99 protein-coding genes (2 of these 99 only partly in view) are annotated in these 115,343 nt (G+C 62.5%); 50 read left to right on the top strand and 49 right to left on the bottom strand.

Translation table 11 applies throughout. The features are described 5' to 3' along the window. Positions 1–1,202: the 3' portion of a V-type ATP synthase subunit A gene (locus O6760_RS06225; protein ID WP_269584622.1), read on the top strand. The gene continues 634 nt to the left of window position 1, outside the view; the window shows 1,202 of its 1,836 coding nt (coding positions 635–1,836); the start codon falls outside the window, past its left edge; the stop codon is at positions 1,200–1,202. Positions 1,203–1,520: 318 nt separating this feature from the next. On the opposite strand, the gene O6760_RS06220 is transcribed toward O6760_RS06225, so the two are convergent. Further along, positions 1,521–2,216, bottom strand: coding sequence for a nitroreductase family protein (locus O6760_RS06220; RefSeq protein ID WP_269584621.1), 696 nt, complete (start codon positions 2,214–2,216; stop codon positions 1,521–1,523). Between the two features lie 418 nt (positions 2,217–2,634). Here O6760_RS06220 and O6760_RS06215 point away from each other — a divergent pair, with 418 nt between their 5' ends. Further along, the gene (locus O6760_RS06215) at positions 2,635–3,624 is read left to right on the top strand and encodes an ABC transporter substrate-binding protein (protein ID WP_442969859.1); all 990 of its coding nucleotides are present in this window, start codon (positions 2,635–2,637) and stop codon (positions 3,622–3,624) included. A gap of 166 nt (positions 3,625–3,790) precedes the next feature. On the opposite strand, the gene O6760_RS06210 is transcribed toward O6760_RS06215, so the two are convergent. Further along, a complete protein-coding gene (locus O6760_RS06210; protein WP_269584619.1) occupies positions 3,791–5,302 on the bottom strand; it encodes a BCCT family transporter in 1,512 nt (503 codons plus the stop codon). A 203-nt stretch (positions 5,303–5,505) separates the two neighbouring features. On the opposite strand from O6760_RS06210, the gene O6760_RS06205 reads away from it, so the two are divergent. The 3 genes from O6760_RS06205 to O6760_RS06195 all read left to right on the top strand — a co-directional run bounded on the left by O6760_RS06205 (position 5,506) and on the right by O6760_RS06195 (position 9,624). Further along, entirely contained in the window at positions 5,506–7,788 is a 2,283-nt protein-coding gene (locus O6760_RS06205; protein WP_269584618.1) for a putative bifunctional diguanylate cyclase/phosphodiesterase, read from the top strand. Positions 7,789–7,849: 61 nt separating this feature from the next. Further along, the gene (locus tag O6760_RS06200; RefSeq protein WP_269584617.1) at positions 7,850–9,145 is read left to right on the top strand and encodes an SDR family oxidoreductase; all 1,296 of its coding nucleotides are present in this window, start codon (positions 7,850–7,852) and stop codon (positions 9,143–9,145) included. Beyond that, positions 9,145–9,624 carry a DUF2269 family protein gene (locus O6760_RS06195; protein WP_269584616.1) on the top strand — a complete coding sequence of 160 codons (480 nt, stop codon included), beginning with the start codon at positions 9,145–9,147 and terminating at the stop codon, positions 9,622–9,624. The genes O6760_RS06200 and O6760_RS06195 overlap by 1 nt, the downstream gene beginning before the upstream one ends. A gap of 67 nt (positions 9,625–9,691) precedes the next feature. On the opposite strand, the gene preA is transcribed toward O6760_RS06195, so the two are convergent. From preA to O6760_RS06180, 3 genes are all read right to left on the bottom strand, one after another. Next, the gene (gene preA / locus O6760_RS06190) at positions 9,692–11,005 is read right to left on the bottom strand and encodes an NAD-dependent dihydropyrimidine dehydrogenase subunit PreA (RefSeq protein WP_269584615.1); all 1,314 of its coding nucleotides are present in this window, start codon (positions 11,003–11,005) and stop codon (positions 9,692–9,694) included. Positions 11,006–11,042: 37 nt separating this feature from the next. Next, positions 11,043–12,389 (bottom strand): NAD(P)-dependent oxidoreductase, encoded by a 1,347-nt coding sequence (locus tag O6760_RS06185; protein WP_269584614.1) that lies wholly within the window; start codon positions 12,387–12,389, stop codon positions 11,043–11,045. Between the two features lie 311 nt (positions 12,390–12,700). Continuing rightward, positions 12,701–12,955 (bottom strand): hypothetical protein, encoded by a 255-nt coding sequence (locus O6760_RS06180; RefSeq protein ID WP_269584613.1) that lies wholly within the window; start codon positions 12,953–12,955, stop codon positions 12,701–12,703. A gap of 412 nt (positions 12,956–13,367) precedes the next feature. Between O6760_RS06180 and O6760_RS06175 the strand changes: the two genes are divergently transcribed. Beyond that, a complete protein-coding gene (locus tag O6760_RS06175) occupies positions 13,368–14,168 on the top strand; it encodes a creatininase family protein (RefSeq protein WP_269584612.1) in 801 nt (266 codons plus the stop codon). Between the two features lie 27 nt (positions 14,169–14,195). On the opposite strand, the gene O6760_RS06170 is transcribed toward O6760_RS06175, so the two are convergent. Continuing rightward, complete coding sequence (locus O6760_RS06170; RefSeq protein WP_269586220.1) at positions 14,196–15,131, bottom strand: LysR family transcriptional regulator; 936 nt, start codon at positions 15,129–15,131, stop codon at positions 14,196–14,198. Between the two features lie 179 nt (positions 15,132–15,310). Between O6760_RS06170 and O6760_RS06165 the strand changes: the two genes are divergently transcribed. From O6760_RS06165 to O6760_RS06140, 6 genes are all read left to right on the top strand, one after another. Continuing rightward, positions 15,311–16,321 carry an ABC transporter substrate-binding protein gene (locus tag O6760_RS06165; protein WP_269584611.1) on the top strand — a complete coding sequence of 337 codons (1,011 nt, stop codon included), beginning with the start codon at positions 15,311–15,313 and terminating at the stop codon, positions 16,319–16,321. A gap of 69 nt (positions 16,322–16,390) precedes the next feature. Further along, the gene (locus O6760_RS06160) at positions 16,391–17,230 is read left to right on the top strand and encodes an ABC transporter ATP-binding protein (RefSeq protein WP_269584610.1); all 840 of its coding nucleotides are present in this window, start codon (positions 16,391–16,393) and stop codon (positions 17,228–17,230) included. Between the two features lie 2 nt (positions 17,231–17,232). Then, positions 17,233–18,150, top strand: a complete 918-nt coding sequence (locus O6760_RS06155) for an ABC transporter permease (RefSeq protein ID WP_269584609.1) — start codon at positions 17,233–17,235, stop codon at positions 18,148–18,150. Continuing rightward, positions 18,150–19,454 carry a cytosine deaminase gene (locus O6760_RS06150; protein ID WP_269584608.1) on the top strand — a complete coding sequence of 435 codons (1,305 nt, stop codon included), beginning with the start codon at positions 18,150–18,152 and terminating at the stop codon, positions 19,452–19,454. Before O6760_RS06155 ends, O6760_RS06150 begins: the two co-directional genes overlap by 1 nt. A 2-nt stretch (positions 19,455–19,456) precedes the next feature. Beyond that, complete coding sequence (locus tag O6760_RS06145) at positions 19,457–20,863, top strand: FAD-binding oxidoreductase (protein WP_269584607.1); 1,407 nt, start codon at positions 19,457–19,459, stop codon at positions 20,861–20,863. 3 nt (positions 20,864–20,866) lie between these two features. Further along, on the top strand, positions 20,867–21,448 hold the full coding sequence (locus O6760_RS06140) for an NAD(P)H-dependent oxidoreductase (RefSeq protein ID WP_269584606.1): 582 nt from the start codon (positions 20,867–20,869) through the stop codon (positions 21,446–21,448). Between the two features lie 22 nt (positions 21,449–21,470). Here O6760_RS06140 and O6760_RS06135 read toward each other — a convergent pair whose 3' ends face one another. The 4 genes from O6760_RS06135 to O6760_RS06120 form a co-directional block, all read right to left on the bottom strand. Further along, positions 21,471–21,875, bottom strand: coding sequence for a RidA family protein (locus O6760_RS06135; RefSeq protein ID WP_269584605.1), 405 nt, complete (start codon positions 21,873–21,875; stop codon positions 21,471–21,473). Positions 21,876–21,963: 88 nt separating this feature from the next. Beyond that, positions 21,964–23,565 carry a CRTAC1 family protein gene (locus O6760_RS06130; protein WP_269584604.1) on the bottom strand — a complete coding sequence of 534 codons (1,602 nt, stop codon included), beginning with the start codon at positions 23,563–23,565 and terminating at the stop codon, positions 21,964–21,966. Positions 23,566–23,912: 347 nt separating this feature from the next. Further along, the gene (locus O6760_RS06125; protein WP_269584603.1) at positions 23,913–25,340 is read right to left on the bottom strand and encodes a di-heme oxidoredictase family protein; all 1,428 of its coding nucleotides are present in this window, start codon (positions 25,338–25,340) and stop codon (positions 23,913–23,915) included. Then, positions 25,337–26,521, bottom strand: a complete 1,185-nt coding sequence (locus O6760_RS06120; RefSeq protein ID WP_269584602.1) for an ROK family protein — start codon at positions 26,519–26,521, stop codon at positions 25,337–25,339. Before O6760_RS06120 ends, O6760_RS06125 begins: the two co-directional genes overlap by 4 nt. A 347-nt stretch (positions 26,522–26,868) precedes the next feature. Here O6760_RS06120 and xylF point away from each other — a divergent pair, with 347 nt between their 5' ends. From xylF to xylA, 5 genes are all read left to right on the top strand, one after another. Further along, complete coding sequence (gene xylF, locus O6760_RS06115; RefSeq protein ID WP_269584601.1) at positions 26,869–27,900, top strand: D-xylose ABC transporter substrate-binding protein; 1,032 nt, start codon at positions 26,869–26,871, stop codon at positions 27,898–27,900. A gap of 135 nt (positions 27,901–28,035) precedes the next feature. Further along, positions 28,036–29,325 carry a sugar ABC transporter permease gene (locus tag O6760_RS06110; RefSeq protein WP_269584600.1) on the top strand — a complete coding sequence of 430 codons (1,290 nt, stop codon included), beginning with the start codon at positions 28,036–28,038 and terminating at the stop codon, positions 29,323–29,325. 24 nt (positions 29,326–29,349) lie between these two features. Next, positions 29,350–30,117 carry an ATP-binding cassette domain-containing protein gene (locus O6760_RS06105; RefSeq protein ID WP_332306228.1) on the top strand — a complete coding sequence of 256 codons (768 nt, stop codon included), beginning with the start codon at positions 29,350–29,352 and terminating at the stop codon, positions 30,115–30,117. 148 nt (positions 30,118–30,265) lie between these two features. Next, positions 30,266–31,717, top strand: a complete 1,452-nt coding sequence (gene xylB / locus O6760_RS06100) for a xylulokinase (protein ID WP_269584598.1) — start codon at positions 30,266–30,268, stop codon at positions 31,715–31,717. Positions 31,718–31,729: 12 nt separating this feature from the next. Next, on the top strand, positions 31,730–33,049 hold the full coding sequence (xylA, locus tag O6760_RS06095; RefSeq protein ID WP_269584597.1) for a xylose isomerase: 1,320 nt from the start codon (positions 31,730–31,732) through the stop codon (positions 33,047–33,049). Between the two features lie 222 nt (positions 33,050–33,271). Here the strand turns inward: xylA and O6760_RS06090 are convergent, their stop codons facing one another. Continuing rightward, positions 33,272–33,778, bottom strand: coding sequence for an MmcB family DNA repair protein (locus O6760_RS06090; RefSeq protein ID WP_269584596.1), 507 nt, complete (start codon positions 33,776–33,778; stop codon positions 33,272–33,274). A 136-nt stretch (positions 33,779–33,914) separates the two neighbouring features. Between O6760_RS06090 and O6760_RS06085 the strand changes: the two genes are divergently transcribed. Then, complete coding sequence (locus O6760_RS06085; protein ID WP_269584595.1) at positions 33,915–34,397, top strand: hypothetical protein; 483 nt, start codon at positions 33,915–33,917, stop codon at positions 34,395–34,397. A gap of 28 nt (positions 34,398–34,425) precedes the next feature. Here O6760_RS06085 and O6760_RS06080 read toward each other — a convergent pair whose 3' ends face one another. From O6760_RS06080 to O6760_RS06055, 6 genes are all read right to left on the bottom strand, one after another. After that, on the bottom strand, positions 34,426–36,210 hold the full coding sequence (locus tag O6760_RS06080; RefSeq protein ID WP_269584594.1) for a SulP family inorganic anion transporter: 1,785 nt from the start codon (positions 36,208–36,210) through the stop codon (positions 34,426–34,428). Between the two features lie 98 nt (positions 36,211–36,308). After that, complete coding sequence (locus tag O6760_RS06075; protein ID WP_269584593.1) at positions 36,309–37,979, bottom strand: bifunctional protein tyrosine phosphatase family protein/NAD(P)/FAD-dependent oxidoreductase; 1,671 nt, start codon at positions 37,977–37,979, stop codon at positions 36,309–36,311. Between the two features lie 98 nt (positions 37,980–38,077). Further along, positions 38,078–38,971: an MBL fold metallo-hydrolase gene (locus O6760_RS06070; RefSeq protein WP_269584592.1), complete on the bottom strand. Its 894-nt coding sequence runs from the start codon at positions 38,969–38,971 to the stop codon at positions 38,078–38,080. Between the two features lie 33 nt (positions 38,972–39,004). Further along, complete coding sequence (locus tag O6760_RS06065) at positions 39,005–39,439, bottom strand: DUF6691 family protein (protein WP_269584591.1); 435 nt, start codon at positions 39,437–39,439, stop codon at positions 39,005–39,007. Between the two features lie 4 nt (positions 39,440–39,443). After that, positions 39,444–39,872, bottom strand: a complete 429-nt coding sequence (locus O6760_RS06060; protein ID WP_269584590.1) for a YeeE/YedE family protein — start codon at positions 39,870–39,872, stop codon at positions 39,444–39,446. A 183-nt stretch (positions 39,873–40,055) separates the two neighbouring features. After that, a complete protein-coding gene (locus tag O6760_RS06055) occupies positions 40,056–42,122 on the bottom strand; it encodes a bifunctional DedA family/phosphatase PAP2 family protein (protein ID WP_269584589.1) in 2,067 nt (688 codons plus the stop codon). 223 nt (positions 42,123–42,345) lie between these two features. On the opposite strand from O6760_RS06055, the gene pap reads away from it, so the two are divergent. The 3 genes from pap to O6760_RS06040 all read left to right on the top strand — a co-directional run bounded on the left by pap (position 42,346) and on the right by O6760_RS06040 (position 45,826). Next, entirely contained in the window at positions 42,346–43,812 is a 1,467-nt protein-coding gene (gene pap, locus O6760_RS06050; RefSeq protein WP_269584588.1) for a polyphosphate:AMP phosphotransferase, read from the top strand. A 246-nt stretch (positions 43,813–44,058) separates the two neighbouring features. After that, positions 44,059–44,295 carry a hypothetical protein gene (locus tag O6760_RS06045; protein WP_269584587.1) on the top strand — a complete coding sequence of 79 codons (237 nt, stop codon included), beginning with the start codon at positions 44,059–44,061 and terminating at the stop codon, positions 44,293–44,295. Between the two features lie 103 nt (positions 44,296–44,398). Then, positions 44,399–45,826 (top strand): hypothetical protein, encoded by a 1,428-nt coding sequence (locus O6760_RS06040; RefSeq protein WP_269584586.1) that lies wholly within the window; start codon positions 44,399–44,401, stop codon positions 45,824–45,826. A 196-nt stretch (positions 45,827–46,022) separates the two neighbouring features. Here the strand turns inward: O6760_RS06040 and O6760_RS06035 are convergent, their stop codons facing one another. Next, on the bottom strand, positions 46,023–46,979 hold the full coding sequence (locus tag O6760_RS06035; RefSeq protein ID WP_269584585.1) for a GlxA family transcriptional regulator: 957 nt from the start codon (positions 46,977–46,979) through the stop codon (positions 46,023–46,025). A gap of 86 nt (positions 46,980–47,065) precedes the next feature. Between O6760_RS06035 and O6760_RS06030 the strand changes: the two genes are divergently transcribed. Both O6760_RS06030 and O6760_RS06025 read left to right on the top strand, forming a co-directional pair. Beyond that, positions 47,066–48,283, top strand: coding sequence for an MFS transporter (locus O6760_RS06030; RefSeq protein ID WP_269584584.1), 1,218 nt, complete (start codon positions 47,066–47,068; stop codon positions 48,281–48,283). After that, entirely contained in the window at positions 48,276–48,590 is a 315-nt protein-coding gene (locus O6760_RS06025; protein WP_269584583.1) for a DUF1272 domain-containing protein, read from the top strand. Before O6760_RS06030 ends, O6760_RS06025 begins: the two co-directional genes overlap by 8 nt. Positions 48,591–48,665: 75 nt before the next feature. On the opposite strand, the gene O6760_RS06020 is transcribed toward O6760_RS06025, so the two are convergent. Then, on the bottom strand, positions 48,666–49,844 hold the full coding sequence (locus tag O6760_RS06020; RefSeq protein ID WP_269584582.1) for a pyridoxal-phosphate-dependent aminotransferase family protein: 1,179 nt from the start codon (positions 49,842–49,844) through the stop codon (positions 48,666–48,668). Between the two features lie 378 nt (positions 49,845–50,222). On the opposite strand from O6760_RS06020, the gene O6760_RS06015 reads away from it, so the two are divergent. Next, positions 50,223–51,254, top strand: coding sequence for an N-formylglutamate amidohydrolase (locus O6760_RS06015; RefSeq protein ID WP_269584581.1), 1,032 nt, complete (start codon positions 50,223–50,225; stop codon positions 51,252–51,254). A 3-nt stretch (positions 51,255–51,257) separates the two neighbouring features. On the opposite strand, the gene O6760_RS06010 is transcribed toward O6760_RS06015, so the two are convergent. Continuing rightward, on the bottom strand, positions 51,258–52,436 hold the full coding sequence (locus O6760_RS06010) for an NAD(P)/FAD-dependent oxidoreductase (RefSeq protein WP_269584580.1): 1,179 nt from the start codon (positions 52,434–52,436) through the stop codon (positions 51,258–51,260). Positions 52,437–52,518: 82 nt separating this feature from the next. Continuing rightward, on the bottom strand, positions 52,519–53,736 hold the full coding sequence (locus O6760_RS06005) for an acyl-CoA dehydrogenase (protein ID WP_269584579.1): 1,218 nt from the start codon (positions 53,734–53,736) through the stop codon (positions 52,519–52,521). A 162-nt stretch (positions 53,737–53,898) separates the two neighbouring features. Here O6760_RS06005 and gcvA point away from each other — a divergent pair, with 162 nt between their 5' ends. Both gcvA and yegS read left to right on the top strand, forming a co-directional pair. Beyond that, positions 53,899–54,822, top strand: coding sequence for a transcriptional regulator GcvA (gcvA, locus tag O6760_RS06000; protein WP_269584578.1), 924 nt, complete (start codon positions 53,899–53,901; stop codon positions 54,820–54,822). 116 nt (positions 54,823–54,938) lie between these two features. After that, a complete protein-coding gene (yegS, locus tag O6760_RS05995) occupies positions 54,939–55,847 on the top strand; it encodes a lipid kinase YegS (RefSeq protein WP_269584577.1) in 909 nt (302 codons plus the stop codon). Positions 55,848–55,868: 21 nt separating this feature from the next. Here yegS and O6760_RS05990 read toward each other — a convergent pair whose 3' ends face one another. The 8 genes from O6760_RS05990 to O6760_RS05955 all read right to left on the bottom strand — a co-directional run bounded on the left by O6760_RS05990 (position 55,869) and on the right by O6760_RS05955 (position 62,686). Further along, positions 55,869–56,660 carry a cephalosporin hydroxylase family protein gene (locus tag O6760_RS05990; protein WP_269584576.1) on the bottom strand — a complete coding sequence of 264 codons (792 nt, stop codon included), beginning with the start codon at positions 56,658–56,660 and terminating at the stop codon, positions 55,869–55,871. Further along, positions 56,657–57,490 (bottom strand): NAD-dependent epimerase/dehydratase family protein, encoded by an 834-nt coding sequence (locus O6760_RS05985; protein ID WP_269584575.1) that lies wholly within the window; start codon positions 57,488–57,490, stop codon positions 56,657–56,659. Before O6760_RS05985 ends, O6760_RS05990 begins: the two co-directional genes overlap by 4 nt. Beyond that, entirely contained in the window at positions 57,487–57,978 is a 492-nt protein-coding gene (locus O6760_RS05980; protein ID WP_269584574.1) for an acyltransferase, read from the bottom strand. Before O6760_RS05980 ends, O6760_RS05985 begins: the two co-directional genes overlap by 4 nt. A gap of 48 nt (positions 57,979–58,026) precedes the next feature. Then, the gene (locus O6760_RS05975) at positions 58,027–59,271 is read right to left on the bottom strand and encodes a methyltransferase domain-containing protein (protein ID WP_442969919.1); all 1,245 of its coding nucleotides are present in this window, start codon (positions 59,269–59,271) and stop codon (positions 58,027–58,029) included. After that, positions 59,268–59,810, bottom strand: a complete 543-nt coding sequence (gene rfbC / locus O6760_RS05970) for a dTDP-4-dehydrorhamnose 3,5-epimerase (RefSeq protein ID WP_269584572.1) — start codon at positions 59,808–59,810, stop codon at positions 59,268–59,270. The genes O6760_RS05975 and rfbC overlap by 4 nt, the downstream gene beginning before the upstream one ends. Next, positions 59,807–60,853, bottom strand: coding sequence for a CDP-glucose 4,6-dehydratase (gene rfbG, locus O6760_RS05965; protein ID WP_269584571.1), 1,047 nt, complete (start codon positions 60,851–60,853; stop codon positions 59,807–59,809). The genes rfbC and rfbG overlap by 4 nt, the downstream gene beginning before the upstream one ends. Positions 60,854–60,858: 5 nt before the next feature. Next, the gene (rfbF, locus tag O6760_RS05960) at positions 60,859–61,623 is read right to left on the bottom strand and encodes a glucose-1-phosphate cytidylyltransferase (RefSeq protein WP_269584570.1); all 765 of its coding nucleotides are present in this window, start codon (positions 61,621–61,623) and stop codon (positions 60,859–60,861) included. Positions 61,624–61,816: 193 nt separating this feature from the next. Continuing rightward, a complete protein-coding gene (locus tag O6760_RS05955) occupies positions 61,817–62,686 on the bottom strand; it encodes a glycosyltransferase family 2 protein (RefSeq protein WP_269584569.1) in 870 nt (289 codons plus the stop codon). Positions 62,687–62,911: 225 nt separating this feature from the next. Here O6760_RS05955 and O6760_RS05950 point away from each other — a divergent pair, with 225 nt between their 5' ends. Together O6760_RS05950 and O6760_RS05945 are read left to right on the top strand one after the other, a co-directional pair. Continuing rightward, a complete protein-coding gene (locus tag O6760_RS05950; protein WP_269584568.1) occupies positions 62,912–63,652 on the top strand; it encodes a sulfotransferase family 2 domain-containing protein in 741 nt (246 codons plus the stop codon). Continuing rightward, the gene (locus O6760_RS05945) at positions 63,639–64,796 is read left to right on the top strand and encodes a glycosyltransferase family 2 protein (RefSeq protein WP_269584567.1); all 1,158 of its coding nucleotides are present in this window, start codon (positions 63,639–63,641) and stop codon (positions 64,794–64,796) included. Before O6760_RS05950 ends, O6760_RS05945 begins: the two co-directional genes overlap by 14 nt. Positions 64,797–64,818: 22 nt before the next feature. Here O6760_RS05945 and O6760_RS05940 read toward each other — a convergent pair whose 3' ends face one another. The 3 genes from O6760_RS05940 to O6760_RS05930 all read right to left on the bottom strand — a co-directional run bounded on the left by O6760_RS05940 (position 64,819) and on the right by O6760_RS05930 (position 67,715). Continuing rightward, entirely contained in the window at positions 64,819–65,496 is a 678-nt protein-coding gene (locus O6760_RS05940; protein WP_269584566.1) for a class I SAM-dependent methyltransferase, read from the bottom strand. A 223-nt stretch (positions 65,497–65,719) separates the two neighbouring features. Further along, on the bottom strand, positions 65,720–66,778 hold the full coding sequence (locus O6760_RS05935; RefSeq protein WP_269584565.1) for a glycosyltransferase: 1,059 nt from the start codon (positions 66,776–66,778) through the stop codon (positions 65,720–65,722). Further along, the gene (locus O6760_RS05930; RefSeq protein WP_269584564.1) at positions 66,768–67,715 is read right to left on the bottom strand and encodes a glycosyltransferase family 2 protein; all 948 of its coding nucleotides are present in this window, start codon (positions 67,713–67,715) and stop codon (positions 66,768–66,770) included. The genes O6760_RS05935 and O6760_RS05930 overlap by 11 nt, the downstream gene beginning before the upstream one ends. A gap of 168 nt (positions 67,716–67,883) precedes the next feature. On the opposite strand from O6760_RS05930, the gene O6760_RS05925 reads away from it, so the two are divergent. The 6 genes from O6760_RS05925 to O6760_RS05900 all read left to right on the top strand — a co-directional run bounded on the left by O6760_RS05925 (position 67,884) and on the right by O6760_RS05900 (position 74,307). Further along, positions 67,884–69,506, top strand: a complete 1,623-nt coding sequence (locus tag O6760_RS05925; protein WP_269584563.1) for a long-chain fatty acid--CoA ligase — start codon at positions 67,884–67,886, stop codon at positions 69,504–69,506. After that, positions 69,503–70,321 carry an SDR family NAD(P)-dependent oxidoreductase gene (locus O6760_RS05920; RefSeq protein ID WP_269584562.1) on the top strand — a complete coding sequence of 273 codons (819 nt, stop codon included), beginning with the start codon at positions 69,503–69,505 and terminating at the stop codon, positions 70,319–70,321. Before O6760_RS05925 ends, O6760_RS05920 begins: the two co-directional genes overlap by 4 nt. Continuing rightward, positions 70,322–70,810: a MaoC family dehydratase gene (locus tag O6760_RS05915; protein WP_269584561.1), complete on the top strand. Its 489-nt coding sequence runs from the start codon at positions 70,322–70,324 to the stop codon at positions 70,808–70,810. Further along, complete coding sequence (locus tag O6760_RS05910; protein ID WP_269584560.1) at positions 70,810–71,796, top strand: NAD(P)H-dependent flavin oxidoreductase; 987 nt, start codon at positions 70,810–70,812, stop codon at positions 71,794–71,796. Before O6760_RS05915 ends, O6760_RS05910 begins: the two co-directional genes overlap by 1 nt. A gap of 8 nt (positions 71,797–71,804) precedes the next feature. Then, on the top strand, positions 71,805–73,040 hold the full coding sequence (locus O6760_RS05905) for an acyl-CoA dehydrogenase family protein (RefSeq protein ID WP_269584559.1): 1,236 nt from the start codon (positions 71,805–71,807) through the stop codon (positions 73,038–73,040). A gap of 238 nt (positions 73,041–73,278) precedes the next feature. After that, positions 73,279–74,307, top strand: a complete 1,029-nt coding sequence (locus O6760_RS05900; RefSeq protein WP_269584558.1) for a phosphotransferase family protein — start codon at positions 73,279–73,281, stop codon at positions 74,305–74,307. A 74-nt stretch (positions 74,308–74,381) separates the two neighbouring features. Here the strand turns inward: O6760_RS05900 and O6760_RS05895 are convergent, their stop codons facing one another. The 3 genes from O6760_RS05895 to O6760_RS05885 all read right to left on the bottom strand — a co-directional run bounded on the left by O6760_RS05895 (position 74,382) and on the right by O6760_RS05885 (position 77,966). Further along, positions 74,382–76,496, bottom strand: coding sequence for a 3-hydroxyacyl-CoA dehydrogenase NAD-binding domain-containing protein (locus O6760_RS05895; protein WP_269584557.1), 2,115 nt, complete (start codon positions 76,494–76,496; stop codon positions 74,382–74,384). Between the two features lie 98 nt (positions 76,497–76,594). After that, on the bottom strand, positions 76,595–77,059 hold the full coding sequence (gene tsaA / locus O6760_RS05890; RefSeq protein ID WP_269584556.1) for a tRNA (N6-threonylcarbamoyladenosine(37)-N6)-methyltransferase TrmO: 465 nt from the start codon (positions 77,057–77,059) through the stop codon (positions 76,595–76,597). Positions 77,060–77,084: 25 nt separating this feature from the next. Next, positions 77,085–77,966, bottom strand: a complete 882-nt coding sequence (locus O6760_RS05885; protein WP_269584555.1) for a helix-turn-helix transcriptional regulator — start codon at positions 77,964–77,966, stop codon at positions 77,085–77,087. A 494-nt stretch (positions 77,967–78,460) separates the two neighbouring features. Here O6760_RS05885 and O6760_RS05880 point away from each other — a divergent pair, with 494 nt between their 5' ends. From O6760_RS05880 to O6760_RS05860, 5 genes are all read left to right on the top strand, one after another. After that, positions 78,461–79,555: an ABC transporter ATP-binding protein gene (locus O6760_RS05880; RefSeq protein ID WP_269584554.1), complete on the top strand. Its 1,095-nt coding sequence runs from the start codon at positions 78,461–78,463 to the stop codon at positions 79,553–79,555. Between the two features lie 82 nt (positions 79,556–79,637). Next, complete coding sequence (locus O6760_RS05875) at positions 79,638–80,738, top strand: extracellular solute-binding protein (protein WP_269584553.1); 1,101 nt, start codon at positions 79,638–79,640, stop codon at positions 80,736–80,738. Between the two features lie 76 nt (positions 80,739–80,814). After that, a complete protein-coding gene (locus O6760_RS05870; protein ID WP_269584552.1) occupies positions 80,815–82,083 on the top strand; it encodes an ABC transporter permease in 1,269 nt (422 codons plus the stop codon). Between the two features lie 9 nt (positions 82,084–82,092). After that, positions 82,093–82,947, top strand: a complete 855-nt coding sequence (locus tag O6760_RS05865) for an ABC transporter permease (protein ID WP_269584551.1) — start codon at positions 82,093–82,095, stop codon at positions 82,945–82,947. A gap of 210 nt (positions 82,948–83,157) precedes the next feature. After that, the gene (locus O6760_RS05860; RefSeq protein ID WP_269584550.1) at positions 83,158–84,387 is read left to right on the top strand and encodes a M24 family metallopeptidase; all 1,230 of its coding nucleotides are present in this window, start codon (positions 83,158–83,160) and stop codon (positions 84,385–84,387) included. A 230-nt stretch (positions 84,388–84,617) separates the two neighbouring features. On the opposite strand, the gene O6760_RS05855 is transcribed toward O6760_RS05860, so the two are convergent. After that, complete coding sequence (locus O6760_RS05855; RefSeq protein ID WP_269584549.1) at positions 84,618–85,349, bottom strand: FadR/GntR family transcriptional regulator; 732 nt, start codon at positions 85,347–85,349, stop codon at positions 84,618–84,620. Positions 85,350–85,586: 237 nt separating this feature from the next. Between O6760_RS05855 and kdgD the strand changes: the two genes are divergently transcribed. The 8 genes from kdgD to O6760_RS05815 all read left to right on the top strand — a co-directional run bounded on the left by kdgD (position 85,587) and on the right by O6760_RS05815 (position 92,234). Further along, on the top strand, positions 85,587–86,540 hold the full coding sequence (gene kdgD / locus O6760_RS05850) for a 5-dehydro-4-deoxyglucarate dehydratase (protein ID WP_269584548.1): 954 nt from the start codon (positions 85,587–85,589) through the stop codon (positions 86,538–86,540). A 254-nt stretch (positions 86,541–86,794) separates the two neighbouring features. Continuing rightward, complete coding sequence (locus O6760_RS05845; protein WP_269584547.1) at positions 86,795–87,772, top strand: Bug family tripartite tricarboxylate transporter substrate binding protein; 978 nt, start codon at positions 86,795–86,797, stop codon at positions 87,770–87,772. Positions 87,773–87,846: 74 nt separating this feature from the next. Continuing rightward, a complete protein-coding gene (locus O6760_RS05840; RefSeq protein WP_269584546.1) occupies positions 87,847–88,311 on the top strand; it encodes a tripartite tricarboxylate transporter TctB family protein in 465 nt (154 codons plus the stop codon). Next, entirely contained in the window at positions 88,312–89,868 is a 1,557-nt protein-coding gene (locus tag O6760_RS05835; RefSeq protein ID WP_269584545.1) for a tripartite tricarboxylate transporter permease, read from the top strand. It begins immediately after the preceding gene. A 40-nt stretch (positions 89,869–89,908) separates the two neighbouring features. Further along, positions 89,909–90,085: a hypothetical protein gene (locus O6760_RS05830; protein ID WP_269584544.1), complete on the top strand. Its 177-nt coding sequence runs from the start codon at positions 89,909–89,911 to the stop codon at positions 90,083–90,085. A gap of 437 nt (positions 90,086–90,522) precedes the next feature. Beyond that, positions 90,523–90,906, top strand: a complete 384-nt coding sequence (locus O6760_RS05825) for an SH3 domain-containing protein (RefSeq protein ID WP_269584543.1) — start codon at positions 90,523–90,525, stop codon at positions 90,904–90,906. Between the two features lie 105 nt (positions 90,907–91,011). Continuing rightward, the gene (locus O6760_RS05820) at positions 91,012–91,431 is read left to right on the top strand and encodes a hypothetical protein (protein WP_269584542.1); all 420 of its coding nucleotides are present in this window, start codon (positions 91,012–91,014) and stop codon (positions 91,429–91,431) included. A gap of 29 nt (positions 91,432–91,460) precedes the next feature. Continuing rightward, complete coding sequence (locus tag O6760_RS05815; protein ID WP_269584541.1) at positions 91,461–92,234, top strand: MinD/ParA family ATP-binding protein; 774 nt, start codon at positions 91,461–91,463, stop codon at positions 92,232–92,234. Between the two features lie 463 nt (positions 92,235–92,697). On the opposite strand, the gene O6760_RS05810 is transcribed toward O6760_RS05815, so the two are convergent. The 4 genes from O6760_RS05810 to O6760_RS05795 form a co-directional block, all read right to left on the bottom strand. Beyond that, on the bottom strand, positions 92,698–94,251 hold the full coding sequence (locus O6760_RS05810; protein ID WP_269584540.1) for a serine/threonine-protein kinase: 1,554 nt from the start codon (positions 94,249–94,251) through the stop codon (positions 92,698–92,700). Positions 94,252–94,304: 53 nt separating this feature from the next. Beyond that, positions 94,305–95,924: a sigma-54-dependent Fis family transcriptional regulator gene (locus O6760_RS05805; protein WP_269584539.1), complete on the bottom strand. Its 1,620-nt coding sequence runs from the start codon at positions 95,922–95,924 to the stop codon at positions 94,305–94,307. Positions 95,925–96,015: 91 nt separating this feature from the next. After that, positions 96,016–98,784, bottom strand: a complete 2,769-nt coding sequence (gene tssH, locus O6760_RS05800; RefSeq protein WP_269584538.1) for a type VI secretion system ATPase TssH — start codon at positions 98,782–98,784, stop codon at positions 96,016–96,018. Positions 98,785–98,918: 134 nt separating this feature from the next. After that, positions 98,919–99,431 carry an Hcp family type VI secretion system effector gene (locus tag O6760_RS05795; protein WP_269584537.1) on the bottom strand — a complete coding sequence of 171 codons (513 nt, stop codon included), beginning with the start codon at positions 99,429–99,431 and terminating at the stop codon, positions 98,919–98,921. Between the two features lie 496 nt (positions 99,432–99,927). Here O6760_RS05795 and O6760_RS05790 point away from each other — a divergent pair, with 496 nt between their 5' ends. The 3 genes from O6760_RS05790 to O6760_RS05780 all read left to right on the top strand — a co-directional run bounded on the left by O6760_RS05790 (position 99,928) and on the right by O6760_RS05780 (position 103,658). Beyond that, entirely contained in the window at positions 99,928–101,457 is a 1,530-nt protein-coding gene (locus tag O6760_RS05790) for a type VI secretion system Vgr family protein (RefSeq protein WP_269584536.1), read from the top strand. A 99-nt stretch (positions 101,458–101,556) separates the two neighbouring features. Beyond that, a complete protein-coding gene (locus tag O6760_RS05785; RefSeq protein ID WP_269584535.1) occupies positions 101,557–101,907 on the top strand; it encodes a hypothetical protein in 351 nt (116 codons plus the stop codon). A gap of 5 nt (positions 101,908–101,912) precedes the next feature. After that, entirely contained in the window at positions 101,913–103,658 is a 1,746-nt protein-coding gene (locus O6760_RS05780; RefSeq protein WP_269584534.1) for a hypothetical protein, read from the top strand. Here the strand turns inward: O6760_RS05780 and O6760_RS05775 are convergent. The 9 genes from O6760_RS05775 to tssG form a co-directional block, all read right to left on the bottom strand. Beyond that, a complete protein-coding gene (locus O6760_RS05775) occupies positions 103,634–104,710 on the bottom strand; it encodes a serine/threonine-protein kinase (protein ID WP_269584533.1) in 1,077 nt (358 codons plus the stop codon). The two genes, O6760_RS05780 and O6760_RS05775, sit on opposite strands and share 25 nt — an antisense overlap. Continuing rightward, the gene (locus O6760_RS05770; protein WP_269584532.1) at positions 104,703–105,392 is read right to left on the bottom strand and encodes a PP2C family protein-serine/threonine phosphatase; all 690 of its coding nucleotides are present in this window, start codon (positions 105,390–105,392) and stop codon (positions 104,703–104,705) included. Before O6760_RS05770 ends, O6760_RS05775 begins: the two co-directional genes overlap by 8 nt. Positions 105,393–105,433: 41 nt before the next feature. Then, a complete protein-coding gene (gene tagF / locus O6760_RS05765; RefSeq protein ID WP_269584531.1) occupies positions 105,434–106,192 on the bottom strand; it encodes a type VI secretion system-associated protein TagF in 759 nt (252 codons plus the stop codon). Between the two features lie 8 nt (positions 106,193–106,200). Further along, complete coding sequence (gene tssM, locus O6760_RS05760) at positions 106,201–109,815, bottom strand: type VI secretion system membrane subunit TssM (RefSeq protein ID WP_269584530.1); 3,615 nt, start codon at positions 109,813–109,815, stop codon at positions 106,201–106,203. A gap of 9 nt (positions 109,816–109,824) precedes the next feature. After that, positions 109,825–110,670, bottom strand: coding sequence for a type IVB secretion system protein IcmH/DotU (icmH, locus tag O6760_RS05755; RefSeq protein ID WP_269584529.1), 846 nt, complete (start codon positions 110,668–110,670; stop codon positions 109,825–109,827). A gap of 74 nt (positions 110,671–110,744) precedes the next feature. After that, positions 110,745–112,082 carry a type VI secretion system baseplate subunit TssK gene (gene tssK, locus O6760_RS05750; protein WP_269584528.1) on the bottom strand — a complete coding sequence of 446 codons (1,338 nt, stop codon included), beginning with the start codon at positions 112,080–112,082 and terminating at the stop codon, positions 110,745–110,747. A gap of 118 nt (positions 112,083–112,200) precedes the next feature. Then, positions 112,201–112,692 carry a type VI secretion system lipoprotein TssJ gene (tssJ, locus tag O6760_RS05745; RefSeq protein ID WP_269584527.1) on the bottom strand — a complete coding sequence of 164 codons (492 nt, stop codon included), beginning with the start codon at positions 112,690–112,692 and terminating at the stop codon, positions 112,201–112,203. Further along, positions 112,689–114,788 carry a type VI secretion system-associated FHA domain protein gene (locus O6760_RS05740; protein ID WP_269584526.1) on the bottom strand — a complete coding sequence of 700 codons (2,100 nt, stop codon included), beginning with the start codon at positions 114,786–114,788 and terminating at the stop codon, positions 112,689–112,691. Before O6760_RS05740 ends, tssJ begins: the two co-directional genes overlap by 4 nt. Continuing rightward, on the bottom strand, positions 114,785–115,343 hold the end of the coding sequence (tssG, locus tag O6760_RS05735) for a type VI secretion system baseplate subunit TssG (protein ID WP_269584525.1). It continues 569 nt past the right edge of the window; the window shows 559 of its 1,128 coding nt (coding positions 570–1,128); its start codon lies off the right edge, out of view; the stop codon is at positions 114,785–114,787. Before tssG ends, O6760_RS05740 begins: the two co-directional genes overlap by 4 nt.

Here is a 115,343-nt window from a genome sequence, read left to right as displayed (position 1 = left end):
GGCCGGTGCGCCGGGCAATTCCGGAAGGCCTGGTCAAGGCCGGTCAGAGCGAACGGCTCTATCCGAGCGAACCCCTGATCACCACCTTGCGCCTGATCGACACGTTCTTTCCGATCGCCCGCGGCGGCATGGGCTGCATTCCCGGCCCGTTCGGTGCCGGCAAGACCGTGCTGCAGTCGCTGATTTCCCGCTTTTCCGCGGTCAACATCGTGATCGTGGTCGCCTGCGGCGAGCGCGCCGGCGAGGTGGTCGAGACCATCACCGAATTCCCGCACCAGCCGGATCCCTCCGGTGACGGCACGCTGATGGACCGCACGGTGATCATCTGCAACACCTCTTCCATGCCCGTCGCCGCCCGCGAGGCCTCTATCTATACCGGCATCACGCTCGGCGAGTATTACCGGCAGATGGGCTATGACGTCCTGCTCATAGCGGACAGCACGTCGCGCTGGGCGCAGGCCATGCGCGAGACGTCGGGGCGTCTGGAGGAAATCCCGGGCGAGGAAGCCTTCCCGGCCTATCTCGACAGTGCCATCAAGGGCATCTACGAGCGCGCCGGCGTGCTGCGCACGGCGACCGGCGACACCGGCAGCCTGACCATGATCGGTACGGTGTCGCCCGCCGGCGGCAATTTCGAGGAACCGGTGACACAGTCGACCCTCGGGACGGTGAAGACTTTCCTGGGCCTCTCGTCCGAACGCGCCTACAAGCGCTTCTACCCGGCGGTCGACCCGCTGCTGTCCTGGTCCCGCTACCACGCCCAGCTCGGCGACTGGTATGCCGCGAACATCGGTCCCGACTGGGTGCCGCGCGTCGAGGAGATGATCGATCTCCTGGCCAGAGGCGACGAAATCACGCGGATGATGCAGGTGACCGGAGAAGAGGGGGTCTCAACCGAGGACTTCGAATTGCAGCAGAAGGCCCTCTTCCTCGATATGGTCTACCTGCAGCAGGATGCGTTCGACGATGTCGACGTGTCGGCGCCGCTCAAACGCCAGCAGGAGACTTTCGACCTGGTCTACAGGATTGCGAAGACGGAATTCGCCTTCGAGGACAAGGACGCCGTCCGGAAGTTCTTTACCGAGCAGACCTCGCTGTTCAAGAACCTCAACTACGCCGCCGACGGCAGCAAGGACCGCAAGGCCCTGCTCGAGAAGATTGCGGCCAATGTGAGTGCCGCGCCGACCCATGTGACGGGATGATAAGCCAGACTTTGAAAACCAGGCCACAAACTCCAACGTCATCCTGAGGAGCGCGCCTGCGCGCGTCTCGAAGGATTCGCCGGATATTCGGGATCAAGGGGCCGATCCTTCGAGACGGACCTTGCGGTCCTCCTCAGGATGACGTCGTGTTTGGGTCGAAATCAGCTCAACTTAGAACTCGGTGGACCGGCCGGTTGCTGCAGCCGGCTCCCCTCCCCTTTGTAGGGAGGGCACTCGGATTTGGCAGAGCATAGTTTTTTTTGTGGAAGAGGGTTGGGGGGAGGGAACAAACGCCTGAGAACTTCAGAAGAGGCCCACTCACCCCTCGAACACGCTCAGGATCTCCTCAAGCGGCTTCTTGATCTTGGCGACCGCCGGCACGGTGGCGTCTTCGGCCGGGTGGCCGACCGCCAGGATCATCACCGGCTTCTCCGCTTCCGGGCGCCCGAGGATCTCGTTGAGGAATTTCATCGGGTTCGGCGTGTGGGTCAGGGTCGACAGGCCGGCATGATGCAGGGCCGTGATCAGGAGACCGGTGGCGATGCCGACGCTCTCCGGGACGTAGTAATGCTTGTAGCGGGTGCCGTCGTCATAGGTGCCCCAGCGCTGTGCGAAGATCACGATCAGCCAGGGCGCAATGTCCAGATGCGGCTTGTCGGCATTGGTGCCGATCGGTTCCAGCGCCTTGATCCATTCGTCACCGGCGCCGCCGTCATAGAAGCGGCGTTCCTCTTCCTCCGCCGCCAGGCGGATCCGGTGCTTCAGATCCGGGTTCGATATGGCCACGAAATGCCAGGGCTGGTGGTTGGCGCCGCTCGGAGCCGTGCCGGCGGCCCGGACACAGGTCTCGATAACGGACCGGTCGACCGGTCGATCGGTGAACTGGCGCACGGTGTGACGGGTGCGTACGTCCTCATAGAATTCTTGTGCCCGCGCCGTCATTTCCTCGTCGGTGAAGTGTCGCCGATCCGGCAGCGGCAGCGGCTGATAGTCTAATGCGGATTTGGAAATCATCTTGTCTGTCCGTTGCATTGCCCGGCCGCGGCGGTATGCGCCTGTCAGCCCTGACAATCTCCTCCCGTTGTGCCGGCAGACTATGGACCGGATAACGGTACGGGAAGCAACCAAAAATCTCCGTCGAGAAAATTGCAACCGACTGGGAAGGGGAAAAGACCTCTCAGAGGTGGCTCTTTTCACCTTGATCAAAAAATAACCTTGACCAGTGACACGGCAGCTTTCTAGATTTTCTTGACCATTTGGTCAGTGCGGTGTGCCCGGAAGGCAAAAATGCCCCGGTGTCCTGCTTTGGCCAAAATGCCGGGGTGCTGTGGACGCGCGGGAGCCGTCCGGTTCGGCTCCGGCAAGAGGTTAAAGAATTCCAGAGAAGGGTCTCACCGCCTCGGTAGGGCCCGTAACCAGTAGGGGAATGGCAATGAAGGCATTGAAAAGTCTGGCGCTCGCATCGGTTCTGGGCGCAAGCCTGGCCGCGGGCGCGGCAAACGCCGCCGATGAGCTGACGCTGCAGCTGAAATGGGTCACCCAGGGCCAGTTTGCCGGCTATTACGTGGCCCAGGACAAGGGCTTTTACGAGGAAGAAGGTCTGGATGTGACCATCAAGCCGGGTGGTCCGGACATTGCTCCGCCGCAGGTCATCGCCGGTGGCGGCGCGGATGTCATCATCGACTGGATGCCGTCAGCCCTGGCGTCCCGCGAGAAAGGTGTGCCGCTGGTCAACATCGCGCAGCCGTTCAAGAAATCCGGCATGATGCTGACCTGCCGCAAGGAAACCGGCATCACCTCGCCGGAAGACTTCAAGGGCAAGACACTCGGTGTCTGGTTCTTCGGCAACGAATATCCGTTCCTGTCCTGGATGAGCCAGCTCGGCATTCCGACCGATGGCGGCGATGAAGGCGTGACCGTCCTGAAGCAGGGCTTCAACGTCGATCCGCTGCTGCAGAAGCAGGCCGACTGCATCTCCACGATGACCTACAACGAGTACTGGCAGGTGATCGATGCCGGCATTCCGGCGGAGGATCTTGTTGTCTTCAAATACGAGGACCAGGGCGTTGCAACCCTCGAAGACGGTCTCTACGTGCTGGAATCCAGCCTGGATGACCCGGCTATGGTCGACAAGCTGGCGCGCTTCGTGAAAGCATCTATGAAGGGCTGGGCCTATTCCGCCGAGCATCCGGAAGAAGCCGCCGAGATCGTTCTGGAGAACGACGCCACCGGCGCCCAGACCGAAAAGCACCAGATCCGTATGGTTGGCGAGATCAACAAGCTGGTCGACGGCTCTGACGGCAAGCTCGACATGGACGCCTACGAGCGCACCGTGAAGTCGCTCCTTTCCGGTGGCTCCGACCCGGTCATCACCAAGGAGCCGGAAGGCGCCACCTCGACGGCCGTTACCGACAAGCTCTGAGGTCACCGAGAATGCCTGAGACGAGAAAGGCCGCCCGAAAGGGTGGCCTTTTTCTTTGTCCGGGACCTTGAGTCACTCTCCGTCCTGCGGCCCCTTGCGCATCAGGAGCCAGATCATGGCGCCGACAAAGGCGAAGGTGCCCAGGTTCATGAGCGTGTCGAACGGATCACCGATCAGCATCGGCGGTCTCCTTTCCGGCGTCCTCCATCAGCGCCCGCATGAGGCAGGTGAGCAGCAGCACGGTGATGAAGACAAAGGGCAGCGCTCCGAGCGCTATCAGCGTTTTGACCGCCTGCATTGAACCCGACAGGATCATCGCCGCCCCGAGGACACCCAGAAGACCGCCCCAGATCAGGCGCACCCTCGCGCTCGGGTTCGGATCGCCCCCGGTTGAAAACGTGCCCAGCACGAAGGCGGCGCTGACCACACTGGTGACGATGAAGAGGAAAGCGGCAAGCACGGTTGCCAGCGTCGTCAGCTTGGCGAGCGGCAGCCGTTCAAGCAGGGCGAAAGTCATTCGCTCGACATTGGTCTGGGTCATGGCCAGAAGTTCACCGCTGCCATTCAGCGTTTCATAGATACCGATACCTCCGAAGGCACCGAACCAGATCGTTGAAAACAGGGTCGGCCCGATCAGCACGCCGAGCACGAATTCACGGATGGTGCGTCCCTTGGATATGCGTGCCACGAACACACCGACAAAGGGGCCCCAGGCGATCCACCAGACCATGTAGGTCAGTGTCCAGTCGTGGAACCATTTGCTGGTCTCGCTGCCGTAGAATGTGAAGGTCTGCAATCCGCGCGGGATCACGACCGAGACATAATTGCCGATGCCTCCGACGATGGAATTCATCAGGTATTCGGAGGGGCCGAGAATGACCGTATAGGCAACAAGCCCGATTGCGAGGGCCATGGCGATGTTGGAGAGTTTCGCCATGCCGGCACCCAGGTCCACCAGCAGCGGAGGGACATAGGCTGCGATCATCAGGGCGAACACCACGCCCACCAGGACAGGGGAAGCCGCCTCGGTGCCGAACAGGACCGAGACCCCGTCGGCCACCTGAAAGACGCCCATGGCGACGGACCCGGCAACGCCGATGGCAATGGCGGCGATGGCCATGAAATCGGAAAACCAGCCGACGGCATGTGCCCACGCTTCTCCCGGAAACAGGTTCTTCACCGGCGCGCTGACCAGCATCGGTGTGCCGCGCCGGAAACTGAAATAGGCGATCGTCAGCGCGGTGGTGCCATAAATGGCCCAGGCATGGATCCCCCAGTTGAAATTGGCTGCCAGCAGCGCCTGCTCTGCCGCGATGGGAGGCGGCAGGGCTTCCAGTGCGAAGTGGAAATGGGTCAACGGCTCCGCGACGGCCCAGAACAACAACCCCACGCCCATTCCGGCGGCAAACAGCATGGCGATCCAGGTCGAGGTGGAATATTCCGGCCGGTCCGTGTCCGCGCCGAGCCGGATGTCACCGACCCTGGTGAAGACCAGGCCAAGGCAGAACAGCAACATCACGGTGACCGACAGCATGACGAACCAGCCGCGGCTGACGAAGTACCGGTCCACGATGGTGCTGGCGATGGCGAGCAGGCTGGCCGGGTCGGCAACGCCCCAGACACCGATGACGGCGCACAGGCTCAAGGAGGCGGTCAGCAACAGTCTGGAACCCTGCATGTCTATCCCTGACGTTTCGGTTGGCTCGGCACCGGAAACAATAGACGTCTTGTCCCATGGTTCAATCATTCGAATGGCGGTCCCGGCCGGGGCGAGCCGGGCCGCAACACTTGCGGAGATTGCGAATTGACAGCCGGGTAGAAAAAATTAAGCGTTTCAGCCCAGAATGCACCGCTGACGAACCAGCAGGACCTGGAAGCTTCATGCGCGATCTGTCTGAGGACGCAGACAAAATCGAATATGCTCAGCGCTCTCCGGACAAGGCCGCAACCGAACCGCGCCGCGCCCGGTCCACCATACTCGGCATTCCTTCCGGGTTGGTCATCGTGCTGATGTTTTGCGCCGTGATCTTTTCCTTCGGTGCCGTCCTGTTCAAGGTCGTGGTCGCGGAACGGGAAGCTGCGAAACGGGAATTGCGCTCCGTCGAACGCGTATTCGAGAACCACAAGCTCTTTCTGCTGAAGGAAATGGAGCGTTACGCGGCCTCCAATGCCGCCTATGAGAACATTGAGACCAACCCGTCGGAATCCTGGATCCAGAAGCGGTTCGGTGTCGATATGGCGCTGGATTTCGTTCACGACTACACCGCACTGATCGACCGGAAGCGTCAGGTATTGCTGGCGGTAGACCTTTACGGAATACACAAGCAGGAATTCTACCTGGAGCAGATCGAGCCCCAGTTAGGCAGCACGCTCGAAAAGATCAGGGCCAATTATTCAGACGCGCTCGTGAGGTCGGAATCCGGCGACATCCGCTTTGCCGGGCGACTGGCCGATATTTCCGGCGTGGATGTTCTGGAACTCGACGGGCGGCCGCACATTGTCTCGGCCTTTGCAATTGTTCCCGACCCAGGCGGCATCAGGATGGTCGATGAACCGCCGAACATCCTGGTCACCGCATTCGAGATCGACACGATCCATCTCAGCAATCTCCTGGCAAGCCTGTCGCTCGACAACCTGGTATTCACCAAGGCCATTCCCGAGAACATGATCGGGGTGCCGCTGGAAAGAGAGAATGGAACGGTCCTGGGCTACCTGGCCTGGGTGCCGATGAGTCACGCTTCGGCGATTATCCTGTCGTCCATTCCGGTCCTTGTCCTGTCTCTCGGCATCATTCTGACCGTTGCCTTCATTGCAATGCGCCAGAACGCCAATGCGCAACGGGATCTGGCTCAGCGCGAGCAGGAGGCGCGTTATGCCGCCGACCATGACTCGCTCACCGGGTTTGTTTCCCGCGGGTATTTTCATACCGCGGCCAATAGACGGCTGAACCTGCTGGCGGCCCGGGACAAGAGCGCCTGGGTCATCTACCTGGATGTCGACAACCTCAAACAGGTGAACGATATTCACGGGCATACCACCGGGGACAGCCTGATCGTGGCGCAGGCCGGAAGGATCCTGGAGGCTTTCGGCGACCGCGACCTGATCGGCCGGATCGGAGGCGATGAATTCCTGATCCTGACGGAGCGCTGGGAGACCGCCAGCGAGGCCCTCGTTGAAATTGACCGGCTTTTCGAAACCCTGAGCCAGTCGGTGGATTGCGACGGCAAGCGGATCGAAACATCCATCAGTGCCGGCATCGCGCAATATCCGGACCACGGCCAGTCCCTGACCGCGGTGATCCGGGCAGCAGACATCGCGCTCCAGCGCTGCAAGGTCGAACAGAAGAGCACCTTCCGTCTCTATGACGAACAGATGGATGACCGGCTTCGGCAACAGCGGGAGATCCGCGTCGAACTGGACGGGGCGCTGCGCGATGACGAGTTTGAGCTGTATTACCAGCCTATCGTGCGCGCGGCCGAGGGGGACACCGAGTTCTACGAGGCGCTGATCAGATGGCGCCATCCGCAACGGGGGCTGGTCTCGCCGGCCCTCTTCCTCCCGGTTGCCCGGGATGCCGGCCTGATGCCCGTGATCGGTGCCTGGGTGCTTGAACGCGCCCTGCGTGACGCCGCCACCTGGAAATCGGCGGGCATTTCCGTCAATGTCTGCACCAGCCAGATCCAGAAGCCCGGATTTGCCGGACAGGTCGCGAGCCTGTTGAAGAAATACGACTTCCCGCCGGAGCGGCTCGTTCTGGAAATCACGGAAGACCTGATGCTGGAAGAAAGTCCCTTGACCCGTGACACCTTCCTGATGCTGCGGGAACTGAAGGTCGGCCTCGCGATTGACGATTTCGGCACGGGCTATTCGAGCCTGAACTATCTGCACAAGTTCCGTTTCGACAAGATGAAGATCGATCGCAGTTTCGTCTGGCGTATCGGCCAGGACGAAGAGGCGGACATGCTTGTGCGGTCCCTGCTTGGCCTGGCCAAGGTCATGGGCATGCAGACCGTCGGTGAGGGTGTCGAGACGGAGGCCCAGCGGGCTTTCCTCGTCAATGCCGGCTGCGACTACCTGCAAGGCTTCCTGTTCGACAAGCCGAAGCCGCTGGAAGAACTGGACAGTTCGCCGCCCCGCCGGCAAAAGGCGACGGCCGCCAATTAGTTTTACATGCGCGCAAAGCCGCTCTAAGACCTGTGCAGTCACAATCCAACAGGCGACGACCATGAAACAGGCTGTGGTGCTGGGCGCATACGGGTTCATCGGCGCGGCCTGTGTCCGGGCCCTGATGGCGCGGGGATACGCGGTCACATGTGCTGGCCGGTCGAAACAGGCCGCCAGTCGCGCCTTTCCCGGCCTCAACTGGGCGTTTCTCGATTTTGCCAGGGCGGACGCCGCGACCTGGCGGGCCTTGCTGGCCGGAGCGGATGTGGTGGTCAATGCGTCCGGTGCCCTCCAGGACGGAGCGCGGGACAATCTGGTGGCCATTCACGAAACGGCGGTCGCGCGCATGCTAGAGGCCCTGGCGGCGACGCCTGCCCGCTTCATCCAAATCTCCGCGGCCGGGGTTGCCGAGACTGCCTCCACCGATTTCTTCCGGACCAAGGCGCGCGGTGACGCCCATGTCATGAACTCCGATCTGGACTGGATCGTGCTGCGCCCGGTGCTGGTTCTGGGGCCGGAGGCCTATGGCGGTACCGCGTTGTTGCGTGCCAGTGCGGCCCTGCCGATGGTCGGTGCGCGGGTCTTCCCGGACGCGCTGATCCAGACGATTCATGTCGACGATCTCGCGGAGGCGGTCGCCGATTGCGCCGATGGCGCGCGCGGCAGCCGTTTTGTCGCCGATCTGACGGAGGACGGCAGCAGGTCCTTTTTCGAGCTCACCCGGACGGTGCGCGCCTGGCTCGGTCTGCCGCCATGGAAAGTCACGCTCCCCGTGCCTGAACCGGTCGTCCGGGGCCTGGGGCGTGCGGCTGACCTGCTTGGCTGGCTGGGGTGGCGTTCACCGCTGCGCACCAATGCGCTTCTGCCGCTGAAGGAGGGGATTCGCGGGGACCCGGCAGCGTGGCGCAAGCAGGGTGGCGGGGCGATCGCAAACCTGGAGGAAACGCTCGCGCGCCTGCCTGCGACGGCACAGGAACGGGCCTTTGCGCGGCTCTACCTGGTCCTGCCGGTTGCCATCGGCTGCCTGTCCCTGTTCTGGCTGCTGTCCGGCATGATCGGTCTGCTGTCCTTCGATGCGGCGACACGGGTTCTGACCGAAGCCGGGTATTCGGCGGGCTTTGCCGGTAGTGCCGTTGCCGGAGGAGCCGTGATCGACATTTGTCTCGGGATCGCGGTGCTGTGGCGGCGCTGGTGCCGTCCGGCCTGTCTCGGCATGCTCGCGGTCTCCGCCGCCTACCTGGTGAGCGGTACCGTGCTGACACCGGGTCTTTGGGCGGACCCGCTCGGGCCGCTGGTCAAGATCCTGCCGGCCATGATGCCGGCCCTGCTGGTCGCGTTCGTCCTGGAGGAGCGCTGATGTGGTATGACCTGTTGCGATTTGCCCATGTGATCAGCGCCTGCGTGCTGCTCGGCACCGGTGCGGGCATTGCGTTTTTCATGGTAATCTCGAACGCCTCGCGCAATCCCGCCCTGATCGCCCATGTCGCCGGCATCGTGGTGCTGGCCGACACGGTCTTCACCGCGACCGCGGCGCTGGTTCAGCCGATCACGGGCTACCTTCTGGCACAGGAAGTCGGCTGGCCTCTGCTGGAGGGCTGGGTGTTCGTGTCGCTTTGCCTTTATGTCCTTGTCGGCGCGTTCTGGCTGCCGGTGGTCTGGATCCAGATCCGCATGCGCCGGCTGGCGCTGGCCGCGGCGCAGGATGGCACGGTGCTCCCACAGGCCTATCACAGGCTCTACCGGATCTGGTTCGCCTGCGGCTTTCCCGCCTTTTTCGCGGTTCTGACGATCGTCTGGCTGATGTTGACGAAGCCCGAACTGGCGTTTGGCCTTTGAAAACAGAAAACGCGGGCAGGGGAGGAGCCTACCCGCGTTTCTGTGACCGTTCCTGAAAGCTGATCGCCTATTCGGCGGCTTCCGTGACGGCCATCGGGTTGTTCGGATGGGTCGTCCAGTTGGCGTAGTCCTTTTCGACCGGCTTCTTCGTGCGCGGATCGACGCTGCCGGCGGCCATCGGTTCCAGGGTGATGCAGTTCTCGACCGGGCAGACATTGACGCACAGGTTGCAGCCGACGCATTCCTCGTCGATCACCTCGAACTTGCGCGCGCCATCGACCATGCTGGTGATCGCCTGGTGGGACGTGTCCTCGCAGGCAATGTGGCAACGGCCGCACTGGATACACAGATCCTGATCGATCTTGGCCTTGGCGATGTAGTTGAGGTTGAGATACTGCCAGTCGGTCACGTTGGGCACCGCGCTGCCGACAACTTCATCGACGGACGTGTAGCCCTTCTGGTCCATCCAGTCGCTGAGGCCCTCGATCATGTCCTCGACCACCTTGAAGCCGTAGGTCATCGCGGCCGTGCACACCTGGACCGATCCGGCGCCGAGCGCCATGAATTCGGCCGCGTCCCGCCAGGTGGTGACACCGCCGATGCCCGAGATCGGCAGGCCGTGGGTGGCCGGGTCGCGGGCGATTTCCGCGACCATGTTGAGCGCGATCGGCTTCACCGCCGGGCCGCAATAGCCGCCATGGGCGCCCTTGCCGTCGACGGATGGCGACGGTGCCATGATGTCGAGATCGACGCCCATGATCGAGTTGATCGTGTTGATCAGCGACACCGCGTCGGCGCCGCCGGCCTTGGCGGCCTGGGCGGGTTTGCGGACATCGGTGATGTTCGGGGTCAGCTTGACGATGCAGGGCATGCGCGAATGCTGTTTCACCCAGCGGGTGACCATCTCGATATATTCCGGCACCTGGCCGACGGCCGAGCCCATGCCGCGCTCGCTCATGCCGTGCGGGCAGCCGAAGTTCAGCTCCACCCCGTCGGCTTCCGTGTCCTCGACCTTCTTGAGAATGTCGATCCAGTTCTGCTCCTCGCACGGCACCATCAGCGAGACGACCAGGGCCCGGTCGGGCCAGTCGCGCTTGACCTGCTTGATTTCGCGCAGGTTCACCTCCAGCGGCCGGTCGGTGATCAGCTCGATATTGTTGAGACCGATCAGCTGGCGGTCCTTGCCATGGATTGCGCCATAGCGCGGGCCGTTGACATTGACGACCGCCGGGTCCTCACCGAGCGTTTTCCAGACAACGCCGCCCCAGCCGGCCTTGTAGGCCCGGACGACATTGTATTCCTTGTCCGTCGGCGGTGCGGAAGCCAGCCAGAACGGGTTCGGCGATTTGATGCCGATGAAGTCTGTACGCAAGTCAGCCATGATGGCTCTCCCTCAAATCCGTGACGCCGAGCGCGGTTCAGGCGCTCAAGGCGGCGTTGATGCTTTCGGCGGCGACCTTGCCGTCCTCGACCGCGGCGACCGTGAGGTCCTCACCGCCGGAGATGCAGTCGCCACCGGCCCAGACATCGGCCAGGCTGGTTCTGCGGTCTTCGCCGACCACGATCCGTCCCTTTTCGAGGGTCAGGGCTCCGCCCAGATCGGCCTGAACCAGCGTCTGGCCGACGGCCTTGAAGACCATGTCGGCGGGCAGCGTGACGGTTTCGCCGGTCCCGGCGAGAGATCCGTTCCGGTCTTCCGTTCGCTCCAGTTCGATTGCGGTGATCGCGCCGTTCGCGCCAACCAATGCCTTGGGCTGAGCCCAGGTCATGATTTTCACGCCGGTGGTCTGCGCCAGATGCTGTTCGTATTCGGACGCGTTCATGCGATCCTGGCCGCGGCGGTAGGCGATTGTGACATCGTCAGCACCGAGGAGCTTGGTCTGGACGGCGATGTCGACAGCGGTCATGCCGCCGCCAATGACGACGATCCGGCGGCCGACGGGCAGTTTGGAGAGATCGCCGGCCTGGCGCAGGTCGGCAATGTAGTCGACGGCGTCGAGCGAGCCGCTCTTGTCCTCGCCGTCAATGCCGAGAGCGTTGACGCCGCCAAGGCCGATGCCGAGGAACACCGCATCGTAGTCCGTACGCAGGGCAGCCAGATCCAGGTTGTCCCCGAGGCGCATGCCGGTTTTCAGCTCGATGCCGCCGATGGACAGGATGAAGTCGACTTCGCGGGCCGCGAAATTGTCGACCGACTTGTAGGAGGCGATGCCGAATTCGTTGAGACCGCCCGCCTTGTCCCTGGCGTCATACAGGGTGACGTCATGACCGTGCACCGCCAGCCGGTGGGCACAGGAAAGGCCGGCCGGGCCGGCACCGACCACGGCAACCTTCTTGCCGGTCGGCGCGGCGCGGGAGAACGGCGTGCTGTCGTTCCCCGCCATGTAGTGGTCGGTGGCGTAACGCTGCAACTGGCCGATCTTGACCGGCTTGCCTTCCGCGACCTCGCGCACGCAGACCTGCTCGCACAGGGTCTCTGTCGGGCAGACACGGGCGCACATGCCGCCCAGGATGTTCTGCTCGAAAATGGTCTTGGCCGATCCGGTCGGGTTGCCGGTCGAGATCTGGCGGATGAACTGCGGAATGTCGATGCTGGTCGGGCAGGCCTGCATGCAGGGCGCGTCGTAGCAAAAATAGCAGCGGTCGGCCTCGACCTGCGCCTCATGCGGTTCCAGCAGGGGGTGCAGGTCGGAAAAATTCTCTGCGTATGCGTCCTCAGGCAAGCGCCCGGCGGCAATATCCGGGCCGGCTTTGGTCTGGGTCATGGAGATCTCCGGAAGGTTGGCGATCGTTTTTGAACGCGGCCGCCTTCGTTGGTTGAGGAGGCTCACCATGACATTGGAAGAAAATTTGAACAGTTAGTCAAATTTTTTTTGGAATGATTATAAACTTGAGAAAAAAATTCAGCAATAAAATTGCCGATAATTCAGCAATTTAGGTCAAAAATTGGCAAGTGATGAAATTTGCGTCATGACGCGGTTTCCGGCTCCCGACCAAGCGGAAACCGGCAAAAGCCGGTGTGCCCGGCCGCGCTCGAAGGAGAAAGGAGCGAGGCCGTGTTCTGGAGCGATGCCTGTCAGTGGGACCGCTGAACCAGTTTCAGGGCAGGAGATTGTGCTGTGCGGGGTGTACGGGCGGCCAGGCCCTGGATCAGGACAACCAGGCTCATGACGACGAGCGTCACCGGCCAGAAGAGAGCGGTCACCAGGACGCTGGCCAAACGGGAAGGCGTGCTGAACCCGCTTTCCAGCAGTTCCGCCGACGACAGGATCAGAAACACAAGCGTGATGGCGCCATACATCACGGCCCCGACCAAGAACGCAACAAACATGCTTTTGCCCACCTTTGATTACCCAACGCCACGGCCCGAGCCCACCCGCAGCGTTCCACCAGCCTCATCACAAGGTAAATTTTTGGTGTAAATGTGGCTAACACCTCCTTCTGGTTGGCAAAGATGAAATTCGATTTTGCGCCTGTGGACGCCTGGGGACAACGTCCGTCCGCGGGAATCATGCGCTTGCAGCACCGCCCGATGTGCCCGGCGTGAGCTGGCCGCCGTGTCAGAATGGCCTGCTGGATCAGGTGAATTGCGATGGAGAGATAGGAAATTGCGTGCCTCCGGAAGATCATTGACTGCTTCCAAAAAGGCAGCGCTATGCAAACATAATGATGCTTTTCATGTACTGCCGATTTGCCTTACCCCAAGAGGAGGCAGAGTGCAGGACATGGAACGGACAACGCCGATGACAGTGCCTTTTTTCTGGAACGAACTGAATGCTGCCGATTTTGCCGCGCTCGATCCGGATCGGGTGATCGCCATCCTGCCCACGGCCTCCACCGAGCAGCATGGCCCGCATCTGCCGATTGCGACCGACGTGGCCATCGCCAACGGCATGCTCGCCGAAACCCGCCGTCAGCTTCCCGAAGACCTCGATGTTCTGGTCCTGCCCGTTCAGGAGATCGGCAAGGCCAACGAGCACAAATACGGACCGGGGACCTTGTCCTGGAGTGCCGAGCTGCTGATCCCGGCCTGGACCGCCATCGGCGAGAAGGTCCATGAGGCGGGCCTGCGGAAAATGGTCATCGTCAACTCCCATGGTGGCAACACCGACATCATCAGCATCGTCTCGCGGGAATTGCGGGTCAGGTTCGATATGGCGGTGCTGGTCACCCAATGGGGGCGGTTCGGCCATCCCGAGGGCATGATCTCGGCCCACGAGACGAAATTCGGCATTCATGGCGGCGAAGTGGAAACTTCCCTCATGCTGCATTTCCGGCCTGAGCTCGTGCGCATGGACAAGGCAGGGAATTTCGTTTCCAGGGCGGAGGACATGCAGCGGCAGTCGAAATTCCTGCAGCCGACGCCGCCTCATGCGCTTGCCTGGATCGCCCATGACCTCAATCCGGCCGGGGTCGTTGGTGATGCCTCGAAAGGAACCGCGGAAAAAGGCGCGGCGATCAGCGCGCACCAGGCCGCCGGCTTCATCGAGATGCTGCGCGATTTTGCCGGCTATCCCCTCGACAATCTCTATTCGCCGGACTGACCCCTGTTCGGGCCTGTGTGAGCCTGTTCACACCGGCAGGTTGCCTTGTTTCTGCAGCCCTTCCACCTGGGCCGCGAGTTCCTGAAGCAGGAACTCGATGAAACGGCTGGTCGCCGCATCCATTGATGCGCGCGCCCGCGTGAACAGCTTCATCGGCTGGTGGTGGCTCCGGGCCGCGTTCAGCGGCCGGAACACCAGATCTCCCCGCTGGCACTCCGCCAGGACATCGAGCGGATTGAGCAGGCTGATGCCGATCCCCCGCCGGACGAGCTGGCGGACGGTTTCCGAGGAGTTCGTCTCCAGGACGGGTTCCACCGGGATCGGCACCGACGAGAGCACCAGGTTGATGACATCCCTGAGGCTCGTGCCGGATTGCGCCAGCACGAGCCGTTCCTGGACCACGTCGACAAGATCGACCGGGCCGCTTTCCCGGGCGAGCCTGTGATCGGGCGGGACGACGGCGCCGATCGGGATGTCGAAGGTCGCGAGTGTGCGCAAGCCCGGGGTCGGCGCAATGTTGAAGCCCAGGCCGATGTCGACTTCGCCGGTCAGGACCGGGTTGATCGTTGTCGTGCCGCCGTCGCTGCGCAGCATGATGTGAACGCGCGGGTTGTCCTCGATGAACTTCGCAATGATTTCAGGCAGGGGGCCCGACGCGAGACCCACCGTTGTCACCAGCGACACGCGCCCGACCTGCGGCATCTTCAGGGCCCGAATCCGGGTTTCAAGCCTCTCGTAGTCCTTGAGAACATCACGGATATGCTCGATGCAGAGTTCTCCCGCGGCTGTCAGGCGCAGGCCGCGCGGCAGCCGTTCGAACAGGGGAACGCCGAACTCCTCTTCCAGCGCCAGGATCTGCCGGTTGATCGCCGAGGACGACACATTGAGGCGGTCGGCGGCCTTTCGGATGGATCCGGAACGGGCGATTTCGTCCAGGTAGAGCAGTTTCCTGGAATGGAGCAGGGCCAATGAACGCCTCCTTTTTAAGCATGCGGACCAAATGGGCGCCAGAAAATGAAGCGATGACAATAAGGCATCGCTGCAGTCGAATTTTGATGCTTTTCAACGCGCGCTTCAAGGTCTCAAATAAAATCCGTAAATGCGCGGTATCACGCCGGATTTATCTTACTGGAGGGCCTCAAATGAAAGTTTTCCTATCCGCGAAAACGCTGCTCGCGGCGTCGCTTCTCACCGGAACGGCCGCGCATCAGGCCGCTGCCCTTGACGAGGTGACCTACGGCACGAACTGGCTTGCACAGGCCGAGCATGGCGGTTTCTATCAGGCCGTCGCCGACGGAACCTATGAAAAATACGGACTGAAGGTCACGATTGCACCGGGCGGCCCGCAGGCAGCCAACGACGCGTTGCTGATCTCCGGCAAGATCGATTTCTACATGGGCGGAACGCTGAAGGGCTTCGACTATGTCAAGCAGGGTATCCCGCTGATCAATGTGGCCAGCATGTTCCAGAAGGATCCGCAGATCCTGACGGCGCATCCCGACCAGGGCATCGACACCTTCCAGGACCTGACCAAGCTCGAAACCCTTTATATGGGCAAGGACGGCTACGTCACCTATTTCGAGTGGATGAAGAAGAACTTCGAGGGCTTTTCCGACGCCCAGTTCAAGCCCTACACCTTCAACCCGGCTCCCTTCATCGTTGACCCGAAGTCGGGTCAGCAGGGCTACCTGACCTCCGAACCCTACGAGATCGAGCAGCAGGCCGGCTGGGCGCCGAAGGTCTTCCTGCTGGCGGATGAGGGCTGGACTCCCTATTCGACGATGATCACCACCTCGAAAAGCCTCGTTGAGGAGAACCCGGACCTCGTTCAGCGCTTTGTCGATGCCTCCATCGAGGGCTGGTACAATTACCTTTACGGCGACAACGCCGCCGCCAACGAACTGATCAAGGCGGACAACCCGGAAATGACCGACGGGCAGCTTGCCTACTCGCTTGAAAAAATGAAGGAATACGGCATCGTTGATTCCGGCGATACCGTCGAGAAGGGCATCGGTTGCATGACCGATGAACATTTCAAGCAGTTTTTCGATACGCTCTCTTCTATCGGCGTTGTCGAGGCGTCGCTTGATTACACCCAGTCCTATACGACTGAATTCGTCTGCAAGGGCGTCGGCCTCGAGCTGAAAAAATAGGGACAGTCCCGGCTGCCGACCGCTTCGCGCCTCGTGTGCGGAGCGGCCTCTCCAGACGCAGAGTGAAGCATGGTCATTGCCGAACAGGGCACCATAACAGCGACAGACCCGGTGGCCGCGAGTGCCGGGTCTTCCCGGCCGCTTGTTGCATTGGACAAGGTCACCAAGGTTTTTTCCAATGGAACGCTTGCCCTTTCGGGCATGTCGATGACTGTCAGGCCGGGCGAGTTCATCAGCCTGCTGGGCCCGTCCGGTTGCGGCAAGTCGACGGCCCTCAGGATCATCGCGGGTCTCGGCGGCGTTTCCGAGGGACGGATCGACTGGCCCAGTTTCCGGATCACTCCCAAGGGCCTTCCCGACGGCGACATCAGCTTCGTCTTTCAGGAGCCGACCCTGATGCCCTGGCAGACGGTGTTCGGAAATGTCTACCTGCCGCTCCGCCTCAAGGGGCTTTCGAAAAAGGCGGCAGCCCCGCGGATCCTGTCGGCGCTGGAAAGCGTCGGCCTGAAGGATTTCGCCGACGCCTATCCCCGTGAACTGTCGGGTGGCATGAAGATGCGTGTCTCGATCGCGCGCGCGCTGGTCACCGACCCGAAGCTGCTGCTGATGGACGAGCCCTTCGCGGCGCTCGACGAAATCACCCGGCAGAAGCTCAACGACGACGTGCTGGCGCTCTGGAAGGCGACCGGGATCACGGTGATCTTCGTGACCCATTCAGTGTATGAATCCGCCTATCTTGCCAACCGGATCGTGGTCATGAAGGCCCGCCCGGGCCGGGTTCATGCGGATTTCCCGCTGCATACAAGCCTGGAGCGGGACGCCCGGTACCGGGTTTCCGAGGAATACCGGCAGGCCTGCGCGGACGTCTCCGCCAAGCTGTCCGAAGCCATGGGAGGCGAGGAGCATTGACGATGTCATCCGCCGACGACACGCTCCGGCCCGACCGGGCGCCCACTGAAACGGCGGACGCCGAGAGCTCCGCCCGGCCGGGCAGCCGGTATTCCGTCCAACTGCCGACAAAGGAAAGCGCCGCGGCTGCAAGGCGTCGCGACCGCATCCTGACCGTCGTCGTGCCGCTCTGCGTGATCCTGTCCCTGATCGTGCTCTGGCAGGTCATGGTGACGGTCAACGACATACCGCATTACATCCTTCCGGGGCCCGGACTGGTGGTGAAATCGCTGGTCACCGACTGGCATGTGCTTCTTCCCGCCCTGTGGGTCACCACCAAGATCACCCTGGCCTCGCTGGCACTGGCGCTCCTGGGTGGAGGCGGCATGGCGATCCTGCTCGTGCAGTCCCGCTGGATCGAGACCGCGCTTTACCCGATCACCGTTGTTCTCCAGGTGACGCCGATCATCGCCGTCGCCCCTCTGATCCTCATCTACGCGCCCACGACCCAGGTGGCGTTGCTGATCTGTGCGTTCGTGGTCGCCTTCTTCCCGATCCTGTCCAACATGGTGCAGGGCCTGAAGAGCGTGGACCACAACCTGCTCAACCTGTTCGAACTCTATGGCGCCTCGCGCTGGCAGACCCTGGTCTATCTGAAACTGCCCGCATCCCTGCCCTATTTCATGACCGGTCTCAGGATCGGCGGCGGACTGGCGCTGATTGCCGCGGTCGTTGCCGAATTCGCCGCCGGCTCGGCAGGCGCCGGATCCGGGCTCGCCTTTCGTCTTCTGGAATCGCAATTCCGTCTCAATATTCCCAGGTTGTTCGCGGCCCTGTTCCTGCTCGCGAGCCTGGGCGTGCTGATCTTTGCCCTGACGTCCTTCATCTCGTGGTGGACGCTGCATCGCTGGCACGAAAGCAGCGTGAAACGGGAGAACTGATGGTGTTAGATCTTCCGGCCGGTGACCGGTTTGCACTGTGCGCCGCAACCCTTCCCGCAGCGCTTGTCGCGGGGCGGTCCGGCCCTTCGTCCGACGGGCTTTGCGCTGCGGACCTGATCATCTCGGACGGGCGGGTCGAGGCCGTCCTGCCCGCCGGCAGTGCCCCCGCGGACATAGAGGCCGCCGACCTCGGGGACAGGATGGTATGGCCCTGTTTTGCGGACATGCACACGCATATCGACAAGGGGCATATCTGGGATCGCCAGCCCAACCCGACCGGTGATTTCGACGGCGCCCTCGCTGCCGTCAGGGCGGATCGCGAAGCCAGATGGACTGCCGGTGACGTCGAGACGCGCATGGATTTTTCACTGCGCTGCGCCTATGCGCACGGAACCTCCCTGCTGCGCACCCATATCGACAGCCTCGCGCCGCAGCACCGGATCTCTTTCGACGTGTTCACGGACATGCGCGCGCGCTGGAAGGACAGGATCAGCCTTCAGGCCGTCGCCCTGTTTCCGATCGACGCCATTGACGACGAGGCCTATTTTCTCGACCTGGTCGAGGTGGTCGCGCAGAGCGGGGCCCTGCTCGGCGGGGTCACATTCCCGATGCCGGATCTCGGGCGGAGGCTGGACATCCTGTTTCGTGCCGCCTCGGACAAGGGGCTCGATATCGATCTCCACGTGGATGAGACCCAGGACGCCAGCGTCCTGACCCTTCTTGAAATTGCCGAGGCGAAGCTCCGGAACGGGTTTGAAGGCGCCGTCACGGTCGGGCATTGCTGCTCGCTGGCACGCCAGGACGAAGACAAGGCGGCGGCGACAATCGAGAAGGTCGTCGAAGCCGGCCTGTCCGTGGTCTCCCTGCCGATGTGCAACATGTATCTTCAGGACAGGCAGGCGAACCGCACGCCGCGTTCGCGCGGGATCACGCTTCTGCACGAACTGAAGGCCGCGGGTGTCCCGGTCGCTGTGGCCTCCGACAACACCCGTGATCCGTTCTACGCCTATGGCGATCTCGACATGGTCGAGGTCTTCCGCGAGGCGGTGCGGATCGCGCATCTGGATCATCCGCTGGAAGATGCGGCAACCCTGGTGACCAGCCGTCCGGCGGACATTCTGAAGGAACCGCAGGCCGGGCGCATTGCCGAGGGCGGGCCCGCAGACCTGGTGATCTTCAATGCGCGCAGCTGGAGTGAATTTCTGTCCCGTCCGCAGGCGGACCGCATCGTGATGCGGAATGGCATGGGCATCGACCGCCGCCTGCCGGATTATCGTGAACTTGACCCGCTGATGAGAGGCTGACCATGGCCGACTACGAAAAGATCAAGGCCGACCTTGACGGCATTGCCGTGGAAGACAATCCGCGTCTGGTTCAGGCCAAGAGCCGGGATTTCTACTGGTATTCACCGGTGTTGAAGGCCCAGCTCGACAATGTCACCGGCGACCTGCTTGTCTCACCGAAGAGCGAGGACGAGGTCGTCCGTGTCCTGAAGACCGCGTTTGCACACGGTGTTCCGGTGACGCCGCGCGGTGCCGGCACGGGCAATTACGGCCAGGCCATGCCGCTGTCGGGCGGCATCGTGCTCGACATGTCGAAGATGGACGAGGTCAAGGAAATCGGGACGGGAAGGGTTACCTGCGGACCCGGTATCGTCATGGCCAGGCTCGACAAGATCACGAAGGAACATTCGGGACAGGAGCTGCGCTTCCATCCTTCCACCGCGCAGACGGCCACCATCGGCGGGTTCATTGCCGGCGGTTCGGGCGGTGTCGGCTCCGTCCACTGGGGCGGCCTCAGGGACCTTGGCAACATCCTGCGCCTGCGCATTGTCACCATGGAAGCCGAACCCCGTGTGATCGAGCTTTCCACCTGGGATCTCCAGAAGGTCAGCCACGCCTACGGCACCAACGGCATCATCACCGAGGTCGAAATGCCCCTGACCACAGCCTATGACTGGGTCGATGTCATCGTCGGCCATGACACCTTCATGGACGCGGTGGTCTTTTCCGACAAGCTGGCGCGCAGCAACGGGTTGCTCCTGAAGGAAGTGGCTCCGATCGCCGCGCCGATCCCCTTCGACTATTTCACGCGGCACAAACCGTGGCTGAAGGAAGGCGAGGCCGTCAGCGTGCTCATGGTGGCGCCGCAATCCATGTCGGCGGTGCAGGCGCTTGCCGAACGCATGAAAGGCGAGATCCGCTTCCGCTCCGACGAGGTCGAGAGCATGAAGGGCATTCCCCATGCCTATGAACTGGCCTGGAACCACACCACCTTGCGGGCATTGAAATTCGACAGTTCCTTCACCTATCTGCAGACCCAGTATCCGGGACCGGATCATGTGGACTTGGTCAGGAAGACAACGGAAATGTTCCCGGGTGAAATCTTCGGCCACCTGGAGTTCCTGCGCTTCGACGGCCAGGTGCAGTGCTCCGGCCTGCCGCTGATCCGTTACACGACGGAAGAGCGGCTCGACGAGATCATCCGCCTGCACGAGGAAAACGGCTGCCCGGTTTTCAACCCGCACCGCTACACGCTGGAAGAGGGCGGCATGAAACAGACCGACCAGGTCCAGCTCGCCTTCAAGAAGGAAACTGATCCGAAGGGCCTGCTCAATCCCGGCAAGATGATTGCCTGGGACAACCCTGATTTCGATTTCAGTGCCGGCAAGAACTATCTCTTCCCGGGCCTTCAGGCCTTTGCCGAGGCCTGAGCGATGCGTGTGCTGGTTCTCCATTCGCATCCGCAGAAGCACAGTTTCGGCCGGGCGCTTTACCAAAAGACCTGCGATAGCCTTCAAAGGGCCGGCCACGAGGTCGATGGCTGCAATCTCTACGAGGAAGGCTTCGATCCGGTCCTCTCGGAAGTGGACCGGGACATCTATCACACGATTCCGGACAACCGGCAGAAGGTCGACAGCTATTGCGAGCGTCTTCAGGCCGCTGAAGGGCTTGTGATCTGCACCCCGGTCTGGAATTTCGGATTTCCGGCCATGCTGAAGGGCTATTTCGACCGGGTCTGGCTGCCCGGTGTGTCCTTCGATCTGGAAGACGGCAAGCTGACGCCGACCCTGCGACACATCCGCAAGCTGGCCGCCGTGATGACCTATGGCGGCAGCCGCTGGCGGGCGCTCCTGGTCGGTGATCCGCCGCGCAAGATCGTCAAGCGGGTCATCCGCGCGCAGATCAAGCTGGGTGCGCCCGTGCAGTACCTGGCGCATTACGACATGAACAACTGTACCCCGGAGACGACGGGGGCCTTTCTGGAAAAGGTCGGCCGCGAGATGGAGCGGTTCTGACGCCGCTCGCGTCAAATGTCCTTCAGAAGACCTTTGCCGCCGTCACTTCGACCTCGACCAGGAAGTCCGCGCGTGTGAAACCACCGACAACGAGCAGGGTCGACACGGGTTTCAGCGAACCGGTGTAGCGGTCGCGTACGGCCATGTAGTCCGGGAAGTCCTCCCGCCGCGTGACGAAGCCGGAAATGCGGATGACGTCCTCGAAGCTCATCCCGGCTTCCGACAGGATGGCGCCGATGGCCTCGAAGCAGATTTCCGCCTGGCCGGTCACGTCCGGCGGGATCGTGTCATCGGGATTGATACCGAGCTGGCCGGAGGTGACCAGCAGGCTGGCGCCGGGGGGCACCAGCAGGCCATGACTGTAGTGCCCGAACGGAGCGCGCACGGACGCGGGATTGAAGGTTTTCTTGTCCGCGGGGCCTGCCATATGAGAGGTTCCAAATCATTGATTGTCCGCCGTATTTTCCGGCAGGCACCCTGAAATGTCACCCCCTTGGAACGCCCGTTTTTTGAGCTTATTCCGGATACCAGAGCTTGGCCTTTTCCGCGCCGCGCTCGATGATCACGTGGCTGTTGGCGAACACCCGGTAAGTGTGGCTCCAGTCGCCGTCCGGCCACTTGATGCGCACATTCGCCCGCTCTGCGACGCCAAGACCGAAATGGAAAAAGCCCATCTGGCCGGAGGCGTGGCCCGCGCCGATCTGGATGTCCTTGACCCGCGTGTGATTGCCGGTCTTCACGCTGATCTTGGCACCGACCGCGCGGCTGTTGGGTTGGCCGGGCTGGCGGATGTCGATGGCCAGGAAGTTGCCCAGCGGTTTCGGCGCTGCCTTCGTGCCCCGGCCGACATTCCGGAACAGGCTGACCGGCGCCGCCCGGTTGACGACCACCAGGTCGAGAAGACCGTCGGCGTTGAAGTCGGCAAGGCCCGCGCCCCGTCCGCGCCGGTCGAGGCCGATCCCGGCAGGTCCGCCGGCTTCGGTGAAGGTGCCGCCCCACTGGCCGATCAGTAGGTTGTCCGGGTCATAGGCGGCAAAGTCAGGCATCGCCTCGACATTGCCCTTGGCAATGAACAGATCCCAGAGCCCGTCATTGTTGACGTCCTGGAATTCCGAATGCCAGCCGGTGGACGGTTTCAGGTCCTCGCCGTCATAGGGCCGGTGGGCGGTGACGCCGAGGTCGAAGGCGATGTCCTGGTAGACGGGGACGGTCTCGTCCGTTTCCACGTCGAGCTTCTGCAGCTTGGTGTCGCCCATTGAGGTGAGCGCATATTCGGGGAACCCGTCGACATCGAGGTCGACGGAGGCGATGCCCATGCCCCAGATCTTCAGGTGCTGCCAGCCGTCGGACTTCCGGTAGGGACGCGGCGGGCGCCCGGGAGGCACGGCCCAGAGCTGTTCTTCGCCGCCTCGATAGTAGTGCCGGTCGTTCGAGATCCGGAGTGCGGCCTCGCCGGAGCGGTTCCAGTCGGTGAACAGGATGGAGAGGGTGCAGTAGCCGGGCGACAGCCTGTTGGCTTCCGGATAGCTCACGCCGCCGTTCACGGTCTTTTCCGGCCGGAACAGGAAATTGTCGTGGCAGGTACCCCAGGGCGATCCCGGCGCCGACCGGTCGACATAATTGCCGAAGGCAAGCGTCGGATAGTCGAGATCCGGCTCGAAGGTGGCCGAAAAGGCGGTGGTCCATTCGCGGCCGCCGTCAAAGCCGAGCGCCCGGTTGGCGACGTCGAACGTACAGCCGCCCTTGCCTTCCAGGAGCAGGTTCTCGCCGAGGCGCATGATCGCCAGATCAAGCACGTCGTCGTTGTTGAAATCGAGCGGATAGGCCCCCAGGACCTTGCCGGCCTGACGCTCGCTGAGACCTGTCGGCACCGCGGTGAATTTCAGCGCGCCGCCGGTCTGGCTGTCGTTCCGGTAAAGCCGTGCCGGGTTCTTGCCGCCGGCCAGGAACAGGTCCGGACGCCGGTCGCCATTGCAGTCGAAGATGGCGGCACCGCCGCCGACAAAGAACTCCCAGGCGCCGTCATAGGTATGGTCGAGGCCTGCGGCCTGCGCTTCCTCGACGTAGGACGGCACAGGTGCCAGGGAAGCGAGCGCCTCGTCTTGAGCGGTCGCCATTGTTGGTGCGCATAGAACCAGGGCAATGGCGCAGAGCACGGACCAGGTTGTTTTCCGGGTGAGGGAAGCGCGTTCTTGCGTTCGCACCGATGCCATAACGGCACTCCGGCATGCCTCAATCCCGGTGTCACCCCGGACAAGCGAAGCGCCGATCCGGGGCCTACTCGCCGGGCCACTTGTTGAAGAGGAGTTTGTTTCAACCTTGGACGGAGCAAAAGAAACCCGATCTCTGGAAACGAGTGGGCCCCGGTTCTCCCTGAGGTCGACCGGGGTGACACCGGAGTTTGCTGCAGAATTTTTGCCGGAAGCGACAGGGAGACAACCGGCCAACACCTTGGAAAAACGGGTCATTCTGCAATCTCCAGGCTGCGCAGGAAGGCGATGATGGACTGACGCTCATTCTCGCCGAGCCCGGCATAGGCCTTGCGGCTGTCGGTGGCCTCGCCGCCATGGGCGAGAATGACCTCGTCCAGCGTGGTCAGGTCGCCGCGATGGCCATAGGGTGCGGTGCTGCCGATGCCCCAGAGTTCCGCGGTGATGAAGACGTCCCTGGCGACGAACCTCTGGGCGAGCAGCTCGTTGCCGAACGTGTCGTTGGCGGCGTCGGCGATCTTGTGTCGCTTCAGGTCGCCGAAAAGCGGCACCAGGACCCGTCCCCGATCGTCCCGGGGCAGGGCCTTGACCCAGTCCAGCGTGCCGAGGTCATAGGTCAGAGGCGTGTCGACATCGCTCTGGCGCAGGGTGCCGGCGGTGTCATAGGGGCCCGGATCCTGGAATTTCAGGCTTTCCAGCGGCAGGGCCGGAATGTGGCACGAAGTGCAGCCGATCCCGCCGAACAGGCTCTCCCCTTCCGCGGCCGCGGCCTGCCAGATGTCCGGCAGGTCCGTCTTGCGGGTCGGCGCGGCAAGCGTTGCCTGCCAGGCCACCAGGGCGGAAATCTGCCCCGGAGACATTTCGTCGGCATGCCCGTCGCCATCGAAATCGTCGGTACCGGTCCAGTCCGCGCCGAAACGTTCGCTGGCCTGCATGCCGTGGTGATCGTTCATGGCGTTGACCGTGAACTGGCGCAGGGACGCGAACACGCCCTTCTGGCTGAACGGGCGCAGGGTCAGGTCGTCGTCGATGCCGTCGAGGCCGGAAACGTCCAGCGTGCCGTCCGGATCCGCCGTCAGCGTACCGAAGGCAACCCCCTTGGTGGCGAGCTTGATCGTCTCCGGCTGGCCGCTGGCGCGGGCTTTTTTCAGGACCTCCTGCCGCTGGGACCGCAGATCGGCGGTCATTTCCCGGGCGAGCAGTTCGATCAGGCCGGCGCCCTGCAGGGCGTTGGTGTTGCGCTCGTTGGAAAACTGCGGGTCTGTCGTGTCGAAATCGGCGCTTTCGAAGCCTTCCGAGACAAACACGTTGGCCGTGAAGGCGCCTGCGCCGCCGGTAACCGGCTCGTTGTGGCAGGATGCACAGGCATTGGCGTCCATGCCGGCAAGTCGCTGGAAGGCGAGGTGCGATTTCCGGCGCACCTTTGTGGGCACGATGGCCCCGGTCGCGTCCGGACGCCCGGCACCGTCGAGGGTCGTGAACTTGGCCTTGAAAAGCTCTTCGCCGATTGGCTGAAGCACCGCAATCGGGTCTTCGCCCGAGGCCGCGAGGCCGTTCAGATCGATTTCGTGGGTCAGCGCCCGCTCGCTCCAGGGCGGCAGGTCAGGATCGGACTGCGCGGCTCCGGGCAGCAGAAGTGCAAGCGCGAAGCAGGAAAGACCAAGGCCGTGTCGACGACTCATGCGGTTACCTCCGTGTTGTCCGGACGGGCGGAGCGATCACCAGGTGTCGATGCGGTGCCGAGAAAATCCTTGTCCAGCCGTTCCATCGACTGTGCAATCAGCCCGCTGCGGATGAAGTCCTCGTTCCAGGGCATCACGTCGAGCGAGAAATTGTTCCTCAGGTCTGCGACCAGCGCCTCCTCCAGACCTTCCCACATGCCCTTTTCCATGAAAGCGAAGGCACGCATGGCGGCGCCCGTCAGGACGACCCGTTTGGGATCGATCATCGCAATCACCCTGGCAAGGCCGTAACCCAGCACCCGGCCGGCCTCATGAAAGGCCTTGCAGGCATCCCTGTCGCCCGACCCGGCCAGCTCGATCAGCCTGGCGAGGCCGCTGACACCGGCGCGGATGGTGATCGGATCGGTGTCTTCAGGCAGGTGCGAGGCGGCCCGGACAAGGGCATAGTCGGAAAGATAGGCCTCGAGGCACCCCTTCTTGCCGCACCGGCACAGGGCGCCGCCCGGCACGTGATTGGCGTGGCCGAACTCGGCGGCCGTGCCGCTGGCGCCGGAAAACAGCTGGTTGTTCAGGTAAAGTCCCATGCCGACACCATAGTCGAGCATGATCACCGCGAAGGTGCCGCTGTAGCGGTTCGGGTCGGACCAGTGCAGCGCTTCGGTGATCATGTTGGTGTCGTTGGAGATGTAGCATTCGGCGCCGAAGGCCTCATGCAAGGGGCCGACGATCGGGATCTTTCGGCCTGCAAAAGCGGGGCTCCAGGCGACCATGCCCGTTTCCGTCTCGACCACGCCCTGCGCGGCGACGCCGATTTCGCGGACCCGGCTGGTGCCGACTCCGGCTTCCTGCAGGAACTGGCGGATCGCCTCGACCAGCGTGTTCGGAAAGTTTTCCGCGTCGGCGGAGGCGGTGTCGAATCGCGTGCGCGCCTCCTTGACCACCTCTCCGGCGAAATTGACCAGCGAGAGATCAATTGTGTTGACGGCCAGGCGGACACCGATCGTGTAGACCGCCTCAGGATTGAGTTGCAAGAGGGTACGCGGCCGGCCGCGTGCCTGGGGCGCCTTTGGTTCCTCGCTCTCCAGGGACAGGATCAGCCCTTGCTCCAGAAGGTCGGAGGTGATCGCCGTTACTGTGGCTGGACTGAGGCGCGTCATCTGGCCGAGATCGATCCGAGCCATCGGACCGTTCCGGCGCAGGGCCTGTAGAACAATACTTCTGTTTTGCCGCCGGATCTGATCCCGGTCCGCCTTGCGTGTCATGCTGGCACAGCTCTTCCCAAGGTGTTTCCTCTGTTCCGGTTTCCCCGGATTTCTGCCCTTTCTCCGGAATTTTCGATCCCGGGGAGCAGAGTTTTGCAAAACCATGTTGACAGGAGCTGCGCTTTCCTGCAACTTTTTTTCGGGCACCAAAAAAAATAACAATAAGGTTGTCCTATCAGAAAGCGCCCCGACAAGGCGCTTCGACACAGACGCATTTTAGGTGCAGCCGATCGACGTAGGCTGCGCCCACTGGAGGAAACATCGCAATGCGTAAAATCACCACTTTGCTGGCGGGCGCCCTGCTGTCCGCAACCGCACTGAACATCGCCCATGCGGAAGACATCGTTGTCGGCGTGAGCTGGTCCAACTTCCAGGAAGAACGCTGGAAGACTGACGAAGCCGCCATCAAGGGCGCTCTCGATGCAGCCGGCGCGAAATACATCTCCGCGGATGCGCAGAGCTCTTCTGCCAAGCAGCTGTCCGACGTGGAAGCCCTGATCGCGCAGGGCGCGACCGCCCTGATCATCCTGGCACAGGACGCCCAGGCGATCGGTCCGGCTGTTCAGGCTGCTGCCGACGAAGGCATCCCGGTCGTTGGCTATGACCGCCTGATCGACGATCCGCGCGCTTTCTACCTGACCTTCGACAACGTTGAAGTCGGCCGCATGCAGGCCCGCGCCGTTCTGGAAGCCGCGCCGAAAGGCAACTACGTCATGATCAAGGGGTCCCCGACGGACCCGAACGCGGACTTCCTCCGCGGTGGCCAGCAGGAAGTCCTGCAGGGCGCGCTCGATGCCGGTGACATCACCATCGTTGGTGAAGCCTACACCGACGGCTGGCTGCCGGCGAACGCTCAGCGCAACATGGAACAGATCCTGACGGCCAACGACAACAAGGTTGACGCCGTTGTCGCATCCAACGACGGCACCGCAGGCGGTGTTGTCGCGGCTCTGACCGCCCAGGGCATGGACGGCATTCCGGTGTCCGGCCAGGATGGCGACCATGCCGCCCTGAACCGCGTTGCCAAGGGCACCCAGACCGTCTCCGTCTGGAAGGACGCTCGTGAGCTCGGCAAGGCTGCCGGCGAAATCGCAGTGGCGCTTGCCAATGGCGACGACATGGCCGATGTCGATGGCGCAGCTGCCTGGACGTCGCCGGGCGGCACCGAGCTGACCGCCAAGTTCCTGGCACCGCTTCCGGTCACCAAGGACAACCTGACCGCTGTCGTCGACGCGGGCTGGATCTCCAAGGAAGACCTGTGCCAGGGCGTCGAGAACGGTCCGGCACCCTGTAACTAATAGCAATACGCGAAAAGCGCGGCCCCGGTTACTGTTAACCGGGGCCTAAAAACAGGGACCGCTTGCCGAAAGCCGCTCCCCGGGATGGGCCACCCGATGCGAAAGCGTGATGGTCTCCAAGCAGGAGTAACCTCTATGTCCGACACTGCACTGTCAGGGCCCAAAAGCCCGACAGCACGAAATCTGTTTGCCGCATTGCAGCTCGACACCAGGCTTTTGGGCATGATCGGGGCGTTCATCGTCCTGTGTCTGGTCTTCAATGTGTTCACGGACGGCCGGTTCCTTACACCGCGCAACATCTTCAATCTGACGATCCAGACCGTCTCCGTCGCCATCATGGCGACCGGCATGGTCTTCGTCATTGTCACCCGCCATATCGACCTGTCCGTCGGCTCGGTCCTTGCCACGGTCGCGGCGGTCATGGCGGTTGTTCAGACGGATATTCTTCCCGGGATCCTGGGTCTCGGCCATCCCGCTATCTGGCTGATTGCCATTCTGGCAGGCGTCGTCATCGGCGTGGTGATCGGGGCGTTCCAGGGCTGGATGATCGGCTATCTCGGCATCCCCGCGTTTATTGTTACGCTCGGCGGCCTTCTGGTCTGGCGCAACGTGGCCTGGTTCATCACGTCCGGCCAGACGATCGGCCCGCTCGACGAGACCTTCACCAAGATCGGCGGCATCGGCGGCACGATGGGCGAAACCGGTTCGTGGATCTTCGGTGTGCTGGCCGTCGCCGCCGCACTCTGGCTTCAGGTGGCCTCGCGCCGCCGCAAGTCTTCCCACGGCTTCCCGGTCAAGCCGGTCTGGGCGGAAGTGACGATCGGGGCGATAACGTCCGTCGCCATTCTCGGTTTTGTCTGGATCTTGAATTCCTATGACATTCCGAAAGCGCGCCTGAAGCGCATCTTCGAGGCCAGCGGCGACACCCTGCCGGAAGGCCTGACGATGGGCTACGGCATTCCCTATTCGGTCCTGCTCCTGATTGTCGTTGCGGTTGTCATGACCGTCGTCGCACAGCGTACGCGTCTCGGCCGCTACATCTTCGCAACAGGCGGCAATCCGGATGCGGCGGAGCTGTCGGGCATCAATACCCGCTTCCTGACCGTGAAGGTGTTCGCGATCATGGGCGGCCTGGCCGCTCTGGCCGGTGCGGTCGCCGCGGCCCGTCTCGGCTTTTCGACCAACGACATCGGCACGCTCGACGAATTGCGGGTTATCGCCGCCGCCGTGATCGGCGGAACTGCCCTGGCCGGCGGCATCGGCACGATCTACGGCGCCATTCTCGGGGCCCTGATCATGCAGTCGCTGCAGTCGGGCATGGCCATGGTCGGTGTCGACGCACCGCTTCAGAACATCGTTGTCGGTACCGTTCTGGTTCTCGCCGTTCTGGTCGACATCATCTACCGCAAGCGCACGGGAGACTAAGACATGGACACGCCTCTCGTAGAAATGAAAGACATGTGCATCTCCTTTGGTGGGGTGCGCGCCGTGGATCACGTTTCCGTGGATCTCTATCCTGGTGAAGTGGTGGGCCTGCTTGGCCACAACGGTGCCGGCAAGTCGACGCTGATCAAGATCCTGTCCGGGGCCTACAAGGGTGACAGCGGCGAGATCCGCATCAACGGCGAGGAAGTTCACATCCACTCGCCGCGGGACGCGCGGGCGCAGAACATCGAGACCATCTACCAGACGCTCGCGCTGGCGGACAATCTCGACGCCGCGTCCAACCTGTTCCTGGGCCGCGAACTGACCTCGCCACTCGGCTTTGTCGATGACGACGCCATGGAAGCGGAAACGCGCAAGATCATGGGCCGGCTCAATCCGAACTTCAAGAAGTTCCATGCGCCGGTGAAAGCCCTGTCGGGCGGCCAGCGCCAGTCGGTGGCGATTGCCCGGGCGGTCTATTTCAACGCCAAGATCCTGATCATGGACGAACCGACGGCGGCGCTCGGGGTACACGAGACCCAGATGGTGGCCGAGCTGATCCAGGAGCTGAAGAAACAGGGTCTCGGCATCTTCCTGATCAGCCATGACATTCATGACGTCTTCCAGCTTTGCGACCGGATTGCCGTCATGAAGAACGGCCAGCTGGTCGGCACCGCCAAGACGACCGATGTCACGGATGACGACGTGCTCGGAATGATCATTCTCGGCAAGTGCCCGGACGGGGCAACTCCGGGACCTGGTGCTCTTGTCGATGACACCGTGGTCGGATAAACCAGCGCGGCCCGCGGGTTTTCACCCGCGGGTCCTTGCATGGGTTCCGGGGGCTTAACTCTCCGGCCAATCGGTGCGAGGATCCCTGCCGACACCCCCGGAAACGGGGATCGGCATCTTTTTTGATCAAGTCTGAGGAACGCACCTCATGTATATCGGTCTCGATATCGGCACGAGTTCGGTGAAAGCCATTCTTCTGGGAGAGGATCAGTCGCTGATCACCTCGGCAACGTCGGAGCTCACCGTCGAGCGACCGCATCCGGGCTGGTCCGAACAGGATCCGGACAGCTGGTGGGTGGCCTGCGAAAACGTGCTCGACGCGCTGAAGGCCAAGGCGCCGAAGGAACTGGCCGCCGTCCGGGGCATCGGCCTGTCCGGCCACATGCATGGCGCGACCCTGCTGGATGCCGCCGGGCAGCCGTTGCGGCCGTGCATCCTCTGGAACGACGGCCGGTCCGGAAAACAATGCGCGGAGCTCGAAGCGGCGGAGCCGAAATTTCTCACGCTCGGCGGCAACCGGGTGATGCCCGGCTTCACCGCGCCGAAGCTGCAATGGGTGCGCGAGAACGAGCCGGAGATCTTCGCAAGGACCGCAATGGTCCTGCTGCCCAAGGACTATGTCCGCTTCAGGTTCACCGGCGAATATGTCGGCGAAATGTCCGACGCCGCCGGAACGCTCTGGCTGGATGTTGCCAGGCGCGACTGGAGCGACGAGCTTCTGGCCGCGACCGGCCTGACGCGAAAGCAGATGCCGCGTCTGGTCGAAGGCTCCGCGGCCTCCGGCTTCCTGAAAAGCGATCTCTGTGCCCGCTGGGGCTTCGAAACTGCGCCGGTTGTCGCCGGTGGCGGCGGGGACAACGCCGCCTCGGCCTGTGGCGTCGGCGCCGTCGATCCCGGCTCGGCCTTTGTTTCGCTTGGCACGTCCGGCGTGCTCTTTGTCACCAACGACCGGTTTTCACCCAATGTCGACAGTGCCGTGCACGCGTTCTGCCACGCGGTGCCGGACACCTGGCACCAGATGGGCGTGATGCTGTCGGCCACCGATTGCCTGAACTGGCTGGGCAGGACACTGAAGAAATCCCCCGGCGACCTGACGGCGGCGCTGACCTCGGTCGAAGGCCCGGCCCCGGTCTCGTTCCTGCCTTATCTCGGCGGGGAACGCACGCCCCACAACGACGTCGAGATCCGTGCCGCCTTTGCCGGTATCTCCCACGAGACCGACGACCAGGTGCTGACCCACGCCGTGCTCGACGGCGTCGCCTTCGCGCTCAAGGACTGCCTGGAAGCGCTCAGCGTTGCCGGCACGCGCATCGACCGGGTTCTGGCGGTCGGCGGCGGGTCGCGTTCGACCCTGTGGCTGGAAATCATCGCCAGCCTGCTGAACGTCACCGTGGACATTCCGGTCGACGGCGATTTCGGCGCGTCTCTCGGCGCCGCCCGGCTTGGCCAGGCGGCGGCTCTCGGAACCACGGACGGCATCTTCGAAAAGCCGGCGCTGAAGGCCAGCATCGACCCAGTTCCGCACCTCATCGCACCCTATGCCGAGGCCTATGGCCGCTGGCGCAAACTTTATCCGGCTTTGAAACAGGCCGGCTTCTAAGGAGATCTGATCATGAGCACTGGGTTTTTCGGCGATCTGCAGCCGATCAAATATGCCGGTCCCGACAGCAAGGACCCGCTGACCTACCGCCACTACAACAAGGATGAAGTGGTGCTCGGCAAGCGGATGGAAGACCACCTGCGCATGGCGGTCTGCTACTGGCACAGCTTCTGCTGGCCGGGCTCCGATCCCTTTGGCGGGGAAACCTTCATGCGGTCCTGGATGGCGGCCGGCGGCGACCCGATGGAGCAGGCGAAACTGAAGGCCGATGTCGCCTTCGAAATGTTCCAGATCCTGGGCCTGCCGTTCTTCACCTTCCATGACCGCGACATCGCGCCGGAAGGCGGGACGCTGGCCGAGAGCAATGCCAATGTGAACGCCATTGCCGATATCTTCGAAAAGAAGATGGCGGACACCGGCATCAAGCTGCTCTGGGGCACGGCCAACATGTTCTCCAACCGGCGCTTCATGTCGGGCGCGGCCACCAATCCGGACCCGGACGTCTTCGCCTATGCCGCGGCCCAGGTGAAAAACGCCATGGACGTCACCTATCGCCTGAAGGGCGAGAACTACGTGCTGTGGGGCGGCCGCGAGGGCTACGAGACCCTGCTCAACACCAACGTGAAACAGGAGCTCGACCAGCTCGGCCGTTTCCTCAACATGGTGGTGGAGTACAAGCACAAGATCGGCTTCACCGGCACGATCCTGATCGAGCCGAAGCCGCAGGAACCCTCCAAGCACCAGTATGACTACGATGTCGGCACGGTCTACGGTTTCCTGAAGGCCTATGGGCTGGAAAACGAGGTCAAGATGAACATCGAACAGGGCCATGCCATCCTGGCCGGCCACTCGTTCGAGCACGAACTGCACATGGCCCGTTCCTTCGGCATCCTCGGCTCCGTCGACATGAACCGCAACGACTACCAGTGCGGCTGGGACACCGATCATTTCGGCATGAACGTGCCGGAACTGGCGCTGGCCTATTACGAGATCCTGATGGATGGCGGCTTCACCACCGGCGGCACCAATTTTGATGCCAAGCTGCGCCGTCAGTCGCTTGATCCGGTCGACCTGATCCAGGCCCATGTCGGCTCCGCCGACGCGATTGCCCGTGGCCTCAAGGGGGCTGCCGCCATGATCGAGGACGGCCGCCTGAAAGGCTTTGTCGACGACCGCTATGCCGGCTGGCAGAAACCGGAAAACGCCGACATCCTCAAGGGCGGTTCCTCGCTGGAGGCACTGGCCGAGCGTGTCCATGGCGCCGACCTGGAACCGCAGCCGAAATCCGGCAGGCAGGAATATCTTGAAAGCCTGGTCAACCTGTTCGTCTGACCCTGCCTGCGCTGCGAACAATCAGGAAGGCCGCGGTTCGCCGCGGCCTTTTCCAATACATGGCTCGATGTCATCCCTGCGAACACGGGGACCCGGGAGCCTTCAGAAGCAGGGTTTGACAACTTAAAGTCCGCCCGGGAGACTTGGGTCCCGGCCCTCCGCAGCGCTTCGGCCCGGATGACAAGAAGTGGGCCGGACTTGATAAAATGAGCGGGAAGCGCCTCAGAACCGGTCGAACAGCCGGGTTCCGTCCGGGTCGGCCAGATTGTGCAGCCGGTGGGCGGCATGGCGGGCAAAGCGCAGGGTGACGGCCTTGCGGGTGGCGGCCGGCAGCTTGTGTTCCGGCGCGGTGCGCAGGATTTCCGCACCGAAGCCATCGGAGACGATCAGTCCGGCATCCTCCGGAAAGATGTCCAGGGGCACGTCCGGATGGGTGGCGAAATAGAGCCGGTCGCAATGCTGGCGATAGTCGGGCCACTTCGAGTCCGCACGCAAATCGGCCACCGAGGACTTGACCTCGATGATCCAGAGCTCGTGTTTGGGGCCAAGGGCCAGCAGGTCCGCGCGCCGCGCCGAGGCCAGGGTTACTTCCGGAAGGCAGGCGAAATCGAACTGGCGCAGCAGCCGCGCGGTACCGCGCCAAACCTTGAGCGCGGTCTCCGACTGACGGCCATCCTTGAGCGGGTCGTCAAGCTGGATGCGTCCGGCGGATGAACTATCGTTATTCATTTCCTTTTTGTTCCACTTTTGTTCGTATTTTGCAAGCCGCTTTATCGTAAAAGTTGAAAGATCTCCCCGATTTGCGTGTTGGCGACTCTGATTGCATAATCCGGGCGTCGGCATGTCAATCGGCAAGGGGGTACGGTTGCGCATTTTTAAATATTCAGCCCTGGCGGCTCTGGCGCTCACAACGGTTTGCGGATCCGCTTACGCGGGCAAGGGCGACCTGATGTTCGAGGTTCCCAAATCCGCTCCGCTGTTGCAGGGCAAGATGCTGGACTTGAGATTTGCGGAATTTGCGCAAGGCATCTGGGTGCGTGACCCGACCCAGTGTCCGGCGCCGAGGATCGATCGAAGCGATCCTGGTACGGCGCTGGCAATCTACCGGGGACTGCTGGAGACCCCGGGCCGGATCTGCCAGGTCTACGGCGCGGAAAAAGCCGGCATGCACAGGCAACGTGCAGCCATCAGCTGTCTCCTGACCGATGGCGGTGAAGCGATCGAGCTTGTGACCGTCACTCCGAGGGGAACCCAGGGCCTGATGGTGCAGGAAGGCGAAAAACCGCCGGTGCATTTCCGTTTCTGCGAAAAGATCATTCCGATCCTGCAATCCGCGCACAGCGACTGAGCAATCCCGGATTTGACCGGGCAGTGCTCTAGATCTCGGGCCCGGACCAGATATCCGATCGCGCCGCCTTTTTCGGCGTGCGGCTTTCGGAAATATGGGCGGTCAGCGGATCGAGCGTGCACAGCGCGTCATACTGGCTGAGGAAGACCTGGCCGGTCAGGTGCTTCAGGAACTCGGTTTTCTTCAGCCGGTCCATCACCGGCCCCTTGACCTCCGAGAGGTGGAACGAGACGCCTGAATCCGACAGGCGGTGATTGATCTCCTCCAGGCTTTCCAGTGCGCTGGCGTCGATCTCGTTCACGGCCGGGCACATCAGCACCACGTGTTCGATATTCGGCTTCTCCGCGACCAGGGCGTAGACCCGGTCTTCGAGAAAACGGGAATTGGCAAAGAACAGGCTTTCATCGACACGCAGCGTCAGCACCCGCTCGCCGGTCACCACCTTGTGCCGGTCGATGTTGCGGAAATGCTCGCTGCCCGGAACGATGCCGACGATGGCCATGTGCGGCCGGCTGCTGCGATAAAGATAAAGGGCGATCGACAGCGCGACCCCGGTGACGACCCCCGGTTCGACCCCGAAGAACAGCGTGATCAGGATGGTCGCCGCCATGGCGGCAAAGTCGCTCTTGGAATAGTCGAAGGTGCGCCTGATGGCGCCGAAATCCACCAGCGACAGGACAGCGACGATGATGGTTGCCGCCAGGGTCGCCTGGGGCAGATAGGTGAGCAGCGGCGTCAGGAACAAGGTCGCGAGCGCGATGCCGACGGCGGTGAAGGCACCGGCAGCCGGTGTCGCGGCACCCGCGTCGAAATTGACGACGGAGCGGGCAAAGCCGCCGGTCACCGGGTAACCGCCGGAAACGGCGGAGGCGATGTTGGACGCGCCGAGGCCGATCAGCTCCTGGTCCGGCTCGATCCGCTGGCGTTTCTTGGCCGCAAGGGTCTGTGCGACCGAAACCGATTCCACGAAGCCGATCACCGAAATCAGGAGGGCAGGCCCGGCCAGCGCCAGCCAGAGCTCACTGTCGAAGGCTGGCAGATGCGGCACGGGCAGGCCGGAGGGAATGTCGCCGACAATGCGAACGCCCTTGTCGCCGAGACTGAACGCTGCGGAAATGACGGTGGTCACGGCGACGGCCGCGACCGGTCCGGCCTTGGTCAGGATATCGGCGAGAAACGGTTTCAGGCCGATGCCGAGCAGCAGTTTCTTGAGCCCCTTGCGCACCCAGAACAGGAAACCGGTTGCCGCGGCACCGATCACGAAGGTGATCCAGTTGATGTCGCCCAGATGACTGCCGATCGACAGCAGGATGTCATAGAGCGTATGCCCATGGGCGGGAACGCCGAGAATGTGCTTCAGCTGGCTGGAGGCGATCAGCAGCCCCGAGGCGGTGATGAAGCCGGAAATCACCGGGTGGCTGAGCAGGTTGGCCAGGAAGCCGAGCCGGAAGAAGCCCATGGCGATGAGCATCAGGCCGGAGAGAAACGCCAGCACGATCGCGGCGCCCAGATATTCCGGCGTGCCCTGCTGCGCCAGTTCGCCGACGGCGGAGGCGGTCATCAGCGAGACCACGGCAACGGGGCCGACGGCCAGGGCCCGGCTGGTGCCGAACAGGGCATAGGCCACCAGCGGCAGGATCGACGCGTAGAGGCCGACTTCCGGCGGCAGGCCGGCAAGCAGCGCGTAGGCGAGCGACTGCGGGATCAGCATGATGGTGACGATCACCGCGGCCACAAGGTCGCTGGTTGCGGTTTCCTTGTCGTAGCGTCTGCCCCAGTCGAGGATGGGCAAATAGCGCTGCAGCCGGATCATGTCGTGACCTTTGTTCTTTTAGAGAAAACTCGAGCCGGCGGGCCGGCTCGAGTTAAAGTTGATGGGGCCCGTACCCAGTATGGGTCTGTGGGGGTGTTTTAAGCTGCCGATATTTTTTCCGGCTTGGCCATCCATTCCTTGCCGCGCAGCATGGCGCGCCAGTAAACGGGTGGCAGGATCCGCTCCTTGAGGAGCCATGCAGTCCGCGTCGGCCTGGTCCCGTCCACCAGCCAACGCGGAAAGCTCGGCAACAGCGTACCGCCATAGCCGAATTCGGCGAGAACAATCTTGCCGCGCTCGACCGTGAGCGGACAGGAACCGTAACCGTCATATTGCGCCGTGGCGCTGTGGCCATGGATGTCGGAGACGATGTTCTCGGCAACAACCGGCGCCTGCTTGCGGGCCGCCGCCGCCGTCTTTGCATTCGGCGCGTTCATGACGTCGCCGAGCGACCAGATGTTGTCATACGTCGCGTGGCGCAGGGTTGCCTGGTCGACATCGACCCAGCCGGCGGCGTCCGCGAGCGGCGAGACCCGGATGAAATCGGGTGCGGTCTGCGGCGGCGTCACATGCATCATGTCGAAATCGACTTCGATTGTGCGCGCGTCCTTCTCCGGCTCCTTGACCTCGAAGACGGCCTTCTTCGCCGGACCGTCGACGGCAATCAGGTTATGGAAGAAATTGAGGTCCGCACCGTAGCGTTCCACGTAGTCCATCAGTGCCGGCACGTAGTCCTTGACGCCGAACAGCACACCTCCGGCATTCATGAACTGGATGTCGATATCGCCGATCCGGCCGGATTTCAGCCAGTGGTCTCCCGACAGGTACATCGCTTTCTGCGGCGCGCCGGCGCATTTGATCGGCATCGGCGGCTGGGTGAACAGCGCCTTGCCCTTTTGCAGGCCCTGGACGAGCTGCCAGGTATAGGGCGCCAGGTCGTAGCGGTAGTTGGACGTCACGCCGTTCTTGCCGAGCGTGTCGACCAGACCGTCGATCTTGTGCCAGTCGAGTTTCAGCCCCGGGCAAACCACCAGCCGGCCGTATTTGACCACCCGGCAACCGTCGAGAAGGACTGCATTGTCCTTCGGTTCGAAGGCGGCGACGGCGGACTTGATCCAGTGCACGCCTTTCGGAATCAGGGACCCCATCGTCTTGGCCGTGTCGGCGGCATCGAATATGCCGCCGCCGACCATGGTCCAGCCGGGTTGGTAATAATGCACGTCCGCCGGATCGATGATGGCGATGTCCAGATCGGACTTGCGCGCGAGCAGGCTCGAGGCGACCGAAATCCCCGCGGCACCGCCACCGACGATGACAACGTCGAACCTGGCATCTTCGGCACTCTCCGTCGGGGTGCGGCCACCATTGGCAATGCGGCGCACGACCCCGGCCATGTCGTAGCCGGCGGTTTTGGTCTGGGCGAGGATGTCGGCCAGCGGCTGCTTTTCTGCCTGGGACAGGGACCAGAGCGTTGCCGAGCGTGTTCCGGTCCGGCAATAGGCAAGCACCGGCTTCGGCAAGCTGTCCAGCAGGTCACCGAAATCCTCGGCATCCTGATCGGACACCTTGCCGGCGACGATCGGAAGATACCGCGCCTCGAGTCCGAGCTTCTTCGCGGCGGTTTCGATTTCCTCGAAAACCGGCTGATCGGCCCCTTCGCCGTCAGGCCGGTTGCAGATGATCGAGCGGAAGCCCTGCTGGGCATAGTCCGTAAGGTCCTCGGGCCGGATCTGCGGCGCCACCGAAATCTGGGAATTGATCGCTTTCATGGGGATTTGCCGCCTCCGCCGGCACAGGTTTTCGACGACCTTTCAGGGGACAGCCCGCCTCTCGGGGTCGAGAGGTCAGGCTTGTCCGGCCGTTCTTGTCAAAGGCCGTTGACCGGCACTTTCAGAAAGGTCTTGCCGCTTTCGTCGGCCGGCGGCAGCTTGCCGGCGCGCATGTTGACCTGCAGCGACGGGATGATCAGCTTCGGCATGTCGAGCTGGGCGTCCCGTTCGGTGCGGAAGCGGACAAAGTCTTCCTTCGTCTTGCCGCCGCCGACATGAATGTTGTGTTCCTTTTCCGCGCCGACGGTGGTTTCCCATTGGATATCCCGGCCGTTCGGGCCGTAGTCGTGGCACATGAACAGGCGCATGGCATCCGGCAAGGCGAGCACTTTCTGGATGCTTTCGTAAAGCGTTGCCGCATCGCCGCCGGGGAAATCCGCGCGTGCCGAGCCGCCATCCGGCATGAACAGGGTGTCACCGACAAAGGCGGCGTTGCCCATCACGTGTACCATGCAGGCCGGGGTGTGCCCGGGCGTGTACATGGCGAAGGCGGTCATTTCACCGATCTGGTAGGTGTCGCCATCCTGGAACAGCTTGTCGAACTGGCTGCCGTCCCGTTGGAACTCGGTGCCTTCGTTGAAGACCTTGCCGAAGGTCTCCTGAACCACGGTGATCCTGTCGCCAATGCCCAGCTTGCCACCCAGCTTCTGCTGGATATAGGGCGCGGCCGACAGGTGATCGGCATGGACATGGGTCTCGATCAGCCATTCCAGTTCCAGCTCGTTCTTCTGGATGAAGGCGATGATCTCGTCGGCATGGTCATAGGTGATGCGTCCGGCCGCGTAGTCGATGTCCATGACGCTGTCGACGACCGCGCATGATTTCGAAGCCGGATCCTTGACCACGTAACTGATTGTGTTGGTTGCCGGGTCGAAGAAGGCGGTGACCTCGGGCTCGACGGTCATGTCGACCGGATAATTCGAATTGCTCATCTTTGTCTCCCTAGTGGTGCCGGCCGGGCCTGTTCAGGCCTTGGCCGGTTGGGTACGGTTGCCCAGGGTGATCATCCAGCGCGCGGTGAGGATACCGGCCGCGATGGCGAGTGCAGTGATCAGGGGATCGGCTCCAAGTCCGAGCACGGGAATGAGCCCGCCCGGACAGAAGCCGCTAAGGCCCCAGCCTATACCGAAAACCGCCGAGCCGCCGATCAGTTTCAGGTCGAGATCCGTCCGTGTCGGCAGGCTGAAGACCTCGGCGAGCAGCGGTGCGCGCATCCGGAACACAAGTCGGTATCCGATGGCCGTGACAAGCAGGGCACCACCCATCACGAAAGCGAGGCTCGGGTCCCATGTACCGGCAATATCGAAGAAGTTCAGCACCTTGGCCGGATTGCCCATGCCGGAGATGAGGATGCCGCAGCCGAACAGGAGGCCGAACGTGAAAGCTGAAAGAAGTTTCATGGTCTTAGCCTCCGAAGACGTGGCGTGTGAGGAAGACCGTCGCGACGGCGGTCGCCATGAAGGTCGCGGTCGCGGTGATGGATCGCGCCGACAGGCGTGAAATGCCGCAGACACCGTGGCCGCTGGTGCAGCCGGAGCCATAGGTGGTGCCGATCCCGGTGAGGAAACCGCCAACCACCAGAAGCAGCGGCGAGGACGGAACGGTGATTTCAGGCAGCTGGCCGGTCACCCCGAGCAGGATCAGCGGACTGGCGATCATGCCGGCCAGAAAGGCGGCGCGCCAGGCCCAGTCCTGGTTGAGAGTGGTGGTCAGGAAGCCGCTGGCAATGCCGTTGATGCCGGCAACACGGCCGTGGACGGCCATGAGGGCTACGGTGGCAAGGCCGATCAGCGTCCCGCCAAGGAAGCTGAGAAGAGGTGTGAATTCGGTCATGGTACGCTCTTAATTACGATATATTCGAATATATGAAAATAAGGAGAGAATATCAAGAGGCACCTTGTATTCAGCAGCATGACACGCCGAAAAAAAACAACAAGCTGGAAGCTGGGTGAAAATTGCGGCGCATATTTGCCGGTGACCAGCCGGCTTCGCCTGCGGCGCCCGGGCACGGGGGTGCTAGCGACCCCGCTGGTTGGCCGCTGGCTTTTCAGGCTGCCTTGCATTGGGAGCAAGCGGCGCAAGGCGGCCGTAGTCGGAGCCCAGCACCACCTCGGTGCCGTCTTCGCGCTTGCGGGTCACCGCGCCCGGCAGCAGCAGCGCCGGGTTGTCCGCGGGATCGGGGACGTGAAGGTTGGTGCGCGGGCCGGAGAACTCGCCCATCGGCCTCAGGATGTCCTCGTGCACGACACTGCCAAGGTAAAGCGGGTGCAGTTTTCCGGTGTCGAGTAGCTCGTAGCGGCTGGGCCACAGCCTGAGCACCCAGCGGCCGCCGGCCTCGTCCGTGTCCCGGCGGATCAGCACCAGGTCCGGCTGGCGGCCGTTCTGGCTGCGCGGCAGGATGGGCAGGGAATCGGGCGGGGTCTTGCCTTCGACAAAGCCGCCTGCCGTCGACAGCGACCATTTCGGCGGTTGCCTCCAGCCCGCCTGTTCGGCTGACTTGGCGAACCGGTCGAGCGACCCGGAATACTGGATCACCAGCGGCTCCTCCCGGTCGCCGTTGAGTTCGATCCGGCGTGCCGGCAGGGACCGCCAGCCGGCCTCCCGCCAGCCAATTGCCGTCAGCACTTCCTTGTTCGACCTGGGTTCATAGGTTCGCAAGGCCGTGTCATAGGTGCGCTCGAGATGCCAGCCGCCGAATACGGCGAGCGTCAGCGCGACGATCCCGGCGACCGTTGCCCGTCCGATCTTCTCGTTGTGGATCGGTCCGAACACGAAGGCGAAGGCGGAGACCATGGCCGTGCCGAACAGCAGCCCGGCCAGCACGTCCGACATCCAGTGGGCGCCAAGATAGATACGGGAAAAGCCGATCGTGATGACGAAAGCGGCGGTGACCGTGAAGATGCTCGCCTTGGCCCAGCGGTTGAGGTCATGGGCGACCAGCACCGCGCAGATGCCGAACAGCACCGCGGTCAGCGTCGCGTGGCCGCTCGGAAAGGAGTAAGCGTCCGCGCCGGCGTAAAGCTCTATCGGCCGCGAGCGATGCAGCAGCAGCTTGAACAGCGGCACGAACAGGGCCGTGCCGGCCATGGCGATGATGAACCCGGTGCCGCGCCGCCAGGCCTTGCGCGCGAACAGGTAAAGGGCAACCGCAAAGGTGACGGCCGCGACCACGACACCGTCGCCCAGCGAGGTCATGAACACCATGATCCTGTCGCCGGCCGGCGTGCGCAGGCTGTCGAACAGATTGAGGATCGCAAGATCCGCCCTGACCATCGGCTCGCCGGGCGCGACCTCGCCGACGATCCAGAAAAAGGCCGGCACGGTGATCAGCAGCAGCAGGGTGGAGGCCAGCATGCCGGCCGAGCGCGGATGGGCCGGATCGAAGTTGCGCGCGATCCATTGCGACACCCGGTCCGGGCGTTTGGCGAAGCCCTTGACGATGGCCGCATGCGCGTTCGGGAACAGCGGCAGGACGATCAGGATCAGCCAGCGGCCCAGCATGACGATCAGGAAGATCACGAACAGGAGTGCGCCCAGGACCAGCGCCAGGCGGCCGCTGATCTCGCCGATGGCGCCGAGCGCGGACCCGGCGATGATGCCCGGTGCGATGTGGACGACGGTCCAGGCAAAGGCCGAGGTGACGTTGACGACGGAAAAGCGGCTGAAGTTCATGCCGGCCATGCCGGCGATGCCCGGAACGACGGACTTCACACCCGGGACGAACCGGCCGATGAAGACGCTCTTGCCGCCATGCTGCTTGAAGAACTTCTCGCCGCTTTCCACCATGTGGGCGTATTTGTTGAGCGGCCACATCGTCCGGATCCTGTCCTTGAACGTGTAGCCGATCCAGTAGGAAATGGCGTCGCCCGCGGTCGCGCCGAGCGTCGTCCAGATGAACAGCGGCACCGGATCCAGCTTGCCGAGCCCGACCAGCGTGCCCGCGCCCACCAGAACAACCGTGGTCGGAACGAACAGGCCGATGATGAACAGCGCCTCGCCCATCGCGGCAAGAAAGCAGATCAGGCCTGCCAGGCCGGGGTTGTCCGCGATGAAGGTCAGAACGGGATCAATATATTCGGTCACGGACGTCGGTCTGGTCGTTTCAAAAAGGCGCTAATCAAGGGCCGATATGCGGCCGGCATGGCCGGCCGGGGATTCGGTTACCGCTTCATATAAGGGCGCACTCTTCCATCCAACAGCGAAAAATCGGTTTCTCGTGTCATTGCGGGCCGTGTCTGCGGAGATGGCTTTTTTAACCGGGCTGTTTCAAGATGAAATCCGCGCGTCTTTTTTTGAGGAGGTCTTCGTGTTTGAATCCGCCCGTCTGCCGCAGAAAATGACCAAGAAGGCCTTCAAGAAGCTCGAGCCGCAATTGCGGGAAGCCTTGCTGGAAGCGCAGTTGCCGATGGTCGAGAAGCAGCCGTTTTCGACCCTGATCCTGGTCGACGGACTGGACGGTGCCGGCAAGGGCGAGGCGGTGGCCCGGCTCTATGGCTGGATGGATGCGCGTCACCTGGTCTGCAATGCCTATGGCGAACCGATGGACGAGGCCCGCCTGCGTCCGCCGCTGTGGCGCTACTGGCGCGACCTGCCGGCAAAGGGCGACACGGCCATTGTCTTCGGCAGCTGGTACCAGTCGATCTTGCGCGACTGGATCTACAAGAAGATCGACGAGGATGCCTTCGACAAGGCGCTGATACGGATCCGGCGCTTCGAGGAAATGCTCGCCAACGAGGACGTGCTGATCCTGAAATTCTGGTTCTACCTGCCCAAGAAGGTGCAGGAAGAGCGGCTGGAGACCATCCAGAAAAAGAACGCCGCCCGTCATGTGCTGGCGGACTGGGCGGCGCTGAAACACCACAAGAAGGCCAGCGAGGCCGGTGAGAAGATCATCCTGGAAACCAGCAAGGGCCACGCGCCCTGGTTCGTGATCCCCTCCCAGGACCCGGAATACCGGGATTCCGCCCTTGCCCAGACGGTGGCCGGGGCCATGAAGCTCAAGCTGGAGGACGGCGAACCGCACTCGGTCGCTGCCCCGCCCGTTGTCGGCGGCCTGAAACGCGAGACGGCGGTCGACACGATCGACCTGACCGAAACGCTGGAAAAGGAAGATTATCACGCGCTGCGCGACAAGTATCAGAAGCAGCTTTCCGAACTCTCCGACCGCAAGGCCCTGTCGAAGACCGGTGTCGTGCTGGTGTTCCAGGGCAACGACGCCGCCGGCAAGGGTGGCGCGATCCGCCGGGTGATCCGCCCGCTCGACCCGCGCATCTACAAGGTCCACCCGATTTCCGCGCCGTCAGACGAGGAAAAGGCCCGGCCCTACCTGTGGCGTTTCTGGCGTCGGGTGCCGCGAAAGGGCCATTTCGCCATCTTCGACCGCTCCTGGTACGAACGCGTGCTGGTGGAACGGGTCGAGGGCTTTGCCGGTCACGACGACTGGCTGCGCGCCTATAACGAGATCAACGAATTCGAGCAGGAACTGACCGATTTCGGCTATATCGTCCAGAAATTCTGGCTGGCGATCTCCGAGGAGGAACAGCTCCGCCGGTTCAAGGCGCGCGAGGAGATTGCCTACAAGCAGCACAAGATCACCGACGAGGACTGGCGCAACCGCCTCAAATGGGACCAGTACGCGATTGCCGCCGGCGACATGATCGACCGCACCTCGACCCACTACGCCCCCTGGACCCTGGTCTCATCGGAAAACAAGCGCCACGCCCGCATCAAGGTGCTGAAGACGATCTGTGACCGGCTGGAGGAAGTGCTTTAGGGGGGGATGAAACTTATCCGAACCAACTAGTGGCAGGGTCGGTGTTGCACAGGTCCCATTTTTTTGGATACTTGCTTGTTAAGGTGTAATTCTGGTGCAATGATCACAGGCTACTTCAAGATGTGATCGAATCGCGAATTTCTGAATATGCGTATTTTTATTTATGTCGTTATTTCGATATTTTTTGGTTTTATATCTTCTTGGGTTATTTTTTCTTTAGTTTATTCCCCCACTGATGATGATTTCATGAAAGCGGCAACCTCTTTCTATTTTAAGAAAATGAGTGAATTAGATTTGGATGGGTTTCGTTATTCTGACTGTTTTATTGAGAAGCCAGACCAGCAGTACTTGAAAATGGGAATAGTAAAAGGTGGGAAGTGCATTCTAAATACAGTTGAAAAAAATATTATACTGGAAGTAACAATGAGCTCTACGGCAAGGGTCATCTCTTTCGATCTCGAGGAAAATTTGAATGGCCGGTAATGGGACCAAGGCAAATCCATAAACAATATTTACCTCTAAAGAAGCTGCTAGTCATTGGAATGGTGGTAGCGGAAATACTATCTATGTAGATAGAAGCGCTCACATGAATAGTGGCGGAGGCAGTGTTTTTTCTATGGGTAGTTTCGCGACATCTATCCGAGACGCTACAAAAAATGTACCCGTCGGGACTACTGTAGTCTTTGAAACTAATAGTGCCCTACGTAGCCAGCTAGGAGCAGAAAAAGCTGTAAAATCCCATTCTTACTATCAAAGTCATGGATTGCATTCAGAAGAAGCATTTGTTTGGGGGAGCACCTCTGCAGGCTTTAAAGGAACAGTTACGGTACTTGGAAATAACAAATACAACATAGTTGGTGAGATTAGACCATTTAATGAACAGTTCGATTTTTCCGCAAATACTATGAACCCCTTCTTGGAAATTCCAAGAGCAGTAGGAAGACTATTCATTGGGAAAGGTGCCCCGTTTGATATTGAATTTGTAGGCCTGCATGGTAAGATGATAAATGGAACATACACTCTTACTACTTTTTCTAGAAATAAAACACTGCGCTTAAATCTCGATAGATGTTTCCTCGCAGGCACAATGGTTGACATGTGGCCAGTTGAGGCGGGTTTGAAGCCGGCGGCAGACGGCCTGTATAACGAGGAAGAAGTCCGGGCGAAGGTCTGGCAGAAACCAATTGAAGAAGTGACTGCGAACGATTGGGTGCTGTCATTCGACCAGGACGGCAATCTAAAACCTGGACGGGTTAAGCAGACCTTCGAGAACGAAGCCAAAATCATCCTGGATTTCCACGGTACGTTCGTTACCCCGGCACACGTCTATTACTGCGCTGGCGGCACATACGAGGGCAAGTTTGTCCCTCTTATCGACATTCTGCGGGATGATGGTGTTGTCCAGCATGCGGATGGCTCACTCATCAGAGCATCCACCGGCTGCGAGGTTGGCTCTGAAGACGACAAGCCGTTCTGGGCGTTCATGCTGTATGAAGACAAAAATGGCATGGAGCGAGTCCGCGAAAAGAGGCAATTGCGTCTGGGTACGCGCTGGATGATGCCAAACGGCAAACACTTTTCCATGCGCGAATATATGGAAGGCTGCGGCATCGAGCTTGTCGAGTCCGGCGAGCTTGAAGGCTATGTGCGTTTCAGGAAAACAGGTCTGACAACGGTGTTTGCGTGGACACTTTCTGACACGCTGCCAAATACGGAAGACTTTGTGCTGAGACGATCACAGACAACGCTTGAGGATATTTACAGGGCCTCGGAGTGGGAGAGCGTCCATCCGCAAATGCCTGCGCCTGTGACTATGGATAGCGGGCCGGTTCAGCCGCTCTCCGTTCAGCAGTTCGACGACATGCCCCGGAACAATCCGATTGGTTTTAAGAACAACTCCCCCTCAAGTGAATTGAAGCTGAACCGGAAGGCCCGCAAGGCGGAAGCGGCCCGGCAACGGAAGATCAAGAAATCCCGCCAGAAGGCGGACAAGGCCATGGGTACGCTGCACTGATTGATGATCGCGATGACGGTGGGCACATTGCCCGCCGTTCATCATGGATCAGTGCAAAAATCATGACTTGTTTAGCGCCTTCCCACGCACTTCCGTGGTAACAGCCTACAGACGCTCACTACCGCTCACCGTCGCCTCTTAAGCCAGGCTGTTCCCTTTCCGGCTCAGTCTCGACGCTGCCTCACAACGCCTGCGGTCATGCGAACATGGTCCGGTATTCGCTGAGTTGCACGCCGAAATGCCGTTGAAAGGCGCGCCGCATCCGCTGCAGGTCGCCGAAGCCGCTTTTCACGGCAACACTCTTGAGAGGCAGGTCGTCCTGCAGGAGGCTTCGCGCGTGTTCGACCCGGATTTTCTCGACGAATTGCGCCGGGCTGTCATGGACATCGCGCTTGAAGCGCCGGGAAAGCGTGCGCGGGTTCATCCCTGCCGTGTCGGCCATGGTCTCCAGTGACCAGTCCAGATGCGGCTCGGTCACGATCCGCTCGATCAGACTTGCCAAGGCGTCTTCGCCGGTGAACTGACCGGCCAGGTGAAAGGCATACTGGCTCTGCCCGCCGGTGCGCCTGAGCTGCACGATCAGTTCCCGGGCCACGGCCAGCGCGGCAGCCGGTCCGCAATCGGCCTGGATGATGGCGAGCGCCAGGTCGATGCCGGTCGTGACGCCGGCCGACGTGTGGACGTTGCCCTGCGAAATGCTGATCCGGTCGAGGTCCCACAGGACCGAAGGGTATTTGCGCGTGTCCTCCAGCCGCGACCAGTGGGTCGTCGCCCGGTGTCCGTCCAGAACACCCGCCGCCGCGAGGACCAGCGCACCGGAACATACGGAGAGGGTTCTCCCGTCTCCACCAGCGCGCCGCCGGATGGTTTTGAGGCACCCGGGCTTGCCAAGCAGATCATCGACCCCTTTGCCGCCCGGGATCAGGAGATCATATCCGCGGGCCTCAGGCGCAAGCCTCGCGTCCGGGGTCAGCTTCAAACCGCAACAGGCGTGAACGGGTTTGCCGTCGAGCGACACAAAGCGGGTTTGGTATCGGGCGCGGCCGGCAAGGTTCGCCGCTTCAAACGCCTGAACCGGCCCGGCGACGTCGAGCAGGTTGACGCCGTCAAACAGCAGGACATCGATTTTCCGGGACGAGCGTAGGCTGTCCATTTTTGATACCAGATTGTCATTCAGGACACCTGTCATCCCGTCTATAACGCCAGGAGTCAACCCGCGAACGAAGAGAAGACCGGCCGATGAAACGTGTTTTGTCTGGTGCGAACAGGAATTTCCTGAGCCTGCTTTTGTCCAACACGATCCTGGGGGCGGCGATGCCCATGCTGCTGATCCTGGGCGGGCTGTCGGGTCTCATGCTGGCGCCCGATCCCGCCTTGGCGACACTGCCCGCGTCGGTCCAGACACTGGCAGGACTGTTTGCCGCCGCGCCCTTTTCCCTGCTCATGGGCCGTGTCGGCCGCCGGCTGGGTTTTGTCGTCGGAGGTCTGGCGGCGGGTACGGGCGCACTTGCGGCGACCTATGCCATGTTTGCGCAAAGTTTCGCGCTGCTGTGCGCGGCGCATTTCGCACTGGGGGCCGGGCTCGTATCGTTTCAGTATTTCCGGTTCGCCGCGGGAGAGGCCGTCAACCCTAGATGGCAACCCGTGGCAATTTCCCTGATGCTGACCTCGGGCCTGATCGCGGCAATAGGCGGCCCGCAATTGTTCATTGTCGCCAGGGACGCCCTGGCGCCCGTTCCGCTGGCCGGGGCCTATGCCTCCCTTGCGGTCATAGCCTGCGTCGGCATTGTTCCGCTTGCGGCCGTGAGGCTGCCGGTACCGGCGCGCACGCATGTTCAGGAAGGCGCCGGCCGGTTTGCGTCCCTGGCTGCCCTGCGCCGCAGGCCCATTCGCCGCGCCGTTGCGATCGCGGCGGTTTCCCAGGGCGTCATGATCTTCCTGATGATCCCGACACCCCTGGCCATGATCGGAAACGGATTCGGCGAGGACCACGCCAGTGACGTCATCCGCTGGCATATCGTGGCCATGTTCGCGCCGAGCTTTTTCACGGGTTTCCTGATCCAGCGCTTCGGTGCGCAGACCATCGCGGTCACTGGACTGGCGACGCTCATTGCGTCTGGTCTGGCGGCAGCGGCAGGGCTTTCGTCGGCCCACTTCTACGGCGCCCTGATCCTGCTGGGACTTGGCTGGAATTTCGGTTTCATCGGGGGCACGTCCATGTTGGCCAGCGCCGTGACAGAGGCGGAAAAAGCCGCCGTTCAGGGGGTCAATGACACGATGATTGCCCTTGTCTCGACGATTTGCGCGTTTGCAGCGGGTCTCGTCATTTCAGGTCTGGGATGGGCGTTCCTCGCAGTCCTGTCGATCGGCCTTGTCGTCCTCGCGATTGGCACACTTGTCCTCGACAAGACCGCACGGTTGGAACCGTTGCCTGCCAAGGGAGAATTGGATGCTTGAACTCAGACCGAATTGCGAACTCTGCGACCGCGACCTGCCGCATGACTCGCTCGAGGCGCGCATTTGCACCTACGAATGCACCTACTGCGCCGAGTGCGTGGAGACTGTCCTTCACGATGTCTGTCCGACATGCGGCGGAAATTTTGCACCCCGTCCCATCAGGCCACGGGCATCCTACAGGGAGAGCCTCAAGCTGGGATTGCAGAACAACCCGGCGTCCACAAAGCGGGTGCATTCCAGATGGGAGCGAGGGCAGCTCGAAGACCTGTGCGACAGGCTGAAGACCACGCCCCCGGCCGGTCGCTAAGGCCGGAACCAGCCGGTTTTCCCGTCCGGTGACCTTCCGGGACCTGACGGTCTGATGCGGAATGCTGCGCCCCCCTCACACCACCCCCGCCAGGTAGTCCATCGCCGCCTGCACGCCGCCACGCCCATGCGGAATGCCCAGCTTTTGCAGGCCCAGCTCGATGGCCGACAGGGTGCCGAGCAGCATGACCGCGTTGACATGTCCCATATGGGCGATGCGGATGCCCTTGCCGGAGATCTCGCCGATCGTGCCGCCGATGGTGACGCCGCAGGTCTCCTTGGTGAAGGCACGCAAGGCCTCCGCCTCGTCGCCCTTGAACCGCACCACCGTGACGCTGTTGGAACGGGCATGAGGATCGGAAATGTTGAAGTCGAGCGCGCCGCCCTCGGCCCAGACGGTGACCGCTCGCCGCGTGGCTTCGCCGAGCAGGGCATGCCGGTGCCAGACCCGTTCAAGGCCCTCTTCCTGCAAAAGCTCCAGCGCCCTGCGGAAGCCGAACAGGAGATGCTCGGGCGGCGTGCCGCAATATTTCTGGTAGTGGATCGCGCCTTGGCGGAAGGTCCAGTCGGTGTAGTGGGTCTTGAGGTTGGCGGTTTCATGGGCCTTGTCGGCCTTCGGGCCGGCGGCGACAAAGGAAAGCCCCGGCGGGCACATCAGGCCCTTCTGGGATCCGGTCAGCGCCACGTCGACGCCCCAGGCGTCCATTTCGAACGGCACGCAGCCGAGCGAGGCGATGGTGTCGACCATTAAGAGGGCCGGGTGCCCGGCGGCGTCGATGGCCTTGCGCAGCGCGGCGATGTCGTTCCAGACGCCGGAGGCCGTGTCGATCTGCACGACCAGGATGGCCGCGATTTCGTGGCCAGTGTCTTCCTTCAAGCGGGCCTCGAGCCGTGCCGGGTCGACGGCGCGGTCATAGGCGCCCGGCAGGACCTCCATCTCAAGACCCATGACTTCGGCGGCCTCGCCCCAGCCGAGCGCGAACCGGCCGGATTCCAGCACCAGGATCCTGTCGCGGCGTTTCAGCGTGTTGCAAAGGGCCGCGTCCCAGGCGCCGTGGCCGTTGGCGGCGTAGATATAGGTCTTGCCCTCCGTCTTGAAGAGCTGCTTCAGACGGGCGAGGCAATAGACCGTCGTCTCCACCAGCGGACCTTCGTAGATGTCGATGGCGGGCCGGTGCATGGCGCGAAGAACTTCCTCCGGCACGTTGGTGGGGCCGGGGATCATCAGAAATTCCTTGCCATTGCGAAGCGTCATGGCGGGTCCTCGTGTGAATCGCGGGGCAGATGCGGCGGGGGCGGCTTGCGGCAACGCCGGAAGGGACACAAAAACTGGCCCGGCAGACAGCGTCCGTCAAGCCGGAGATTGACCCGCCGGCGGCGCCGGCCGGTTTCCACCCGCATTGTGCAGGTGCAAAATTGTGGTGATTTCGTCACATGGTTTCGCCGGAGCAATTGCCAAGGGAGAGGGCAAGACGTTAACGTGCCGTAAGTTGCCGGAATCAATGATTTTTGTTTTTGTCTTGCGAACAGCGGGGCCGTTCCTGTCTCAATCCTGCAAAGAAAATGTCTTGTTTCCGTAAAGTAAATTCTCCAAGCTGGATACCGTTCGGTTTCTTCCATTAGGCGTTGCAGCATGATCCTCGTCGAAGAAGGTCAAAGTCCACTCATTCTCTGCCTGCCGCACAGCGGCACGGAGATCCCGAATGCTGTCGAAAAGCGCCTGAACGCGACGGGACGGCTGCAGGCGGACCTGGCCTGGCGCCTGGAGCGGGTGTTCGACTTTCACGAAGATCTGGACGCGACCGTGCTGCGCTCGTCGATTTCCCGCTATGTCATCGACCTGGACAGGGATCCCGAAACACCTGTTTCCGACGCCGGGGATCCGGCGAAGGCGCTTTGCCCGGTGACGACCCTCGACGGCAAGCGCATCTACCAGGAAGGCGAGGAGCCCGGGCCGACGGAAGTCGAACAACGGTCCCTGCTGTTCCACGCGCCGTTCCACAAGGCTCTGCGCCGGCAGATCGACAGGCTGCTGCGCTCGCATCGCAAGGTCATCATCGTCGACTGCCAGTCCATGAGGTCCCACATCAAGGGTGTGACCGACAAGGGGCTGCCGCTGGTCAGCGTCGGCACCAATGGCGGCACATCCTGCGACCCGGATCTGCGCAATCTTCTCGTCGGTTCCTTCAAGGGCGAGCAGGGCTACAGCGTCAGTGTCGACGAGCAGACCCTTGGCGGTTACATCACGAAGAATTTCGGCCGGCCGGATCGCGGCATTCACACCGTGACCTTGCTGCTCGCCCAGCGGTCCTATCTTCGTCACGAGTCGCCGCCATTCGAGCCGGACAAGACACGGATCACCCGCCTGCGGTCCGTCCTGACCGAATCGATGTCCCGGCTGGTCGACTGGACCGGTGTGACCGGAACCTCGACGGATGGTTCGGGACCTGGGGCAGATGCTCCGTCCGAGAGCCGGCAGACCTCGGCGGTCAACGACATGGACGGCGGAGAGGACGAACCCCCTTCCGCGCAGGCTGCGCCCCGGTCCGATGCGGGCACGGAAGAGATCATTCCGGTGGATCCGATGACGCTGACCCAGGTTGGCCGGTCCCAGACCGCCAAGGTCGAGGACGGACCGATTACGCCGCTGCTCGTTGCCGAGTGATTCTCACACGACGTTCTTTTCCACGATCGGCCGGTTCGCTGCCAGCCGGTCGACCGCCAGCGGCGACAGGTCCAGCGACTGGTAGCCGCCCGTGGCGATCAGTTCGGCCAGCCCGCGCCCGACCGCCGGGGACTGCTGCAGGCCGTGGCCGGAAAAGCCCAGGGCCAGAAACAGGCCGTCGATCCCGGGAACCGCGCCGATGAAGGCGTTGTGGTCGAACAGGTTCATATCGTAGCTGCCGGCCCACGCCGCGCCGGGACGGATCGCCTCGAAGGCGGGGACACGGGCCGCCAGCGTGGGCCAGATATGCTCTTCGAACAGGCCGTGGTCGACATCGAAATCGGTGCAGTCCGGATCCATGTCCGGCGGCGGTGCCGAGCCGCAGATATAGCCCGTGCCTTCGGGGCGCACATAGGTGCCGGTCGGGTCGATCAAGAGTGGAAACCGCTCCAGCCTGTCGCGGCACTCAAACGTGAAGACGCAGCGTTTTTTCGGGACGATCGGCAGATCCAGCCCGGCCTGGCGGCAGAGCTCCGGACCGCCGGAGGCACCGGCGCAATTGACGACGACCGGCGCGGACAATGTGTCTCCGCTCGACAGTCGAACCTGCCAGGCGCCGCCTTGCCTGTCGAGGGAAGCATGCGCCGGCAGATAGTCGACGCCGAGCGAGCGGGCTTTCCTGCGGAAGGCTTGCATCAGGCCATAGCCGTCGAACCAGCCCTCGCCCGTCAGGCCGTGGCAGCCGGCGGCGAGATCGGAAACCTCCAGCCAGGGAAATTTCGCCTTCAGCGCGGCGGCGTCCAGAAAGCCGATATCCGCGCCGAGCTGCTGCTGCAGCCGGTGGTTCTCCCGGAGAATGTCCAGCTTGTCGGGTGTTGCCAGGAAGAGGTAGCCGCCTTCGTGCAGGTCGATCGCGGGGCGGTCGGTGTCGACCGCCAGTTCGGCGCCGATCTCTCTCAGGAAGCGGATGCCGTAGAGCGATATCTCGATATTGACCGAGCTTGAGAACTGCTGCCGGATGGACGCGGCGGACCGGGCGGAGGCACAGATCTCGTAGGCCGGGTCCGCCTCGACGACAACGATGCGGCCGTCGAAATCGTCCCGCATGGACAGGTGGCAGGCAACCGCGGACCCCATGACGGCTCCCCCGATGATGACGACATCCGCAGTCCTGTCCGACATGAGGCCTTCCTGCTCTGGCAACGGAACCTTGAATCAGATGCGGGCGGTCAGCCCGCCCGCATCAAACACCTTCAGTATCGGATCAGAAAAACGCCTGCAGACCGGTCTGGGCACGGCCGAGGATCAGCGCGTGAACGTCATGCGTGCCTTCATAGGTGTTGACCGTTTCCAGGTTCTGGGCGTGGCGCATGACGTGGTATTCCTCCTGGATGCCGTTGCCGCCATGCATGTCACGGGCCTGGCGGGCAATGTCCAGGGCCTTGCCGCAGTTGTTGCGCTTGATCAGGGAGATCATTTCCGGGGCGACCTTGCCGGCATCAAACAGCTGGCCGACCCGGAGCGCGGCCTGAAGGCCAAGCGTGATTTCCGTCTGCATGTCGGCCAGTTTCTTCTGGAACAGCTGGGTCTGGGCCAGCGGGCGCCCGAACTGTTCCCGGTCGAGGCCGTACTGGCGGGCGCGGGTCCAGCAGTCCTCGGCTGCGCCCATGGAGCCCCAGGCAATGCCGTAGCGGGCGCGGTTGAGACAGCCGAACGGGCCCTTCAGGCCGGAGACATTCGGCAGCAGCGCGTCTTCGCCGACCTCGACCCCGTCCATGACGATCTCGCCGGTGATGGAGGCGCGCAGGGACAGCTTGCCGCCGACCTTTGGCGCGGACAGGCCCTTCATGCCCTTGTCGAGCACGAAGCCGCGAATGGCGCCGTCATGGGCTTCCGACTTCGCCCAGACCACGAAGACATCCGCGATCGGCGAATTGGAGATCCACATCTTCGAACCGGTCAGCTTGTAGCCGCCGTCGATCTTTTCCGCCCGGGTGCGCATGCCGGCAGGGTCCGAGCCCGCATCGGGCTCGGTCAGGCCGAAGCAGCCGACATATTCGCCGGAGGCCAGTTTCGGCAGGTATTTCTGGCGCTGTTCCTCCGAGCCATAGGCATAGATCGGATACATGACCAGCGAGGACTGCACGCTCATCATCGAGCGGTAGCCGCTGTCGACGCGTTCGATCTCGCGGGCAACCACGCCGTAGGAGACATAGGAGGCTCCGGCGCAACCGTATTCTTCCGGCAAGGTAACGCCGAGCAGGCCAAGCTCACCCATCTCGTTGAAGATCGAGCGGTCGGTCTTTTCCTCGCGATAGGCCTCGATCACGCGCGGCAGCAGCTTGTCCTGCGCATAGGCGCGGGCGGTGTCCTGGATGAGCTGTTCGTCTTCGCCGAGCTGGTCGCGCAGATGGAACGGATCCTGCCAGTCGAACGTGCCGCCGCCCGAGGGTGCGGACTTGATGGTTGCCGGTGCGTTCATGATCGTGTCTCCCGAGGCCTTCCTGGATCCAGGCCGTTGGATTGCGGCGCTTGGCTGCCGCAGGTCATTCTGTTTCTTCTAGTCTTGTCGCAATTTTGTTTGCAGAAAAGCGAAACCTCATCCATCATTCATGACGAAATGGAATGAACTGGATGAAAGTCGATGCGACGCGCCTTTGTTCCGCCGGCCGATACGCTGATCGCTTTCGAGTGCGCCGCCCGGCACCTGAGTTTCACCCGCGCAGCGGAAGAGCTGCACCTCACGCAAGGAGCTGTTTCCAAGCAGGTGCGCCACCTGGAGGACAGGCTCGGGGTGGAACTGTTCCGCCGTGTGCGCCAGCGCATCGTCCTGACCGACGCCGGGCGTCTTTACCTGCATGACATTCGCGGCGCTCTGGAGCAGATGACGGCGGCCACACGCCAGGTCATGTCCTACGCGGGCAGTGCCGATGTCCTGAACCTGGCGGTGCTGCCCACCTTCGGCACGCGTTGGCTGGCACCGCGGCTCGCTGAATTCGATCGCCGTTATCCGGACGCCGGCCTGAACCTGAGCGTGCGCCTGCAGCCCTTCGACTTCGACGAGGAGCCGTTTGACGGTGCCATTCACCACGGAGACCCCGTCTGGGCCGGCGCAATTGCCGAGCGCCTGTTCGACGAAGAGGTCGTTCCCGTCGCCTCCCGCGCCTTTCGTGACCGCCACGAGATCCGCAAGCCGTCGGATCTTGCCCGCGTGCCGCGCCTGCAGCTCGCGACAAGGCCGCTGGCGTGGCGGCAATGGTTCGATCTGGCGGGCGTGGAGACCGACGCCGCCTTCCAGGGAGCGCGGTTCGAGCAGTTCGTGATGATCTCGGAGGCCGCGATCCACCATGCGGGCGCGGCCTTGATCCCGCGGTTTTTCATCGAGGAGGAGCTGGCCTCCGGACGGCTGGTGCGCCTGTTCGACCTGTCCCTGGCGCAACAGACCGCCTATTACTTCGTTTACCCGGAAGGACGCACCATGCGGCCGGTGGTGTCCGCTTTCCGCAAGTGGTTGATGGAGGAAGCGCGGACCGCCCGCACGCGCCGTGAAACCATGCTGCCGGGCTGAACGGCCAGGCGCATGTATCGTGCACTACAACGCCGGGACCTGCCGGCCCTTCCGAAAGGGGCTCCCGATGTCCATCTACATCCAACGGGAACTCCGCTGAACCAGGGGACACGACTTTGAAGAAACAGCATCTGCGCCTGATCCTCAACGGCAAGTCCGCCGGCCGGACCGACGTGCGCGCCGCGGTCGACGCGGTCCGTGACATGGGCCATGACGTTTCGGTGCGGGTGACCTACGAGGCCGGGGACGTGGCCCGGTTGGTGACAGAAGCGCTGCACGACCACGCCGACAGCCCCATCGACACGGTGGTCAGCGGGGGTGGCGACGGCACTCTGCACGAGGTGGTCGACGCGGCTCTTCAACAGATATCCGGTGATGAGCGGCCGCCGTTTTCCTTCGCCGTGCTGCCGCTCGGCACTGCAAATGATTTTGCCCGCCACCTCCAGCTTGATCCCAATGACATTCCCGCCTGCCTGCGGTTTGCCACGCGCGCGTCGGCAAGGCCCACGGATGTCGGCGAGGTCAATGGCCGGGTGTTCGTAAACATGGCCACGGGCGGATTCGGAACGCAGGTGACGGCGCAGACCGACCCCAATCTCAAGAAGGTGCTCGGCGGCGCGGCCTATCTTTTCACGGGCCTGCACCGGTTTTCGGAGCTTGCCGCCTGCGAGGCCCGGGTGGAGACGGAAGACTTCTCCTGGGAAGGCCCCTTCCTGGCACTCGCCATCGGCAACGGCCGGCGGGCGGGTGGCGGCATCCGGCTATGTCCAAGGGCGGAACTTGACGACGGCCTTCTCGACCTGACGATCGTGCCCTTCCCGGACTCGGGAAAGGTCATCGATCTGTTCTCCGCGCTCATGGAACGCGGTGTCGAGGGCCTCAATGGCGGGTTCGTTGAAAAAAGGTCCCGCAACATCACCATCGAGACGTCGGAACCCGTGCAGTTCAATCTGGACGGCGAACCCATGACCGGAACGTCCTGGAAGGTGGCGATCCGGCATCACCGGATCGCCCTCAGGCGTTGAGGGGTTTCGACGAGGAAATGGTCAACCGGTCCGCTTCAGCCAGCCGTCCGGCGCAGCCGAAATCAGGAGCTTGTTGTTGATCTCCTGGTCGATCTCGAACTCCGGATGGGATCTCAGGAATTCGTGCACGGCCGTCTTGGCATTGTTGCCCGGCGCCCACGGCCGGTCCGGGAACGTGTCTTCCGGCAGATCCTCGATAACGGTGTCGAAGACAAGGCAATAGCTGCCCGGCGTGGCCAGGCCGGCATAGGCGTTCAGCTCGGCCAGCACATGCTCGTGGGTGTGGTTGCTGTCGAGGCAGACCAGAACACGCTCATAGTCCCTGGCGTAGTCGTGAACCCGCCGGATCATGCCGTCCTCGACCGAGGACCCCTCGAACATGTCGATCTTGGCCGACATCGGGTGGGCTTCCATTGCCGTCCGGTTGTGGGCCCGGATGTCGATATCAAGTCCGAGAACGCGTCTCTTGGCCGTTTTCGGATCGACGACGCCGCCGCTTTCCACGGCATCGCAATAGTCGAGCATGGCCAAGAGGGAGGCGCTCATGATCAGGGAGCCGCCATGGGCGATGCCGGTCTCGATGATCAGGTCCGGCCTGGTCGCCCAGACGATTTCCTGAAACACGGCCATGTCGGTCGGAAGCTGGATGATCGGCCGGCCGCCCCAGGCGAAGTTGTACATGTATTTCTGGTCGAATGCGGTCTTCATCCAGCCACGGGACTGCGCCTGCCATCCGGCCTCCCCGGCATAGCCGGCGATGCGCTGTTGTCTTTCGATCTCGAATTCCCGGATCGGGTCGGTGTCTTTGCTCATGAGTCTACTCTCGATTTGGCGGCGTTGCCGCCGGCCGCGCGCAACAGCGCCGGCAGGTCCTTCAGGAGAGAACGCGGTGAAAAGCCGAACTCGGTCCGGATGCGTTCGATGTTGATTTGAGGAAAGGCCCTGCGGACACCGCCGGGCGTGAATGTACAGGAAAGGCCCTCATTCCTGACGGCCTCCGCGATTTCTTCATGGCTGACCGGCTGGCCGCTGGCAACATTGTAGGTCCGGTGGCGGCCGGTCCGCGCGATCCGTTCCGCCAGCTGGACGACATCGTCCACGGCGACATAGTCCTTCGAGGAGCCGGGGGCTTCGCGGATGGTCGTCTGTCCGGTGCCGGCAAGGTCCTCCAGCAGCGACCCCAGAAAGGTGGCCGTGCCCTGGTCGGGACCGTAGACATTCGACAGCCGGATCACCTTGACGCCCGCCTGTTCGTGAGACAGGCACAGCGCTTCGCCCAGCATCTTGGAGAGGTCGTAGGTGGTGTCAGCCGACGGGGTGACCGCGATCGGGGCCGTTTCCGACGTTTCGTTACTGCCTGCGGCCTGCGCATAGATCCGCGTGCTGGAGAAATACACGAAGGACTCGAAATCGGTCTGCTCCAGCAATCGTCCGGGCAGGCCCGCATGAACGTCGACGGTGCCGAGCGGCCGATCCCGGAAATTGCCCGTCATGCCGATGCAATAGAACACCCTGCCGAGGGGCCCGCCGAGGTTCTCGATCTCATGACGTCCGGGGGTTGCAACCTCATAGCCCGCGCTCTGCAGATGGCGGACGAGATTGCGGCCGATAAAGCCGCTTGCGCCAAGCACCGTCGCCTTCATGTCCGCGTTCCGATCAGGCGCATGGGATTGCCCGCGACGACCGAATAGGCCGGAACCTCGCCCTTCACCACGGTGCCGGCGGCGATGACGCAGCCGGTGTTGACCACGGCACCGTCAAGGAAAACGCAGTTGGCGCCAATCCAGACGTCGTCACCGATCCTGATGCCGCCGCGGCTCGGCTGGAACCCCTGCTCGACAATGAGCCGGTTGCGGTCCTCGAAGGCGTGATTGACCGGCGCGAAGGTGCAGTTGGCCGCGATGGCCACGTTGTCGCCGATGGTCAGGCCGTGGCCGGTATAGATGACGCAGCCGGAATTGAGCGTGACATTCTCGCCGATAACGACATCGCCGCTCCCGCCCGCCGGCTTGATCTTGACGAAGCTGTCGACGACCGAGCGCGCGCCGATGCGGATGACGGTGCCCCGCACGCTGTCTTCGATGTCGGCGAGCCTGGAAACGCGCGCCGTGGGATCGATCTCAAGGGTCATGGCAGCTCGGTGTCGGCTTTCATTCGCTGGCTTCGGGACGTCGCGCGATCAGGCGGCGCCGCCCAGGATACGGGTTTCGGGGATGAAGGTTACGAATTGCGTGCCCTGCGCGGCAAGTCCGGCATTCTGCTGGCGGACTTCCTCGGCAATGTTCCAGGGCAGGATGATCAGGTAATCCGGCCTGCGGTCCTGAAGCACCTGCGGCGGGAGCACCGGAATGTGGCTGCCGGGCAGGAACTTGTCCTGTTTTGCCGGTGCCGCGTCGCAGACGAACGGCAGCAGGTCCGGACGAATGCCCGCGAAGTTCAACAGGGTGTTGCCCTTGGCCGCCGCGCCGTAGCCGGCAACGGACTTGCCTGCCTGCCTGGCCTCCAGAAGAAACGACACGAACCGGTTTTTCACGTCCTCGGCGCGGTGCTGGAAGTCGGCATAATAGCCGGTGGTCTCCATGCCCCGTCGTTGTTCCTCGGCGCGCAAACCGGACACCGCGCCGGTTTCCGCGTGGCCGCTGTCCTTCCGGCACCCGTAGACCCGAAGGCTGCCTCCATGCGTGGGAAGTTCCTCCACATCGAAGATCCGGAGCCCGGCGGCTTCGAAGATTCGCGCCACGGTGCCGAGCGACAGATAGGAAAAGTGCTCGTGGTAGACGGTGTCGAACTGGCAGAACTCGACCAGCCTCATGAGATGCGGGAATTCAAGCGTGATCACGCCCTCGGGCTTCAGAAGGCGCGCCAGGCCGCGGGTGAAGTCGTTGATGTCCGGCACGTGGGCATAGACGTTGTTGCCGATGATGAGATCGGCGGATTTGCCGCTGGCGGCAAGGTCGTCCGCGAACGCCTCGCCGAAGAAAGTGCGTTCGACCGGGATGCCGAGGGCTTCGGCCGCTTCTGCGGTGGATGCCGTCGGCTCGATGCCGAGGCAGGGAATGCCGGCCTCGACGAAATTCTTCAGGAGGTAGCCGTCATTCGACGCCACCTCGACCACGAAGCTGTCCCCGGTCAGTCCGAGCCGCCCGGTGATGGCGGCAGCATAGGTCGCCGCATGTGCTAGCCAGCTTTTCGACGTCGAGGAAAAATAAGCGTAGTCCTTGTCGAACAGACTGTCGGCTGCGGTGTAGTCCTGGGTCTGGACCAGAAAACAGCTGTCGCAGACCATCAGGCGCAGCGGGTAGGTGACTTCCGGCGCGGTCAGGTCTTCCGCGGCGAGATAGGCATTCGACGGCGGCGCATAGCCGAGATCCAGGAATTGTCTCGTCAGGTCTTGTCCGCAATGGCGGCAGGCTTGGGTCATCAGATAGGGTCCACCTTGGAAAGGGGCGGCAGGGTCCGGTCGCGCTCGGAAAGGTTGGTGACCGGCAGCGGCCAGGTGATGCCGACCTCAGGGTCGCTATGGAAGAGGCCGCCCTCGTTCTCCGGGCTGTAGCTGTCGGAATGGAAATAGAGCAGTTCGGCGTCGTCTGTCAGTGTCTGGAAACCGTGCGCGAAGCCTTTCGGGATGTAGATCATCTCCCCGCCTTCGGCCGTCAGCGTCACCGAGGCCCAGCGTCCGAAGGCTGCAGATCCGCGCCGCAGGTCCACGATCACGTCGAAGACCGCACCGGCCATGCATTTCACCAGCTTTGCATCGGCTTTTGGCGGGCGCTGGAAATGCATGCCGCGCAACGTTCCCTTCAGGACGCTGTGGGAAACGTTGCATTGTGACCAGGTCTCGTTGAGCCCGAATGCGCGAAATTCCTCGCGGCAGAACATGCGCGCGAACGAGCCGCGATTGTCGCCCCGCCGTTCCAGGTCGATCCGGAAGGCGCCGTCGAGGGGAAGCGGAGCAAACCTCATGTCGCGGCCTCGAAGGCCTTGATCTGCGCACGCGTCAGCTCCGCCGGCTCGGCGCCGAGATCGGCCTGGCGGTACCAGTGGATGGTGTTTTCAACGGCCTGCTCGAACCGCCAGACAGGGGACCAGCCGAGCTCGCTGCGTGCCTTGTCGATCGACAGGCTGAGGCGGCCCGCCTCGTGCACGGCGTTTGGATCGGAGGCATCGGTCCAGCGGCCGGGCCAGTGACGCAGCACTGTGTCCGCGAGCGCGCGGACGGAATGTACATCCGCCGGCTCGGGTCCGAAATTGTAGCCGGACTGGAATGCACCGCCGGACGCCATGTGCAGACGCTCGGCCAGGGTCAGATAGCCGTGAAGCGGATCGAGCACATGTTGCCAGGGCCGGATCGAGGCCGGATTGCGGATTTCAACGGGTCGTTCCGCCTTCAGCGACCGGACAATGTCCGGCACCAGACGGTCTTCGGCCCAGTCACCGCCGCCGATGACATTGCCGGCGCGGGCGGTGGCGATCTTGAGATGGGTTCCGCCGAACGACCGCCTCCAGCTTGCCGAAACCAGCTCGCAGGCTGCCTTGGAGGCCGAATAGGGGTCGTGGCCGCCGAGTGGGTCGCTCTCGCGGTAGGCATAGGCCCATTCATGGTTTTCGTAGACCTTGTCGGTGGTCACGACCACGGCGGTCACCGGACGCTCAAGCCTGCGAAGGGCGTCGAGCAGATGCACCGTGCCCATGACATTGGTCGCCCAGTTGCCGACCGGGTCCTGGTAGGACCTGCGCACCAGGGACTGGGCGGCAAGATGCAGGACGATGTCGGGCGCAAAGGCCGCGACCTCGGTTTTCAGCGCCGCCGCATCCCGGATGTCGAGCAGGGCGCCGGACATGCGCTTGTCGAGCGACAGCTGCGCGAACAGGCTGTCGCCGCCCTCGGGAGGCAGCGCCACACCGAAAATCTCGGCGCCGCGGCCCAGCAGCATTTCGCTCAGCCATGCTCCCTTGAAACCGGTATGGCCGGTGATCAGGACTTTCTTGCCGTTCCAGAATCCCATGCCGCTTACCAGACTTTCCAGGGGGCGTTGCCGGATTGCCAGAGCTGTTCAAGCTGGTTCTTTTCCCGGAGCGTGTCCATGGCCGCCCAGAAGCCGTCGTGCCGGTAGACACCCAGTTGGCCGTCCCTGGCAAGGCCCTGCAGCGGCTCGGTTTCCCAGGGCATGTCGTCACTGGTGATCCGGGTCATGACGGAAGGTTCGCAGACGAAAAAACCGCCATTGATCCATTGGCCGTCGCCCTGGGGCTTTTCCAGGAAACTCGTGACCTGGTTGTCCGTGATGTCCAGGGCACCGAACCGGCCCGGCGGCTGAATGGCCGTGACCGTGGCTTCCAGGCCGCTGGCCTTGTGCTGATCGACGAGCCGGTCGACCCGCACGTCGGCGACGCCGTCGCCATAGGTCAGGCAGAAGGTGTCGTCGATATAGTCCGCCACCCGCTTGATGCGGCCGCCGGTCATGGTGCTTTCACCGGTGTCGACCAGGGTGACTTTCCACGGCTCGGCCTGCTGGCGGTGCACTTCCATGCGGTTTTCGTCCATGTGGAAGGTCACGTCGGACATGTGCAGGAAGTAGTTGGCAAAATACTCCTTGATCACATAGCCCTTGTAGCCGCAGCAGATCACGAAATCGGTGATCCCGTTGGCGGCATAGATCTTCATGATGTGCCAGAGGATCGGCCGGCCGCCGATCTCGATCATCGGCTTTGGCTTGAGGTGGGATTCCTCGCTGATCCGCGTACCCAGACCGCCCGCCAGAATTACTGCTTTCATCACACACACCATGAATGGACCGTCCGGACCGGAACGCACAGAACGGTGGAACCGCGCTGCACAGGCTCGGGAAGGTCACGTTGAGGCCGCCGTCGAGTTGCCGGGAGCTCGTCCGGCTGGCGCCCGTCCTGTCACGCCTTGTCGTTTCGGCGTCTATCTAGCAAAGGCGGCCCGGGCTGCAAACAGGTTTCGCCTACTTTCGCAGTCCGATGGCCCTGAGAGCATGGTCTTCCAGGTCGTAGCGCGTCTTGGCGCGGGAATCCCGCCACAGCCGCCGGAACAGGTTTATCCGGGTTCGAAGCGGGATCGGCGGCAGCTTGGCAGTCACCCTGTAACAGCCGAGCGTGTAGTTGAGACGCTGCCTGAATTTGTCGAAAAAGGTCTTGGCACCGTATTTCTCGAACGATCCGGATCCCATCATGAAGACAAACTCGGCGTCCTCGACCCAGATCGCCAGGTCGCGCATGACGAATTCGGCGACCACATAAGATGCGACGCACCAGGCATGGGGATATTCGCGCCAGCGCCGGATCAGGATCTCTGCGCCGCCTTTGGCGCGCACCAGGCCATAGCACCATTCGGCCGGATAGGTCAGTCCGCGGGGCACGGTGCCTGCGGCCAGGGATTGCGGATAACCGAAAACCGCCGGGTCCGGGTGCAGGACCCGTTCCCCGTCCGCACTGATCCGCCGGACGGTGGGCGCCGCCAGCAATTTGTCCGGATTCTGCTCCAGTGCATCCACCAGTTGCGTGAGGTAGTTCTGGCTGGACAGGTCGTCACAGGCGCGCAGGCAAAAATAGTCGGAATGGGCCTGGCCGTATTCCATGCAGAAGATGAAGTTCTCGACCGCGGACAGGTGCCTTTCCTGGGTCAGGACCTCGAACCGCGGGTCCTTTTGGCAATAGGCGCGGGCGATCTCCGCGGTGCCGTCGGTCGACCTGTTGTCCACGATCACGGCCCTGAAGTCGGCATAATCCTGACCGGCGATGCAGTCGAGGCTGTCCCGCATGGTCTTTTCGCCGTTAAAGATCGGGAAAAGAACGAGTACTTTGGGTTTGCTCACCTGGAGGGTCCGTTTCCGTTGTCTGGCATTTCATGCAGGCATGATAAAGCGCGCCGTTACTTAGACCCGCAGGTCCGGGCCGTCAACGAGGGCCGGGACCTGTTGGGCCCGCAGAGCATTGGACAGGTCCGGCGGATTCGGATAAGGCACCACAGGATTGGTCACCGGCCTTCAGGATCCGTTCCCGAGCGGCGGGCCCTGCGGCCAGGCGCGGATAAGCAAAGCATGGACGAATACCAGATCAGGAATTTCTTGAAATTCGCGCCCTCCAGATTGGGACTGGCACCAAGAAAGCACCTGTTCATCCATATTCCGAAAAACGGTGGCATGGCGATACGTGAAGCACCGCAGCTTCAGGACAGGCTGGTTATCGCCAACCGCAGGCGCTTGAAGAGCAAGGCCTATGCGGACGGGCTGAAGACCTTCATGACGGAGCGGGGCGGCAATCCGGGCTATGAACACGCGCGCCTGCGTGATGTTGACCTGTCCGTCCGAAAGGCAACGCAAGCCTTTGCGATCGTGCGCAATCCCTGGTCCCGCACCGTGTCCAGGTTCAAGTTTTCACTGCAGACACGCACTTATGAAGACGTGCCTCCGGAGGCCTCCGTGGCCGAATTCGAGGCATTCCTGGAAGAGCGCCACAAGTGGGGCCGGGTCGAATACTTCTGGCACCGGGCCGTCGCCGGCTGGTATCCGCAGCAGGATTATGTCCTCGATGAGGAAGGCAGGCTTGCAGCCGACATTCTGCGCCAGGAAAACCTGAGCGCCGAAATGCAGACCTATCTCGGTTTCACCGGCGAACTCAAACGGCGCAACATCAGCACACGGTCGCGGGCCGACTACCGCGATCTTTACACGGACAGGACCATCCAGATCGTCGCGGACTGGTACGCTGCCGACATCGACCGCTTCGGTTTTGATTTCGACACACCGGCAACAAAGAGCGTCTTTTATGCCGGGTCCTGAAACCAGGCACGAGCCGGACGGCCAATCCGCGCTCGGCAGGCAGCTGTCGGATGCCTTCGGAACACCGAAGGCGGATGAACTCGTCTTGCCGAAGGACGGCGTCGTTGCCGTGATCCTTGCCTACAACGAGGTTCTGCGGTTCCCGTATTTCCTGGACCATTATCGTCGGCTGGGCGTTGGGCATTTCATTGTCGTCGACAACAATTCCGGCGACGGTACGGGTGCACTGCTTGCCGGTCAGGCCGATATCAGTGTCATCGAAACGAAACAGCCCTATCGGGACTACAAGTCTGTCTGGCGGCAGCTCCTCTGCGACCGCTATCTGGCTGACCGCTGGGTGATTTTCCCGGATGTCGATGAACTGCTGGTCTATCCGGGCTGGCCCGATCTCTCCATTGGGGATCTGACGCGTTATCTCGATGCCGGCGGCTACCGGGCGTTGTTCACGCCGATGGTGGACATGTATCCGGATGGGCCGTTGAAGGACCTGTCCTACCAGCCGGGGGAAAGTTTCCTGGAGAGTTGCCCCTGGTTCGACAGCGACGGCTACCGCTACAATCCGCTGAAAGGGTCCCACGGCAAACGCTACAAGACGCCGGTGCGCCATGTTTTCGGCGGCACGCGCGAGCGCCTGTTCCACCAGCGCGCCAAGCGCCCCAGGACGGTGCTCGACCGCCTTCTCCTGGGATCCGTCTTTTCCCTGCGCGCGAAGACCCGCAACTCGGCATTGGGCCGCAAGCTGGATCACCTGCTGTTCAAGCTCGTCAAAAACGCCCTGCCGAGTCCGGCCGCCGTTCAGAGCAAGGTTCCGCTGCTGAAGTGGCAAACGGGGATGCGGTTTTCAGGCGGTGTGCACGGCATCGACAGGCAAGTCGCGGTCGCACCGGACTGGGGCGCGCTGCTGCACTTCAAGTATCTCGACGATTTCAGGAGCAAGGTTGCCGAGGCGATCGCGCGCAAACAGCACACGGACAATGCCGGTCACTATCTGGATTACGACACGCAGATGGACCGGCTCATGGACGAGGGGCTGCGCTATGCGGGGAGCCGCCGGTTTGACGGCGTATCCGCACTCGTCGAGTGCGGTCTCATGCGCGAAAGTTCCGGCCTGGCGTCCTGGCGCCCGGGATCGGATCAGGCCTGACACGGTCACAGAACGGCCGAAGTCATCCGGATTTCGTCGCCTCTAGCGTATATCCCGTGGTGATGCTGCGGTTTTTGATCACTTTCGAAATGAACGAGACGACCGGTGCGAGCACGGTGACGGCAACTGCCGTCGCCAAGCCAAAATTCCGGCTTGGCTTGTCGGGGACAATCGTCAACCGCAGCATCAGCACGCAGACGGTTTCGTAGTAACTGTTGCGTTCGGTAATCTTCAGATTGTCAAAGCTGCGGAACAAATAGGCCAGGCCATATTTGGTATAGCGGAAATAGTCGTGCGGGGCGTCGTGGATCCCGAAGACAAAGGGAGTCGAGCAGAAGATTTTGCCGTCCCGTTTCAGAACCCGGTTGATCTCCGCCACCGCCCGATGCGGCTCCGGCACATGTTCCAGCACCTCGAACAGAAAAACGGTGTCGAACGTCCCGTCCTCGAAGGCGAGGTTGCAGGCGTCCATCACAAGATCGGGATTCCGGTCCGGATCAATGTCGACGCTGACGATGTCCAGGCCATATTGCTGGAGGATCGTGTTGATCTCGCCGCCCGCGCCGATATTCAGGCAGCGCCCACCCCGGTCCTTGGCCGACTTGGCGGCGTCGTGAATGAACTCATAGAGGTTCTTGCGCGAAAACTGCTTGGATTTCTTATGCGCGAAAGACCGCAATTTGCTTGTAAGGCGGGACATCCCGATTTCCATAATTTGATTGCTGCAATCCGCGCAACAAAGAACCTGTTCATCCGCGGCGGCCTATCAAGGACACGGGTAAGCTGATCCCGGTCAGCCTGCAACCTGCCCGTGGCCTTGCCGGCTGCGGCGCCTGCGTGCCGGATATCACGAACCGCAGGCAGGTTTCCAGTGTCTCGGCAAAGTCGGCCCCGAAAGTCTGTTTTCGTTGGCAGGCCAGTTTTCAACTGCTGAGAAGGCGGTCATAAGCCGTCACGACACCGTCTTCCGAATAGTGCTCCGTCAATTTGGCGCTGCCGCCCTGAACCAGCGCCTGTTTCAGATCCCGGTTTTCCAGGACACGGAAAAGGGAACCCGTCAACGCCTCGGCATCGCCACACGGCGACAGCAGTCCGTTCACGCCGTCATCGATCAGCCAGCTCGGGCCGGGAGAGGCGGTGGCAACCACCGGCAATCCGGCGTTCCAGCCCTCCAGGACGATGTTGCCGAGCGGTTCCTCGTCGGTCGGGCAGAGCAGAATGTCGGCAGCCTTCAGGAAGGGTGACGGGTCGCGCTGCCAGCCAAGGAAATGCACCCGGTCCGCGACGCCGAGCCTGTGCGCGAGCGCCTTCATGTCGTCGAGCAGCTCGCCGTCGCCGATCAGCCAGGCATGGACATTCCCCGGCAGCCGGGAGACCGCCTCGATGGCGAGGTCAAACCGCTTGCGCCCCACAAACCGGCCAAGATGGATCAGCACCGTGGCGTCTTCCGGCGTGTCGTAATCCGCCCGGTTCACCGGGGTCAAGCCGGCGGGCAGGGGATCAACGAAATTGCTGATCACGTGAGCCCGGGCCTCGGGCCAGCCCATCTCGACGGCCTGCCGGATGATCTCGGGCGTGTTGCCGATCAGGTCCTGGACATTGCCATAGGTGTGGAAGCCGTCCGGCCAGTCTCCCAGGCGCAGGAACGTGCGCATGTCGGCGCCGGGGGCAGGCAACCATTTGCTGGCGGGGCTCATCCAGCCAAGGGTGGCGGTGGCGCCGAACTTGCGGATCTGCCGGGCGATGCCCCAGCGCACGAAGTGACGTTTCAGATGCGACCGGCTGAAACGCAGTTCGCGCACGTCGCAGTGCCTTGCCAGCTCGTCCCGCCATGGCCTGTCGTGCCGGATGAAGGCAATCTGCTCGACGCCCTTGCGCGCAAGCGCAGCGCTGAGGCGCACGAAGAACTTCTCCGCACCGCCGTCGACGCCCAGATGGATATGCGCGAGCTTCTTCACCTTCATAGGCGGGTCAATGGCCATCAATCACGTCATAATAGTTGTGCGCCCGGCCGAGCAGGCCGCGCAGATTGCCCGACCCTTTCATCAGCCGGATCAGGCCGTAATAATAGAGTTTCTCACCGCGCTTTTTCGCGAAGGGCTTGAGTACGAAGCCGACGATTGTGGCCAGTAGGCCGAAGAACATGCGCCTGAGGCTTTTCGGGATGAAATGCAGCGCGGCCTTGAAGCGGCCTTCGCGCAGGACGATGTTGAACGCGCCCGAGGTCGCGGCCATGTGCATCCGGCTGAGCAACCGGCCCGTTGTCACGCGCGAGGCCGGGATGTCCTCTTCGACGAGGGCGTCGTCCACCCAGATCATTTTCACGCCGGCCGCGTGGGTGCGGCGGAAGAAGTCGATGTCCTCGCTGCCGAAGGTCAGACGCTCGTCGAACCTGAGGCCGAGGCCGTCCTTCCTGACGACGCGGGCGCTCAGAATGACGTTGTTGGTCGGCGCTTCGGTGATCACCGTGCCGGTCGGGCGCGGTTTCAGGAGCTGGGATTTCCACCAGTGCGGCGCGGGTATCTCGTAGATCCGGCGCACGGGGCCGTTGCCGACCTCGGCCTTGTGCTCGCGGCACGCCTTCAGGAGCTTTTCGATCCAGTCCGGTTCCGCGCGCTCGTCGTCGTCGATCAGCGCGATCCAGTCGGGATCCTGTTCCAGCGCGGCTTCAAGCGCCGTGTTCCTTGCAAAGGGAATGCCCTTGCGTCTCTCGTGATGGAAGAACACCGGCAGGGACAGGCTGGTCTTCATCTCCTCCGCCGCGGCGCCGGTGAAATGGGGCTCGGGATCGTTTTCCACAACGACGATCGACATCTGCGTATCGTCGGGCGCGATCATGTTGTCGAGGCTTTCCAGGCACGCCTGCAGCATCTTCGGCCGCTGCGCGGTGCAAACGGCAATGACCAGTTTCTGGGTCATGAAGGGGTCTCAATCATTCCTTTTGCTCGGCGCAGGGTTTGGCGCATGCGCGCGCCGCTGTCAAAGAGTTTCCGGGAAATTGACCTTTCCAGTCCCCGAGGCCCGCGCTAGGCTCTTTAATTGACACCTATAATTCCGCAAAAGCGGGTGTGTTCTGGGAGGAGCCACATGAAGGGAATGATGATGCACCGTCCGCTGAAAATAGCGGACCTCATCACATTTGCGCGCGACACCTATCCCTCGAGCGAAATCGTCTCCGTGCGCACGGAAGGCGATATTCACCGGGCCACCTACAAGGAAACATCCGGACGGATCGCCCAGCTTGCCCACGGATTGAGGAGCCTGGGCGTTCAGGACGGCGACCGGGTCGCGACGCTCGCCTGGAACGGCTATCGGCATTTCGAGCTTTACTACGCCATTTCCGGTATTGGCGCCGTCTGCCACACGATCAATCCGCGCCTGTCCGCCGAACAGATGATCTATATCGTCAACCACGCCCGGGACCGGCTACTGTTCGTCGACCTGACCTTCGTGCCGATCATCGAAAAGCTGCGCCCCCATTTCCCCGACGATCTCAAGGTCGTCATCATGACCGACCGGGCGCACATGCCGGACACCTCTCTGGAAGGCGCGCTCTGCTACGAGGAGATCCTCGAGGGACAGCCGGACGATATCGACTGGCCGGACTTTCCCGAGGACCAGGCCGCAGGGCTCTGTTACACGTCCGGAACCACCGGCAATCCCAAGGGCACGCTTTATTCGCACCGCTCGACGGTGCTGCATGCCTACAGCACCTGTGTCACCATTCCGCGTGTCCTGCATGAAGGCTCGCGCATTCTCCCCGTGGTGCCGCTGTTTCACGTCAATGCCTGGGGATTGCCCTATTCCGCACCGCTTTCCGGCTCGAGCCTGATCTTTCCGGGCGGCGCGCTGGACGGCAAGAGCGTGTTCGACCTGATGGACCGGGAAAAGGTGTTTTCCGCCTGGGGCGTGCCGACCGTGTGGATCGGCCTGATGAACGAGATCCGCCAGCGCGGCCGACTGCCCGAGGGCTTCGGCGACATTGTCGTTGGCGGCTCCGCCGCGTCGCGCTCGCTGATCGAGGGTTTCGAGAAGGAAGGGGTCAATGTCTGCCATGCCTGGGGCATGACGGAAATGAGCCCGCTCGGCACCCAGTGCAACCTGCCGCCGGACATGGCGGACCTGCCCTTCGAGGAACGTATCGACCGCAAGCAGAGTCAGGGGCGGCGCGTGTTCGGCGTCGAGATGAAGATCGTCGACGATGCCGGCAACCGGCTGCCGCAGGACGGCCGGACACCGGGCCATCTCTATGTGCGCGGCAACACCATCACTTCCGGCTATTATGAGGATCCGGAGGCCTCGAAACCGGTCTTCGACGCAGAGGGCTGGTTCTGCACCGGCGACATAGCCGCCATCAGTCCCGACGGTTTCCTGACGATCACCGACCGGTCCAAGGACCTGATCAAGTCGGGCGGCGAGTGGATCAGTTCCCTTGATCTTGAGAACATCGTCATGTCCCACCCGGGGGTTGCCAACTGTGCCGTGATCGCGGTTCCGGACGCCAAGTGGGACGAACGGCCGCTGCTGATCGTCCAGCCCCGCGAGGATGCCCAGCCGCAGAAGGACGAGATCCTTGCCCTGCTGGCGAAACGGGTTGCCAAGTGGCAGGTGCCGGATGATGTCGTCTATGTGGATGAATTGCCGATGACGGCGACCGGCAAGGTCTCCAAACTGACTTTGAGAAAAACATTCGCGGAAGGTGCGGAATGACGCCTGAAACCCTGTTTGGACTGACCGGCAAGACCGCTCTTGTGACCGGCGGTGCCACCGGTGTCGGCCGCATGGCCGCCGAAGGCCTGATGGCCGCCGGCGCCCGCGTCCTGATCGCCAGCCGCAAGGAGGACGCCTGCAAGGTGGCCGCTGATGCTCTTAACGGGCTTGGATATTCCGGCAAGGCGGAAGGCTTTGCCGGGGATGTTTCAACGGAGGAGGGCATCGCGGCACTGGCCGAAGAGGTCGGACGGCGCACGGATCAACTTGCCATCCTGATGAACAATGCCGGAACCAGCTGGGGCATGCCGCTCGGGGAGTTCCCCTATCATGCCTGGGAACGGGTGATGCGGGTCAATGTCACCGGCCTGTTCCAGCTGACCCAGGCCCTGCTGCCGCGTCTGGAGGCGGCCGCCTCCGATGACGATCCGGCACGGGTCGTCAATGTCGGCTCGGTGATGGGGGAGACCGCGCACGGCGACCGCGCCTACAGCTATGCCGCCTCGAAGGCGGCTGTGCATCACCTGACACGGATCCTCGCCAAGGAACTGGCGGAACGGCGCATCACGGTCAATGCGCTGGCGCCCGGACCGTTTGTCAGCAACATGACGGCCTTCGCCACGGCTGACGAGGACATCCGCACCCGTGTCGGCTCACAGGTGCCGCTCGGCCGGGTCGGCCGTCCGGGCGACATTGCCGCCGCCATGCAGTATCTGTGCGGTTACGGCGGCGCCTATGTCACCGGTGCGATCCTGCCGATCAGCGGCGGCATCAATGTCGAGACCGGTCCCGATCTCTTCCAGGAGGCCTATTGAGTGACGGCGGAAGCTGCAACGCAAGCGCTGACCCCGGGAGAGCTGCAAGCCCTTGTGGGGCAGGAAGTCGGCGTGTCCTCCTGGCATGTCATCGACCAGGCGAAGATCGACGCCTTTGCCGGCGTGACCGGGGATCACCAGTTCATTCATGTTGATCCCGCCCGCGCGGCCGGAACGCCCTTCGGAGGCACCATCGCCCATGGTTTTCTCACCCTGTCTCTGCTCTCGGCGATGGCGCTGGAAGCGCAGCCGAAGATCGCGGGTGCCGGGATGGGCATCAATTACGGTTTCGACAAGGTCCGCTTCCTGGCGCCGGTCAAGGCCGGGGCCCGGCTGCGTGGCCGCTTCATCCTGGCTGCGCTGACCCGCCCGAAACCGGCCGAGATCGATATCACGTGGACATCGACGATCGAGATTGAAGGCGAAAAGCGGCCGGCCCTCGCGGCAGACTGGCTGAACAGGTTTTACCTTGAAGAGGACCATTCGTGATGCTGAAGGCACGCACCCTGCCAAAGGCGCTGCAGGGCCTGAGATTGCCGGCCGTTGCCGCGCCGCTGTTCATCGTTTCCTGCCCCGACCTTGTCATCGCCCAGTGCAAGGCCGGCATCATCGGCAGCTTTCCGGCACTCAACGCCCGCGATGAACCGGATGGTCCGGTTGTTCTCGAGGCCTGGCTGAAACAGATCACCGAGGCGCTCGACAAGCACAACCAGGCAAATCCCGATCGTCCCGCCGCGCCCTTTGCGGTCAACCAGATCGTGCACCGCTCCAACGAGCGCCTGGAACGGGACATCGAGATCTGCGCGCGCTGGAAGGTACCCGTCTGGATCACTTCGATGGGCGCACGGGTCGAGGTCAACGAAGCCGCCCATGCCTGCGGCGGCATCGCGCTTCACGACGTCATCAACAACACCTATGCCAGGAAGGCGGTCGAAAAGGGCGCCGACGGCCTGATCGCGGTCGCGGCCGGGGCCGGCGGCCATGGCGGCCCGCAATCCCCCTTCGCGCTGGTGCGCGAGATCCGCGACTGGTTCGACGGTCCGCTGCTGCTTGGTGGCGCCGTCTCCACCGGGGAGGCGCTTCTGGCAGCCCGCGTGCTTGGCGCCGATCTGGGCTATATCGGCTCGCCCTTCGTTGCGACCGACGAGGCCAACGCGGACAGGACCTACAAGGACATGATGGTGGCGGCCGGCGCGGAGGACGTGCTGACGTCGTCGCTCTTCACCGGCCATCCGGCGAATTACCTGAAAGGCTCCATCGCCAGGGTCGGCCTCGACCCGAACAACCTCCCGGAGGACTGGGACGTCAGTGTCATGCCCGACGACAGTCCGAAGCCGAAGGCCTGGCGCGAGATCTGGGGCGCCGGCCAGGGCATTGGTGCCGTCAAGTCCGTGGGGCCGGCCGCGGCCGTTGTCGATCGCATCGAATCCGAATACCGCGCCGCGATGGCGCACCTGCGTGACGAAATCTGTTAGGAGGAACCATGGATCTCGGCATTTCCGAGCGGGTGCGTCCGCTGATCGAGCAGGTCCGACGGATGGTCGAGACCGAGATCGCACCGCTCGATCACGAATATCATGAGGAGGTCGGCCGCCATCCGTCCGGTGATCGTTTCCGGATGACCGATCGGCAAAGGGAAATCCTGGACACGCTCAAGGCGAAGGCAAAGGAGCGCGGTCTCTGGAATTTCTGGCTGACCGATAGCGACAAGGGCTTCGGCCTGACGACCGTGGAATATGCCTACCTGGCCGAGGAGATGGGCAAGGTCGGCATTGCCGCGGAGATCTTCAACTGCAATGCGCCCGATACCGGCAACATGGAGGTCCTGGAGCGTTACGGCACCGAGGCCCACAAGCAGCGCTGGCTGAAGCCGTTGCTCAGCGGTGATATCCGCTCGGCCTACCTGATGACCGAGCCGGACGTCGCCTCGTCCGATGCCACCAACATCTCGCTGACCGCCAAAAAGGACGGGAATGCCTGGGTGCTCGACGGCGACAAGTGGTGGGCGACGGGTGCGGGCGATCCGCGCTGCGCGGTTTATATCGTCATGGCCTGCACCGATCCCGAGGCCCACAAGCACAGCCGTCACTCCATGTTTCTGGTGCCGGCGGATGCGCCCGGCATCGAGGTCCTGCGGCCGATGCATGTTTTCGGCGCCGACGACGCCCCCCACGGCCACATGCATATCCGTTTCACCAATGTCCGTGTTCCGGAACAGGATCTGGTGCTCGGTGAGGGCCGTGGTTTCGAGGTTGCCCAGGGACGTCTCGGCCCGGGCCGCATTCATCATTGCATGCGTGCCATCGGCCAGGCGGAAAAGGCGCTGGAGATGCTCTGCCGCCGGGCCATGGACCGCGAGGCCTTCGGCAAGCGGCTGATGGATCTCGGTGCCAATTACGACATCATCGCCAATGCCCGCATGGAAATCGAGATGGCCCGGCTCTTGTGCCTGAAAGCCGCCTGGGTCATGGACACGCAAGGCACAAGGGCCGCCCAGCCCTGGATCAGCCAGATCAAGGTGGTTGCCCCGCTCGCGGCCCTGAAGGTGGTCGACGAGGCCATGCAACTCCACGGCGCGGCCGGCATCAGCCAGGATTTCCCGCTGGCCGCCATGTGGACGCACCTGCGCACCTTGCGCTTCGCCGACGGCCCGGACGCCGTCCATCGCCGCCAGGTCGCCCGGACGGAACTCCGGAAATACTCTAACGGGAAGTTGTGAGTGTGGCTGTACCTCTGTCTATTACTGGACCTTGGCCACCCACCGGCGGTCTCCCCTCACCCACCGCCGTCATCCTGAGGAAGCGCGCAGCGCTGTCTCGAAGAATCGGCGGCATATTCTTGAACAAGCCGCGGATCCTTCGAGACGCGAGCAAGCGCGCTCCTCAGGATGACGACGGGGGTTGGAGCTGCGTCGTGAACGGCTGTGGCAGTACGTCTCTTGTTGGAGATCACCATCCATGACAGCCGGACAGGATCTCGACCTGAAGACACTTGCCGCCTGGCTGGAACAGAACCTGCCCGGCTTCGAAGGCCCGCTTGCCGCGGAAAAATTCAACCGGGGCCAGTCCAATCCGACCTTCCGGCTGAAATCGGGATCGGGCGACTATGTCCTGCGCCGCAAGCCGCCCGGTGCGCTCCTGAAATCCGCTCACGCGGTTGACCGGGAATTCAGGGTGCAGAGGGCACTGGCCGGATCGGATGTTCCTGTCGCGAAGATGCATGTCCTGTGCGAGGACGACAGCATCATCGGCTCGGCCTTCTACATCATGGATCTGGTCCGTGGCCGCAATTTCGATGACCCGCGGGTTCCGGACGTTGATCTCGAGACCCGGCGCGGCCTCTATGACGAGATGAACCGGGTGCTGGCCGCCATTCACGGGATCGACCTGGAGGCCCGCGGCCTTTCCGATTTCGGGCCGTCCGGAAACTACTACCGCCGCCAGATCGACCGCTGGACCAAGCAGTACCGGGCAAGCGAAACCGGGACAATCTCCGCGATGGACGATCTGATCGACTGGCTCGACCGGAATGTTCCGGACGATGACGGCCGGCGCACGCTGGTCCACGGCGACTACCGCATCGACAACATGCTGTTTGCCGAAAACGGCCCCGCCTGTGTCGCGGTGCTCGATTGGGAGCTTTCCACCATCGGCCATCCCTTTGCCGATCTCGCGGCCCTGGTCATGCAGTGGCAGCGGCCGCCCGGAACCGAAGGCCGCGGTCTGGCCGGCGTCGACCGCAAGGCGCTCGGCATTCCGGAAGACCGGGCTTTCATCGATGCCTATTGCGCGCGCATGGGGCTCTCGGGCATTCCGGATTTCGGCTTCTACCTGGCCTTCGCCTTCTTCCGCATGGGCGCGATCCTGCAGGGAGTGAAGAAACGTGCGCTCGACGGCAATGCCTCCAACCCGGAACTGGGATTGAGGCTAGGCGCAAGCGTTCCGGAATATGCCGCGGGCGGATTGGAGGCGGCGCAGTCGGTTTAGCCGGGAACCACTGGTGTCACCCCGGGCGGAGCATAGCGCGGGGATGACAGATGGAAGATGGATCGCGCGCTCACTCACCCACGTGCGTTCATCTCCGCAAACGTCGCTCCGCTCGCTGCCATTTTCCGCAAGAGCTCGGGCACCTGCCAGTAATAGCCGTCTTCCCTGGCGTATTCCTCGATCCGCCGGACCAGTTCCGCGGCACCGATATCATCAGCCGTGTGCATGGGGCCGCCGCGGAAGCGGGGGAAGCCGTAACCGTTGAGGAACACCGCGTCGATGTCGATCGGCCGGAGGGCGATGCCTTCTTCCAGCACCCGTGTGCCTTCGGCAATCATCGCCGTCATGAAACGGCTGACGATGTCCTCTGCGGTGAATTTGCGTGGGCTCACGCCGGCCTGTTCACGTTCCGTGTCGATGACCGCGAGCGCCTCCGGATTGGGCCGGGGACCGTCATCGTCATAAATATAGAAGCCCTGGCCGGTCTTGCGGCCGAACCAGCCGTTTTCGCACAGCCGGTCGGCGATCGGGATGTAGCGTTCCTCGGCCGGGCGGGTTGCCGCGCGGCGCTTGTTGGCGGCCCAGCTGATGTCGAGACCGGCGAGATCGGCGACCTGGTAAGGGCCCATGGCGAAGCCGAAGCCGCGCATGGCCGTGTCGATCTCTTCCGGAGAGGCGCCGTCCATCATCATGTAGTCGGCGGCCTTCTTGTAGAAGGTCATGACGCGGTTGCCGATGAAGCCGTCACAGACGCCGGAACGTACGGCGATCTTTTTCAGTCGCTTGGCGAGTGCGAAGCCGGTGGCGACCATTTCCGGGGCGGTTCTGTCCGCGACCACCACCTCCAGCAGCCGCATCACATGCGCCGGCGAGAAGAAATGCAGGCCGATGACGTCCTGGGGCCGAGCCGTCGTGGCGGCGATCTCGTTGATGTCGAGATAGGACGTGTTGGAGGCCAGGACCGCGCCCTGTTTGCAGACCTTGTCGAGGGTCTCGAAGATGTCGCGCTTGACGCTCATCTCCTCGAACACCGCCTCGATCACCAGATCGGCATCCGCGAGGTCGGCGAGATCCGTGGACGTGCCCAGTTTCGCGTTCAGGATCTCGTCGCGCCCTTCAGCGCTGAGCTTGCCGCGCTTGACGGCGCCGTCCAGGTTCCCGGCAATGGTCTCGGTACCCCGGTCGAGGCCCGCCTGGTCGCGCTCGGTCAAGGTCACCGGCAGGCCCGCGAGAAGCACCGCCGTGGCAATGCCCGAGCCCATCGTGCCGCCGCCGATGACGCCCACAGACCTGATTTCGCGCGGCTCCGCAGAAGCTTCGGGGATCTTGGTTACCGCCCGTTCGGAAAAGAAGGCGTGGATCAGGCCGGCGCGCTGGGGGCTTTCCATGCACTCCTCGTAGAGACGGCGCTCTTCCTTCATGCCGTCCTTGATCGGCAGATGGCAGGCCGCGACCGCGTCGACGCATTTGTGCGGCGAAAACAGCTGCGGCTGGGATCGGGCGAGCCTGGCACGGGCCGCGTCGATGGCGGCGGCATCCGGTTCGGCGACGAGGTCGCCGGTCCTGCGTCTGGGCAAATTTCCCTCCAGAACGTCCGAGGCGGCGGTCAGGGCAAGCTCGCGCGGGTCGCCTTCCGCGATGCGGTCGACAAGCCCTTTTTCGAGGGCCTGCTCATCCGTGACGGGCTTGCCCGACGTGATCATGTCCAGGGCAAAGGCAATGCCGGCAAGCCGGGGCGTGCGTTGCGTGCCGCCGGCACCGGGCAGAATGCCGAGCGTGACCTCCGGAAGGCCGACCTTCGTCCCCTTGAGCGCCACCCTTGCGTGACAGGACATGGCGACCTCGAGACCCCCGCCCAAGGTGGTGCCGTGAAGAATGCAGACGACCGGTTTTTCGGACACCTCGATGAAGTTGCACAGTTCCGGAAGCCAGGGATCCAGCGGCGGCTTGCCGAACTCCCGGATGTCGGCGCCCGCGATGAAGGTGCGGCCCTTGCCATAGAGCGCGATCACCTCGACATCCGCGCGCAGTTGCAAGGTCTCGATCGCCTGCCAGAGACCGGAGCGCAGCGCGTGGGAAGCGGCATTGACCGGCGGGTTGTCCAGGGCGATGAGCCCGGTCTTGCCGGCAATTTCGATGGAAACGACGTCGTTGACGGCAATGGCACCATCAAGGGGGGCTGATGTCATGAAGGTCTCCCGGGACCGCTTCTGAGGAGCAGTTTCGTGGCCGGATTGTCAATTCTGAGGAGTGCTTGTCAACCTGTTCGAAAACGCCAGCGGCGTCTTCAGGTCTTTGGCGGGGCTTTCGGCGTGAACGTGCAGCGGTCCGGTTTCAGGTCGACAAGCGGTGTGCCGTCGAGGCAGTCGAGACCGCGTACGACCAGGTTCGGGCCGTCGACGGAAACCAGCTTCACCAGGGACGTGCCGATCGGATTGGGCCGGACCGGCGAGCGCAGCGCGAAGGTGCCGAAGATGCTGTCGCTGTGCCCCGGGTTCTGGATCACAAGATCCCTGCGCGCCCTGTCCAGCCAGTAGAGCACTTCGACCCGCCCGTAATCCTCGATGCCCTTCAGGGCCGCCACCCAGGGCTCGAAGATCTCGATGCGGCACTCCGGGCCGTCTTCCTTGCCTTGGCGCGGGCAGTCCTTGCGGTCTGTCCAGGGCGTGTGGATCCGGCCAATGAAATGGAGCCTCGCATCATCGGGCTCCGGAACGGAAATCATGACTTCATGCGGACGGACATCGCTCATCGTGTTCTTTCCAGGGTGAGGGCCTTCAGGAAGACAGCCAGCGGACGGTGCCGTGGCCGCTCAGGTCGTAGCCGCCGAGTGCCGCCGCCCGTTCGCGGAAATCCGGTCCCCGGGCGAATGCAAAGAGCTGCTGCAGCGGCTCGGTGAAATAGGCCTTGCGGTCAACCAGCAGGTCGAACCTTTCGTCGACCAGGGGCAGGAACCGGAGCCGGAACGGCCTGGCCATGGTTTCAAGACCGAGCGCGGCATCGGCCTCTCCTCCGGCAACGGCGGCGGCCGCGTCATTTTCGGTATGGGCGGGTGTTCTGGAACAGGCGAGATCGGATTCGGACAGGCCGGCCTCGGAGAGCAGCTTGGCGAACAGCAGGGCTGTTCCCGCACCGGATTGCCGCATGGCAAATCGTTTGCCTTTCAGATCGGCGACCGAGCGGATCGATCCCGCCGCATCCTCCGAAATCAGGAGGCCGCGCTTGCGGATCGCCCAGGCAATCAGGACGGCGTTGCTCAAGCCACGGCTGCTCACCGTGGCAATGTTCCACCCGGCGTCCTCGGGCAGGTGCAGTCCGGCAAGGGCCGCGGTTCCGGCCTCGAATTGGCCCAGTCCGTCCGCGCTGCCATTGCAGAGCGTGGCCAGGCCGCAGCCGGAGGTGTGAATCGCCCAGTCCAGCAGCGGGTCGTGGGAACCGGCCAGCACATTGGGCCGGTCGCGGCTGGTCCCGCCATTCGGGCCCTCGATCCAGGCACGCAGTTCCCGTGCCGGAAACAGCAGCTTTCCGGTTATCCGCCGGTGCGGGATCTCGTCGGCCGCGGCCAGGTCATAGACCTTGCGTTCCTTGACCCTGAGCAGGTCGGCCACTTCCTTGGTGGTCAGAAACTGGGGCTGACCTGAATCTGGATGTTTCAACATTCGTCCTGCCGTTCGGCTGGACCTTAGCGGAGGTTCCCCGTGAAGTACAAGATCATTGCGGTCCTGCTCCGGCTGCGTGGGCGTTTTGCCGAGACACGGTTGTGTTCAAGGGTGCAATCCCGGACATATCATGACGCAAGGACACCAATTGGTGACGCACTTGCGCAGTAGCATGCAGAAAATCTGAGACACTCTATTGCACACACGCAAAAGCGGACAAAACTGTGCACGAAGAATACTTAACCTCGGGGAAGATAATCTTTTCCCCGGGATGTCTGTGTTGAGTAAAAATTCCTCAGCCCTTCTGCATTGCAAAATATTAAGTCGGTAGCTGACTAAAAAATATACATTTTTTTGCATTGCCCCCTTTTCTTGGAGAAGCAATTTTGTTTTTCTATGCGCAACTGCGCTGACCGGGTGCTCCAGCAAGCCATGGCTTGCTGAGCGGTATTCAGGTGAGTGCTCAATAATAATGAACCAGACTTGGGGACAATATGGCGAATACACGGGGCGCTGCTGTTAACTATGACAGCGTTCAAAAGAGCTATGACGGGGAAACCCTGGTCGTAAAGAACCTCAACCTCGATATCCCGCCGGGCGAATTCCTGACCATGCTCGGACCGTCCGGATCCGGCAAGACAACCTGCCTGATGATGCTGGCGGGCTTCGAACCGGCGACGCACGGGGAGATCTATCTCAACGAACGTCCGATCAACAACGTGCCGCCGCACAAGCGCGGCATCGGCATGGTGTTCCAGAACTATGCCCTGTTCCCGCACATGACCGTCGCAGAAAACCTCGCGTTTCCGCTGCAGGTCCGCAATGTCGGCAAGGCGGACCAGGAAGCCAAGGTCAAGCGGGCCCTGGAAATGGTCGAGCTAGGCAGTTTCGGCAATCGCCGGCCGGCACAGCTTTCCGGCGGTCAGCAGCAGCGTGTCGCGGTCGCCCGGGCCCTGGTGTTCGATCCCGAGCTGGTTCTGATGGACGAGCCGCTGGGTGCGCTCGACAAGCAGCTGCGCGAGCAGATGCAGTACGAGATCAAGCACATTCACGAGAACCTGGGCGTGACCGTCGTTTACGTGACCCACGACCAGACCGAAGCCCTGACCATGTCGGACCGGGTGGCCGTGTTCAACGACGGCGTCATCCAGCAGCTGTCGACCCCGGATGACCTCTACGAGGATCCGCAGAACTCCTTCGTCGCGCAGTTTATCGGCGAAAACAACAAGCTGGACGGCAAGGTGATCGACATCCAGGGCGACGAATGCCTCGTTGAACTCGATGACGGCACCAAGCTGAAGGCGGACAAGGTCAACGTGTCGGCCATCGGCGACAGGACAACCCTGTCGCTCAGGCCGGAGCGCGTGGAGTTCGACACAACCGATGACATGGACAATCTGGTCAATGGCCGGATCGAGGAACTCATCTATCTCGGCGATCACATCCGCGTTCGCATGAACGTCGCCGGCAATGACGAGTTCATCATCAAAGTTCGCAACCGCGGAGAGAGGCGCAAGCTCGATGTCGGCGAAACAGTCCGTGTGGGCTGGGCGCTGAACGACTGCAAAGCGCTCGACGCGGTTGTCTGAAATCGCCCGGCGGCCGGTTCGCGGCCGCCAGCGACAACGACGGAACCACTCCGTTAAATCCTAAAAGAGGGAGCTAGCTCAAATGAAGCTCAAGACTGTAATCCTTGCAGGCACCGCTCTGGCATTTGCCGGCAGCTCGGCCCTTGCAACAGATCTGACGCTCGTCTCCTGGGGCGGTGCCTATCAGGCGTCCCAGAAGGCTGCCTACACGGACCCGTACACGGCCGAAAATTCGGACATCAACGTGATCTGGGACGAGTCCTCCGCTGAAGCCGTGGCCAAACTGCGCGCCATGAACGAAGCCGGCAACATCACCTGGGATCTCGTCGACGTGGTTGCTTCCGACGCCATCCGCCTGTGCGATGAAGGCCTGGCGATGGAAATCGACCCGGACACCGACCTGGCCGACGCGCCGGACGGCACCAAGGCTTCCGAAGACTTCGGTGACCTGCTCGTTTCCGAGTGCTTCATCCCGCAGATCGTCTACTCCACCACCTTCGGCTACCGTTCCGACGTTGCCGACTGGGGCGGCAAGGAGCCCGACGACATCTGTGACGTGTTCGATCTGGAAACCTTCCCGGGCAAGCGCTCGCTGGAAAAGCGTCCGATCAACAACATGGAATGGGCCCTTCTGTGTGACGGCGTGGCGAAAGAAGACGTCTACGACGTTCTGGAAACCGAAGAAGGCCAGGACCGTGCATTCGCCAAGCTCGACACCATCAAGGACAACGTTGTCTGGTGGTCGGCCGGTGCGGAAACCCCGCAGCTTCTGGCTGACAGCGAAGTCGTGATCGGCTCCACCTACAACGGCCGCCTGTTTGCTCTCATCGAAGAGCAGAAGCAGCCGGTGAAGATGCTGTGGGACGCCCAGGTGTTCGATCTGGACGGCTGGATCATCCCGGCCGGTCTTCCGGAAGACCGCCTCGCCGAGGTGAAGAAATTCGTCAAATACGCCACCGACACCCAGCGTCTGGCGGATCAGGCGAAATACATCTCCTACGGCCCGGCCCGTAAGTCTTCCGCACCGCTGGTTGGTCAGCACGCGGATCTCGGCATCGACATGGCTCCGCACATGCCGACCGACCCGAACAATGCCAAGAACACCTTCCTCTATAACTACGAGTGGTGGGCGGATTACCGTGACGACATCGACGCCAAGTTCCAGGCGTGGCTCGCACAGTAAGCCGTAAGGCATGCTTCGGACCGGGTGGGGCTCGACCCCACCCGGTTCCTCTCCAAGATTTGCGGAAGACTGCTTCATGAGCGACACCACCCAAGACGGTCAGCTATTGACGACGGCCGACGGCAAGCCGCTGAAGGCTGCCCTGGCCAAGGCGCTGCGCCGGGAAAAACTGCGCGCCCTCATGCTGATCGCGCCTCTCCTGATTTTTGTGCTGATCACCTTCGTCGCCCCGATCGCGGACATGCTGTTCCGCTCGGTCGAAAACGGCATTGTCGCGGACACGCTTCCCAAAACGGTTGTCGCACTCCAGGAATGGGACCCGGCGTCCGGCGACGTACCTGACGAGGCGGTCTATGCCGCGCTCTATGACGACATGGTCATTGCGGTCGAGGATAAGACCCATACCCGCCTGGGATCCCGGCTCAACTACGAACAGAGCGGCATTTCCAGCCTGTTCCGCAAGACCGGCCGGCGCATCAAGCGCATGGACGAGGCCGGCCCCTTCAAGGAGCAGTTCCTCGGCGCCGACAAGGACTGGGGCACTGTCGAAACCTGGGAGGTGCTCAAGCGCTATTCTCCCCGGATCACCCCGGGCTATTTCCTGAATTCCTTCGATGCGCAGATGACGGCTGACGGCATCGAGATGAAGCCGGAAGACGAACGGATCTACATGTTCCTGTTCGGCCGGACCCTGTTTCTGTCGATCGTGATCACGGTCTCCTGCTTGCTGCTGGGCTATCCGATCGCCTTCCTGCTGGCCGCCCTGCCGCTGCGCACGTCGAACCTCCTGATGATCCTGGTGCTGCTGCCCTTCTGGACATCGCTGCTGGTGCGAACGTCCGCCTGGAAGGTGTTGTTGCAGCAACAGGGGGTCATCAACGATTTCCTGGTCTGGACGGGGCTCGTCAGTGAAGCCGGCAGGCTGGTGATGATCAACAACCAGACCGGTACGATCATCGCGATGACCCATATTCTGTTGCCGTTCATGATCCTGCCGCTCTACTCGGTGATGAAGACCATCTCGCCGTCCTATGTGCGCGCGGCCAAGAGCCTTGGCGCCAATGACTGGATTGCCTTCTGGCGGGTCTATTTCCCTCAATCCGTCCCCGGAATCGGCGCCGGTGCCGTGCTCGTCTTCATCCTGTCTATCGGCTACTACATCACGCCGGAACTGGTCGGCGGCACGTCGGGCATCTTCATTTCCAACCGGATCGCCTATCACATCTCGTCGTCGCTCAACTGGGGCCTGGCGGCCGCGCTCGGGACATTGCTCCTGGTGGCGGTGATGGTCCTGTTCGTTGTCTACGACAAGATCGTCGGCATCGATAACGTGAAACTCGGATAGGAGGACGATATGAGCGCACTTCCCCCATACGCGTCCCCCTTGCAGCGGACCTGGTACTATTCCTTCCGGATCATCTGCGGACTGATCTTCTTCTTCCTGATCTTTCCGATCCTGATTATCCTTCCGCTCAGCTTCAACGCGGAGGATTTCTTCACCTTCACCAAGGAAATGCTGGCGTTCGACCCGGCCGGCTACTCCTTCAAGCACTATCAGGACTTCTTCACCAACCCGGACTGGCAGCAGGCGCTGACCAACTCGGTGCTGATCGCCCCGGTGGCCACATTGCTGGCGACCAGCTTCGGCACCCTGGCGGCCATCGGCCTGTCCCAGTCCCATGTACCCTACAAACCGGCCATCATGGCCGTGCTGATCTCGCCGATGATCGTGCCGCTGATCATTTCCGCAGCGGGCATGTATTTCTTCTATTCCCGCATCGGTCTTCAGGGCACCTACTGGGGCGTCGTGCTGGCGCATGCCGCGCTGGGCACGCCCTTCGTGATCATCACGGTCACGGCCACCCTGGTCGGCTTCGACCGCTCGCTTGTGCGGGCGGCGGCCAATCTGGGCGCCAACCCGGTGACCACCTTCTTCAAGGTGCAGATGCCGCTGATCGTGCCGGGCGTCGTTTCCGGAGCATTGTTTGCCTTCATCACATCTTTCGACGAGGTCGTGGTGGTGCTATTCCTGGGCTCTGCAGGTCAGAAGACCCTGCCGTGGCAGATGTTCACCGGCCTGCGCGAACAGATTTCACCGACCATTCTGGCGGTGGCTTCGCTGATGGTGGCAATTTCGATCTGCCTCCTGACGGTGCTGGAGCTGCTGCGCCGGCGGTCGGAACGACTGAGAGGTTTGTCGCCGGGCTGATCCGGCAAGGGCTGGACATCCGGCCACGGCTGCTTTCATCGTGAACCGGTGGCGGAACGCCAGTCACCGGGTGGAGACCTGATAAGGATCTCCCGGTAGCAAGACAATTGGATATTGGGCCTGGCGGGCCGGCTTCTTTCCAGAAGCCGGCCCGTTTTCTGTTTGTGGCCCGGAAATGGACTTGAGGATCGAAACCGAAAGGAGCCTCCGATGAGCAACGACATGATCCGCATCTATGAAATGAACAACGGCGAAAAGGCCTTTTCGCCCTTCTCTCCGGCGGAGATGGACAGCAGGCAGGACAAGCTGCGCAAGCTGATGGCGGACCGCGGTATCGATGCCGCCCTGTTCACCTCCTATCACAACATCTGCTACTACTCGGGCTTCCTCTATTGCTACTTCGGCCGAAAATACGGCTTCCTGGTCACTGAAGACAAGGCGACCACCATTGCCGCCGGCATCGACGGCGGCCAGCCCTGGCGCCGCACCCATGGCGACACGGTCATCTACACCGACTGGCGCCGGGACAACTATTTCCATGCGATCCAGTCCCTGCTGGAAGTGCCCAACCCGGGCATCAAACGCGTCGGCATCGAGTTTGACCATGTGTCTCTCGATCTGAAAAAGCAGCTGGAGGCCGCGCTGCCGGGCGTGGAGCTGGTCGACATTGCCGCCGACGCGATGGCACAGCGCACGATCAAGAGCGCTGAGGAACATGTCCTGATCCGCGAAGGCGCCCGCATCTGTGATGTCGGCGGCGCGGCGCTCGTCGACGCGGTTCAGGCCGGTGTCCCGGAACATGAAGTGGCGATCGCTTCCACCAATGCCATGATCCGCGAGATCGCCAGGTCCTTCCCCTTCGTGGAACTGATGGACACCTGGACCTGGTTCCAGTCCGGCATCAACACGGACGGGGCGCATAACCCGGTCACCAACAAGAAGGTCGAGGCCGGTGACATCCTGAGCCTCAACTGTTTCCCGATGATCTTCGGCTACTATACCGCGCTGGAGCGTACGCTCTTTTGCGAACATGCCTCCGACGCGCACCTCAGGCTGTGGGAAATCAACTGCCATGTGCACCGGGAAGGCCTGAAGCTGATCAGGCCGGGCGCGCGCTGCTGTGACATCGCGACCGAGCTCAACGACATCTACCGCAGCCATGACCTGCTCAAGTATCGCAGCTTCGGCTACGGCCATTCCTTCGGGGTGCTCAGCCACTATTACGGCCGCGAAGCCTCGGTCGAACTGCGTGAGGATGTCGAGACGGTGCTGGAGCCGGGCATGGTGGTGTCCATGGAACCGATGATCATGATCCCGGAGGGCGAAGCCGGCGCCGGAGGCTACCGCGAGCACGACATCCTGATCGTGACGGAGACCGGCGCCGACAACATCACCGGGTTTCCGTTCGGACCCGAGCACAACATCATCCCGAAACGCTAGATCGACAGAACTTCAAGCGAAACGGGTTGAGACCCAAAAGGCCATCTTGATCACGGTGTTGGAAACTCCTGCCTGCCGTTCTCCGAGCGCAGGCAGGTCGCTCTCCGTTTCTCTTCACGCGATTATACGATCCGCACTCAAGGCGAGTCGCAACAAGCCTGATTGCGCCAGGGACTTGAGGTCTTCCGGCACTTCCGGTTCTTGCGGTGCGCGATCCCCCGGGACTCCCGTCAGATCGAGCCACTGGTCTGGTGAAGCAACGCGCGATATCGGGCCTGACTGCTGCGCAGGTGAAGGCGCATTGCCTCGGCCGCTCCATTCTCGTCGCCGGCAATGATTGCCTTGACGATTGCCTCATGTTCGCGGTTGAGCACTGATAGATAGGCACCAAGTTCAGCCTTTTCGGCAACCGCGTGCAGTGCCTTGCGCGGGATCACGCTCGGACCGATCAGATTGAGAAACTCGACGAAACGCGGATTGTTGGTGGCTTCGGCAATTGTCTTGTGCAGTTCGAAATCCGCCTCCGCCGTCGACTCTCCCGCTTCGGACAAGGCCCGGACCTTCTGATAGGCGGTCACGATGGCCTCCTCCTGGGACGGCGACCGCCGCAAGGCTGCCAAGGAAGCGGCCTCGACCTCGACGGCGGTACGCAGCTCAAGCATTTCGATCATCGACGAAACCCGTGCCGGATCGACTTCCTGGAACGGCAAGGCCACAGTCTTTGGAGGTGACAGCACGAACACGCCCGCGCCATGTCTCGGTTCGACAAGCTTGTCCGCGCGCAGATTGGCAATCGCCTCCCGGATCACTGTTCGGCTGACAGAAAACTCCTCGGTCAGGCGGCTCTCGCTTGGCAATCGGTCACCGGGAGAATATCGACCTTCTCCGATCTGCTGCCGCAAGGCATCGGACACGGTGAGGACAAGAGATTTTTTACTGCGTTTCTGAACTGCGTCTTTCAAATGTCGGTCTGCTTTCCGGAAGGAAGAGGGGTTGGGAGGCGACTTATATGATGTCTATCAGATTTTCTACTTCGATCAAATCTCCACGAAAAGAGCAGGTTTTGGAAAGCACGCGCCAAAATAACACGCTCGAACACTCATTTTGTCAGGGCAATTCAAAATTCATATGATGAGTTGTTGACAAGATCATATGAATTTAGCTACGACATCGTATGACAAAATCTGACGAGTGAGCGCATGAAGCCCGAAGATATCAAAACCCGCATTTCGTCCGGCCTGCTGTCCTTTCCGGTGACGCATTTCAACGTGGACGGTTCCTTGAACCTTGAGAGCTACCAGGCCCATGTCCAGTGGCTCTCGGGCTTTGACGCCGCTGCCCTGTTTGCCGCTGGCGGCACCGGCGAGTTCTTTTCCCTGTTGCCCGAAGAGGTCGGGAAAGTCGTGAAGGCAGCCAAGGAAGCGGCCGGCGACGTGCCGATCATCTCCGGCTGCGGCTACGGAACCGAGATGGCGAAAGACTTCGCGGCACGTGCGGAGCTGGCGGGTGCCGACGGCCTCCTTCTGCTGCCCAATTACCTTGTTCAAGGGCCGCAGGAAGGTCTTTACAACCACATCAGGTCCGTCTGCCGCGCAACGGAACTCGGCGTGATCGTTTACAACCGGGACAACGCCGTGGTTGATGCGGACACGCTCATGCGATTGGCCGACGAATGTCCAAACCTGGTCGGATTCAAGGACGGCACAGGCAAGGTCGACCATGTTCGCCACATCACTGCGACACTCGGTGACCGCCTCTGTTACGTGGGAGGCATGCCGACCCACGAACTTTATGCGGAAGCTCTGTATGGCGCGGGCGTCACCACCTATTCGTCTGCGGTCTTCAATTTCGTTCCAGAGCTGGCCCTGCGCTTCTTCAATGCCCTGCGCGGCAATGACAGGGACACGGTTCAGCAGATTTTGAAGGACTTCTTCTTCCCGTTTGCGGACTTGCGCGATCGTCGCCCGGGCTACGCGGTTTCCGCGATCAAGGCAGGCGTCGGCATCGTTGGCTTCACCCCGGGGCCGGTCCGTCCGCCCCTCAGTGATTTGACGCCGGAAGAAGTCCGCATGCTGCGTGAGCTTGTCGAAAGGGCCCAGGCGGCCGGATGGGCAACCTGGAATATCAACCACCCCGCCGCCGTCAACGGCTAGCGCGTTTGAGGAAGGCTGCATTGCGCATCTGACGCGGCTCCCTGAATGGACAGGAAAGGTCGGGAAATTGCGCGATGCACCGGGAGGAAAATGGGGCAGGTATCCCGTCCACCATGCGGAGGGGCCGCCCGGACCTTGTGGAGCCATCTTCAGGGATGGCACCGCACCCTAGAGCCGGAAACGCAATGACACTGGGAAACCGGACGCTCGCGTCGGCCGGCTCACATCTGGAAGTCAACTTTGGGAGGAGTGAAATGTTCAAGAAACTGGCAGTGTTACTTGCCGTGGCCGCGATGACTGCCGCCACACCGATAGCGGCATTTGCCGACTACCCGGAAAAGGACGTCCGGGTCGTCGTACCCTGGGGGGCCGGAGGGGGGACCGACGGCATTGTCCGCAAGCTGACCTCGATCGCCGAAGGTATTCTGGGAACCTCGATGTATGTCGAGAACATCGAGGGCGGCATCAGCGCCACCGGCGTGTCGGACGTCATGAAATCGCGGCCTGACGGCTACACGATTGCCGCACTGACCTATGACAGTATCGTCACCGTGCCTTGGCAGGGTCTTCTGCCCAGCTACAAGATGGACAAGCTCAAGCTGATTGCTCGCGTGACCAGCGAGCCCGATGCGATCATTGTCGACGCGAACGCGCCTTACAAGTCCGTTTCGGACCTGATTGCCGACGCAAGGGAGCATCCCGGCAAGGTGAAGATCGGCATTCAGAATACCGGCTCGCGCACGCATCTGGCACTTTTGCAGCTGGAAGCGGCAACGGGCGTCAAGTTCAACCTGATTGCCTATCCGGGCGGTGCGGCCCCGCAGAAGGAAGCTCTGCTCAACGACGAGGTGGACGTTGTTGCGACCAGCCTTGGTGACTTCGCCTCGCTCATTCAAAGTGGCGACGCCCGTGGCTTGCTGGAATTTTCCGGAACAGCCAATCCTACCTATCCGGACGTGGCGACGGCAGCGGACGAGGATCTTGAAATCCGCGTCGGCAGCTTCATCGTCCTGGCCGCTCCTGCGGGAACGCCGGACGAGGTTGTCGCCAAGATCGAAGACGCCTACAGGCAGGCCCTCGAAAGCGCGGAATTCCAGACCTGGGTCGCCGATGTCGGCGTGACCCCGGACTGGATCGGAACCGATGACGTCACCGCATGGGCGGACACGACCTCCATGACACTGTTCAAGCAGATGGATGAGCTGGTCGAAAAGGGCATCATCTCCAGATAAGCGCGTGCCGGAATGCACCGAGGTGTCGGCGGGTCTCGCCGGCACCTTGTTTTCAAGATCAAGGTTCCGTTCGGATGCAACGACTTTCCAAACCGACAGGCGGGCAGATGTTCGCCCTGTTTCTCTTCGCGCTCAACACCATCTACATGGCAGCGGCATTCCAGATCAGGGTGCAGTTCGACGAAGGCCTGGTCGGCCCGAAATTTCTGCCGGTACTGGCATCCGGCCTGACCTATGTTGCGCTCTTGGTGATCTTGTGGCGCGAAAGCCGCGAGACCGTCCCGGTGCCCGACGGAGCGTCTCTGCGCCGGCCTTTTGCAACTGTCCTGATCACCGCGCTTTACGTGGTGCTTTTTGAGCCCCTCGGATATGTAGCATCGACGTTCCTGTTCGCGCTCGGGGTCTTCCGTGTGTTCGGTTTCTGCGACAGGCGGCCAGCTCACGCGGGACTTTATGCGGCCGGTGTGACACTCGTCTTCTACCTGCTGTTCCGCATCGCATTTCATGTCCGCCTGCCTCTCTTGCCGGAGGTTTTCTAAATGGCGTTCCTTTTGGAGATGCTTCAGGGTTTCGGTCAGCTGGCACAACCGGAAGTCCTGGGCTTCATGCTGCTCGGCTTTCTTATCGGTGCCTTCTTCGGCGCGATGCCCGGCCTCACGTCCGTACTTGCGATGGCGCTGCTGTTGCCGCTGACCTACAGCATCGACGTCATCCCCGCCCTCGTGATGAGCGCGGCGATATTCATGTCGGGAATGTATGCCGGCAGCATCACCGCGACGACGATCAACATACCGGGTGCCCCGTCCTCGATGATGACTGCGCTGGAGGGCAACAGCCTGATGAAGAAAGGGGGCGGCGCCAATGCGCTCGGTCATGCCGCTCTCGGCTCGATGATTGGCGGCACGATCGGCACGGTGTTGCTTATGGGCCTCATGCCGCTCGCTGCAAAGGCATCGCTGCTGATCCAGACCCCGGGCAAGTTCTCGATGATACTGTTCGCCTTGCTGGTCATCGTCATCGTTGAGCGTGCGGAGATCAGCAAGGGTATCGTCGCGACCATGATCGGCATCATGGTCGCCACCATCGGCATTGACGTCATGCAGCCGATACCACGCATGCATTTCGGCACGGAACTGCTGGTGGAGGGGATCGACATGATGCCCATCATCATCGGCAGTTTCGCAATCTGTGAAGTCCTGGCCCAGGCCCGGCAGGGCGCTGCAGGCATCGACATCCAGGCCGCCAGGGCGGCTGCGGCCATCCGGCGCCGCGACTTCCTGCCCGCATGGCAGGAGATCCGCGAAATCGGCCTCTTCACCTATATCAAGAGTGCCCTGATCGGCTATGGCATCGGCATACTGCCCGGCGCGGGCGGATCCATGGCGGCATTCGTCGCCTATGCGGAAGCAAAACGCGCCTCCCGGAAGTCGGACGAATACGGCCGCGGCAGCCGTGAGGGCATAGCCGCGGCGGAATCCGCCAACAACGCCATGTGCGGCGGTGCCTTCGTTCCCATGTTGACATTCGGAATACCCGGCGACCCGACGACAGCGGTCGTTCTCGGCGTTCTGGTGATCAACGGCCTGCAACCCGGTCCACGGCTGCTCGAGCAGCAGGCCGACCTCATTGCGCCGATGTTCGCCTCCCTTCTGGTGAGCGCCCTGATCCTGATCCCCCTGACCCTGTTCCTGCTCGGTCCCTGGTTCATCAGGATCGTCTCGATACCGCGCGGCCTGCTCTACGCCTCGATCGCGGTGGTGGCGCTGGTCGGAAGTTATGTCGCAACGTTTTCCGTGTTCCAGATGTTGCTGTCCGTTGTCTTCGGCGTTCTTGCGTTTTTTATGCGGCGGTACGGCTACCCGACCGTGTCCATGTTGCTGGGGTTCATCCTCGGCCCCAGCCTCGAGCAGTATCTGAGACGATCCCTGGCGCTCAACGACAACGACCCCATGATTTTTTTCACGCGGCCGGACAGCCTGTTCTTCCTCATGCTTGCGGCCCTCTTCTTCTACATGATGGTCATCCGCCGGCCCTCCGGCTCACCGCCAGGCAGCGGCGGACACAAGGAAGCCACGGAACCCTCGGAGTCCGCCTGATCGTGCAAAGGTCTCGCAGACCGCGTGTCCGGTTCGGGGGGTGAAGTTCTCCGGCCCGGACACGCATGAGCGGGTCTGCGAGACGGTGCCTGAACCGGACTTGCCGGCGCCCGGCGGCTACCGGAAACACGATATCCTGATCGTGACGAAGACCGGTGCCGACAACATCACCGGGTTCCCGTTCGGACCGGAGCACAACATCATCCCGAAACGCTGACACTCGTATTTCGGCCGCCTCGGCGACAGCTTTGCCCGGTGGATCCGGGCAAGGTGTTGCAATGTGTTTTTCCCGCATCGTTGAAGCTGTTCTTGCGATTGAGCATCGCTACAAGGCGTTTGAATGCCGGAAACGGTGTCCGCCAAATGCCGCAACCCGTCCGGCAGGTGGCCACAAGCGGGGCTGCCTGCCAATGGGAAAATTCCTTGTCGCGGCTGGCGGTGTCTTATCGGACCATCAACTTTCCTGTGTTAACGTGAGGAGATTGCACCAGGAAGGGTGCGGCAGCCGGGAGGGGCAAACGTGAGGAGTCATCCAGCTATTTCGTTCGGTCGGGGCGGTGTTGAGGTCCCGGAACGATTGACTGGTTCACTCCGCCCCAAGGCAGGGGGCCCGGCGGGGGGCAAGACACGGACGTGGGAACCGGAACGTCGATAATGCCGAGATTCGTTCCTTATGTGATTGTGATCGGACTGTTTGTCCTGGCGCTGGTTTATCTCCAGTTCCGCGACCGGTCCTATCTTGAAGAGATCGCGCGGGCCGCATACCCGGCGCCGCAGCCCTCCAGGGTCATCCTGCCGCCTCCACAGCAGCAGCAGGGGTCACTCTATTATGTCAGCGGCAACCGTGTCGCCTTCAGGGCGGGACCCGGCCTGCAGCAGCACGTGATCGACCGTTTCGACAAGGGCCGGACCGTGCGGGAGACCGAGGTGAACGGCAACTGGGTGCATGCCAGGGATGTCGACACGGGACGCGTCGGCTGGATCTCGCGCAACTACCTGAGCACCACCAACCCCTTGCAGACGACTGCTTCGAATTGACCGCCGGGCACGGGAGACCCGGAAAACCGGACCTTCCGGTACAAACAGCTTGGGTTGCCCGATCAGGCATGGTTTATACCAATTGGGAGCAGCCGGAGGCCGGAAATGAGCTCATCTGACACCATGAAACCTGCGTTGGCCAGTCTGGCAAGGACCTGCGAGGCCATTGCCAACGGCCGCTTCGATGATGTCGACGATCTTTTCCAGGTGATCACGGACACGTCCGTCGAGGAAGACATCCGGGCGCTGGCCGAGACCTTTTCCGGCATGGTCGTGCAGGTGGAAGCGCGCGAGTTTCATTCCAGCCAGCTGATCGCCGAACTGACGGAAACCAAGCGCCAGCTCGAGGCCGCCGAGGCGAAGCTGCGCAAGGAAAACGCGGAACTGAAGACCCGGCTGGACAAGTTCGAGGTCACCTATGACGAGGAACAGGCCAGGATGGAAATCGAAGAGGTCAGCGACACCGACTATTTCCGGTCCCTGCAGTCCCGGGCCAAGGATCTCCGATCCAGATACAAATCCTGAAGTTTTGACCTGACGAGCCGAGTTGTTACGTGACCAAAATCATTTCCACCCATTCCTACCGGGGCGGCACCGGCAAATCCAACGTCACCGCGAACCTGGCTTCCTCGCTGGCCTTGCGCGGGCATCGGGTCGGCATCGTCGACACCGACATCCAGTCGCCCGGAATCCACACGCTGTTCAAGGTCGACCTCAACCGCGTGACGCACACGCTGAACAACTACCTGTGGGGCCATTGCGGGGTGACGGACACGGCGCTCGACGTCACCGCAAACGTGGTCGATGCCCAGGGCCAGTCCACGGTCCCGGACGGCGGCAAGGTCTTTCTCGTGCCGTCCTCCATCAAGACCGGCGAAATCGCCCGCATCCTGAAGGAAAAATACGATGTCGAGGACCTCAATCGCGGGTTCGTCGACCTGTGCAAGGAACTGGAGCTGGACTATCTCCTGATCGACACCCATCCGGGCGTCAACGAGGAGACCCTTCTGTCGATCGCCATTTCGGACACGCTTCTGCTGATCCTCAGGCCCGACATCCAGGACTACCAGGGCACCGCGGTGACCCTGGAGCTGGCACGCAAACTGGAAGTGCCGCAGCTGTTCCTGGTGGTCAACAAGGCGCTGGAAACCTTCGACTTCACTGAACTGGCCCAGCGGATCTTCTCGAACTACCGCACTCCGGTCGCCGCGGTCCTGCCCCTGTCGACGGAGCTCATCCAGATCGGCAGCACCGGCCTGATCCGCACGCTCCAGCCGGACCACGCCTTCACCAGGGCGATCGAGACGATTGTCGATTCGATCGAGTGAACCGAGGGTGCGCGGGTGTCGGCTTGGGCGCTTGTCTCAAACCGGTGCCACCCATTCGGCGTCATCCAGAGGAGCCGCGCAGCGGCGTCTCGAAGGAGCGGCCGCTTGTTCCCGAGTTATACCAACCGCAATTAATAGGAACCGATCTGATGTCGTTGTTCCGGTTTGCCGGCAAGGCGCGTTGCGCAGGACGGCCTGGTTGGCCGTTCAAGCGGCGCAACGCCGTCCGGCGGGCCGGAACAGGCCACCGAAGGCCGCGTTTGGAGGCTGTTCTGCCGCGTCGCAGATTTTGGACGATACCCCGTATCGCCCTGCAATCTGCTCCTTGCCGAACAGTCTCCAAACGCGGTCAGATGGGTTCCTATTAAGTGCGGTTGGTATTAGTTGCGGATCCTTCGAGACGGACCTGGCGGTCCTCCTCAGGATGACGTCGTGTGTGAGGTGAGAATGGTCGGAAGGTGTCCTAACCCTGCTCCTCGAACAGCCCCGCCAGAAACGCGTCGACGGTGCCGAGGCGCTGATCGCGTTCGAAGGCAAGCGCCTTCCTGATCGTATCCCAGGCCTGCGGGTCGAGACCCTCGATGGGTTCCGGCTTGAGGCCGTCCCGGGCCGCCTGGTCGATCGGTTGTGACTGGAAGGGATGCCGCCCGGTCAGCACCTGGTAGGCAATGCAGCCGAGCGCGAAGATGTCGTCACGCGGGTCCCGCTCCGCCCGCACGAACTGCTCGGGACTGGCATAGGCCGCGGTCAGGCTGTCCTGGATCGGGTGGCCTGCGCTGGCGCTGGCCGCCGCGGCCAAGCCGAAATCCAGCAGTTTGATGGTGCCGTCCGACAATAAAAAGATGTTGCCGGGCTTCAGGTCCGAATGCACCACACCGCGGCTGTGCGCGTGGGCGAGGCCCGCGCACGTGCCCTTCAGGACGCGCGCGCATTCTCCGGGCGAGAGCGGTTGTCCCATGGTCTGCGCCAGCCGCCGGTCGAGCCCGGCACCGCGCAGGAGCTCCATGACGATGAAGACATCGGCCTTGTCGCGGTCGAAATCGTGGACCGTGGTGATGTTGGGATGGGCGAGGGCCTGTGACTTGCGGGCTTCGGCTTCCAGCAGCCTGAGCGCTTCGGAATCGTGCTGAAAGCTCTCGTTGAGCAGCTTGATCGCCACATAGGGCTGGTCGTGCCCGGCTTCCAGGCGGCGCCTGTCGACGGCCGAATAGACGTAACCCATGCCGCCGCGGCCGATCTCGGAATCCAGAATGAACCGGTCGCGCAGGATCGAGCCGACGCCGGCGCGCTTGTGCTGGGGTGTGGCCAGCTTGTTGAGGTCGAGACCCTCCCGCTGGGCACCGCTGGACACCTTGCGGGCATCGGAGCGGAACCGGGCGCTTTTGAAATCGGTCAGGAACTTGTCCAGCTTGCCGCTGTCCGCCTCGCCCGGGGGCGGCACGTCACCTGAAACCGCGGTTCGACGGTCACGGTAGTCCGAGTATCCCGAAACCAGCGAGGACAGGATGGCGTCATCGACCTTGTCCTGTGTCTCGTTGCCGGTATCTGTCGCCGGCTGGCCGAAATGGGGAAGGGGCGGCAGGTCCGGCGATGGCGGCGGCGGTGCAACGGAACCGGCGGCAGCGCCCTCGGGGAAGGGAGAGGGAGCGCTTGACCAGGTCGGGTTCAGTCCGTGCGGCAGCGTTGGTTCCTCGAAATCCTCCTCATCCGGATCTTCCGCGAGAGCGCCGGACAGCCTGCCCGGTTCGGTCGGATCGGGATCGCCCGTGCCGTACGCGCCCGTCTCGTCCTCGTCCGCGCCGGCAGCGGGCAGCTGGCCGAGCAGGATCTGCCCCAGATCGGGGGGCAGGCGCCCTTCAATGACGATGTCCCGGATGGTCTGCCGCGCCGATCTCGCCGCGGCGGCCGACTGCCGGGCCGCCGCGCGCAACTCCTTCGACAACTTGTCATAGGACAGCCGTCCGGACACGAAGTCGGCAATCAAGGCATGTGCTGCGGAGGACGTCTCGGTCGGCAAATCTGCAGGGCCCCGTATTCCTCAGCCGGTGGCCTTGTCAGCCCCTGATGACCTCAAGAGCGTTCCAGACCATCGGGTCGTGTGATGTTGTACCGGTTGAGCTTATCAATAATGGTCCGGCGACTAACATTCAGTATGCGCGCTGCATTTGTTTTGTTCCAGTTCGCCTCGCGCATTTTCGCCTCGATCACCATGGCCTCGTAATGCCCGACAATGGTCTTCAGGTCGCCTTCGGGAATCAGGGCGGGCATGCGGTTGCTCGGATCATGTTGCGTGCCTGCCAGTTCAGGCGGCAGATGCGACAGCTCGATCGGATAGCCGTCCTCTGCCATCAGGCGGGCGCGGTCCAGAATGTTCTTCAATTCGCGCACGTTGCCCGGATAGCCCCAGCACATCAGTGCGTCGAGGGCGTCGGAGGCCAGCACCGGCACCTGCTGGCCGGACTTTTCCGCGGCCCTGCGCAGAAAGTAGTCGATCAGCAACGGAATGTCGGACGGCCGTTCGCGCAGGGGCGGCAGGTTGATGGGAAAGACATTCAGCCGGTAGAAAAGATCCTGGCGGAATTCGCCCGAGGCGATCTTTTCCTCAAGATTGATGTTGGTTGCGCCGACGATGCGCACATCCACCTTCTCGGTCTTTGTCGACCCCACCCGCCGGACTTCGCCTTCCTGCAGCAACCGCAGGACCTTGGCCTGCAGGGCAAGCGGCATGTCCCCGATCTCGTCAAGAAACAGCGTGCCGCCATTGGCTTCGTGGGCGAGGCCGAGCTTGGTTGTGTTGGCCCCCGTGAACGCGCCCTTGACGTGACCGAAGAGCTCGCTCTCCAGAAGCGCTTCGGGCAGGGCGGCGCAGTTCTGGACCACGAAGGGCTTGTCGGCCCGGTCACTCGACATGTGGATGAAGGCCGCCATCATTTCCTTGCCGGTGCCGGTCTCGCCGCGCACCAGGATGGGGACGTTGGACCACGCCGCCTTGCCGACCAGCTTGATGGCGTGTTCGATGGGCGGGCTTTCGCCGATCAGGCCTTTCGGCCTTTGCGGCGCGGCTTCCTTTTTCGGCTGAACCTTCCGGATCTGCTTCGGCAGTTCCGCGAGATGCCGGTCGAACTGGCGTTTCAGGCGGGTGTTGTCTTCCAGGAGGCGCGCGTTCCACATGTAGAGCGCGACAAGCCCGGCAAGGCTCTGCAACTCGGTCAGGGCCGTCTCGGACAGGGCGGCAATGGAGTGTTGCGAGGCCCCGGGATTGACGACCTGCAGGATGCCGATGGTGCGGTTGGACTGGATCGTCAGCGGCAGGATCACGAGGGCGGTTGTCTTCAGCCCGCCCAGCTTGTCCTCCTCGCGTATCCTGTCGAAATCGTAGCCGATCACCTTGTCGATATCGCCGAGGTTCAGCGTCGTGCCCGTGGACACCACGAAGGCGGCCGGTTCCTTCAGGTTCGGCATCATGTCGGGTCCGTAGAGGACCACCTGCCTGCCGGTCGGCATTGCCTTGATATAGCCGCGGTGGCGCGAGCAGGCACGGTGAAGAGACTGGCCGAACGTGTCCAGCATGAAAATGGAGGCTTCTTCGGCCCCGGTCAGGTTGAGGGCCGCCTCGATAACCTGGTCCATGGCCGCTTCAACCTTGGCGCCTGCCGTCATGGCACCCGCCAGTTCTATCAAGTCACCCAAAATCATAGCGTCTGCAACCGTCTTTCGTGGACGTTCCCCGAAAGTGGGCCGGATCCGTTTCCCGCCGACTTCCCCTCATGCCATTCGCTGATCAGGAGAGAGCGTAACTGAATGCACCGCCATCTCCCATGCCGATGTCGATTTTCTTGAAATCGGCGTCTTCCGCCCCCATCCGGGTCAGGAGTTCCGTTGAAAGTTCCGGCAATACCGTCCGGTTGATAATGTGATCGATGTTGCGCGCACCGGTTTCCACTTCCGTGCATCGGGCCGCAATAGACTGGACCACGCCGTCGGAATATCCAAGCTCCAGTTTCTGGTTTTCCCGAAGACGCTTGCCGATCTTGTCCAGCTTCAACCTGACGATCTTTTCCAGCGGCGAGCCGATCAGCGGATAGAACGGCACGATCTGCATGCGTGCCAGCAGTGCCGGCTTGAAATGCGCGCTCAGGATGGGCCGGCAGCCGGCCACCATTTCGTCCCGGCCGGGAGGTTCCGGCAAGCTGCCCATTTCGGTCAGGACATCCGTTGCCAGGTTGCTGGTCAGGACGACGATCGTGTTCTTGAAATCGATCAGCCGGCCTTCGCCATCGGACAGGACACCCTTGTCGAAGACCTGGTAGAACAGGTTCATGACTTCCAGGTCCGCCTTTTCGACCTCGTCCAGGAGGACGACAGAATAGGGACGCTGGCGTACGGCTTCGGTCAGGGCACCGCCTTCGCCGTAACCGACATAGCCCGGTGGCGAGCCAACCAGCTTCGATACGGTATGCTTTTCCTGGAATTCCGACATGTTGATCGAGATGAGGAAGCGTTCGCCGCCGAACAGCTGGTCGGCTATGGCCGTCGCCAGTTCGGTCTTGCCGACACCGGAGGGACCGACAAACAGGAACACTCCCATGGGCGCGTCGGGGTTCTGAACGCCCGCCTTGGCGGTCCTGAGCGCCTGGTCGACCGCATCGATGGCGTGATCCTGTCCGATCACCCGGCCCTTCAGCTTGTTGCCGAGAGACAGGACGCTGTCCGCGTCGTCCTGGACCATCCGGCCGAGCGGCACGCCGGTCCAGTCCGAGATGACCTGTCCGATGGCCTCTTCGGTGACCTCGAAGGAGATCAGGGGATCTCCGTTCTGAACCGCCTTCAGGTCGGCCGCGATCCTGGCGTAGTCTTCCGGGGTGATCGCCGTGGTGTCTTCCGTTTCCGCGGCAGCTTCGTCTGTCGTGGCGGTGTCCGGCTCGGCATCCCCGGCATCATCCGTGTCTTCCGGGGCCTTGTCGTGCTCCAGGCTGAGACCAAGCTCGTGGCGGATCTTCAGGAGCCGGTCGACCAGCTTCTTCTCGCGGGACCAGCGCTCGGTCAATTCCGCAATCGCTGTTTCGGCGTCGGCCACGTCCTGCTCGATTTCGGAAACTTCCAGATCGTCGGCGGAAAAATCGGCCTTGTGGTCCCGGCGCAGGGAGTCCAGGGCGCGCTGCAGTTCGCCGAGGCGTTTTTCCTTCAGTTCGATGACGAAGGGCTTTGACGACAGGGACAACTTGACCCGGGCACAGGCGGTGTCGAGCACGTCGACGGCCTTGTCCGGCAGCTGGCGGCCGGAAATATAGCGCGCGGACAGCTTGGCCGCGGCGACGACCGCGTTGTCCCGGATATAGACGCCATGGTTCTTTTCGTAGGCGCCGCGCAGGCCGCGCATGATGGTGATGGCCTGGTCCGGACCCGGTTCGTCCAGCTTGATCAGTTGAAAGCGGCGCTCCAGGGCCGGGTCCTTTTCGATATATTTCTTGTATTCGCTCCATGTGGTGGCCGCGATCGTGCGCAGCTCGCCCCGGGCAAGGGCCGGTTTCAGAAGGTTCGCGGCATCCCCGCCGCCGGCGGAGCCGCCGGCGCCGATCAGCATGTGGGCTTCGTCGATGAACAGGATGATCGGCTTTGCGGACCCCTTGACCTCGTCGATGATGCCTTTCAGGCGGTTCTCGAACTCGCCCTTGACGCCGGCGCCGGCCTGCAACATGCCGAGATCCAGCCCGATCAGCTCGACATTCTTCAGAAGGTCGGGCACATCGTTTTCGGCAATCTTGCGTGCCAGCCCCTCGACCACCGCTGTCTTGCCGACACCGGCCTCGCCGACGCAGATCGGGTTGTTCTTGCGCCTGCGGCCGAGCACATCGATCATCTGCTGGATCTCCCGGTCCCGGCAGAACACCTGGTCGATCTTGCCGTCGCGGGCCAGCTGGGTGAAGTTGGTACAGAACCTGGCCAAAGCGCTGTCGGGGTCCATTCCCGGAGCCACCGACCTCTTGTCCACCGGGGTTTCGCCGGAAACCGCCGGACGGGCGGCATGGCCCGCGGTGGTTTCCTCGGACTGGCTGACGATGTCCTTGAAGTGCTTCTTCAACTCGGCAAAGGACATGGCGTCCAGAAGGCCGAGCCAGCGCTCGTCGCCGAACCGGTTGGGCTTGGCGAAGACCGTGGCCAGCAGGCTGCCGGACCGCACCTGGTCAAGGTCCAGCTCGACGGAGCTGACCAGCCAGGCATCCGAAATCCATTCAATCAGGAGCGGTGAAAAGGCGGGCCGGCCCTGGTTGCCGCGTTTGAGGCCTTCCAGGGTTGAATCGAGTGCTTTTTTGAAGGGAGCCGGATCGATTTCGAAGTGACGGCAGGCGCTCTGCAGATCGTGCTGACTGTCTTCCGCAAAGACATGCAGAAGATGCTCGATCGTGACCTCGAAATGTCCCCGTGTGACCGCCAGCCCTGCGGCGCCTTCCAGTGACCGGCGTGAATAGTTGTTCAAACGACCGATCAAACGGCGGAGATCGAGGTCAATCAAGAGGCCACCCCATGTCTTGAAACTTGTGCCCTCCATGATGGTCTTAAACTGAATTCATGACAGGCATTCTTGTTTTCAAGACATTCGTTTGCCCGAAAAACATTGATAAAACAAAAACGAACCGCCCCGGACATACCGAAGCGGTTCGCATTTCAACCGGCTTGTCGCGATCAGGTGACCGGAGCGCGGTAGTCGTCGGAAGCGCTGGTGCCGGCCTTTTCGTGGGTCCAGTCGACCTTGCGGTAGGTGAACGACCACTTGTCGGTGTCGCCGCGCGACGCGTTGGCTTCGTCATTGACGTCCGGCAGGATCGTCTTGCCTTCGACCAGGACCGCGTCGGTGAACTTGATGGTGAAGTAGTGCTCCTGCACGCCCGTGGTGGCGGTGCGCCAGAAATGCACCTCGATTTCCAGGGCCTCGCCGGTGGCCAGTGCCTGCCACAACAGCGGGGTGGCCTTGTCGACCGGCTTCATGAAGGTGGTCGGCATGTGGCGCCGGGTGGCGATGATGGAGCCGGACTGCGGATCCCGCGGCACGACGGCGTTCTGCTCGAAGTGGTAGACCAGGGACTGGCCCTCATGGCCTTCCTGCCACAGGTTGCCGATGCTGTCGGCGGTGGTTGCGTCAGAGGTGATGTCGCCCTGGGTTGCGCCCTTGACGGTGATATATGCGATGTTGGACATGATACCCTCACTTGAAAAAAAATCCGGGACATTCGATCCGCCGGTGCAGATCGCCGCCGGCTGCCGACTGAATGGCAAGCACCGTGCCAAGTCGGCGGATTTCGGGAAAACACTGTCCAAACAGAAAGTTGGATGGTTAACTGGACAATCGTTAAAATGTGACACTGTGCAGAAAACTTCACAGTTTCCCCTGGAGTGCGCAAAAGACTCTACGCAACTTGTGTGATCTGCATCACAAAGATCGCAAGGAGGGCAGGGAAAGCTGGTCCAGGCGGGGTGAAATTGCCGGAAATTAACGGCAAGATGGCCCATATGCGGCTGTCGTTGGAGCTGCTGTGAAGAAACTGGAGAATTGACCCGGCACACGGCCTCGCCCAATTGTCGGGTACCAGAAGGATCGGGAGCCGGTATTGCCGAAGCGTCACACTTGTCTGGCAAGGATCGCTAGACTGCCGTCAGATACATTCCGGTCAGGCCTGCCCAGGAGGAATTCCCAATGAGCGCTGATACATCGCATGGCTACATGACAATTGAACTGCCGGGGGATCCCGGCGAGGAAATCTATGTCGAAAGCATGACCGGCCGGGAGGCTCTCGGACAAACCTATCGGTTCGACATTTCCCTCTTGTCCAAGAAGCCGATCGATCTGGAGAGCCTGCTTGGAAAAACCGCGCGTCTCAAACTGGAGCGTGCCGGGGAAAACCTGGAGGTTGCAGGCGTGATCGGCAGTGCCCGCACCGGTGATCCGACACCCAACCGGGAATTCAGCTACTCGGTGGTCATAGAACCGGAACTGGCGATGCTGCGGCACAGCGCGCAGAACCAGGTATATGGCACCGACAAGGATGTCACCGTCGTCGACATCATCCAGGCGGAGCTGTCGGATGCCAACAAGTCCGATTCGAACACCGCCTCCGACCGCGTGGCCAGACAGATCCAGTCCGAGCTGCTGGTGTCCTCCTCCGACTACCCGAAGCTCGATTTCGTGTTTCAGTACCGGGAAAGCGATCTCAACTTCATCTGCCGCATGTGCGAGCGGTTCGGCATCTATTTTGCCTTCGACCAGTCCGGCGACAGGGAGAAGGTCATCTTCGGCGACCGCAAGGAACATTTCACCAAGCTGAGCGGCAACCAGATTACCGATGAGCTGCCCTACCGCAGCAAGAACCAGGTCATGGGAACCGATACGTTCGGTGTCTGGTCCTTCAACGCGAACTACGAGACCATGAGCGGCACGGTCGCGTTGCGCGAATACAATGAAATCACGCCCAAGGTGTCCCTGTCGGTCTCGGAGAACACGTCTTTCACCGGGCAGGGCGTGACGACGCTCTACGGAGAAAACTACCCGACCGTGTCCGACGGCCAGTTCATCGCCAAGCGCCGGGTCGACCAGGTCGAGGGCGAGCGCCTGCAATTTTTCGGCGAATGCAACATACCCAACCTCCGCCCCGGCCTGTTCTTCCAGCTCAAGGATCATCCGATCTCGGATCTGGACGGCCTTTACATCGTCATCTCGGCCGAACATGCCTGCACGGTGTCGACGCCGATCGGGTTCAGTTCGACCGGCAGGGAGCCGGCCCCCTACATCAACCGTTTCGTCTGCGTGCCGTTCGACAAGGGCTACCGCCCGCCCGTGGCGACACCGAAGCCGGTCATTTCCGGTTACATGGTCGCCTTTATCGACGGCGAGTCCGACGGCAGCCGTGCCGAACTGGATGACTACGGACGTTACAAGGTCCGGATACTGGACGAGGAAAGCGGTCTGTTGAACGGCAAGGCCAGCCATGAGGTGCGCAAGATGGAACCTTATGGCGGCGGCGACGGCTATGGGTCACATTCCACCTTGCTCAAGGGAACCGAAGTGCTGATCGGGTTCCTCCAGGGCGATCCGGATCGTCCGGTGGTGCTGGGGGCCGTGTCCAACGGAGAACAGATGAACCCGGTGACATCGAGCAACCAGAATGTCGCCCATCGCACCAAAACGGCTTCCGGGGTCGTGTTCCAGATCAGCGACGGGTCCGCGTAAGCGACGCCTTGAGCGGGAAACGGGTTTGGCGGGCCTGACTGTCCGTCACGGAAACGACCGGCGGCTCGTCGACCGGTCCTTGGAATGATGAGGATTTGAATGGCAACCTGGAAACCGGCCCAACGGGAACCCGATGCGTTGCGCAGTTGCGTCTATGACTATTTGAGGACGCGCTCGCCACAGGTCTACGCCGAAGGCAACAGCTCCGCCACGCGCCTGGGCCGCTCCCAGGAAACCATGTGCACCGGCGAACCGCTGACCATCGACCTGACCGTGACACCGGTCGGGCTCGCATCCGTCAATACGCGCAGCGCCCTCGTGTTCAGTGTCTCCGGGCACGCGGCCGACCGGAAGACCGGCTACGAGGTTGACGGAAAAATCGTGATCGACAGGGCCACCCTGGCATTCCTGTCGATCGAAGCAGACCTCACCGTAATCAACCGGGGGTGACCGACATGAGCGGGCAGGACGAAAACAAGGGTGGAATCGCAAGTTTCTCAATTGGTTTGGGCAAGGAAGGCCCGCAGTCCACGCCCGTGTCGCCGGCACCGCCCTTCCGCGTGCTGATCGCGGGTGATTTCGGCCTGGCCTCGCGCGGCGCCGCGCTCAACATCACCGGGCTGGACACGGCCGAGATCCTTGAGCCGAACAAGCCGGCCTTCAGCGTGACGGCCGAAAATCTGCTCGGCTCGCATCCCTCCGCGATCGAGGAGAGCATATCCTTTTCAAGCCTGAAGGACCTGCGCCCGGCAAGGATCCTGAGCGGGTTCCGGTTTGTTCAGGACCTGGACGCGGCCGGTGAGGATCCGGACCGTCTCGCCGCGCAGGGCCAGCGCTACGACAAGGCTCTGGAAACGCTGCGCTCGGCCGGACGTCCGGCGGCTCCGGAAACGTCCGAACCGCTTCCGGACTACGACAGCGGCGCGCCCAAGCCGGAAGGGGGCGGGACAGACGGACTGGATTCGCTGTTTTCCATGATCGACATGACCGGGGACAAATCCGAACCGTCCGGCAGCAGCAGCAGCAGCAAGGCGAAGGCGGCCGTTGATGCCTTCATCCAGAACACGCTGCGCGAGGAAAAGGCGACCTACTCCAAGCCGGCCGCAGCGGAGGCAGCGTCTCCCGTCGCGGCTCTCAAGGCGGCCCAGGCAGCCTTGTTCTTCTCCCAGGGCAAGCTGCACACGGTGCTGCAGAACTGGCACAGCCTGAAACTGCTGCTGAGCGAACTTGAAACGGGCCTGCCGCTCGAACTCTACCTGCTGCAAATCGACTGTGACCTGGACCGCGAGAGCCTGTCGGACCTGCTCGGCGGACCGTCAGGGGCCTTGCAGGCCGAGCTCTACGACATTGTCCTGTTTGCAAACCAGACCGGGGTTGCCAGCGCGGACGCGGAGAAGGTCAAGGTCCTGGCCGGCGAATGTGCCGACAGCGACACTGTTGGCCTGCTGAACCTTGCTGCGGAGTTCGCCGGCGTTCCCGGTGAAAAGGTCGGTGGCCTGGAGGCTGCGCACCAGCTTCTGGACGAACCGGGCTTCGAGACGTTTCAGGGATTGCGCGAAAGCGATCGCGCGTCCCATGTGGCGCTGTTCTGGAACGAGGCGCGCCTGAGCGCGGCGGGCGAGGGCTTTCCGGCCCTGTTCGCGCCAGGAGCCTGGATTGCGCTCGCCCAGATCCTTCACCAGCTCGGCTCCGAAGTGTTCCCGCGCCTGCCCGTGGGCACACCCGTCGATTTCGATGCGCTGGAAGTGGCCGAGGCCAGCTCCATGGGACGTGTCGTGGCCACGGCGACACGGTTTCTGGCAGGTCATGGACTGGCGCCGTCACTGGCCCAGTGCGGCATCAATGTCCTGGAAGGCGTCGCAAACCGGACCGACCTCGTGTTCCGGCGCGGCGTGACCGTCAAGCCGGGCAAGGAAGGCCGGGGATCGCTGGATCAGGCCCTTCTCGTGTCCCGCCTGTTTTCGCTGTTCCAGGAGGCCCTGGGCGGCGCGGTGACGGCCGGCCAGAGCGCGGAGGAACGGGAAAGCGCGGTCACCCGTCATCTCGACGAGCTGAGCAGGTCGCTGTCCGGTCAGGTCGTCTTCGAGGTCAGGCGTGTGGATGCGGAGGACCAGGATCTGATCGGCGTCTCCGCCGTCGTGCGCGCCGGCTGGGCGGCGGGCCAGCAGCATGCCTTCTATTTGCCCGCGTCGGGTGGCTGATCGTCCGGGGCGGCGGGCTGCCGGCCCGTTGCCGTCTGCCCTGTCTCTGCCTGGGCCGGGTCCGTCTGCGGGACGTCCCGCGGCGGAGGATCGGGTGCATCGAAGAAGTCGCTCAGCATGTGTCTGGCAAGCGTCATAGGAGAGGGAGAACAGAACCCCTCGGCAAAGCGCCGCGCGGACGTCGTCCGGCCGTCGTCGTCAAGCGAGAGACCGGCCCTGAGCGCCCGCCAGCGCATCCATGACAGGCCGTCGGGGCGTGCCGCCTTCAGGCCTTCCTTTTCGGCTTCGATTGCGTTTGCCTTGCCATAGGGGCGCTGGCCGCACAGGGCCAGATAGGTGATCACACTGAGCGAATAAACGTCGTCCGCCTCGCAGGGCTCGGCCCCTTTCAGGCGTTGCGGCGAGGCATAGGCCGGTGTCACCGCGCCGAACCGGGCGAGAATGACCACCGTGTCCTCTTCACGGGTCTTGATCGGCCGCGCGATCGGGTAGGCAATGTTGAAGTCGATCAGTTTGGCTTCGCCGTTGTTTTTCACGAAGACGTTGCCGGGTTTCAGGTCCGCGTGGATGATGCCGCTGGCGTGGGCGCATGACAGCGCCGCAGACAGATCGGTCACAAGGCGGGCAAGCTGAGCGGGCGGCAGGCACTGGCCGGGCGCCTTGCGCAGAAGCTGCGACAAGGTCTGCCCCTCCAGCAGTTCCATGACCATGAAGTGAATGTCGTCCTGCCGGTCCATGTCGTAGACGCGCACGATGTTCGGATGGACCAGATCCCTGAGGCGGCGGGCTTCCCTGTGCATTAGCGCGATGACGTCCGGATCGACATTCGGGGCCGCGCGCATGACCTTGATGGCCACGTTCGGGTCCGCGAGACCGGCCTTGGCGGCCACCAGGTCGCGGGCCTTGTAGACCGTTGACAGGCCCCCCTTGCCGATTTCCTTCAACAGCAGGAACCTGTCCTTCAGGACGGTGCCGGGGCCGACTTCGGCGGTCTCCGCTGCCGTTGCCCCCTTGGGGGAGGCGTCGTCCCGTGTTTCGGCCGCGTCATTCATCCGCTTCCGCCCAGACCGTAATGACCGTGATGTCGTCATTGGACCCGCCGGCGACGGAGCGGGCAATCAGCCTGTCCGCCAATCCGTAGGTTCCCTCGGCGGCCATGTTGGCCAGGGTGGTTTCGTCCATGCCTTTCAACAGGCCGTCAGTGCAAAGAATGAAGATGTCCCCGGCCATCGGTTCCAGGGTTCTGCGACCGAAATCGAGCGCGTCACCGATGCCGACAGCGGCCGTCAACCGGCCGGCCGCGTCCGCGTGATCCTCGGAAATCAGGAACAGATGCTGCTGGCGCAGCAGGTAGAGCCGGGAATCCCCTGCCCAGAGGCAGCTGGCATAGGGGCCGCTGATGAGGAGGCTGAGACTGGTGGTTCCGGAGATGTCCTGATCGGGGGCGGCAAGATAAGCCGCGTACAGGTCGCCGTTGACCTGGGTAATTGCGGCTTCCAGCGCGGCCAGCTGGTTGTCATGGCTCGTTTCCGGCAGGTTGACCAGCTGTGCGACGGCGCCGACAGTTGCCTGGCTGGCGGCATCACCGGCCCTGTGGCCGCCCATTCCGTCCGCGATGGTGAACAGGCCACAGGCAGGATCGGCGAAATGGCTGTCCTGGTTGACCGGATGGTTGGGGCCCTGACGGGTGACAGCCTCGGACCTTAAGAGAGGAACGGCAGGTAAAGTGGTCAACGTCTCCAAGCATGGTCTCCCTTGAGGGTCCTGTCCGTCACCTAGGGCCGCAGGATCAGGTCCGGATCGATCCGGCCACGCCGCCAGCCGAAGCGTTCCCATTCGCCGGTAAAGAATCCACCAGTTTCGCGGCCCTTTGGCAAGCCTCTCCAGATACACAGCTCCGGCGGCCGTGTCGCACCGCCGTCCTGCCACCAGTAGGACAGGGGCACTTCGGGTGCCGGGACTTGAGTGGCGGCACACACGAGAGGGTCGTCCGCGATGATCGCCTCCCCGTCAGTACGCGCGAAGCTGATCCTCAGCGCCATCGCGTCCGGGTCCAGTTGCATGGGCTTGTGCGCTCCGGCGCCTTCCGGCACACGGGCCAGAAGGGAGGCCTGTTCGGCAATGACGTCGTTGAAGTCCTCGCGGGACAGGTGACCCTCGATGAAGGCCATGGTCTGCATCTCCAGCGCGTCGAGTGTGATTTCCACCGCGGCCCGGAACACCAGGTGATGGACCGTTTCCTCCAGGGGTATGAGCACGGTCAGCGGAAAGCACCGGCCGAGCGCGTCGGCGGAGGCGGACAGGAGGCCACACCAGCCTGATTGACCAAACAGCCCCGGCTCGATGGCGAAGCGCCAGGCGGGTGCCTCGAAATAGAGCTGCTGCCAGGTCTGCGGCAGGTCGTTGCGGATGCTTGTGACCCAATCCGAGATCAGTCCGGCCCAGGCATCCGTCATGCCGGCCGTCAGGCCGTCGAAGACAAAGTCCCGCTCATGAGGACGCTTTCCGAAATATCCGCCGGGGTGACTGGCCATGATGCGTTCTAAAGCGAAGGCGGGCAGCGGAAGGCCGTGTAGAGACCCAGGTTGAACGGATTGGTCACACTGCCGGCATTCAGCGCGAAATTGGCCTTGGACTTGTCCTTCGAAATGCCGAACACGAATTGGTCACGGCCGCGCACGGAGGACAATCGGGATTCGGTCAGGAGCCGGAATATGGCCCAGGTGCCGCTTTTCTTTTCCGTGTTGCTCGAATTGTCCAGCAGGGTGATCGACAGCTCCGCGCTGCTGCCGTCCGCCTGGCTGGGCCAGGAGAAATCGGTGCCCCGGACCGGCCCGTGACGATAGGTGATGGTTGTGTCGTCGATCTTCAGCGTCGATTTGAGCGCGCCCGGATCCAAAAGGCTCGGCCGGATGGTGAACTTGGCCTCCGGGCTCGAAGCGCCTTTCGGGAAGAACGCGTCCCGGATGGTCTGCGCCGTCGCGAGTTGCGCCAGGCCTTCCTGGGACAGGCCGAGATTTGCACCCTGGTTGTCGATCTCGACAAGCTGGCGTCCACGCACATTGACGAAGGGCGAGACGTAGTCGGTGAAGAACTTGTCGACAACGCCGGCCGGGCCGAGCAGGTCGGTGAAGTCCTGCAGGGTGATGTCGTCCTTGGCGTCCTGGAAGAACGGGTAGCGGCCCGCCATGATGCTTGTGCAGGAGGGCACGACTTCGTTCTGCCAGGTCCGGTTGATGTAGACATAGGCCGACTTGTTGAGCAGGCCGCGCGTGTTGTTCACGATCGACAGCACCAGGGAACGGACAGGTTCCGGCTTGGTGGCCGCCTCCGCCTGCAGCGAGGAAAAGCTGTCGCTCTGCGGGTTCTCGATACGCTTCTTGACGGAATCAAACGCGGCCTTGCTGGGGTCCGGGGCCGAATTGATGCCGGCGATGTTGCCGTAAAGGTCGCCGAACAGCTGCAACACCTTGTCGAGCGAATTCGTGCTGTTCGGGTCGACCAGGTTGGTCAGCGGTTTGAATGCGTCCCCGATGGCGACGCCCGGCCAGGGACTGTCGCCGAAGGCGGCTTCGACAGCGGCCTTGGCTGAGGCCTGTTTCGCGGAGTCCACCAGGCCACTGACCGGACCGGCCGCCTGGGCACCGGCCGAGCCGGCCGCGGCACCCGCCGCGCCCGCGGCGGCATTGGCGGCGGCACCCGCCTGGCTTGGCTGGTCCCCCGGCAGCGGCAGCTGGGTGTTTTCGCTCAGGATGTTGAGAATGTTGGTCAGCGGCGTGCTGGGCGAGGACAGTTCCTCCAGAACGGTCTGCGCCCGGCCGAGCGAGCCGATCTCCACCACCTGGATATGGGCGGTGCCTTCCTTCCAGGCCTTGATGTAGTCGTCGGTATATTGCTTGACGATCTTGTTGGCGACCTGGTTGTAGGTGGTCCGGTTGACGGAATTGCCGAGCACCCAGTCGCTGCCCATGGAATCGCGGATATATTCGGGCAGGCGTGCCAGGAAGAAGTTGTAGAAGCCGTTCTTGGTGTAGAGCCCCGGTATGATCGACCGTCCACCGGCCGTGGCGGTGTCGACGTAGAGCGATGTGGAGCCGAGCGTGCGCACGATGTTGATCGGTGGCAACTGGTAGCGCTGCGCCGCGTCCTGGACCATGCGGTTGTAGATGTCGGTGGTCTGCGGCGCTTTCTGGATCCGGTTGCGGGCCTGCTGCAGGATCGGCAGTTCGGAGGGCGAGAGCGCGGCCTTTATCGGCAGCAGCTTCATCAGGTTGTCCATATGGACCTGCATCTGCGCCCGGTCCTGCGGTTTGAGCACAAAGGTTGCCTCGTTCTGCGCCCGCAGCGCGGCACGGACCTTGCTGGCATCGTAGTTCTCGCCGGTGGTCAGCATGAGGTAGGTTTGAAGCTGGTCCCTGAGCAGGGCGTTGTTGCCGTTGGAGGCCGTTGAAACAAGCTGGATCTGGGCTTCGAGCCGCGAGCTGATCGACGGAAGCAGATATTCCTTGAGCAGGTTGTCGTAGGTCCGTTCCGCCGCCGGATAGAGCACGGACTGGGCCTCGATGCTGACCGGTGTCGATGTCAGCCAGCCGGAGTCCTGTTCGATCTCGTCCCGCATTTCCCTGGCGGCGTCGAGCGTCGGCAGCAGGTTGACCAACGACCTGTTCTGGTCTGCCTCCGCCTTGAGAATGCGCACCTTGTCGGCGTTTTTCGTGGCACCTTCCGCGACATTGATGGCCTGGCTGAGGCCGGCGGACCAATAGAGGATCAGGCCGACGACAAACGCGCCGAGCGCCACGATCGCACCGCCATAGAACGCGGCCAGCCGCCGCTCCAGCTTGCGGTTCTTGCCGATCAGGTTCTGCTCGGGAAAGACGATGTCCGTGAGCAGCTTCTTGATGAAATAGGCCTTCGACTGGCCGCTGAGGGGCGGCTGCTGGCTTGCGGCCAGTGAGAAGCTGCGCCCCATGGCGCCCAGCAGTCGGTCAAACGGCGTGCCTTCCTGCGTGCCGGAGGTGAAGTAGACCCCGCGCAGCAGCGGCTGGGCCTCGTAGCGGGTCGGCCGGAACACATCGGTCACGAAATCCCTGAGGACGCTGCCGAGGCTGCCGAACTCATGCGGAAATCCGAAGATGCGGCAGCGCCGGCCGTTGTTGCGTTCCTCGGAGAGCTTTTCGGGCAGATGGCGTTCCAGGCGGGCCACGAGGTCGACAAAGCCGGTCTCGAAAGCGGGGCCGACGGTGACCTGCTGTTCGTCAAACGGAAAGGTGACACCCCAGACCTGCTGGCGGTCGGCCTCCCGGAGCGTGTCGAAATACTCGTCGAACCCGGCGATCAGGTCGCATTTGGTGAACATCAGGTAGACCGGCAGGCGCAGGCCGAATGCCCGATGCAGCTCGCGCAGCCGCTGCCGCAGGATCTCCGACTGCTGCTTGCGCTCCGCCTCGCTGGCCAGAGCAACATCCTCGATGCTGACGGCCAGCAGGACCCCGTTGATCGGGCGGCGCTGGCGGTGTTTCAGCAGCAGCTCGAGAAAGCCGTTCCAGGCCGCCGAATCGATGCCCTGGTTGACGTCCTGGGTGGTGTAGCGCCCGGCCGTATCGATCAGGACGGATTCGTTCGAGATCCACCAGTCGCAATTGCGCGTGCCGCCAACACCCTGGATCGCCTCGTGCCCGCCTTCGGCCAGCGGGAAGTCCAGTCCGGAATTGCGCAGGATGGTCGTCTTGCCGGTCCCCGGCGGGCCGATGATGATGTACCAGGGCAGCTCGAACAGGTAGTTCCTCGACCCGGCGCCCTCGACCGGATTGTCGCGCAGGGTCGTCAGGGCGCTTTCGAACCGTTCCCGGATCAGCTCGACCTCGTCCGCGGACATGTCGCCGCCCATGGAGACGAGTTCGTCATTGGCGAGCATCGAATTGATCAGCTTGGCATTCGCCCGCCGGGTCAGCAGGTGACGCAGGAAGGTGATGACAAAGAAGCCGAGGATGAGGACGACGGCCACGATGACGCGCGGCGCCAGTTTTTCAAACGGGGTGACCCCGGCGATCGTGAGGAGGTCCCCCACAAGCAGGACGGCGACCGAGATCAGGATCAGGACCAGCAGGACGAAGAGCGGAGCCAGCCGGAACAGGGAAGCGAAATAGGTGCGGAACATCGCTCTCCCCTAGGACCTGTTCAGTGAATCGATGGAAGTGAGTGCCGGCACAAGTTCACCGTCAAGGTAGGATCCGACATAGAGGCGAAACACAAGCGCAAACAGCAGGCCGATGGCCATCAGGATCCAGAATGGCGGCAGGGTCCGAACATTCTTGCCCTTTTGCGCTCCCTTGGCGTTCTTTGACAGCGGTTCGTCCGAAGGAAGGTTGCTGTTGCGCCGGATCAGGCGCGACAGTTCGTTTCGCAGATCCTCGAGCTGGTTCCGGCCGCCTTCCAGCACCCGGTAACGGCCTTCGAAGCCGAGCATCAGGCAGGTATGGACAAGAATGAGCAGCGGCAGCTTGTTCCTGGCGTCGCCGCGGATCCGGTCGAGGATGCTGAAGACCTTCTCGCCGCCCCATGTTTCGTTGTGAAACTGGTTGAGCAGCGAATTGGAACTCCATTCGCTGCGGCTGCCCCAGGGGGTCATCAGCACGGTTTCGTCGATGGTGGAGCACAGGATGTAGCGCGCCGCGATGATATCGCCCGCCTGAACGCCGTTGCGCTGCGCCAGCTGCTCGAACCGGTCGATCTCGTCGACGACCTCCTGGCGAAGGGCATGCACGTCGGCCTGCTCGATGGAATTGCGCAATTGGGAAATGATCAGCAGCAGGGGCGTGGCCGCGCGGACGATGATCCGTTCCGGATCGGTTTCCAGTTGCCGGACGATGCCGGACGCGGATTGCAGGTTGCCGGACCCGCCGTTCTGCCTTTGACCCGCCGCCGGCGGAGCGGCCGGACCTGCGGCCGGAGAGACAAAGGCGACGGTCGGTTCGTCCTCCTCATGGCCAGCCGATCCCTGTGCCTCGGCCATTGAAGTCCGGGCTCGAGGGCTCAATCTCTGAGCTACGGTTGGCTGGTCAAGGTCATCATCCGTCATGATTCGGACTATTGTCCTTTGTGAACGGCCCACAATTCAAGGCCAAGGCCCGGATAATCCCCGCTTAGGTGGAGCGCGAAGGCCGCCGAGCTCTGCATTTGCGGCCAGAGTTCGTTTTCCACGTCCAGTTCGAAATAGACGGCATTCTGCACGTAGGGAATCTGCCGGGGCGCGACCGACAGGGGCGTGATCGCGACACCGGGCAGCTGCAGGTTCACGAGCTCGCGGATTTTCTCGACAGGGCCGACCTTGATCTGGATCGGCATCTGGGTGCGCAGAACCTCCAGGCTGACATTGGCATGGGCGATCAGGATGAAGGACCGGCCTTCGGAATAGACCATCTTGTTGCTGGTCTCACCGAGCCAGACGCCGTAGTCGCGCTTGCTGAGCGGAATATTGACCGCATTCTGCTCGACCACGAAGCTGAGCAGGCCTTCCAGGATGGACACCAGCCTCTGGAAGGTCAGGCGCAAGTCGAGATGGTCATAGGCCGGCAGCTCCGGCGGCCGCCGGTTGTCCGCGCCGAAGGCCGCGAAGGCGCCGATCAGGCCGATGAAGTCCCGGTAAACCTGTTCCGGGGCATGGCGCCCGGAGGCCGCGATATGGCCGAACATCACCTCGTAGTGGTTGGTGACGCTCAGCGCCATCAGGTCGACGATCCCGGATCGGGTCGTCTCGCCCTGGCCGGACGTGTTGGATGCCAGCATCTCGCCACGCTTGCGCAAGAGGCTGCGCACCTGGTCGACCAGCGAGATCAGATGGGCGTTGGCGCCGGCCGTCAGGATAGGGGGGATGAACGTCTCCGACAGCTTGACCTCGCCCTGGGTGGAGACCGTGTCGATTTCCGCGATCGGCAGATGCGCGGTTTCATCCAGGCTGTCGCCTTCCAGGACGAGCCTGGCCGTCAGTGCGCCAACGGCGATGTTGGCTTCGGGCTTGTCGCCTTCGTTGGTGTTGCGTGCATTGGTGGCGCGCTTGGAATAGCGGCGCAGTTCCTTTTCGGTTTCGCCGAGTTCCAGCTGGCCGGCGGATTTCAGCGGCAGCGCGAGATAGACCTTCTTGCCCTGGTCGTCGACGGTGACCTGGCGCGCGCTTGCGATCGTGCCGTTCTTGGCGGTTGAAAACACGGTGCCGTCGGGCAGGACCGCATCGGCCGCGGTCACGTGAAACTGGCCGATGGCGAGCGAGTCCGTATCGATCTCGATGCTGCGCAGGCCCCAGGAATAGGGCTGCAGATCCAGGACGCGCTGCTCGAGCGTGGCCTCGACCCAGCGATCATGCTGTTGCAGATGCTGCGGCCGGAGAAACATTCCCTCAAGCCAGAGTGGTTTCAGGCTCTCATTCAAGGCCAATCTCCGCTGATCTCGCAAAACCCGTCATTCGGCACCCGCAGCCAGCTACCGAGTGATTCGCAATTCGTAGCACAAAATGCAGCCATGCAGACCATGGCGAAGTTAAGTTCCGTCAGAAGACACCGAGCCGCCGGCTGCGCAGTTTCTGTATTCGGACGGCGAGCGTAGTCAGGTAAATGACAAACTCGTTTTTCTTTTCCTGCTTCAGTTCAATCGAGTCGCGCCATTGCGCGTTCTCGATGTCCCTGAAACTTGCGATGACGCCGATATGGGTCGCCTCCGAAGACACGTCCCTATTGTAGTCCTGGCTCTTGCCCGGAGTCATTTCGTATTCCTGGACACCGATCAGGTCGCCGCCGAGCACCTTCTTGTCATTGTCGGCCAGATCGAAATACTCGGCGTTCTGGAAGGCGGTCACTTCCTTGAGCTGATAGACGCGCACGACAACGGGCGACGGGTCACCATTCTCGTTCGGATTGGTGTATTCGTCGGCCTGCAGCTGGACCTTGATCGGAGTCGGCGGGGGCACCCTCGAACAGGCAGCCAGGCCCGCAAGCAGCCCAACGCCCGAGATCTCAAGGAAATTCCGCCGGGTTACTGTCATCTCTTCTTGTTCTCCCAGAAGGTTTTCGATTGCTGGCGGGCCTGGTCTTCCTCGACCTGCACGAAGGCCTCGGCAATGGTCTGCCGCACGACGGCGTCGAAATCAGCCCGCAAGCGGTCATGGCGTTCCTTCGCAGCCTCGAACTTGCTGCGCTTCGCGCCAAGTCCCCTCAGGCGCAGTCCGCCATCGTCCTCTTCGCCCGCCAGAGTTTCCGGCGAAAGGCTTTCGAACATGATCCGCATCGCCCGCTGGGTGGCTGCGACGGTCAGCATGGTGTGGCTTTGCAGGTCCCTGAAGGCTTCCTTCGCGGCTTCAGGCGGCGGCAGAAACCCGCCTTTGCGGGCGAACAGCATTTCGTCGATGGCCAGCTCACCGACATTGAAATGCTTGAACGGGTTGTTTTCTTCCGGTTGGATCCGCGTCTCGTACATGCGGAATTCGGTCTTGAGCGACTTGCGGGCATTCAGCAGCGCGATCAGGCCGTTGGCCAGTTCACGCACCATTTCACCGGTCGCCCGCGCGATTTCCGCCTGGTCTTCAGCCGGCACTTCGGCATCGGCAAATCCCAATCCGGAAATCAGCGCCTGGAACACCTCGGAACCGGCGCTCTCACCTGCCGCGGCCGGTGCCGAGGGCGCGCGGGTTGCCGGGGGTCGCGGCGCGGCGGGCACCGGAGGCTGGGTGGCTGGCGCAGGCGGCTGGGCAATGGGCGCAAGCGCGGGCGTCGCCGGCGGTTCCGCCTGGTCCGGGCGCCTTGCGGCCGGAGAGGGGGACAGGGACGGCGACGGAGATGGGGCTCGGCGCGATTTTGCCTTGTGCGCCAGCTCTGCCTCGCGCTGAGCGCGGCGTTTCTTCAGCGCGTCGAGCGGATTGAGCGGCGGCTCCGATGGCGGCGCTGCGGCTGCGGGAGCAGGTGCGACCGGCGGGTCGCCAGGAAGGGCCCGGGGCTGTGCCGGCGATGCCTGCATCGGCGAAGTCCCCGCCGCCGGCGTCTGCGGCATTGCGGGATCGGGCGCAACAGCGGGAGCAGGGGCCGGGGACGAGGTCGGGGCCGGAGAAGAAGTCGGAGCAGCGGGGGGAGCGCCAATGCCGAAATCGATGTTGTCAGGGATGGTCGCGGCCTTTCCGGGACCATCCGCCTGACCGGCGGCCGGGGCTGCGGGCATCAGCGTGGACAGGTCGGGAAGACTTTGCGCGGGCTGGGGCGTCGGCGCGGACGGCGCGCCGCCAGCCGGAGCGCCCAGGCCGGCGAGAAAGTTTTCGGGAATGATGTTGCCGGAAGCCGGTGACGGAGCTGGCGGTGACGGAGCTGGCGGTGACTGGGCCGGCGGTGCTGCGGCCGGCCGGGCGGTGGTTGCCGGCGGCGCCGGGTGTGGCGTTGCCGGGGCGGTCATCTGCGTGGCCGCCGCAGGGACAGGGCCTTGCGGCGCCACGCCCGGCAGTCCCGGCGCCGCAGTGAGGGCGGGGGCCGGGACTGCCGGAGAGGGCTGAAGATCCGGTGACGGTGCGGGAACGCCCTGGAACCGGGTTGTCTCATGCGCGGAGGGCGGCGCGTTTGGAGCCGCGAACGACACGGGTTCGGGGATCTCGTTCAGCGGGGTTTGCACCGAGGCGACCGGTGTGAGGGTTTCCGGTCCGCCGCCGAGATGGTCCAGCGGATCGAGCGACGTGTTCTTGGGCAGGCTCGCCCCCGACGTATCGATCCTGAGCGGCGTTGCCGCAGGCGCGGGGCGGTTGGGCGTACGCGCACCTGAGGCGGCAAAGGGATTGGTCTGGGCGGCATGGCCGGCCTGAAGGGCGTCGACCCGGATCTGGTAGGGACCGGCAATCAGCTTCATGCCGGGAGACAGGCTGACGGCCTTGCCGCGGCCGATTGCTGCGGACTGGCCCTCCAGAAACGTTCCGTTCGTGCTTTCATCGACCAGGATGAAGGTCTCGTTCTGATAGAGGATACGTGCATGGACGGACGACAGGTGACGCTCCGGATCCGGCAGGACCCAGTCGCATTTCCGCGACCGGCCGAACGCACCGCCATTCGGCCCGAACTGGTGCCGGGATCCGATTGCATCACAAACGAGAATGAGCGTAGCCGTCATGCCGTAACTGGTGTCTTGTCTGAGGACGACGCGTGTTCATGGAGAGCAGCGCCAACCGGTCCGCCCATCTCAGCCGGCGCAACGAATCCCTGATTTTCATCGGGAACGGTACCGCTTGCCCGCGCTGGCGCCAAGTGGACATTGTTTTCTAGTTTGGCGTTTTCACCATCTGAAAGCCAAAGATTGTTCCCCAGGCGGGCCAGCCCCAGCTGGCCCGGTTGCATCGTGTCCGCTTCGTAGCTGAATTCAAGGTCCCAGTCGATCGGATCGCGGACGATCATGGCCAGCAGATCGACCAGAACGGCATGCTTGTCGCCATTGGGCAGGAAATGCTGCAGATCCTCATACGAGGCAGGCCCGATCCTGAGCCGGAACTTGCCGAGATCGTCCTCCACCTGCTCGCCCAGAACCATGTCGCCGCCCAAGAGGGTGTTGTGAATGCCGAGTTCCATGCGCGCTTCGGGCGGGATGTCCACGGTCCGGGAAACGAACTCGATGATCTCGAACGGCAGGTTGAAAAAGCTCGACAGCATCGAGGAGATGGCTTCGGGCGAA

The sequence above is a fragment of the Roseibium sp. Sym1 genome, from assembly GCF_027359675.1.
Classification (GTDB): Bacteria; Pseudomonadota; Alphaproteobacteria; order Rhizobiales; family Stappiaceae; genus Roseibium.
This window is presented reverse-complemented; position numbering and strand designations above follow the sequence as displayed.

Excerpts from the sequence above, each read along its gene's own strand:
- preA (WP_269584615.1), bottom strand. The coding sequence starts at position 11,005 with ATGGCTGACTTGCGTACAGACTTCATCGGCATCAAATCGCCGAACCCG.
- rfbF (WP_269584570.1), bottom strand. The coding sequence starts at position 61,623 with ATGAAAGCAGTAATTCTGGCGGGCGGTCTGGGTACGCGGATCAGCGAG.
- O6760_RS06130 (WP_269584604.1), bottom strand. The coding sequence starts at position 23,565 with ATGGCGACCGCTCAAGACGAGGCGCTCGCTTCCCTGGCACCTGTGCCG.
- O6760_RS06205 (WP_269584618.1), top strand. The coding sequence starts at position 5,506 with ATGCGCGATCTGTCTGAGGACGCAGACAAAATCGAATATGCTCAGCGC.
- xylF (WP_269584601.1), top strand. The coding sequence starts at position 26,869 with ATGCGTAAAATCACCACTTTGCTGGCGGGCGCCCTGCTGTCCGCAACC.
- xylA (WP_269584597.1), top strand. The coding sequence starts at position 31,730 with ATGAGCACTGGGTTTTTCGGCGATCTGCAGCCGATCAAATATGCCGGT.
- O6760_RS05845 (WP_269584547.1), top strand. The coding sequence starts at position 86,795 with ATGTTCAAGAAACTGGCAGTGTTACTTGCCGTGGCCGCGATGACTGCC.
- O6760_RS05950 (WP_269584568.1), top strand. The coding sequence starts at position 62,912 with ATGGACGAATACCAGATCAGGAATTTCTTGAAATTCGCGCCCTCCAGA.
- O6760_RS06185 (WP_269584614.1), bottom strand. The coding sequence starts at position 12,389 with ATGACCCAGACCAAAGCCGGCCCGGATATTGCCGCCGGGCGCTTGCCT.
- O6760_RS05895 (WP_269584557.1), bottom strand. The coding sequence starts at position 76,496 with ATGACATCAGCCCCCCTTGATGGTGCCATTGCCGTCAACGACGTCGTT.
- gcvA (WP_269584578.1), top strand. The coding sequence starts at position 53,899 with ATGCGACGCGCCTTTGTTCCGCCGGCCGATACGCTGATCGCTTTCGAG.
- O6760_RS06070 (WP_269584592.1), bottom strand. The coding sequence starts at position 38,971 with ATGAGCAATTCGAATTATCCGGTCGACATGACCGTCGAGCCCGAGGTC.
- O6760_RS06150 (WP_269584608.1), top strand. The coding sequence starts at position 18,150 with ATGGTGTTAGATCTTCCGGCCGGTGACCGGTTTGCACTGTGCGCCGCA.
- O6760_RS06030 (WP_269584584.1), top strand. The coding sequence starts at position 47,066 with ATGAAACGTGTTTTGTCTGGTGCGAACAGGAATTTCCTGAGCCTGCTT.
- O6760_RS05945 (WP_269584567.1), top strand. The coding sequence starts at position 63,639 with ATGCCGGGTCCTGAAACCAGGCACGAGCCGGACGGCCAATCCGCGCTC.
- O6760_RS06125 (WP_269584603.1), bottom strand. The coding sequence starts at position 25,340 with ATGAGTCGTCGACACGGCCTTGGTCTTTCCTGCTTCGCGCTTGCACTT.
- O6760_RS06025 (WP_269584583.1), top strand. The coding sequence starts at position 48,276 with ATGCTTGAACTCAGACCGAATTGCGAACTCTGCGACCGCGACCTGCCG.
- O6760_RS05990 (WP_269584576.1), bottom strand. The coding sequence starts at position 56,660 with ATGAGCAAAGACACCGACCCGATCCGGGAATTCGAGATCGAAAGACAA.
- O6760_RS05875 (WP_269584553.1), top strand. The coding sequence starts at position 79,638 with ATGAAGCTCAAGACTGTAATCCTTGCAGGCACCGCTCTGGCATTTGCC.
- O6760_RS05870 (WP_269584552.1), top strand. The coding sequence starts at position 80,815 with ATGAGCGACACCACCCAAGACGGTCAGCTATTGACGACGGCCGACGGC.
- O6760_RS06180 (WP_269584613.1), bottom strand. The coding sequence starts at position 12,955 with ATGTTTGTTGCGTTCTTGGTCGGGGCCGTGATGTATGGCGCCATCACG.
- tssJ (WP_269584527.1), bottom strand. The coding sequence starts at position 112,692 with ATGACAGTAACCCGGCGGAATTTCCTTGAGATCTCGGGCGTTGGGCTG.
- O6760_RS06145 (WP_269584607.1), top strand. The coding sequence starts at position 19,457 with ATGGCCGACTACGAAAAGATCAAGGCCGACCTTGACGGCATTGCCGTG.
- O6760_RS06120 (WP_269584602.1), bottom strand. The coding sequence starts at position 26,521 with ATGGCTCGGATCGATCTCGGCCAGATGACGCGCCTCAGTCCAGCCACA.
- O6760_RS06155 (WP_269584609.1), top strand. The coding sequence starts at position 17,233 with ATGTCATCCGCCGACGACACGCTCCGGCCCGACCGGGCGCCCACTGAA.
- O6760_RS06040 (WP_269584586.1), top strand. The coding sequence starts at position 44,399 with ATGAATAGTGGCGGAGGCAGTGTTTTTTCTATGGGTAGTTTCGCGACA.
- O6760_RS06160 (WP_269584610.1), top strand. The coding sequence starts at position 16,391 with ATGGTCATTGCCGAACAGGGCACCATAACAGCGACAGACCCGGTGGCC.
- O6760_RS05785 (WP_269584535.1), top strand. The coding sequence starts at position 101,557 with ATGGCAACCTGGAAACCGGCCCAACGGGAACCCGATGCGTTGCGCAGT.
- tssM (WP_269584530.1), bottom strand. The coding sequence starts at position 109,815 with ATGTTCCGCACCTATTTCGCTTCCCTGTTCCGGCTGGCTCCGCTCTTC.
- O6760_RS06065 (WP_269584591.1), bottom strand. The coding sequence starts at position 39,439 with ATGAAACTTCTTTCAGCTTTCACGTTCGGCCTCCTGTTCGGCTGCGGC.
- O6760_RS05980 (WP_269584574.1), bottom strand. The coding sequence starts at position 57,978 with ATGACCCTTGAGATCGATCCCACGGCGCGCGTTTCCAGGCTCGCCGAC.
- O6760_RS06035 (WP_269584585.1), bottom strand. The coding sequence starts at position 46,979 with ATGGACAGCCTACGCTCGTCCCGGAAAATCGATGTCCTGCTGTTTGAC.
- O6760_RS05900 (WP_269584558.1), top strand. The coding sequence starts at position 73,279 with ATGACAGCCGGACAGGATCTCGACCTGAAGACACTTGCCGCCTGGCTG.
- O6760_RS06135 (WP_269584605.1), bottom strand. The coding sequence starts at position 21,875 with ATGGCAGGCCCCGCGGACAAGAAAACCTTCAATCCCGCGTCCGTGCGC.
- O6760_RS05920 (WP_269584562.1), top strand. The coding sequence starts at position 69,503 with ATGACGCCTGAAACCCTGTTTGGACTGACCGGCAAGACCGCTCTTGTG.
- O6760_RS06080 (WP_269584594.1), bottom strand. The coding sequence starts at position 36,210 with ATGATCCGGCTGCAGCGCTATTTGCCCATCCTCGACTGGGGCAGACGC.
- O6760_RS05925 (WP_269584563.1), top strand. The coding sequence starts at position 67,884 with ATGAAGGGAATGATGATGCACCGTCCGCTGAAAATAGCGGACCTCATC.
- O6760_RS05860 (WP_269584550.1), top strand. The coding sequence starts at position 83,158 with ATGAGCAACGACATGATCCGCATCTATGAAATGAACAACGGCGAAAAG.
- O6760_RS05985 (WP_269584575.1), bottom strand. The coding sequence starts at position 57,490 with ATGAAGGCGACGGTGCTTGGCGCAAGCGGCTTTATCGGCCGCAATCTC.
- O6760_RS06020 (WP_269584582.1), bottom strand. The coding sequence starts at position 49,844 with ATGACGCTTCGCAATGGCAAGGAATTTCTGATGATCCCCGGCCCCACC.
- O6760_RS06220 (WP_269584621.1), bottom strand. The coding sequence starts at position 2,216 with ATGATTTCCAAATCCGCATTAGACTATCAGCCGCTGCCGCTGCCGGAT.
- O6760_RS06090 (WP_269584596.1), bottom strand. The coding sequence starts at position 33,778 with ATGAATAACGATAGTTCATCCGCCGGACGCATCCAGCTTGACGACCCG.
- rfbC (WP_269584572.1), bottom strand. The coding sequence starts at position 59,810 with ATGAGGTTTGCTCCGCTTCCCCTCGACGGCGCCTTCCGGATCGACCTG.
- O6760_RS06075 (WP_269584593.1), bottom strand. The coding sequence starts at position 37,979 with ATGAAAGCGATCAATTCCCAGATTTCGGTGGCGCCGCAGATCCGGCCC.
- tsaA (WP_269584556.1), bottom strand. The coding sequence starts at position 77,059 with ATGAGCGATGTCCGTCCGCATGAAGTCATGATTTCCGTTCCGGAGCCC.
- O6760_RS05775 (WP_269584533.1), bottom strand. The coding sequence starts at position 104,710 with ATGAATGACGCGGCCGAAACACGGGACGACGCCTCCCCCAAGGGGGCA.
- tagF (WP_269584531.1), bottom strand. The coding sequence starts at position 106,192 with ATGGCCAGTCACCCCGGCGGATATTTCGGAAAGCGTCCTCATGAGCGG.
- O6760_RS05825 (WP_269584543.1), top strand. The coding sequence starts at position 90,523 with ATGCCGAGATTCGTTCCTTATGTGATTGTGATCGGACTGTTTGTCCTG.
- O6760_RS06195 (WP_269584616.1), top strand. The coding sequence starts at position 9,145 with ATGTGGTATGACCTGTTGCGATTTGCCCATGTGATCAGCGCCTGCGTG.
- O6760_RS06200 (WP_269584617.1), top strand. The coding sequence starts at position 7,850 with ATGAAACAGGCTGTGGTGCTGGGCGCATACGGGTTCATCGGCGCGGCC.
- O6760_RS06215 (WP_442969859.1), top strand. The coding sequence starts at position 2,635 with ATGAAGGCATTGAAAAGTCTGGCGCTCGCATCGGTTCTGGGCGCAAGC.
- O6760_RS06010 (WP_269584580.1), bottom strand. The coding sequence starts at position 52,436 with ATGTCGGACAGGACTGCGGATGTCGTCATCATCGGGGGAGCCGTCATG.
- rfbG (WP_269584571.1), bottom strand. The coding sequence starts at position 60,853 with ATGGGATTCTGGAACGGCAAGAAAGTCCTGATCACCGGCCATACCGGT.
- O6760_RS05940 (WP_269584566.1), bottom strand. The coding sequence starts at position 65,496 with ATGTCCCGCCTTACAAGCAAATTGCGGTCTTTCGCGCATAAGAAATCC.
- xylB (WP_269584598.1), top strand. The coding sequence starts at position 30,266 with ATGTATATCGGTCTCGATATCGGCACGAGTTCGGTGAAAGCCATTCTT.
- kdgD (WP_269584548.1), top strand. The coding sequence starts at position 85,587 with ATGAAGCCCGAAGATATCAAAACCCGCATTTCGTCCGGCCTGCTGTCC.
- tssH (WP_269584538.1), bottom strand. The coding sequence starts at position 98,784 with ATGGAGGGCACAAGTTTCAAGACATGGGGTGGCCTCTTGATTGACCTC.
- O6760_RS05935 (WP_269584565.1), bottom strand. The coding sequence starts at position 66,778 with ATGGCCATTGACCCGCCTATGAAGGTGAAGAAGCTCGCGCATATCCAT.
- O6760_RS06015 (WP_269584581.1), top strand. The coding sequence starts at position 50,223 with ATGATCCTCGTCGAAGAAGGTCAAAGTCCACTCATTCTCTGCCTGCCG.
- icmH (WP_269584529.1), bottom strand. The coding sequence starts at position 110,670 with ATGGCCGAGGCACAGGGATCGGCTGGCCATGAGGAGGACGAACCGACC.
- O6760_RS06110 (WP_269584600.1), top strand. The coding sequence starts at position 28,036 with ATGTCCGACACTGCACTGTCAGGGCCCAAAAGCCCGACAGCACGAAAT.
- O6760_RS05910 (WP_269584560.1), top strand. The coding sequence starts at position 70,810 with ATGCTGAAGGCACGCACCCTGCCAAAGGCGCTGCAGGGCCTGAGATTG.
- O6760_RS06005 (WP_269584579.1), bottom strand. The coding sequence starts at position 53,736 with ATGAACGCACCGGCAACCATCAAGTCCGCACCCTCGGGCGGCGGCACG.
- O6760_RS05780 (WP_269584534.1), top strand. The coding sequence starts at position 101,913 with ATGAGCGGGCAGGACGAAAACAAGGGTGGAATCGCAAGTTTCTCAATT.
- O6760_RS06175 (WP_269584612.1), top strand. The coding sequence starts at position 13,368 with ATGACAGTGCCTTTTTTCTGGAACGAACTGAATGCTGCCGATTTTGCC.
- O6760_RS05820 (WP_269584542.1), top strand. The coding sequence starts at position 91,012 with ATGAGCTCATCTGACACCATGAAACCTGCGTTGGCCAGTCTGGCAAGG.
- O6760_RS06140 (WP_269584606.1), top strand. The coding sequence starts at position 20,867 with ATGCGTGTGCTGGTTCTCCATTCGCATCCGCAGAAGCACAGTTTCGGC.
- O6760_RS05865 (WP_269584551.1), top strand. The coding sequence starts at position 82,093 with ATGAGCGCACTTCCCCCATACGCGTCCCCCTTGCAGCGGACCTGGTAC.
- O6760_RS05840 (WP_269584546.1), top strand. The coding sequence starts at position 87,847 with ATGCAACGACTTTCCAAACCGACAGGCGGGCAGATGTTCGCCCTGTTT.
- O6760_RS06105 (WP_332306228.1), top strand. The coding sequence starts at position 29,350 with ATGAAAGACATGTGCATCTCCTTTGGTGGGGTGCGCGCCGTGGATCAC.
- O6760_RS05740 (WP_269584526.1), bottom strand. The coding sequence starts at position 114,788 with ATGACGGCTACGCTCATTCTCGTTTGTGATGCAATCGGATCCCGGCAC.
- O6760_RS06210 (WP_269584619.1), bottom strand. The coding sequence starts at position 5,302 with ATGCAGGGTTCCAGACTGTTGCTGACCGCCTCCTTGAGCCTGTGCGCC.
- O6760_RS06165 (WP_269584611.1), top strand. The coding sequence starts at position 15,311 with ATGAAAGTTTTCCTATCCGCGAAAACGCTGCTCGCGGCGTCGCTTCTC.
- O6760_RS06060 (WP_269584590.1), bottom strand. The coding sequence starts at position 39,872 with ATGACCGAATTCACACCTCTTCTCAGCTTCCTTGGCGGGACGCTGATC.
- O6760_RS06045 (WP_269584587.1), top strand. The coding sequence starts at position 44,059 with ATGAAAGCGGCAACCTCTTTCTATTTTAAGAAAATGAGTGAATTAGAT.
- O6760_RS05790 (WP_269584536.1), top strand. The coding sequence starts at position 99,928 with ATGAGCGCTGATACATCGCATGGCTACATGACAATTGAACTGCCGGGG.
- O6760_RS05930 (WP_269584564.1), bottom strand. The coding sequence starts at position 67,715 with ATGACCCAGAAACTGGTCATTGCCGTTTGCACCGCGCAGCGGCCGAAG.
- O6760_RS05795 (WP_269584537.1), bottom strand. The coding sequence starts at position 99,431 with ATGTCCAACATCGCATATATCACCGTCAAGGGCGCAACCCAGGGCGAC.
- O6760_RS05880 (WP_269584554.1), top strand. The coding sequence starts at position 78,461 with ATGGCGAATACACGGGGCGCTGCTGTTAACTATGACAGCGTTCAAAAG.
- O6760_RS05885 (WP_269584555.1), bottom strand. The coding sequence starts at position 77,966 with ATGTTGAAACATCCAGATTCAGGTCAGCCCCAGTTTCTGACCACCAAG.
- O6760_RS05905 (WP_269584559.1), top strand. The coding sequence starts at position 71,805 with ATGGATCTCGGCATTTCCGAGCGGGTGCGTCCGCTGATCGAGCAGGTC.
- O6760_RS05835 (WP_269584545.1), top strand. The coding sequence starts at position 88,312 with ATGGCGTTCCTTTTGGAGATGCTTCAGGGTTTCGGTCAGCTGGCACAA.